Source organism: Modicisalibacter ilicicola DSM 19980, assembly GCF_900128925.1.
GTDB lineage: Bacteria > Pseudomonadota > Gammaproteobacteria > Pseudomonadales > Halomonadaceae > Modicisalibacter > Modicisalibacter ilicicola.
This window is the reverse complement of record NZ_FQUJ01000006.1, coordinates 35388-148923: the sequence shown is the minus strand read 5'-3', so window position 1 is coordinate 148923 and position 113536 is coordinate 35388. Positions and strand designations below refer to the sequence as shown.

The 113536-nt window shown below is 62.9% G+C and carries 112 protein-coding genes and 2 tRNA genes (1 of these 114 running past the window's edge); 74 read left to right on the top strand and 40 right to left on the bottom strand.

Features of this window, described 5'->3' with window-relative positions:
* On the bottom strand, positions 1-658 hold the start of the coding sequence (rlmKL, locus tag BUA41_RS08220) for a bifunctional 23S rRNA (guanine(2069)-N(7))-methyltransferase RlmK/23S rRNA (guanine(2445)-N(2))-methyltransferase RlmL (protein ID WP_072821649.1). Its footprint begins 1535 nt before the window's first position; the window shows 658 of its 2193 coding nt (coding positions 1-658); it begins with the start codon at positions 656-658; its stop codon lies beyond the left edge, outside the window.
* 236 nt (positions 659-894) lie between these two features.
* On the opposite strand from rlmKL, the gene rmf reads away from it, so the two are divergent.
* The gene (rmf, locus tag BUA41_RS08215) at positions 895-1101 is read left to right on the top strand and encodes a ribosome modulation factor (RefSeq protein ID WP_072821646.1); all 207 of its coding nucleotides are present in this window, start codon (positions 895-897) and stop codon (positions 1099-1101) included.
* Positions 1102-1165: 64 nt separating this feature from the next.
* On the opposite strand, the gene BUA41_RS08210 is transcribed toward rmf, so the two are convergent.
* From BUA41_RS08210 to murI, 5 genes are all read right to left on the bottom strand, one after another.
* Positions 1166-2197: a quinone-dependent dihydroorotate dehydrogenase gene (locus tag BUA41_RS08210; RefSeq protein ID WP_072821644.1), complete on the bottom strand. Its 1032-nt coding sequence runs from the start codon at positions 2195-2197 to the stop codon at positions 1166-1168.
* An 84-nt stretch (positions 2198-2281) separates the two neighbouring features.
* A complete protein-coding gene (locus BUA41_RS08205; protein WP_072821642.1) occupies positions 2282-3415 on the bottom strand; it encodes a prolipoprotein diacylglyceryl transferase in 1134 nt (377 codons plus the stop codon).
* Between the two features lie 138 nt (positions 3416-3553).
* Positions 3554-8389, bottom strand: a complete 4836-nt coding sequence (locus tag BUA41_RS08200; protein ID WP_072821640.1) for an NAD-glutamate dehydrogenase — start codon at positions 8387-8389, stop codon at positions 3554-3556.
* A 204-nt stretch (positions 8390-8593) separates the two neighbouring features.
* A complete protein-coding gene (gene trmA / locus BUA41_RS08195) occupies positions 8594-9700 on the bottom strand; it encodes a tRNA (uridine(54)-C5)-methyltransferase TrmA (RefSeq protein ID WP_072821638.1) in 1107 nt (368 codons plus the stop codon).
* Positions 9701-9736: 36 nt separating this feature from the next.
* A complete protein-coding gene (gene murI / locus BUA41_RS08190; protein ID WP_072821636.1) occupies positions 9737-10534 on the bottom strand; it encodes a glutamate racemase in 798 nt (265 codons plus the stop codon).
* Positions 10535-10751: 217 nt separating this feature from the next.
* On the opposite strand from murI, the gene BUA41_RS08185 reads away from it, so the two are divergent.
* Complete coding sequence (locus BUA41_RS08185; protein ID WP_072821634.1) at positions 10752-11192, top strand: LexA family protein; 441 nt, start codon at positions 10752-10754, stop codon at positions 11190-11192.
* A 2-nt stretch (positions 11193-11194) separates the two neighbouring features.
* Positions 11195-12457 carry a Y-family DNA polymerase gene (locus BUA41_RS08180; RefSeq protein ID WP_072821632.1) on the top strand — a complete coding sequence of 421 codons (1263 nt, stop codon included), beginning with the start codon at positions 11195-11197 and terminating at the stop codon, positions 12455-12457.
* A gap of 19 nt (positions 12458-12476) precedes the next feature.
* Here BUA41_RS08180 and BUA41_RS08175 read toward each other — a convergent pair whose 3' ends face one another.
* Positions 12477-13022 (bottom strand): hemerythrin domain-containing protein, encoded by a 546-nt coding sequence (locus BUA41_RS08175; RefSeq protein ID WP_217652789.1) that lies wholly within the window; start codon positions 13020-13022, stop codon positions 12477-12479.
* 302 nt (positions 13023-13324) lie between these two features.
* On the opposite strand from BUA41_RS08175, the gene BUA41_RS08170 reads away from it, so the two are divergent.
* Positions 13325-14668: a replication-associated recombination protein A gene (locus BUA41_RS08170; RefSeq protein WP_072821628.1), complete on the top strand. Its 1344-nt coding sequence runs from the start codon at positions 13325-13327 to the stop codon at positions 14666-14668.
* 244 nt (positions 14669-14912) lie between these two features.
* On the opposite strand, the gene lolA is transcribed toward BUA41_RS08170, so the two are convergent.
* Together lolA and BUA41_RS08160 are read right to left on the bottom strand one after the other, a co-directional pair.
* Positions 14913-15548, bottom strand: a complete 636-nt coding sequence (gene lolA, locus BUA41_RS08165) for an outer membrane lipoprotein periplasmic chaperone LolA (protein ID WP_072821626.1) — start codon at positions 15546-15548, stop codon at positions 14913-14915.
* Between the two features lie 119 nt (positions 15549-15667).
* Positions 15668-18718 (bottom strand): DNA translocase FtsK, encoded by a 3051-nt coding sequence (locus BUA41_RS08160; protein WP_072821624.1) that lies wholly within the window; start codon positions 18716-18718, stop codon positions 15668-15670.
* A gap of 230 nt (positions 18719-18948) precedes the next feature.
* On the opposite strand from BUA41_RS08160, the gene aat reads away from it, so the two are divergent.
* From aat to infA, 3 genes are all read left to right on the top strand, one after another.
* Positions 18949-19665 (top strand): leucyl/phenylalanyl-tRNA--protein transferase, encoded by a 717-nt coding sequence (aat, locus tag BUA41_RS08155; protein WP_072821622.1) that lies wholly within the window; start codon positions 18949-18951, stop codon positions 19663-19665.
* Positions 19662-20399, top strand: coding sequence for an arginyltransferase (locus BUA41_RS08150; protein ID WP_072821620.1), 738 nt, complete (start codon positions 19662-19664; stop codon positions 20397-20399). Before aat ends, BUA41_RS08150 begins: the two co-directional genes overlap by 4 nt.
* A 127-nt stretch (positions 20400-20526) precedes the next feature.
* Entirely contained in the window at positions 20527-20745 is a 219-nt protein-coding gene (gene infA / locus BUA41_RS08145; protein WP_013332816.1) for a translation initiation factor IF-1, read from the top strand.
* A 191-nt stretch (positions 20746-20936) separates the two neighbouring features.
* Here infA and clpA read toward each other — a convergent pair whose 3' ends face one another.
* The 3 genes from clpA to icd form a co-directional block, all read right to left on the bottom strand.
* The gene (gene clpA / locus BUA41_RS08140) at positions 20937-23201 is read right to left on the bottom strand and encodes an ATP-dependent Clp protease ATP-binding subunit ClpA (protein ID WP_072821617.1); all 2265 of its coding nucleotides are present in this window, start codon (positions 23199-23201) and stop codon (positions 20937-20939) included.
* A gap of 96 nt (positions 23202-23297) precedes the next feature.
* Entirely contained in the window at positions 23298-23687 is a 390-nt protein-coding gene (gene clpS / locus BUA41_RS08135; RefSeq protein WP_340641248.1) for an ATP-dependent Clp protease adapter ClpS, read from the bottom strand.
* A 173-nt stretch (positions 23688-23860) separates the two neighbouring features.
* Positions 23861-25117, bottom strand: a complete 1257-nt coding sequence (gene icd / locus BUA41_RS08130; protein ID WP_072821613.1) for an NADP-dependent isocitrate dehydrogenase — start codon at positions 25115-25117, stop codon at positions 23861-23863.
* Between the two features lie 116 nt (positions 25118-25233).
* Here icd and BUA41_RS08125 point away from each other — a divergent pair, with 116 nt between their 5' ends.
* The 9 genes from BUA41_RS08125 (at position 25234) to BUA41_RS08085 (ending at position 34075) form a co-directional block, all read left to right on the top strand.
* Complete coding sequence (locus BUA41_RS08125) at positions 25234-25830, top strand: pseudouridine synthase (protein ID WP_072821611.1); 597 nt, start codon at positions 25234-25236, stop codon at positions 25828-25830.
* Complete coding sequence (locus BUA41_RS08120) at positions 25827-26276, top strand: NUDIX domain-containing protein (protein ID WP_072821607.1); 450 nt, start codon at positions 25827-25829, stop codon at positions 26274-26276. Before BUA41_RS08125 ends, BUA41_RS08120 begins: the two co-directional genes overlap by 4 nt.
* A gap of 211 nt (positions 26277-26487) precedes the next feature.
* Entirely contained in the window at positions 26488-27621 is a 1134-nt protein-coding gene (mnmA, locus tag BUA41_RS08115) for a tRNA 2-thiouridine(34) synthase MnmA (RefSeq protein WP_139249087.1), read from the top strand.
* Positions 27618-28256 carry a high frequency lysogenization protein HflD gene (gene hflD / locus BUA41_RS08110; protein ID WP_072821601.1) on the top strand — a complete coding sequence of 213 codons (639 nt, stop codon included), beginning with the start codon at positions 27618-27620 and terminating at the stop codon, positions 28254-28256. Before mnmA ends, hflD begins: the two co-directional genes overlap by 4 nt.
* A 56-nt stretch (positions 28257-28312) precedes the next feature.
* Positions 28313-29677: an adenylosuccinate lyase gene (gene purB, locus BUA41_RS08105; protein ID WP_072821599.1), complete on the top strand. Its 1365-nt coding sequence runs from the start codon at positions 28313-28315 to the stop codon at positions 29675-29677.
* Positions 29678-29756: 79 nt separating this feature from the next.
* Complete coding sequence (locus BUA41_RS08100) at positions 29757-30977, top strand: cupin domain-containing protein (protein WP_072821596.1); 1221 nt, start codon at positions 29757-29759, stop codon at positions 30975-30977.
* A complete protein-coding gene (locus tag BUA41_RS08095; RefSeq protein WP_072821593.1) occupies positions 30974-31411 on the top strand; it encodes a GNAT family N-acetyltransferase in 438 nt (145 codons plus the stop codon). Before BUA41_RS08100 ends, BUA41_RS08095 begins: the two co-directional genes overlap by 4 nt.
* 379 nt (positions 31412-31790) lie before the next feature.
* Positions 31791-33389 carry an isocitrate lyase gene (locus tag BUA41_RS08090; protein ID WP_072821590.1) on the top strand — a complete coding sequence of 533 codons (1599 nt, stop codon included), beginning with the start codon at positions 31791-31793 and terminating at the stop codon, positions 33387-33389.
* 212 nt (positions 33390-33601) lie between these two features.
* On the top strand, positions 33602-34075 hold the full coding sequence (locus BUA41_RS08085; protein ID WP_072821586.1) for an outer membrane lipoprotein: 474 nt from the start codon (positions 33602-33604) through the stop codon (positions 34073-34075).
* Between the two features lie 82 nt (positions 34076-34157).
* On the opposite strand, the gene BUA41_RS08080 is transcribed toward BUA41_RS08085, so the two are convergent.
* Positions 34158-34442 carry a hypothetical protein gene (locus BUA41_RS08080; protein ID WP_072821583.1) on the bottom strand — a complete coding sequence of 95 codons (285 nt, stop codon included), beginning with the start codon at positions 34440-34442 and terminating at the stop codon, positions 34158-34160.
* Positions 34443-34785: 343 nt separating this feature from the next.
* On the opposite strand from BUA41_RS08080, the gene slyD reads away from it, so the two are divergent.
* Positions 34786-35268 carry a peptidylprolyl isomerase gene (gene slyD / locus BUA41_RS08075; protein ID WP_072821885.1) on the top strand — a complete coding sequence of 161 codons (483 nt, stop codon included), beginning with the start codon at positions 34786-34788 and terminating at the stop codon, positions 35266-35268.
* Between the two features lie 89 nt (positions 35269-35357).
* Here slyD and BUA41_RS08070 read toward each other — a convergent pair whose 3' ends face one another.
* The 3 genes from BUA41_RS08070 to BUA41_RS08060 are packed head-to-tail and all read right to left on the bottom strand — an operon-like array spanning position 35358 to position 38835.
* Positions 35358-36029: a DUF3047 domain-containing protein gene (locus BUA41_RS08070; protein WP_072821580.1), complete on the bottom strand. Its 672-nt coding sequence runs from the start codon at positions 36027-36029 to the stop codon at positions 35358-35360.
* Positions 36026-36664, bottom strand: a complete 639-nt coding sequence (locus tag BUA41_RS08065; protein ID WP_072821578.1) for a CDP-alcohol phosphatidyltransferase family protein — start codon at positions 36662-36664, stop codon at positions 36026-36028. Before BUA41_RS08065 ends, BUA41_RS08070 begins: the two co-directional genes overlap by 4 nt.
* An 8-nt stretch (positions 36665-36672) precedes the next feature.
* Complete coding sequence (locus BUA41_RS08060) at positions 36673-38835, bottom strand: dihydrolipoyl dehydrogenase family protein (RefSeq protein ID WP_072821576.1); 2163 nt, start codon at positions 38833-38835, stop codon at positions 36673-36675.
* 190 nt (positions 38836-39025) lie between these two features.
* Here BUA41_RS08060 and msrA point away from each other — a divergent pair, with 190 nt between their 5' ends.
* Entirely contained in the window at positions 39026-39634 is a 609-nt protein-coding gene (gene msrA / locus BUA41_RS08055) for a peptide-methionine (S)-S-oxide reductase MsrA (RefSeq protein ID WP_084671296.1), read from the top strand.
* Positions 39635-39722: 88 nt separating this feature from the next.
* On the opposite strand, the gene BUA41_RS08050 is transcribed toward msrA, so the two are convergent.
* On the bottom strand, positions 39723-40331 hold the full coding sequence (locus BUA41_RS08050; RefSeq protein WP_072821572.1) for an NlpC/P60 family protein: 609 nt from the start codon (positions 40329-40331) through the stop codon (positions 39723-39725).
* 105 nt (positions 40332-40436) lie between these two features.
* Positions 40437-42896 carry a DUF1266 domain-containing protein gene (locus BUA41_RS08045; RefSeq protein WP_072821570.1) on the bottom strand — a complete coding sequence of 820 codons (2460 nt, stop codon included), beginning with the start codon at positions 42894-42896 and terminating at the stop codon, positions 40437-40439.
* Between the two features lie 237 nt (positions 42897-43133).
* On the opposite strand from BUA41_RS08045, the gene gabT reads away from it, so the two are divergent.
* Positions 43134-44432 carry a 4-aminobutyrate--2-oxoglutarate transaminase gene (gene gabT / locus BUA41_RS08040; RefSeq protein ID WP_072821568.1) on the top strand — a complete coding sequence of 433 codons (1299 nt, stop codon included), beginning with the start codon at positions 43134-43136 and terminating at the stop codon, positions 44430-44432.
* A gap of 86 nt (positions 44433-44518) precedes the next feature.
* Here the strand turns inward: gabT and katE are convergent, their stop codons facing one another.
* From katE to BUA41_RS08025, 3 genes are all read right to left on the bottom strand, one after another.
* Complete coding sequence (katE, locus tag BUA41_RS08035) at positions 44519-46669, bottom strand: catalase HPII (protein ID WP_072821566.1); 2151 nt, start codon at positions 46667-46669, stop codon at positions 44519-44521.
* A gap of 367 nt (positions 46670-47036) precedes the next feature.
* Positions 47037-47276 carry a GlsB/YeaQ/YmgE family stress response membrane protein gene (locus BUA41_RS08030; RefSeq protein ID WP_072821564.1) on the bottom strand — a complete coding sequence of 80 codons (240 nt, stop codon included), beginning with the start codon at positions 47274-47276 and terminating at the stop codon, positions 47037-47039.
* A 61-nt stretch (positions 47277-47337) separates the two neighbouring features.
* Positions 47338-47886 (bottom strand): DUF924 family protein, encoded by a 549-nt coding sequence (locus BUA41_RS08025; RefSeq protein ID WP_072821562.1) that lies wholly within the window; start codon positions 47884-47886, stop codon positions 47338-47340.
* 106 nt (positions 47887-47992) lie between these two features.
* Between BUA41_RS08025 and BUA41_RS08020 the strand changes: the two genes are divergently transcribed.
* The 6 genes from BUA41_RS08020 to BUA41_RS07995 all read left to right on the top strand — a co-directional run bounded on the left by BUA41_RS08020 (position 47993) and on the right by BUA41_RS07995 (position 54113).
* A complete protein-coding gene (locus BUA41_RS08020; RefSeq protein WP_072821883.1) occupies positions 47993-48214 on the top strand; it encodes a hypothetical protein in 222 nt (73 codons plus the stop codon).
* Positions 48215-48304: 90 nt separating this feature from the next.
* Positions 48305-49900, top strand: a complete 1596-nt coding sequence (locus BUA41_RS08015; protein ID WP_072821560.1) for a solute:sodium symporter family transporter — start codon at positions 48305-48307, stop codon at positions 49898-49900.
* A 26-nt stretch (positions 49901-49926) separates the two neighbouring features.
* On the top strand, positions 49927-51105 hold the full coding sequence (locus tag BUA41_RS08010; protein WP_072821558.1) for an MFS transporter: 1179 nt from the start codon (positions 49927-49929) through the stop codon (positions 51103-51105).
* Between the two features lie 30 nt (positions 51106-51135).
* Positions 51136-52542: a YcjX family GTP-binding protein gene (locus tag BUA41_RS08005; RefSeq protein WP_072821556.1), complete on the top strand. Its 1407-nt coding sequence runs from the start codon at positions 51136-51138 to the stop codon at positions 52540-52542.
* On the top strand, positions 52539-53591 hold the full coding sequence (locus BUA41_RS08000; protein ID WP_072821554.1) for a TIGR01620 family protein: 1053 nt from the start codon (positions 52539-52541) through the stop codon (positions 53589-53591). The genes BUA41_RS08005 and BUA41_RS08000 overlap by 4 nt, the downstream gene beginning before the upstream one ends.
* Before the next feature lie 81 nt (positions 53592-53672).
* Positions 53673-54113 (top strand): universal stress protein, encoded by a 441-nt coding sequence (locus tag BUA41_RS07995; RefSeq protein WP_072821552.1) that lies wholly within the window; start codon positions 53673-53675, stop codon positions 54111-54113.
* 33 nt (positions 54114-54146) lie between these two features.
* Here the strand turns inward: BUA41_RS07995 and BUA41_RS07990 are convergent, their stop codons facing one another.
* Positions 54147-55226 (bottom strand): AI-2E family transporter, encoded by a 1080-nt coding sequence (locus tag BUA41_RS07990; RefSeq protein ID WP_072821549.1) that lies wholly within the window; start codon positions 55224-55226, stop codon positions 54147-54149.
* 141 nt (positions 55227-55367) lie between these two features.
* On the opposite strand from BUA41_RS07990, the gene BUA41_RS07985 reads away from it, so the two are divergent.
* Both BUA41_RS07985 and BUA41_RS19595 read left to right on the top strand, forming a co-directional pair.
* A complete protein-coding gene (locus tag BUA41_RS07985) occupies positions 55368-57308 on the top strand; it encodes an exoribonuclease II (protein ID WP_072821547.1) in 1941 nt (646 codons plus the stop codon).
* 515 nt (positions 57309-57823) lie between these two features.
* Complete coding sequence (locus BUA41_RS19595; protein WP_072821545.1) at positions 57824-59704, top strand: cellulose binding domain-containing protein; 1881 nt, start codon at positions 57824-57826, stop codon at positions 59702-59704.
* A 69-nt stretch (positions 59705-59773) separates the two neighbouring features.
* Here the strand turns inward: BUA41_RS19595 and sucD are convergent, their stop codons facing one another.
* The 9 genes from sucD to sdhC form a co-directional block, all read right to left on the bottom strand.
* Positions 59774-60646, bottom strand: coding sequence for a succinate--CoA ligase subunit alpha (sucD, locus tag BUA41_RS07975; protein ID WP_072821543.1), 873 nt, complete (start codon positions 60644-60646; stop codon positions 59774-59776).
* Complete coding sequence (sucC, locus tag BUA41_RS07970) at positions 60646-61812, bottom strand: ADP-forming succinate--CoA ligase subunit beta (protein ID WP_072821541.1); 1167 nt, start codon at positions 61810-61812, stop codon at positions 60646-60648. Before sucC ends, sucD begins: the two co-directional genes overlap by 1 nt.
* Positions 61813-62006: 194 nt before the next feature.
* Positions 62007-63446: a dihydrolipoyl dehydrogenase gene (lpdA, locus tag BUA41_RS07965; RefSeq protein WP_072821539.1), complete on the bottom strand. Its 1440-nt coding sequence runs from the start codon at positions 63444-63446 to the stop codon at positions 62007-62009.
* A 38-nt stretch (positions 63447-63484) separates the two neighbouring features.
* Positions 63485-65182, bottom strand: coding sequence for a 2-oxoglutarate dehydrogenase complex dihydrolipoyllysine-residue succinyltransferase (gene odhB / locus BUA41_RS07960; protein ID WP_072821537.1), 1698 nt, complete (start codon positions 65180-65182; stop codon positions 63485-63487).
* 40 nt (positions 65183-65222) lie between these two features.
* Positions 65223-68057: a 2-oxoglutarate dehydrogenase E1 component gene (locus tag BUA41_RS07955; RefSeq protein ID WP_072821534.1), complete on the bottom strand. Its 2835-nt coding sequence runs from the start codon at positions 68055-68057 to the stop codon at positions 65223-65225.
* A gap of 227 nt (positions 68058-68284) precedes the next feature.
* Positions 68285-68995, bottom strand: a complete 711-nt coding sequence (locus BUA41_RS07950; RefSeq protein WP_072821531.1) for a succinate dehydrogenase iron-sulfur subunit — start codon at positions 68993-68995, stop codon at positions 68285-68287.
* Positions 68996-69001: 6 nt separating this feature from the next.
* Complete coding sequence (sdhA, locus tag BUA41_RS07945; protein ID WP_072821529.1) at positions 69002-70774, bottom strand: succinate dehydrogenase flavoprotein subunit; 1773 nt, start codon at positions 70772-70774, stop codon at positions 69002-69004.
* Between the two features lie 3 nt (positions 70775-70777).
* Positions 70778-71125 carry a succinate dehydrogenase, hydrophobic membrane anchor protein gene (gene sdhD / locus BUA41_RS07940; RefSeq protein ID WP_072821527.1) on the bottom strand — a complete coding sequence of 116 codons (348 nt, stop codon included), beginning with the start codon at positions 71123-71125 and terminating at the stop codon, positions 70778-70780.
* Positions 71119-71496, bottom strand: coding sequence for a succinate dehydrogenase, cytochrome b556 subunit (gene sdhC, locus BUA41_RS07935; protein ID WP_072821525.1), 378 nt, complete (start codon positions 71494-71496; stop codon positions 71119-71121). The genes sdhD and sdhC overlap by 7 nt, the downstream gene beginning before the upstream one ends.
* A gap of 428 nt (positions 71497-71924) precedes the next feature.
* Between sdhC and gltA the strand changes: the two genes are divergently transcribed.
* Together gltA and BUA41_RS07925 are read left to right on the top strand one after the other, a co-directional pair.
* Positions 71925-73211 carry a citrate synthase gene (gene gltA / locus BUA41_RS07930; RefSeq protein WP_072821523.1) on the top strand — a complete coding sequence of 429 codons (1287 nt, stop codon included), beginning with the start codon at positions 71925-71927 and terminating at the stop codon, positions 73209-73211.
* A 114-nt stretch (positions 73212-73325) separates the two neighbouring features.
* Positions 73326-74207 (top strand): NAD(P)-dependent oxidoreductase, encoded by an 882-nt coding sequence (locus tag BUA41_RS07925; protein WP_281247832.1) that lies wholly within the window; start codon positions 73326-73328, stop codon positions 74205-74207.
* Between the two features lie 454 nt (positions 74208-74661).
* Here BUA41_RS07925 and BUA41_RS07920 read toward each other — a convergent pair.
* The 3 genes from BUA41_RS07920 to gltX all read right to left on the bottom strand — a co-directional run bounded on the left by BUA41_RS07920 (position 74662) and on the right by gltX (position 76400).
* A tRNA-Glu gene (locus tag BUA41_RS07920) sits at positions 74662-74737 on the bottom strand.
* Positions 74738-74768: 31 nt separating this feature from the next.
* Positions 74769-74844: transfer RNA gene (locus tag BUA41_RS07915), tRNA-Ala, on the bottom strand.
* 74 nt (positions 74845-74918) lie between these two features.
* On the bottom strand, positions 74919-76400 hold the full coding sequence (gltX, locus tag BUA41_RS07910; protein WP_072821519.1) for a glutamate--tRNA ligase: 1482 nt from the start codon (positions 76398-76400) through the stop codon (positions 74919-74921).
* 113 nt (positions 76401-76513) lie between these two features.
* Between gltX and BUA41_RS07905 the strand changes: the two genes are divergently transcribed.
* The 4 genes from BUA41_RS07905 to BUA41_RS07890 all read left to right on the top strand — a co-directional run bounded on the left by BUA41_RS07905 (position 76514) and on the right by BUA41_RS07890 (position 80907).
* On the top strand, positions 76514-77254 hold the full coding sequence (locus BUA41_RS07905) for an SDR family NAD(P)-dependent oxidoreductase (protein WP_072821516.1): 741 nt from the start codon (positions 76514-76516) through the stop codon (positions 77252-77254).
* 176 nt (positions 77255-77430) lie between these two features.
* Complete coding sequence (locus BUA41_RS07900) at positions 77431-78051, top strand: helix-turn-helix domain-containing protein (protein ID WP_072821514.1); 621 nt, start codon at positions 77431-77433, stop codon at positions 78049-78051.
* 1789 nt (positions 78052-79840) lie between these two features.
* Complete coding sequence (locus BUA41_RS07895) at positions 79841-80104, top strand: hypothetical protein (RefSeq protein WP_072821512.1); 264 nt, start codon at positions 79841-79843, stop codon at positions 80102-80104.
* Positions 80101-80907: a BRO-N domain-containing protein gene (locus BUA41_RS07890; protein WP_072821510.1), complete on the top strand. Its 807-nt coding sequence runs from the start codon at positions 80101-80103 to the stop codon at positions 80905-80907. The genes BUA41_RS07895 and BUA41_RS07890 overlap by 4 nt, the downstream gene beginning before the upstream one ends.
* A gap of 92 nt (positions 80908-80999) precedes the next feature.
* Here the strand turns inward: BUA41_RS07890 and BUA41_RS07885 are convergent, their stop codons facing one another.
* Positions 81000-82088, bottom strand: a complete 1089-nt coding sequence (locus BUA41_RS07885) for a phage portal protein (protein ID WP_084671291.1) — start codon at positions 82086-82088, stop codon at positions 81000-81002.
* Positions 82088-83866 carry a terminase large subunit domain-containing protein gene (locus BUA41_RS07880; protein WP_072821508.1) on the bottom strand — a complete coding sequence of 593 codons (1779 nt, stop codon included), beginning with the start codon at positions 83864-83866 and terminating at the stop codon, positions 82088-82090. The genes BUA41_RS07885 and BUA41_RS07880 overlap by 1 nt, the downstream gene beginning before the upstream one ends.
* Positions 83867-84008: 142 nt before the next feature.
* On the opposite strand from BUA41_RS07880, the gene BUA41_RS07875 reads away from it, so the two are divergent.
* The 25 genes from BUA41_RS07875 to BUA41_RS07755 all read left to right on the top strand — a co-directional run bounded on the left by BUA41_RS07875 (position 84009) and on the right by BUA41_RS07755 (position 102117).
* Complete coding sequence (locus BUA41_RS07875; protein ID WP_072821506.1) at positions 84009-84830, top strand: GPO family capsid scaffolding protein; 822 nt, start codon at positions 84009-84011, stop codon at positions 84828-84830.
* A gap of 12 nt (positions 84831-84842) precedes the next feature.
* Positions 84843-85850 carry a phage major capsid protein, P2 family gene (locus tag BUA41_RS07870; protein ID WP_072821504.1) on the top strand — a complete coding sequence of 336 codons (1008 nt, stop codon included), beginning with the start codon at positions 84843-84845 and terminating at the stop codon, positions 85848-85850.
* 9 nt (positions 85851-85859) lie between these two features.
* On the top strand, positions 85860-86552 hold the full coding sequence (gpM, locus tag BUA41_RS07865; RefSeq protein ID WP_072821502.1) for a phage terminase small subunit: 693 nt from the start codon (positions 85860-85862) through the stop codon (positions 86550-86552).
* Positions 86553-86656: 104 nt separating this feature from the next.
* Positions 86657-87124, top strand: a complete 468-nt coding sequence (locus tag BUA41_RS07860) for a head completion/stabilization protein (protein WP_072821500.1) — start codon at positions 86657-86659, stop codon at positions 87122-87124.
* Entirely contained in the window at positions 87124-87339 is a 216-nt protein-coding gene (locus BUA41_RS07855) for a tail protein X (RefSeq protein WP_072821498.1), read from the top strand. The genes BUA41_RS07860 and BUA41_RS07855 overlap by 1 nt, the downstream gene beginning before the upstream one ends.
* A gap of 49 nt (positions 87340-87388) precedes the next feature.
* Positions 87389-87742 (top strand): hypothetical protein, encoded by a 354-nt coding sequence (locus BUA41_RS07850; protein ID WP_072821496.1) that lies wholly within the window; start codon positions 87389-87391, stop codon positions 87740-87742.
* Positions 87732-88535 carry an N-acetylmuramidase domain-containing protein gene (locus BUA41_RS07845; RefSeq protein WP_072821494.1) on the top strand — a complete coding sequence of 268 codons (804 nt, stop codon included), beginning with the start codon at positions 87732-87734 and terminating at the stop codon, positions 88533-88535. The genes BUA41_RS07850 and BUA41_RS07845 overlap by 11 nt, the downstream gene beginning before the upstream one ends.
* Positions 88532-88966 (top strand): 3TM-type holin, encoded by a 435-nt coding sequence (locus BUA41_RS07840; RefSeq protein ID WP_084671288.1) that lies wholly within the window; start codon positions 88532-88534, stop codon positions 88964-88966. The genes BUA41_RS07845 and BUA41_RS07840 overlap by 4 nt, the downstream gene beginning before the upstream one ends.
* The gene (locus BUA41_RS07835; protein WP_072821492.1) at positions 88963-89445 is read left to right on the top strand and encodes a phage tail protein; all 483 of its coding nucleotides are present in this window, start codon (positions 88963-88965) and stop codon (positions 89443-89445) included. Before BUA41_RS07840 ends, BUA41_RS07835 begins: the two co-directional genes overlap by 4 nt.
* Positions 89430-89897 (top strand): phage virion morphogenesis protein, encoded by a 468-nt coding sequence (locus BUA41_RS07830; RefSeq protein ID WP_245791882.1) that lies wholly within the window; start codon positions 89430-89432, stop codon positions 89895-89897. The genes BUA41_RS07835 and BUA41_RS07830 overlap by 16 nt, the downstream gene beginning before the upstream one ends.
* Positions 89898-89957: 60 nt before the next feature.
* Complete coding sequence (locus tag BUA41_RS07825) at positions 89958-90614, top strand: phage baseplate assembly protein V (protein WP_072821490.1); 657 nt, start codon at positions 89958-89960, stop codon at positions 90612-90614.
* Positions 90614-90964 (top strand): GPW/gp25 family protein, encoded by a 351-nt coding sequence (locus BUA41_RS07820; protein WP_072821488.1) that lies wholly within the window; start codon positions 90614-90616, stop codon positions 90962-90964. Before BUA41_RS07825 ends, BUA41_RS07820 begins: the two co-directional genes overlap by 1 nt.
* The gene (locus BUA41_RS07815) at positions 90961-91872 is read left to right on the top strand and encodes a baseplate assembly protein (RefSeq protein ID WP_072821486.1); all 912 of its coding nucleotides are present in this window, start codon (positions 90961-90963) and stop codon (positions 91870-91872) included. Before BUA41_RS07820 ends, BUA41_RS07815 begins: the two co-directional genes overlap by 4 nt.
* Positions 91865-92482, top strand: a complete 618-nt coding sequence (locus tag BUA41_RS07810) for a phage tail protein I (protein WP_072821484.1) — start codon at positions 91865-91867, stop codon at positions 92480-92482. Before BUA41_RS07815 ends, BUA41_RS07810 begins: the two co-directional genes overlap by 8 nt.
* A 12-nt stretch (positions 92483-92494) precedes the next feature.
* The gene (locus BUA41_RS19375) at positions 92495-94081 is read left to right on the top strand and encodes a phage tail protein (protein WP_072821482.1); all 1587 of its coding nucleotides are present in this window, start codon (positions 92495-92497) and stop codon (positions 94079-94081) included.
* Between the two features lie 2 nt (positions 94082-94083).
* Positions 94084-94623, top strand: coding sequence for a DUF4376 domain-containing protein (locus tag BUA41_RS07800; protein WP_072821480.1), 540 nt, complete (start codon positions 94084-94086; stop codon positions 94621-94623).
* A gap of 171 nt (positions 94624-94794) precedes the next feature.
* Complete coding sequence (locus BUA41_RS07795; RefSeq protein WP_072821478.1) at positions 94795-96309, top strand: phage tail sheath protein; 1515 nt, start codon at positions 94795-94797, stop codon at positions 96307-96309.
* 14 nt (positions 96310-96323) lie between these two features.
* A complete protein-coding gene (locus BUA41_RS07790; protein WP_072821476.1) occupies positions 96324-96833 on the top strand; it encodes a phage major tail tube protein in 510 nt (169 codons plus the stop codon).
* A 78-nt stretch (positions 96834-96911) separates the two neighbouring features.
* Entirely contained in the window at positions 96912-97253 is a 342-nt protein-coding gene (locus BUA41_RS07785) for a phage tail assembly protein (protein ID WP_072821474.1), read from the top strand.
* 8 nt (positions 97254-97261) lie between these two features.
* On the top strand, positions 97262-97387 hold the full coding sequence (locus tag BUA41_RS07780) for a GpE family phage tail protein (RefSeq protein ID WP_072821472.1): 126 nt from the start codon (positions 97262-97264) through the stop codon (positions 97385-97387).
* Between the two features lie 8 nt (positions 97388-97395).
* Entirely contained in the window at positions 97396-99897 is a 2502-nt protein-coding gene (locus BUA41_RS07775; RefSeq protein ID WP_072821470.1) for a phage tail tape measure protein, read from the top strand.
* A gap of 11 nt (positions 99898-99908) precedes the next feature.
* On the top strand, positions 99909-100352 hold the full coding sequence (locus BUA41_RS07770; protein WP_072821468.1) for a phage tail protein: 444 nt from the start codon (positions 99909-99911) through the stop codon (positions 100350-100352).
* Entirely contained in the window at positions 100349-101380 is a 1032-nt protein-coding gene (locus tag BUA41_RS07765) for a phage late control D family protein (protein WP_245791881.1), read from the top strand. The genes BUA41_RS07770 and BUA41_RS07765 overlap by 4 nt, the downstream gene beginning before the upstream one ends.
* Positions 101381-101506: 126 nt before the next feature.
* Positions 101507-101689 (top strand): type II toxin-antitoxin system HicA family toxin, encoded by a 183-nt coding sequence (locus BUA41_RS07760; protein ID WP_072821466.1) that lies wholly within the window; start codon positions 101507-101509, stop codon positions 101687-101689.
* 23 nt (positions 101690-101712) lie between these two features.
* Complete coding sequence (locus BUA41_RS07755) at positions 101713-102117, top strand: type II toxin-antitoxin system HicB family antitoxin (RefSeq protein WP_072821464.1); 405 nt, start codon at positions 101713-101715, stop codon at positions 102115-102117.
* 85 nt (positions 102118-102202) lie between these two features.
* Here the strand turns inward: BUA41_RS07755 and BUA41_RS07750 are convergent, their stop codons facing one another.
* From BUA41_RS07750 to BUA41_RS07740, 3 genes are all read right to left on the bottom strand, one after another.
* Positions 102203-102556 (bottom strand): LexA family transcriptional regulator, encoded by a 354-nt coding sequence (locus BUA41_RS07750; protein ID WP_072821462.1) that lies wholly within the window; start codon positions 102554-102556, stop codon positions 102203-102205.
* A 69-nt stretch (positions 102557-102625) separates the two neighbouring features.
* A complete protein-coding gene (locus tag BUA41_RS07745) occupies positions 102626-103249 on the bottom strand; it encodes a BRCT domain-containing protein (protein WP_072821460.1) in 624 nt (207 codons plus the stop codon).
* A 38-nt stretch (positions 103250-103287) separates the two neighbouring features.
* On the bottom strand, positions 103288-103989 hold the full coding sequence (locus tag BUA41_RS07740; protein ID WP_072821458.1) for a helix-turn-helix domain-containing protein: 702 nt from the start codon (positions 103987-103989) through the stop codon (positions 103288-103290).
* A 101-nt stretch (positions 103990-104090) separates the two neighbouring features.
* Between BUA41_RS07740 and BUA41_RS19215 the strand changes: the two genes are divergently transcribed.
* The 16 genes from BUA41_RS19215 (at position 104091) to BUA41_RS19200 (ending at position 112184) form a co-directional block, all read left to right on the top strand.
* A complete protein-coding gene (locus tag BUA41_RS19215) occupies positions 104091-104348 on the top strand; it encodes a hypothetical protein (RefSeq protein ID WP_072821456.1) in 258 nt (85 codons plus the stop codon).
* 10 nt (positions 104349-104358) lie between these two features.
* On the top strand, positions 104359-104604 hold the full coding sequence (locus BUA41_RS19210; RefSeq protein ID WP_072821873.1) for an Ogr/Delta-like zinc finger protein: 246 nt from the start codon (positions 104359-104361) through the stop codon (positions 104602-104604).
* Positions 104605-104654: 50 nt separating this feature from the next.
* The gene (locus BUA41_RS07725; RefSeq protein ID WP_072821454.1) at positions 104655-105032 is read left to right on the top strand and encodes a hypothetical protein; all 378 of its coding nucleotides are present in this window, start codon (positions 104655-104657) and stop codon (positions 105030-105032) included.
* A 24-nt stretch (positions 105033-105056) separates the two neighbouring features.
* A complete protein-coding gene (locus tag BUA41_RS07720; protein ID WP_072821452.1) occupies positions 105057-107735 on the top strand; it encodes a toprim domain-containing protein in 2679 nt (892 codons plus the stop codon).
* Positions 107736-107745: 10 nt separating this feature from the next.
* Positions 107746-108096: a phage antirepressor KilAC domain-containing protein gene (locus BUA41_RS07715; RefSeq protein ID WP_072821450.1), complete on the top strand. Its 351-nt coding sequence runs from the start codon at positions 107746-107748 to the stop codon at positions 108094-108096.
* A gap of 130 nt (positions 108097-108226) precedes the next feature.
* A complete protein-coding gene (locus BUA41_RS07710; protein ID WP_072821448.1) occupies positions 108227-108460 on the top strand; it encodes a hypothetical protein in 234 nt (77 codons plus the stop codon).
* Positions 108453-108692, top strand: coding sequence for a hypothetical protein (locus BUA41_RS07705; protein ID WP_072821446.1), 240 nt, complete (start codon positions 108453-108455; stop codon positions 108690-108692). Before BUA41_RS07710 ends, BUA41_RS07705 begins: the two co-directional genes overlap by 8 nt.
* Positions 108682-108897, top strand: coding sequence for a TraR/DksA C4-type zinc finger protein (locus tag BUA41_RS19590; RefSeq protein WP_072821444.1), 216 nt, complete (start codon positions 108682-108684; stop codon positions 108895-108897). The genes BUA41_RS07705 and BUA41_RS19590 overlap by 11 nt, the downstream gene beginning before the upstream one ends.
* A 19-nt stretch (positions 108898-108916) precedes the next feature.
* Positions 108917-109234, top strand: coding sequence for a DUF7673 family protein (locus tag BUA41_RS07695; RefSeq protein ID WP_072821442.1), 318 nt, complete (start codon positions 108917-108919; stop codon positions 109232-109234).
* On the top strand, positions 109231-109527 hold the full coding sequence (locus BUA41_RS07690) for a hypothetical protein (RefSeq protein WP_072821440.1): 297 nt from the start codon (positions 109231-109233) through the stop codon (positions 109525-109527). The genes BUA41_RS07695 and BUA41_RS07690 overlap by 4 nt, the downstream gene beginning before the upstream one ends.
* Positions 109508-109807: a hypothetical protein gene (locus BUA41_RS07685; RefSeq protein WP_072821438.1), complete on the top strand. Its 300-nt coding sequence runs from the start codon at positions 109508-109510 to the stop codon at positions 109805-109807. The genes BUA41_RS07690 and BUA41_RS07685 overlap by 20 nt, the downstream gene beginning before the upstream one ends.
* Complete coding sequence (locus BUA41_RS07680; RefSeq protein ID WP_084671279.1) at positions 109804-110094, top strand: hypothetical protein; 291 nt, start codon at positions 109804-109806, stop codon at positions 110092-110094. Before BUA41_RS07685 ends, BUA41_RS07680 begins: the two co-directional genes overlap by 4 nt.
* A complete protein-coding gene (locus tag BUA41_RS07675; RefSeq protein ID WP_072821436.1) occupies positions 110091-110348 on the top strand; it encodes a pyocin activator PrtN family protein in 258 nt (85 codons plus the stop codon). The genes BUA41_RS07680 and BUA41_RS07675 overlap by 4 nt, the downstream gene beginning before the upstream one ends.
* Positions 110349-110377: 29 nt before the next feature.
* Positions 110378-110929 carry a KilA-N domain-containing protein gene (locus BUA41_RS07670; protein ID WP_217652786.1) on the top strand — a complete coding sequence of 184 codons (552 nt, stop codon included), beginning with the start codon at positions 110378-110380 and terminating at the stop codon, positions 110927-110929.
* 281 nt (positions 110930-111210) lie between these two features.
* Positions 111211-111465 (top strand): hypothetical protein, encoded by a 255-nt coding sequence (locus tag BUA41_RS19205; RefSeq protein ID WP_072821434.1) that lies wholly within the window; start codon positions 111211-111213, stop codon positions 111463-111465.
* Positions 111462-112184: an antA/AntB antirepressor family protein gene (locus BUA41_RS19200; RefSeq protein WP_175546945.1), complete on the top strand. Its 723-nt coding sequence runs from the start codon at positions 111462-111464 to the stop codon at positions 112182-112184. The genes BUA41_RS19205 and BUA41_RS19200 overlap by 4 nt, the downstream gene beginning before the upstream one ends.
* Positions 112185-112187: 3 nt before the next feature.
* On the opposite strand, the gene BUA41_RS07655 is transcribed toward BUA41_RS19200, so the two are convergent.
* Complete coding sequence (locus tag BUA41_RS07655) at positions 112188-113258, bottom strand: tyrosine-type recombinase/integrase (RefSeq protein ID WP_084671277.1); 1071 nt, start codon at positions 113256-113258, stop codon at positions 112188-112190.
* Positions 113259-113536: the final 278 nt, after the last annotated feature.

Here is a 113536-nt window from a genome sequence, read left to right as displayed (position 1 = left end):
CTTCGATGACCAGGGTGCCCGAGCCGCAGAGAGGGTCGACGAGCGGTTCGCCGCGCTTGGTCCGTGCCGGCCAGTCGGCGCGTACCAGCAGCGCCGCCGCCAGGTTCTCCTTGAGCGGCGCATGGCCCGGCTCGCGACGGTACCCGCGCTGATGCAGGCTGATACCTGCCAGATCGATACCCAGGGTCAGCCGACCGCGATGAAGATGCGCGTACAGGCGCAGGTCCGGCTGACGAAGCTCCACCTGGGGGCGCTCCCGGCCTGCCTCGCGCAGCGCATCCACCACGCCATCCTTGACCGTCTGGGCCCCGAACCGGGTATGCCGGATATGCTCGGACTGGCCATGAAAATCTACCGCCAGGGTAGCGCCTGGCGTCAGGTGACGTGTCCAGTCGATGCGTCGCACAGCCGCCTGTAGCGCCTCGGGGCGCTCGATGCCCTCCTCCCGGGCCAGGCAGAGCACGATGCGGTTGGCCAGGCGCGACCACAGGCAGGCGCGATAGGCCGTTTCCAGGGTCGCCTGGAAGTAGACACCGGCCACGGTGCTCTTGGTCGGCTGGCCGCCGAGGCCGGTGATCTCCGCGGCCACCAACTCCTCGTTACCCTTGGGACAGGTGGCGAAGAAGGTCGCCATGGCCGCATTTTGGTATTCAGACATGAAAGATGAATCCCGGCATGGTGCGCTCGATTGCAATATTCATTCGTCGGTAACGCTTGCGTAACAATTTCCGACTCGACAACGCTGGGTGAATTGAACTAAACATTAAGTCTAGTAGCTACTGAAAAAACGCATGCGTTTCTTGTCCGGACCCTGGGGTGTATGAGGGTGCCTTACTGCACCTTTCATACTTGGACGCCTCGAGTCCAAATTTCGGTCTTTCAAGAGGTCATCCGATGAAACGACAGAAACGTGATCGCTTCCAGCGTGCTTATGTTCACGGTTACAAGGCCGGTATAGGTGGCCGCTCCCGTGACGACTGCCCCAGTCAGGATGTCAACATTCGCGAATACTGGATGAGCGGTTGGCGTGAAGGTCGCGGGGATCAATGGTCGGGAATGACAGGTGTTTCCGGTATCCATAAGAACCCCATGGTGACTTGATTCCAGCGAGATTTTTTCCGATCCGCTGATCGGTTAAAAAGACCCTTTAAGGCCCGTGCTTCCGTCACGGGCCTTTCTGCTTTCCAACACTCTGCAGGGCCCGGGCGCATTCGCCGACCAGGGCCGGCCCTCGATAGATGAATCCGGTATAGAGCTGGACCAGATCAGCCCCGGCCTCCCGCTTGGCCACTGCTTTCTCGCCGCTGTCGATACCGCCGACGCCGATGATCGGCAACGTCGGCAAGTGCTCGCGCAGTTCGCGGATCACCCGGCTGGAGGCCTCGAATACCGGTGCTCCGGACAATCCCCCCGGCTCGTCGGCGTGGGGCAATCCGGTCACCGCCTCGCGAGAGATCGTGGTATTGGTGGCGATCACCGCGTCGATGGCATTGGCCGACAGGGCCCGGGCGACGAGTCCCACCTCATCGGCTTCCATGTCCGGCGCAATCTTCACCGCCAGCGGCACCCGCCGGCCACTCTGCCGGTCGAGACGCGAACACTCCTCGCGCAGCGCACCGAGCAGTTCGTCGAGATGCTCCCCGAACTGCAGGTTGCGCAGTCCCGGGGTGTTGGGCGAGGAAATATTGACGGCGACGTAGTGGGCATGGGCGTGCACCCGCGTCAGGCACGTCATGTAGTCGTCGACGGCATTCTCCACCGGCGTGGCCAGGTTCTTGCCGATGTTGATGCCGATCACCCCGGCGTAACGGCTCCTGCGCACATTGGCGATCAGGTGCTCGACCCCGGCGTTGTTGAACCCCATGCGATTGATGATGGCTTGACTCTCGGGCAGGCGGAACATGCGGGGGCGTGGGTTGCCGGGCTGAGGCTTGGGGGTCACCGTGCCCACCTCGATGAAACCGAATCCCAGGGCACCCAGGGCGTCCAGGTGGTCGGCATTCTTGTCCAGCCCTGCCGCCAGCCCCACCCGATTGGCGAAGCGCAACCCCATCAGTTCGACAGGATCGTCGACACAGCGCCCGCGCAGTGCGCCAAGCATGCCGATGCGCTGCAGCCCATCCAGGGTTCTGAGGGAGAAGGCATGAGCGGTCTCGGGGTCGAGACGAAAAAGCAGCGAGCGGGCAAGGCTATACATCATGTTCCTGGCTATCCAGCGCGGCGAGACACCGACAAGCGTCAGCAGCGGCGCCCTTCATGGCGCCGCCCTGGCCCTCGGCCCCTATTGCGTATCGAGCTGTTGGACACGCAGCGTGTAGTTGTTGACACCGCTATTGGCGCTGCCGAACTTCTGGCCGTTGACCCAGATGGTATAGCGCCCCGGCTGCAAGCGCGTTTCGATGTCGAAGTCGCCCTCGAACCCCTTCGCCTTGTCGCTGGCGACCACGTTGCCGTTCTCGTCGAGCACCCGTGCCTCGAGGCGATAGCTGGTCTCGCTGCCCACGAAGGTGGAACTGGTGATGGAGACGGTACCGGCTTCGACCACATCGAAGCTCAGCACCTCGCCCTTGGCGCGGATATCGATATCCGCCACGATCTCGTCGAAGGCATCGGGCATTGCCTGCTCGGAGGCCCCGGCACCCCGCGCAGCCTCGTCAGTGGCGGCTTCGCTCCCGGCCTCTGTCGCGGTGTTGCGCGGTGACGGAACGTCGAGGGCGCTCTGGCGCTGGGAGGACAGGCTTTCCGGTTGGTCACCGAAGACCGGGGCGGAAGCCTCGCTGTCGGCTGCCTTAGATCGGGACTCGGCAGCCGTGCCGCCGGTCCGGGGCGCGGCAATCGCCGCCACGTCATCGTTCTTGTCGACGAAAGCCGTGGTGCGGCCATCGCGCCCCGGGCCGCCGAACTGGATGCCCGATCCGCTGTCGATGCCGCTGGCGTCGCTGTCCAGGCGCCGGCCGCTGGCATCGAGGCCCGCCACTTCGACGTTGAAGCGGTTGCCGCCGCTCGCCTCGCTGCCGAACTTGTTGGCGGAGACACGCAGCACGTAGTCGCCCGGCTCGAGCTCCTCGACCAGCCGCAGGCCACCGTTCTGGCCCAGCCCCTTGCCGGAAGCCACCACATTGCCCCGGGCATCCAGCAGGGCCGCCTCGATCCGATAGTCGACCGACTCCCCGGGGAAGGTACTGCTGGTGAACACGTAGCGTCCGGCGTTTTCGACACTGAACGGGTGCTCGTGGGTACCGCCGAAACCGAAACTCTGGCTACGGGCATCGGTGCGCGAGGTGAAGAATCGACTGAGGTCGACCTCAGCCGCAGCCTTTTCGGCCCGTTGCAGCGCAGGGCTGTCCGCCAGCGCGGGCAGCGCCGCTCCAGACAGTCCCAGGGCCACGACGATAGGGAAAGCGCGATATTTCATGGGGCCTCTCTACGATGACATTTGGCTGGTCAGTCATGTCGACCGGTCGTGGCACAGCATACCAGAGAGGGCGTGCCGCGCACGTGAAAACACGGAACCCCTGTCCGGCGACTGCCGAACAGGGGCTTCTCTTCTCTCTCAGCTCTCGGCGTTGCTTTCGGAGAGATCGACCAGCTTGCGAATCGCCACGGCAAACAGTGCGAAGCCACCCTGGGTGCCGGAGCGCACCTCGCCGATCAACTTGCACCAGCGATCGTGCAGGTCCGAATTCTGCTTGAGCCACTGATCGACCCTTGGCTCGGCTTCCTTCGGTGCATCCTCCATGTTCAGCACATTGACCGTGAGAGCCAGCTGTTGACGGTCGAGATCGTCCCGGAAGGCTTCCCTCGCCTGGGTCTGCCAGGTATCGCGAACCTCCAGGGCGTTGACCTGTTCGGTCATCCAGGGCAATTCAAGGCGCTGACCCAGTTCATAGTAGACATCGGCGACGCGCTGGATCTTCTCGTCGGTCTGCCGTGCCGCCCCGATGATGCCCAGTCCTGCATAGAGGTTGCTGGTGGCGGCAACGGCCTCCGCCAGGGCCTTGGGCACCCCTGCCTTTTCCAGCTCGTCACAGCGTTTCTTCCAGGCCTTGAGATCGTCGCCACGCAGTCGCTTGCCCATGCTTTCCTGCAGTTGCGTCAGCCGTGGTGCGAAGTACTCGATGTTTTCCTTGGTCGACAGGCCGGAACGCTGACGCAGGAACCAGCGTGTCATGTGATAGATCAGGCTTCGCAGCTCGAGCATCATGCGATACTGCACCTGGCAGTCGACCTTGTTGTCCAGCGCCTCGATCTGCTGCCACAGGCTGCCCAGATTGAAGCTGTCCCGGGCGACGATGTAGGCCCGGGCGACCTCGGCCCTGCCGGCGCCGGTGGTATCGAGCAGCCGCCGCACGAAGACGATGCCCATGTGATCCACCAGATCGTTGGCGATCTGGGTGGCGACGATCTCGCGCTTCAGGCGGTGGGCATAGAGTTGGTCGTGAAAGCGCTTGATCAGCACCTCGGGAAACGCGAATTCCATGTAGGACTGGATGTAGGGATCGTCCGGCACCTCGGATTCGATCAGATCGCCCTTCAAGGTGCTCTTGGCATAGGACATCAGGACCGACAATTCCGGCAGGGTCAGGCCTTCGTCGGCGTTGGAGCGCTCGAGGAGCGCCTCGTCGTCCGGCAGGAACTCCAGCTCGCGGTCGAGATGTCCGCTCGCCTCGAGTTCATTGATGAAGCGGCGATAGGGCCCCATGTTCTGCTTGGCGAGGATCACCGACAGGGAGAGCGCCTGGGCCTGGCGATAGTTGCTGGAGAGTACCAGCTTGGCGACATCTTCGGTCATCTCGGCCAGCAGCCGGTTGCGCTGCTTGTCGGTCATGTCGCCCTGCTTGACGATGTCGTCGAGCAGGATCTTGATGTTGACCTCATGGTCCGAGCAGTTCACCCCACCGGCATTGTCGATGAAGTCGGTGTTGACCCGCACGCCACGCCAGGCGGCTTCCATGCGGCCGCGCTGTGTGAGCCCCAGGTTGCCGCCCTCGCCGACTACGCGACAGCTGAGTTCGCGGCCATCGACACGCAACCCGTCGTTGGCCTTGTCGCCCACGTCGGCATGGGACTCCTCGCTGGACTTGACGTAGGTGCCGATGCCGCCGTTCCAGATCAGGTCGATCTTCGACTTGAGCATGGCGCTGATCAGCTCGTTGGGCGAGAGCTTGTCCGCCTTGATGCCGAAGACGCTTTTCATCCGCGGGGTCATGCTGATCGACTTGGCACTGCGCTTGAAGACGCCGCCACCCTCCGAGATCAGCGAGCTGTCGTAGTCCTCCCAGCTCGAGCGCGGTTGCTCGAAAAGTCGCTTGCGCTCCTTGAAGGAGCTGGCGGCATCCGGATCGGGATCGATGAAGATGTGCAGGTGGTTGAAGGCTCCGACCAGGCGTATCTTGTCGGACAGCAGCATGCCGTTGCCGAAGACGTCGCCGCCCATGTCGCCGATGCCCACCACGCTGAACTCGTCCTGCTGGGTGTTGACGCCGAGCTCGCGGAAGTGACGCCTCACCGACTCCCAGGCCCCGCGGGCGGTGATTCCCATCTTCTTGTGATCGTAGCCGTGGGCGCCGCCGGAAGCGAAGGCGTCTCCCAGCCAGTGGCCATACTCGCGGGAGATCTCGTTGGCGATGTCCGAGAAGGAGGCCGTCCCCTTGTCGGCGGCCACCACCAGGTAGGGATCGTCCTCGTCATGCCGCACCACCGCCCTCGGCGGCACGACCTCCCCGCCCTTGAGGTTGTCGGTGACATCGAGCAGGGCGCGGATGAATATCTGGTAGCAGGCGATCCCTTCCTTCTGCACGGCGTCCCGGTCGGCATTCGGCGGCATGCGCTTGCAGACGAAGCCACCCTTGGCCCCCACCGGCACGATCACTGCATTCTTGACCTGCTGGGCCTTGACCAGCCCCAGGATCTCGGTGCGGAAGTCCTCGTGCCGGTCCGACCAGCGCAGCCCGCCGCGAGCGACCTTGCCACCGCGCAGATGCACCCCTTCGACCCGCGGCGAGTAGACGAATATCTCGTAGACGGGGCGCGGCTTGGGCATGTCGGGAATCTTCGTCGGCTCGAGCTTGAAGGCAAGATACCCCTTGAACTCACCGTCGTCACCGGCCTGGTAGTAGTTGGTGCGTAGCGTCGCCTGGATCAACTCGATGTAGCGCCGCAACAGCAGGTCGTCGTTGAGGCTGGCCACCCCGTCGAGCAGCTCGCTGAGCCGCGCAAGGCAGGCCTCGGTCTCCTCGTCGCGTCCCTTCTGCTCCGGATCGAGGCGCAGTTCGAACAGCGTGACCAGTTCCCGGGTGATCTCGGGATGCCCGACCAGCGCATTGGCGATGTAGTACTCGGACAGACCGAAACGCAGCTGCTTGAGATAGCGAGCGTAGGCCCGCAGCATCGAGACCTCGCGCCAGGTCAGGTTGGCGCCGATCACCAGGCGATTGAACGAATCGTTCTCGGCTTCCCCGGTCCAGATGCGCTTGAAGGCGTCGACGAAGACTTCACGCATCTCCTGGAGATTGACGATCTCGCTGGTATGGTGCTCCAGGGTGAAGTCGTGGATCCAGAAGGCACGGTCCTCCCGGTGAATGCCGTAGGGCCGCTCGCCCAGCACCCGCAGCCCCAGGTTCTCCATGACCGGCAGCACGTCGGAGAGGGGAATGGGCTGATCGGCATGGAACAGCTTGAGATTGATGCCGTCCTCGTCCTCTTCCACCAGACGATAGAGGCTCAGGGCGATCGGCGAGCCCGCCTCGAGCTCGCCGATATGATGAAGATCGTAGACCGCCGTGCGTGCCGTGAAGTCGTCCCGGTAGCTGCCCGGGAAGGCATCCCGGTAGCTGCCCAGCAGGGAGTTGGCATGCTCTTCACCGAAACCCTCGATCAGCGCATTCTGCAGGTCGTCCTTCCAGCTGCGCGCCAGGGAGGCGATCTTCTTCTCGAGCTTGCGCAGGTCGTATTCGACCGGCGCGTCGCCATTGAAGCGCAGGATGTACTGGATGCGCGCCAGCACCGACTCCGACAGATAGGTGTTGAAATCGCCGAACTCCGCGTCGAGTTCCTCGCAGAGCAGGTTCTGGACCCGCACCCGCAGGTCGGTGGAGAACACGTCCCGTGGCACGAAGACCAGGCAGGAGTAGAAGCGGCCGAAGCGATCCTCGCGCACGAACAGGCGCACTCGGCGGCGCTCGCGGATGTTGAGGATGCCCAGGGCGGTGCGGGTGAGTTCTTCCGTGTCGATCTGGAACAGGTCGTCCCGAGGGTAGACCTCGAGGATGTTCATCAACTGCTTGCCGTTATGGCCGCTGGGGTTGAATCCCGAAGCCTGCATCACCGCCTGGATCTTCTTGCGCAGCACCGGCACGTTACGGGGCGAATCGTTGTAGACCGTTGCCGCGTACAGGCCCATGAAGCGGCGTTCGCCGATGACGTTGCCCTTGGCGTCGTAGCGGTCGATGGCAATGTAGTCCGGATAAGCCGGGCGATGCACCTTGGAGTGATGGGCACTCTTGGCGAAGGAGAGCAGTTCCGGTGTCCGGGCATGATCGCCGACGATATCCCTTTCGCTGCGAATGTGTTCGCGATAGCGCGGCTGATCGAGCTTGAAAACCCCGAGATCGCTCCCCTTGACATGACGCAGTTCAAGCTGGTCCTTCTTGCCGACCACTTCATGCTCGTCGTAACCGAGGAAGGTGAAGTTATCGTCGATCAACCACTCGAGAAAGGCGATGGTCTCCTTGTGGTCCGCCGCGTCGACGGGGCCGGGTCGGGCTGCCTTGAGCTCCTCGAGGGCCTCCCTGGCCCTGTCGCGCATCGCCTCGAAATCCATGACGGCGGTGCGCACGTCCACCAGCACGTCTTCCAGGCTGCGCTCGAGGTCTTCGAGCACCGTCTCGTCGGAATGACGATCGATCTCGATCACGATGACCGACTCGCGGGTCTCGGGCGCATCCTTGGCCTTGACCGAGGTGACCCGTTTCAGGCGATGCTGCTTGTCACGCTCCACGGCCAGTACCGCGTTGTGGATGGCATGCACCGTGATGCCCCGGCGATTGAGCTCGATACGTACCGAGTCGACCAGAAACGGCATGTCCTCATGCAGCACGCCCACCACCGTGTGCGTGGACTGCCAGCCATGCTTCTCGAAATCGGGGTTGTAGACGCCCACCTTCGGCTCGCGCGGGTCGTGCTGCTGCATGAAGTGCCAGATGGACAACGTGGCACCATAGATGTCGTCGAGATGACGCTCGGCGAGATCCTCGAAAGGCGCGCTGGCATAGAAATCCTCGGCGAAGGACGCGATCGCCTTCACCTTGTCCTGGGGAAGTCGCCTGGCGAGTTGCTCGCGAAGTTGAGCCAGAAACTCCTGTTTGTCATCGATTGCGACGTGTTGCATCAATCACCTCGGCTGCATCCGGGCGCCGCCTGCGTCCGGGAGATATTCGTCGGCGCGATCCTTGCGAGCGCGCTTCTTGTAAGCGTGCATGAGCTTACTCTAGCCTACTCGGCTGACCCTATCGACATGCCGTTTTCTTCATGGCGCATGACGGATGCGCATCAGCCATTGACATTGCCTCGACACGAGCAAACCCCACGAGCGTCAGTGACGTCGCTCGAGCAACACCCCGCATTCGCAGTGAGTCGTCCAGGGGAACTGGTCGAACAGCGCCAGCCGTGAAATGGCATGGGTATCCTGCAACTGCTCGAGATTGGCCAGAAGAGTGTCGGGATTGCAGGAGATATAGACGATGCGCGAATAGTCGCGCAGTTGCTCGCAACTGCGCTCGTCCAGCCCCGCCCGGGGCGGATCGACCAGCACCGTGGTGAATGCATGCTCGCCGAGGGCCATGTCGGCCACCCGCCGCCCCCCCTTCTCGCCAGCCAGGGCCTGGGCGAACTCCTCGGCGGACATCCGCGCCACCGTGACATTGTCGATGCCGTTGGCGGCGAGGTTGATCCTGGCCGAGGCCACCGAGGTACGCGAGATCTCGGTGGCCAGCACCCGGCGGAAATTCTCCGCCAGGGCGACGGTGAAATTGCCGTTGCCGCAATAGAGCTCCACCAGATCGCCCTCCTGGCTGTCTCGCGTCACGTCCCTCGCCCACGCCAGCATCTTGCGGCTGACCTCCGCGTTCGGCTGGGTGAAGCTGTTTTCCACCTGCTGATAGACGAACTCGCGCCCTTCCACCGCGAGGCGTTCCCAGACATGGTCGCGTTCGAGCACCAGGCGCTGCTTGCGCGCCCGGCCGATGATCATGACGTCCAGGCGTGCCTGCAGGGCTCGCGCTTCCCGCTCCCACGCCTCGTCCAGTGCCCGATGATAGATCAGGGTGATCAGCGCCTCGCCGGCCAGGGTGGTAAGGAACTCGACCTGGAACAGCTTGCGGCGCAGCACCGGGTTGCCACGCAGCGCCTCGATCAGGACGGGCATCAAGGCATTGATGCGCTGGCTGGCGACCGGGTACTGGTCGAGACGCACGATCGTCTTGTTGCTCGGATCGGCGGGGTCGACCTCGAACATCGCGTAGTAGAGATCGTCACCTTCATGCCACAGGCGAAACTCGCAGCGCTGGCGAAAGTGGCTGGGCGGCGAGGCAAAGACCTCCAGCGCCGGTGGATCGAGGTGTTCGAAGCGCCGCTCGAGGGTGTCGCGCTTGGCTTGCAGCTGTTGCGGGTAGCGGTCGGGTTCGACGACGGGTACGGCCACGAGGTCTCCTCGATGGAAAGGTGGATGGAGATGACATCAGCGTAGTGACAAGGGGGCAGGCAAGGCTGCCAGTGGACGCGATGCGGCGAATCCATGGGCATTCAGGGCCTTGTCGAGGCCCGGCTCCGGTGCGGTGGCCCAGGCCGGCCCGGCGCCCCGAGCGATCGCGATTTCGGCCACGACACTCGCGACACGCCGGGCGATGGCATCCCCCGAGTCGACCCAGGCGACCGGCCCGGGGGCACAGGCGCTCAATGCGTCGGTCAGCAATGGGAAATGGGTGCAACCGAGCACCACGGTATCGAGCGCGGCGATCTCCCAGAAAGGTGCCAGCTCGCGGCAGATGGCTTGCCGGTCCAGCGGCAATCCCTTGAGCTTGCGCTCCGCCTGGGCGACCAGGCCGTCGGCAGCCACCCTGACGACCCTGCAATGCGCGGCGAAATCGCGGATCAACGCTTCGGTATAGGGGCGTCGCACGGTCGCCGAGGTCGCCAGCAGACCGAAGACGCCGCTGCGTGTCGCCGCCGCTGCCGGCTTGATGGCTGGCACCGTGCCGATCACCGGTATCGACAGGCGGGAGCGCAACTCCTGCAGCGCCAGGGTGCTGGCCGTGTTGCAGGCGACGACCAGCGCCACGGCACGGCTGGCCTCGGCGGCGGCACAGCAGACATCGGCGATACGCGCCACCAGCCAGGCATCCGGCTTGGTGCCGTAGGGCAGCATGGCATTGTCGCAGGCATAGGCCAGTGCCGCCCCTGGCAGGCGCTGGCGTATCGCGGCCACGACCGACAGGCCACCGACACCGGAATCGAAGACAAGAATCGGACCGCTCATCGGGCCTCTCTTCTGCGGGTTTCCACCTACTGCGGGTTTCACGCCTTGACGTCCTGCCTCTCCAGGCGGGCTACCGCGCATTCTATGCAACCGCTACCACGATGTCTGCCCGGCTTCGGGCGAACGGGTCCCGGGGTGGGGCTTGCCAGCGGACAGGATACTGTTTATTTTTACAGCATGTTTTCATCGATACTCAACTCTCGTCCCGGAGACCCGCATGGGCATCAGTCACGTCGCCTGCACCCCGTCCCGCAACACATCGATCACCCCCTGCCAGACGGAACACCGTGGCGCCAGCGGCTTCCCCTCTCCCGCGGACGACTACCGGGAAGCCCCGCTGGATCTCAACCAGTACCTGATCCCGCGCCCGGCTTCGACCTTCATCATGCGCGTGACCGGTGGCCACCTGGCAACGGCCGGCTTCCATGACGGCGATCTGCTGATCGTCGACCGCTCCCAGACGGTGAGGGCCGGCCAGTGGGTCGTGGCCATCATCGATGGCGAGTTGACCCTCCAGCAAGTGGAGAACCAAGGTGTGCGCTGGTGGCTGCGCGGTGGCGACCCGCGCAAGGCGCGCCTGCCGCTGGACGGTGACGATGACTGCCGGCTGTGGGGGCTTGTCTCGCATGTCATCCATGACTGCCGGCGGGCGAGCTGACCGTGTACGCACTCATCGATTGCAACAACTTCTTCGTCAGTTGCGAACGACTCTTCGACCCTGCCCTGGAAGGCCTCCCGGTGGGCGTCCTGTCGAACAACGACGGCTGCGTGATCGCCCGCTCCGAGGAACTCAAGGCACTGGGGGTCGCCATGGGCATGCCGGCGCACAAGATTCCCGCCGCGCAGCGCCGCCGGATCGTGCTCCGATCCTCCAACTACGCCCTCTATGGCGACCTGTCGGGACGCGTCCAGCGCGTGCTGGCCGAATGCGTCCCCGCCCTGGATCCCTACTCCATCGACGAGTGCTTTCTCGATCTGCGAGGTCTCACCGGCGATCTCGATTCCCTGGGACGCGACCTGGTACGGAGCGTGGAGCGCCACGTGGGGTTGCCGGTATCGCTGGGCATCGCCCCGACGCGTACCCTGGCCAAGCTGGCCAACCGCCAGGCCAAGCGCATGCCGCATCGCCCCCAGGTCTGCGTCTGGCCGGACGCCGGCGACCCGGCTCTCGACCGGCGCCTGCGGCAACTGCCGGTCAAGGCGATCTGGGGGATCGGGGCACGCCTGGCGCTGCAGCTGGCCGCTCTCGAGATCCACGACGCCGCGGCGCTACGCGACGCCCCCGAACCCTGGCTGCGCAAGCGTTTCAGCGTGGTGGTGGCACGCACGGCCCGGGAACTCAAGGGAATACCCTGCCTGGAAGCTCAGGACCTGGAAACGCCTCGACGCAGCATACTCTGCTCGCGCTCCTTCGGGCGCCTGCTGAACGACCGCGATCAACTCAGCGAGGCCCTGCGTCATCACTGCCAGCGGGCCGGCGAAAAGTTGCGCCGCGATGACCTGCTGGCCGGTGCCGTCGGCGTGTTCCTGCGTACCAGCCGGCATCGCGCCGGCCCCCAGCAGCACCATCCACTATGGACGACACTGCCCTTTCCCAGCGCCGACACCCTGCGCATCAACCAGCAGGCCCAGCGACTGCTGGAGCAGCTCTGGCGTCCGGGGCATGCCTATCAGAAACTGGGCATCATGCTCGCGGAACTGAGCCCGCGACGCTACAGCCAGGCCTCCCTGCTCGAGGGGGCCGAACCGCGCCGCCAGGAGGCGCTGATGGAGACCTGGGACACCATTCGCCAGCGCTACGGACGCGAGGCACTGACACTCGGTGTCCAGCAGCACCAAGGGGCCTGGCGCATGAACAGCCGCTATCGTTCGCCGCGCTACACGACTCGCTGGGATGAACTGCCCCTGGTACGCGCCAGATGAAAGCGTTCTCGGACCACCTTCAGGAAAAGGGCGAGGGTGCCTCCTTGAACTCCGCATACAATTGCGGGTAGGCCTCCTGAAGACGCGATAGACTGGCTTCCGCTCCTTCCGGCAGCATCTTGAGCAGACGCATCTGGTCCTCGTCGGTCAGATGCTCGCGAATGAGCGGAAACAACTGCTCGCGCTCGGCCCGCAGGTAGGCGCGGTGAGCGTCGAGATAGGCCTTGAGATCGTCCGCGAAACGATCCATGGGTACGACTGCGTCCATGAGGATCATGTCGATGTTCTGGGAAAGCTGGTTGAGGCGCTCGTGCAACGCCTGATAATCCTCGGCCAGATGGCGGCTCAACTCGTCGGCCTCGGGCACCTTGGCGAGCAGGTGCTCGCTGTAGAGGCGCTCCAGCGGCACGGTAAAGGTATCCATGTAGTCGAGAATGTAATCCACCACCTCTCGAACCAGATGAAAATCGGGACGCTCGCCCTGTTCCAGCGTCTTGTGCTTGAGCGACAGCACGTGCAGCAACCGCGCCATGTTGGCATGATCTTGTCGCAGTTGGGTGAGCATGGGCATGGGGAAGTCTCCTATGCTTGAGCAGGGCATGTCGATGCGCTGCCCTGCATTATCGCCGATGTAGATGACACGGATACCGTACCCGGGGCTCGCCGTCCATTACCGGCAGCATGGCGAGCCTCGCGGTCAAACAGAAAAGTGGCCACGCCGCGTGTCCTGGTCCAAATGTTTACCCTAGTCGTTACGACACCATTACGCCCGTAAAAATTTTGCGCGCATATTCACAGGCCCTTCAGGATCTTGCGATACATCGAGCAAGGGCCGGGCCCTGATTCTTTACATGCGAGCCGAACATCATGGATCTATTCAGTCAAGACGCTCAACAGGACAATGCTCCGCTGGCCTTTCGCATGCGCCCCCGACGGCTCGACGACTATATCGGCCAGCAAGCCCTGGTCGGTCCCGACAAGCCTCTGCGGCGCATGGTCGAGAGCGGCACATTGCGCTCGATGATCCTGTGGGGGCCGCCGGGGGTCGGCAAGACGACCTTGGCCGAAATACTCGCCGAGGCCTCCGGGGCACAACTGGAACATCTCTCGGCGGTCATGGCGGGAGTGAAGGAGATCCGTGCTGCCGTGGAACGGGCACGGATCGGCCTGAGCCAGCAACGCCCGACCGTGCTGTTTCTCGACGAGATCCACCGCCTCAACAAGAGTCAGCAGGATGCGTTGCTGCCGCACGTCGAATCCGGGCTGCTGACCTTGATCGGCGCCACCACGGAGAACCCCTCCTTCGAGGTCAACTCGGCGCTCATCTCCCGGGCCCGGGTCTATGTCCTCAGGAAACTCGACGAGGCCGACCTGATCGATGTGCTTCGCCGGGCGCTGGAAGACGAGGAGCGCGGCCTGGGCAGCCGGCGCATCAAGGTCGACGAGGAGGTATTGGCCGTACTCGCCCGGGCCAGCAGTGGCGATGCTCGCCGCGCCCTGGGCCTGCTGGAGACCGCCAGCGACTTCACACGCCAGGAAGGCGACCATGAGCGCCTGGACAAGGACGCCCTGCAAGCCGTGATCGGCCATCGGGCCAGCGCCTTCGACAAGCAGGGCGATCACTACTACGACCTGCTCTCCGCCATTCACAAGTCGGTTCGCTCGTCGCGTCCCGATGCGGCATTGCTGTACATGGCGCAGTTCATGCAGGGGGGCGGCGACCCCCTCGATGTCATACGCCGCCTGGCGGCCATCGCCTCCGAGGACGTCGGCAACGCCGAACCTCGCGCCCTGCCACTGGTCATGGCCGCCTGGGATGCCTATCTGCGGCTGGGCGATTACGAGGGGCAACGGGCCATCGCCCATGCCGCCATCCATCTGGCGGTGGCCCCCAAGAGCAACGCCATCGATCGCGCCTGGAAGGGGGCCAGGGGTTTCGTCGCCGAACACCCGGACCTGGAAGTGCCCACCTATCTGCGCAATGCGCCGACCAAGCTGATGGCCTCGCTGGGGCATGGCGAGGGCTATCGCTACGCCCACAACGAACCCCAGGGCTACCCGGCAGGCAGCGCTCACGACTGCTGGCCGGACGAACTGCCGAGAGCGCGCTTCTTCGAGCCCGGCGAACAGGGCCAGGAAAAGCGCTTCAAGCAGATGCTGGAGTATCGAGCCGAGCTGGACAGTCAGGCGGACCAGGAAAACAATGGCTAAAAAAAGGATCTTCACGGATTTCCGTGAATGGCTGCGGGGTGGCAGGAGCTCGATTCATCGGGCGATTCCGGCCAACCCCTCGCTCGCTGAAGCGAGCTCCCACAAAAGCCCAGATTTCGGGTGCTGGCGGGGGCCCGATTCATCGGGCGAATGCCGTGTAGTGGTGCCGGCGCTAATTTGCAATGAACCTAAAAAAACCGCCCGAGAGGCCCGGACGGTTCTAGCCAAGAGGACAGGAAGGCAATCAGCGCGATTCGCGAATCACATCCACATCATCGGGGATCTCGAACTCGAACTTGGCCGGGTCGATCTGCCGATTGTGCTCGATCGCGTCGAAACCGATGGCGGTCTGCTGCCCCGTGCTATCGTCCATGCGCAACCCGGCCAGCTGTTCGGAATCGAACACGAGCTGGAGTTGCTCGAACAGCGTGTCGGGGCTCTTCGGCGTCAGCCTGAAGGTTTCGCGGGTGCCCTGTTGCCGGCGCGTCACCTCATAGCTCTCGGCCAGGGCGTCGGCGCTACCTGAAAGCAGCAGCGCCGGGGTATGGGTCACCCGGGTATCCAGCGGCTGCACCGTCACCTGGGCAAGATCGGGATCGTACAGGTAGACCTGGTCGCCATCGGAGACCACGACCTGTTCGTAGGGCTCATCGACCTCCCAGCGAAACTTGCCGGGGCGCGACAGCCACATCGTGCCGCTGGCGCTCTGCAATCGAGCACCGCCGCTGTCGAGAATCTGCTGTTCGAAATCGGCGGAATAGGTCTCGAGGGGCTCGAGCAACTGGGTCAGCCGCGAGGCGGCCTGCTCGTCGGCCTTCACGACCAGCGGCATCAACAATGCCACCCCCACTGCTGCCAGCCCTTTGAACAATGGCTGCATGCCTTCTCCTTGGTTCGATGGATGTCGAGCGGCCGCGTGCGACCGTGTCGATTCATGGACCGCCGCAATGGGCAAATTACTGCAGCAAGCCCCTGATTTCCTCAGTGACTGCACGTTTCTCAGTCACCGACCGGCGGCGGTGCCAATACCTCGCGGCTACCATTGCTGCCCATGGAGGAGACGACACCCGCCGCCTCCATCGCTTCGACGAGCCGCGCGGCACGGTTGTAGCCGATCTTGAAACGGCGCTGCACCGCGGAGATCGAGGCCCGGCGCGATTCGGTGACGAACATCACCGCCTCGTCGTACAGGGCATCCTGCTCCGCATCGTCGCCATCGCCCCCACCTTCGGCCTCCAGCCCGGTCAGGGCGTCGGCGTTCACGCCACCGGTCAATATCTCTTCGATATATTCCGGCTCGCCGCGACGCTTCCAGTCCTCGACGATGCGGTGCACCTCGTCGTCATCGACGAAGGCGCCGTGCACGCGGGTCGGCATGCCGGAGCCCGCCGGCAGATAGAGCATGTCGCCGTGTCCCAGCAACGCCTCGGCCCCGCCCTGATCGAGGATGGTGCGCGAATCGACCTTGGACGACACCTGGAAGGCCATGCGGGTCGGAATATTGGCCTTGATCAGGCCGGTGACCACATCCACCGAGGGCCGCTGGGTAGCGAGAATGAGGTGGATGCCCGCGGCACGCGCCTTCTGGGCCAGGCGTGCGATCAGTTCCTCGACCTTCTTGCCGACGATCATGAACATGTCGGCGAATTCATCGATCACCACGACGATGTAGGGCAGCTTCTCCAGCACGGGCGGCTGCTCATGCATCTGCCAGGGTTGCGGCTCCCACAGCGGGTCGGCCACCTGGGCACCGGCCCGCTCGGCTTCATCGAGCTTGGCGTTGAAGCCGGCAATGTTGCGCACCCCCATGGCCGCCATCAGCTTGTAGCGGCGCTCCATCTCGGCCACGCACCAGCGCAGGCTGTTGGCGGCCTCCTTCATGTCGGTGACCACCGGCGCGAGCAGATGCGGAATGCCATCGTAGACCGAGAGTTCGAGCATCTTGGGATCGACCATGATCATTCGCACCTCGTCCGGTGTCGCCTTGAGCAACATCGAGATCAGCATGGCATTGACCCCGACCGACTTGCCGGAACCGGTGGTGCCCGCCACCAGCAGATGGGGCATCTTGCCCAGATTGGCCACCACCGGAGCGCCCCCGATGTCGTGGCCGAGCGCCAGGGTCAGAGTCGAGGCGGCCTGCTGGAAGGCATCGGAATCGGTGACCTCTCGCAGGCGGATCATCGCGCGGTGAGGGTTGGGGATCTCGATGCCCACTGTGGGACGTCCGGGAATCACCTCGACCACTCGCACGCTCTTGACCATCAGCGAACGGGCCAGGTCCTTGGCAAGATTGCTGATCTTGGACACCTTGACACCCGCCGCCGGCTTGATCTCGAAGCGGGTGATGACTGGCCCGGGCCAGGTCTCGACGACCTCGGCCTTGACACCGTATTCGCGCAGACGGGTCTCCAGCAGCTCCGCCATGTCGGCGAGTTGCTGGGGCGAATAATTGGGCTTGGCGGGCTCCGGCGGCGTCAGCAGGCGAACCGAAGGCAGATCGCCATCGGGCTCGGCCAGATCGTCCATGGCCGGCCGCTGATTCTGCAGATGTTCGACCGTCCAGAGTGTCGGCCCTTGAGGGTCCGCAGCGGCCTCGCGCGCCTGCTCGGCACTCGCCACGCGCTGAGGGGATTCGTCATCCGTTTTCGGGGCATCGTGCAGCCGGGGGAGTTCTTCATCGGCTGAAGAGGCCGATGCATCGCTCCAGGTCAGGCGCGGCTCGCTCCCCTTCTCTTTTTCTTCCTCGCCATCGTCCCATTCGTCCCAGTTGATGTCGGGTGGACCTTGGCGTGCCGCTGAATGGGGTGATGACGCCGAAGAGGCGAATGCATGGGGTTCATCATCAAATGCCTCTACCGCCGGTTCCGGCTCCCGGTTGTGCGAGGGCTCCCGAGGCGGCCTCTCGGGCTCCGGATCGACGGGGCGTCGCAGACTGGCCGGGATGCGCGAATCGTCGACGGAAGAATCGCGCGAGGAGGCAGCCCCGGGCGCCGGCTGCGAGGGTGAAGTGGCGAAGGCGGTCTGGAGACGTTCCTCCTGCGCCGTGTAGGCGGCTCCCGGCTGCTTGGCAGACGGCGTGCGCTCAGGCACCTCCCAGGGAATGGAGGTTCCCGAGTCGCGCTCGGCACGCAGCGTCATGCCGGGATCGCGGGATGGCAACGGCTCCTGCTCCTGCTCTTCCTCGAACCGCGGCTCCAGACGCCTTCCACCGGCAAGCGCCGGCTCGGCATCCCAGTGGGCCAGTTGCGGCCCCTTGCCACGGCCAAACCAGCGCCGCCACCAGGGCTGGGGCTCGGCCATGTCGCGCGTCTCGGCGGTGCTGGCTTCCTCCCGGGCAGCGCGTCGTTCCTGTCCTTCGTCACGGCCAGAGGCCAGCTGCTCACGGGCGCCGCCGAACTGGCCATGAATCCAGCTCAGCAGGCGCTGGGTACGCATTCCCACCTCGTCCATCACCGTCAGCCATGACAGACCGGTAAACAGCGGAAAGCCGCAAAGAAAGGAAGCCAGCGACAGCAAGGTCGTACCGCGCAGCCCCACCAGAGGCACCAGCGCATCCCTGAGCCCTTCGCCCAGGATGCCCCCGGCGGAATAGGGAAGCTCGCTGGCCGGGTTGTAGAAATGCAATGCTCCCAGACTGGTGGTTGCCAACAGCAGCAGGATGAAGCCACCGGCCCTGACCGCCATGGCAGTGGCATCCCACTCGAGGCGTATTTCCCGCTGCATCATCAGCCGCCAGGCGGCGAACCCCAGCATGCCCGGCCACCAGAGCGCACTGGCACCGAACAGGGAGTACAGCACATCCGACAACCAGGCACCTATCTGCCCCATCCAGTTGGCGACATCTTGCTCGGGCCCACTGTGGGACCAGCCGGGGTCCTGAGGCGTATAGCTGAAAAGTGCCAGCAGCAGGAACACGCAGGCCGCCAGCAGCAGGATGACCACGCCCTCTCGGGTAGAGCCTTGCAGGCGCAGACCAAAGCGTCGCGCCTTCTCCTTGGCCTGGGCCGTCGAACGCCGACGGTTCACAGGTTTTTTCTTGGTACTCAAATGACTATTCCTCTTCACCTCGCATACAGACGCCAACGCCCTCGTATCCAAAGGACCATACATCTCACGCGCAGGGAGATTGACCTTTTCGCTGGACATCATACCGAGCATGAACGGTGGGGCACAGGGGGACGCGCAACCTGGATGAGCGATGAGGTCATCGATATGCCGTTGAGATCATCGATCAACAGCGGCAGACTGTCCGCCACTCCTGACGACATGACGACACCATGCTGCCCTGGCTCCCGCCTCGCCCCGTTCACTTCCCGGATCCGGATCGCGCCCTGGACGACCCCAACGGCTTGCTGGCGGCGGGTGGTGACCTTACCCCGGACTGGCTACTGGCCGCCTACCGGCGCGGCATATTCCCCTGGTATTCCGAGGATCAGCCCATCCTGTGGTGGAGCCCCGACCCACGCCTGGTGCTCTTTCCCGAAGAAATCCGGGTGCGACGCAGCCTGGCCAAACGCCTGCGCAATGCAGGCTTCACGGTCACTTTCGATCGGAACTTCGATGCCGTCATCAAGGCCTGCGCCTCTCTTCGCGCCGATGTCGAGGGCACCTGGATCACCGCGACGATGGAAGCAGCCTACCGCCGACTGCATCGCATGGGATACGCGCACTCGGTCGATGTCTGGCTCGAGGGGCGCCTGGTCGGCGGTCTCTATGGTGTCGCCCTTGGACGCGTATTCTTCGGCGAATCCATGTTCAGTCTCGAACGTGATGCCTCCAAGGTTGCCCTGGTTCATCTGGCGCGCCACCTCGAGGCCCGGGGAGGAGGGTTGATCGACTGCCAGATGCCCACGCCGCACCTGGTCAGCCTGGGAGCTCGCGACGTCGCTCGTGCTGAATTCCTCGACTATCTTGAGCAGTATACGAACCAGCCGGTAGCGGACTGGAATACGTCCACGCCTACCATCGAGCATCCCAGGAGGCCAACATCGTGAGCAGCAGCGCTCCGCCGCAGCCGACGCGGGATCTGCGCTTCTTTCTGACCGTCCCGCATGCCTGCAGTTACTTGCCCAACCACGAGGCCACGACCCTGTTTCTGGATCCCCAGGAGTCACCCGGCCAGGGCGTCTACGACGCCCTGGCGCTGCTTGGCTTTCGCCGCAGTGGACGGCATCTCTATCGGCCGCACTGTGAAGGGTGCAACGCGTGCATTTCGGTGCGCATCCCCGTGGATGACTTCACGCCCAACCGTACCCAGCGCCGGCTGATGCGACGCAACGCCGACCTGCAGGTGCGGGAGTTGCCGGCCACCTTCAACAGTGAACACTATGCGCTGTACGCGCGTTACATTCGTGCTCGGCACGCCGACGGCGACATGTACCCGCCGAGCCACGAGCAATATCGCACCTTCCTCACCCTCGAACACCCCTACGCTCGACTACTGGAATTTCGTCTCGGGGAACAACTGATGGCCGTGGCAGCCATCGACCTGCTCAGTCACGGCCTTTCCTCCATCTATACCTTCTTCGATCCAGGCGTGGATCACGAACGGCGATCGCTGGGCACCTTTGCAGTGCTCCGCCAGGTGGAACTGGCACGATCGCGTGGACTGCCGCACGTCTATCTTGGCTACTGGATCCGTGAATCGCCCAAGATGAACTACAAACGTGCCTTCCAGCCTCTCGAATTCCTTGACGGGCGCCACTGGCGACGTTCGATTCCTCTTTGACCTGCGGTTTTTTGCCATGACGCGCGGCATGCGGCACAATAGCGGGCTATCTTGATCAGCAAAGGCGTCCTCTAGAAGGCGTCTTGATGATCGACACCGGATGACCACTACCTGAGGAAAGGCCTAGATGGCACGAGAAGACCATATCGAAATGGAAGGCGTCGTCGTCGACACCCTGCCCAACACCATGTTTCGCGTCGAGCTTGAGAACGGCCACGTGGTAACCGCCCACATCTCGGGCAAGATGCGCAAGAACTACATCCGCATCCTGACGGGTGACAAGGTCAAGGTGGAGCTGACTCCCTACGATCTGTCGAAGGGACGTATCGTCTATCGCTCACGCTAGTTGCCGCCTGGAAAGCGCCCGCGCTCGCCGACCTTCCGGACAGGCGCCCGTCTGGTCTTGATACGCCACCTCCCTCGCGCACTAAAAAAACGCCCTATCGTCGATAGAGCGTTGCATTGTTGAGGCTCTCGTTCTCGCAGCTCCAGTGACCTGTACGGCAATTCAGACCGCACAGGCCACTTGCTGTGGCATCACGCCAGCTCTGCCTCCGTGGCCAGATGCAGCTCGTCGCCCTCCACGGTGACATGCACCAGGCCGCCGTTTTCCGCCAGTTCGCCGAACAGGATCAACTCGGCCAGGGGCTTTTTCAGCTTCTCCTGAATCACCCGGGCCATGGGGCGTGCGCCCATCTCCGGGTCGTAGCCCTTCTCTGCCAGCCAGGCCCGGGCCTGTTCATCGATATCGAGCTGGACCCGCTTCTCGTCGAGCTGTGCCTGAAGCTCGACCAGGAACTTGTCGACCACGTTGCGCACGATCGACGGTGCCAGCCCGTGGAACTGAATGATGCCATCCAGCCGGTTGCGGAACTCCGGAGAGAAGGTCTTGCGAATGATCTCCATGCCGTCGGTGGAGTGATCCTGGGACTGGAAGCCGATGGAGCGCCGCGAGATCTGCTCGGCACCGGCGTTCGAGGTCATGATCACGATGACATGGCGGAAATCCGCCTCGCGCCCGTTGTTGTCGGTCAGCCGGCCGTGATCCATGACCTGCAGCAGCAGGTTGAAGACCTCGGGGTGCGCCTTCTCGATCTCGTCGAGCAGCAGTACGCAATGCGGCTGCTTGGTGATCGCCTCGGTGAGCAGACCGCCCTGGTCGTAACCGACATAACCGGGAGGCGCGCCGATCAACCGTGAGACGGTGTGCCGCTCCATGTACTCGGACATGTCGAAGCGCACCAGCTCGATACCCATCAGTTGGGCGAGCTGTCTTGCCACCTCGGTCTTGCCGACCCCGGTCGGGCCGGCGAACAGGAAACTGCCCACCGGCTTGTCCGGCGACTTGAGACCGGCCCGGGACAGCTTGATCGCCGCGGACAGGCTCTGGATCGCCTCATCCTGACCGAACACCAGCATCTTCAGATCACGCTCCAGGTTCGACAACAGCTTGCGATCGGAGCTGGACACGCTCTTCGGCGGGATTCGCGCAATCGACGCCACCACCGCCTCGACCTGCTCGACATCGATGGTCGGCACACGCATCTCCGGCGGCAGCAGCCGTTGGTGGGCGCCGGCCTCGTCGATCACGTCGATGGCCTTGTCAGGCAGATGGCGATCATTGATGTAGCGATCCGCAAGCCGCACGGCGCTGTCCAGTGCGGAGTCGGTGTACTTGAGCTGATGGTGTTCCTCGAAACGACCACGCAGCCCCTTGAGGATACGAATGGTGTCGTCGACCGAGGGCTCCACCACATCGACCTTCTGGAAGCGCCGGGCCAGCGCCCGATCCTTCTCGAAGATGCCACGGAACTCCTGGAACGTGGTCGAACCGATGCACCGCAACTCGCCGGAGGAGAGTAGCGGCTTGAGCAGGTTGGAGGCATCCATCACTCCGCCCGAGGCGGCGCCGGCGCCGATCACGGTATGAATCTCGTCGATGAAGAGGATCGCGTTGGGTTGCTTCTTGAGTTCGGCCAACAGGCTCTTCAGGCGCTTCTCGAAGTCGCCGCGATACTTGGTGCCAGCCAGCAGCGCGCCCATGTCCAGGGAGTAGACCACGGCGTCGCTGATCACATCGGGAACGTCCTCCTCGACGATGCGCTTGGCCAGCCCCTCGGCGATGGCCGTCTTGCCGACCCCGGCCTCGCCTACCAGCAGCGGGTTGTTCTTGCGCCGGCGCGCCAGGATCTGCACGGTGCGTTCGAGCTCATGGTCGCGGCCGATCAACGGGTCGATCTTGCCGAGGCGTGCCTGCTCGTTGAGGTTGGTCGCATAGCCGGTCAATGGATGCGCGTTGCCTTCGCTCATGCCTTCCTCCCCTTCCTCGGCGTCCTGGGAGGGTGAGGAGTGCTGGCCGTGGCCAGCCACCTTGGAAATGCCATGCGCGATGTAGTTGACGGCATCCACCCGGGCCACATTCTGTTGCTTGAGGAAATAGACCGCCTGGCTTTCCTGCTCGGAGAAGATTGCCACCAGCACGTTGGCGCCGGTCACTTCGCTCTTGCCGGAAGATTGCACGTGAAAGACCGCACGCTGCAGGACTCGCTGGAAGCCGAGAGTCGGCTGGGTCTCTCGATCATCCTGCCCTTCCGGAATCAGGGGCGTGGTGGAGTTGATGAAGTCCTGCAGGTCGGAACGCAGCTTGTCCAGGTTGGCTCCGCAGGCGCGCAGCACATCCGCCGCGGAGGCGTTGTCCAGTAGGGCCAACAGCAGGTGCTCGACGGTCATGAATTCATGACGCTTGGAGCGCGCCACCGTGAAGGCCGTGTTAAGGGTCAGTTCAAGTTCTTTGCTCAGCATGGCAGTCCCCTTTTCGCCGCGTCGGGCATCGTCGGCACTTTCACAATCGGGCACATCGGGTCAATTAGCAACCCCGGACTGTCACGTTGCCAGGCGTCAGTCGGCCCTGTCGATATCGCACAGCAATGGGTGCTGGCATTCTCGCGCGTATTCGTTGACAAGATGACTCTTGGTCTCGGCGATATCGCGAGTAAAGATGCCACAGGTCGCCTTGCCCTGGGTGTGCACCGCCAGCATGATCTGTACGGCCTTCTCGCTGTCCATGTAGAAGAAGGTCTGCAACACCTCGACAACGAACTCCATGGGCGTGAAGTCGTCGTTGTGCAGGACCACCTTGTAGCGCGGTGGTTCTTCCAGTTCAGGATCCGCCGGTCTGACCGACAGATCTCCCTCGACATCCTCTTCCGTGCCAGGAGGGCGGGTCATCCCTGCCCAGAAGGGCATCGCCACGGCAGTCATCAATAATCTCTCGTCACTATTGAACATAAGAGGCTGAATCCATCAATACAAGCCGAAGTGCCAGCGATGTCGTCAATTAGACGTGAAGGAGCACTCGGGGTTCAGTTGAAAGATGCGTCCGGAAAGCCAAGCTTGCAAGGGCAAGGACGAAAAAACCCCCGATCGCGGTGCGAACGGGGGTCGCGTGCCACAGGCTAGGATCACATGTTGTCGGCGACCGCCTGGCCGAACTCGGAGCACTTGAGCAACACGGCCTTTTCCATCACGCGATGGAAGTCGTAGGTGACCTCCCCCTTGGCGATGGCCTTTTCCATGCCCTTGAGGACCAGGTCGGCAGCCTCGACCCAGCCCATGTGGCGCAGCATCATCTCGGCAGAGAGAATCAGCGAGCCGGGGTTGACCTTGTCCTGGCCGGCATACTTGGGCGCGGTACCGTGGGTTGCCTCGAACATCGCCACGGCATCGGAAATGTTGGCCCCCGGGGCGATGCCGATACCGCCGACCTCTGCCGCCAGGGCGTCGGAAAGATAGTCGCCGTTGAGGTTCAGGGTCGCGATGACGTCGTACTCCGCCGGACGCAGCAGGATCTGCTGCAGCATGGCATCGGCGATGACATCCTTGACCACGATCTCCTTGCCCGTGTTCGGGTTCTTGAAGGTCATCCAGGGGCCGCCATCGAGCGGCTCGGCACCGAACTCGTCCCGCGCCACCTGGTAGCCCCAGTCCTTGAAGGCGCCCTCGGTGAACTTCATGATGTTGCCCTTGTGCACGAAGGTCAGGGAATCACGATCGTTGTCCACGGTGTACTGCAGGGCCTGGCGGACCAGTCGCTGGGTACCCTCTTCGGAAACCGGCTTGACCCCGATGCCGCACATCTCGGGGAAGCGGATGTTGGTGACGCCCATCTCCTCGCGCAGGAACTTGATCACCTTCTCGGCTTCCGCGGAACCGGCCTTCCACTCGATGCCGGCATAGATGTCCTCGGAATTCTCGCGGAAGATGACCATGTCGACATCGCTGGGGCCCTTGACGGGGCTCGGTACACCCTCGAACCAGCGAACCGGGCGCAGGCAGACATAGAGATCGAGCTTCTGGCGCAGCGCCACGTTCAACGAACGGATTCCGCCGCCTACCGGGGTGGTCAGCGGCCCCTTGATGGAAACCACGTAATCCTTGACCGCTTCCAGGGTTTCTTCGGGCAGCCAGGTGTCCGCATCGTAGACCTGAGTGGCCTTCTCACCGGCATAGACTTCCATCCAGTGGATCTTGCGCTCGCCGTTGTAGGCTTTCTGGACGGCCGCGTCGATGGCAATCTTCATGGCCGGCGTGACGTCGACCCCGATGCCGTCGCCCTCGATGAACGGGATGATCGGCTCGTTGGGCACGTTCAGGGTGTTGTCGGCATTGACGGTGATCTTTTCGCCGCCTTCAGGGACGACAATTTTCTGGAACCCCATTGATGACTCCCCTGTGGTGTAATCGATAGAGCCGGAAGTATAGCATCGCCCTGGCGGCGCCGAGTAGGCTTTCACCTCATTTGTCGACAATCTTTAGGCGAAGATCCTCCCCTGTCATGAGCACTCTCTACCTGCTGCACAAGCCCTATCGAATGCTCTCCCAGTTCACCGACGAACGAGGAGGAAGGGCCACGCTGAAGGACGTCATCGACATGCCGGGCATCTACGCTGCCGGCCGGCTCGACTACGACTCCGAGGGCCTGCTGCTGCTCACCGATGACGGGGCATTGATTCATCGCATCAGCGACCCGAGGCACAAGCAGCCCAAGACCTACTGGGTCCAGGTGGAAGGTGAACCCGGCGACACGGCGCTCGATGCCCTGCGCCAGGGTGTAACATTGAAGGATGGCGTGACGCGCCCGGCCAGGGTTCGGCGACTGAGCGACCCGCGAGTCGCACCGCGCCAGCCGCCGATACGCCGGCGCATCGAGACACCGACCACCTGGCTGGAAGTGGTCATCACCGAGGGGCGCAACCGCCAGGTGCGGCGCATGACGGCGCATGTCGGCCACCCGACCCTGCGCCTGATCCGGGTAGCCATCGGCGCCTGGCGTCTGGAGGGGCTGGCCCCCGGGCAGTGGCGCAGCGAGACACTGCACGCACCGATGAAACCTCGACCATCCTCTGCCCGAGCCACAAGGAGACGCTCATGAAACGCTGGACACCCCGGGTCGCCGTGGCCTCGGTCATCGAGCGCAGCGGTCGCTACCTGATGGTCGAGGAGGATCGCGGTGGACCCTTCAGCCTCTTCAACCAGCCGGCCGGCCATCTGGAGCCCGGTGAACGCCTGACCCAGGCAGCGGTACGCGAGACCCAGGAAGAGGCCGCCTGGCAGGTCGCCATCACCGATTATCTGGGGCTCTACATCTTCACCGCTCGAGATGGCCTGGTCTTTCACAGCCACGCCTTCGTGGGGCTGCCCCTGGCCCGTCTCGGCACGCCTCTCGACAAGGGTATCGTCGCCGCGCACTGGCTCACCCTGGACGAGATCGACGACCTGGAACGCGCCGGCCGCCTGCGCAGCCCGCTGGTCATGCAGCGCCTGCGCGACCTGCGCAGTGGTCGCTTGTACCCCCTCGATGTGATCCGAGAACGTTGAGCGCAACCTCATGCTCGGTACAACGCGACCATGCATTCGTGCAGGCATTCATGCAGTGATTCCGAGACTTGCCAGAGCATCGACGGGCCATGGGGGCCTCGAAGCCCCGGACCGGTTTCGGGTATACTCCCGCGCAATCGATTCCTTCACCCTTTCCTCTTCACCTTCCCATTCGAGAGCGACTATGTCTCAAGTTCCGGGATCTCACGCCATGGATTCACCGGTCACCAGCTCCCCTGCCGCAGGCAAGGTCATCGTCGGCATGTCCGGCGGTGTCGACTCCTCCGTGTCCGCGTTGCTGCTGCTCGAGCAGGGCTACCGGGTCGAGGGCCTGTTCATGAAGAACTGGGACGAGGACGACGGCACCGAATACTGCACCGCCAGGGCGGATCTGGCCGATGCCCAGGCGGTGTGCGACCGGTTGGGCATCAAGTTGCACACCGCCAACTTCGCCGCCGAGTACTGGGACAACGTGTTCGAGCACTTCCTCGCCGAATATCGGGCCGGGCGCACGCCCAACCCCGACATCCTCTGCAACCGCGAAATCAAGTTCAAGGTGTTCCTCGAGTATGCCGAGATGCTCGGCGCCGAGAGGATCGCCACGGGCCATTATGTGCGTCGCGGCGAAGACGGTGGACGGCCGCGGCTGCTCAAGGGGCTCGATGCCAACAAGGATCAGAGCTACTTCCTGCACGCCGTGCCCGAGGCCGCCATCGCCCGCAGCCTGTTTCCGGTCGGCGAGCTGGAGAAGCCCCAGGTGCGCGGACTGGCCGAACGCCACGGCCTGGCCACGGCGAGAAAGAAGGACTCCACGGGCATCTGCTTCATCGGCGAACGCCGCTTTCGCGACTTCCTCAAGCAGTATCTGCCGGCACGACCGGGGCGGATCGAGACCCCCGAAGGAGACGTCATCGGCGAGCACCTGGGACTGATGTACTACACCCTGGGCCAGCGCCAGGGGCTGGGCATCGGTGGTCTCGCCGACTACCCCGACGCCCCTTGGTACGTGGCCACCAAGGACCTCGAGCGCAACGTGCTGGTAGCCGTGCAGGGCAAGCATCATCCCTTGCTCTACACCGATGCCCTGGCTACCGAGACGATGGAATGGATCGCCGGGGCGCCGCCTGCCGGTGGCGCGATGCGGTTGACCGCCAAGACGCGCTACCGCCAGGAAGACGTGCCTTGCTCCGTGAACGCCCGGGGCGACGGCGGCGTCGAGGTGAGCTTCGACACCCCCCAGTGGGCCGTGACCCCCGGGCAGTCGCTGGTCCTCTACGAAGGTGAAATCTGCCTGGGCGGCGGCGTGATTCGCGCCGCCTGGCGACAGGAGGCCTGCGCCGCATGACCGCGATCCCGATTCAAACGGCGCCCAACGACCCGACGACGCGCCAGGCCATCGCCTTGGCCGGCGTGTTCCAGGCCGCCGCCCTGGTCGATCAGCTGGCACGCACGGGCCAATGCGACGAGCGTGCCTGGCAGACCCAGATTCGTGCCACGGTGGAGACCAACCCGGAAAGCTTCGAAGCCATCTACGGTGGACACCACAACAACCTGCGCCAGGGGCTCGAGGCACTCAATGCCGTGGTGGGGCGGGATCGCGCCGATCCTGCCGTGCTGCGCTATGGCTTCACGCTGCTGATGCTGATGCAGAGGGTGCGCAAACAGCCCCAGATGATGAACACCCTGGGCGAACGGCTCGCCCGCATTCAGCAACAGGCGGAGCACTTCGGCGAGACCCACGAGAATGTCATCGCCAGTCTCGGCGAGCTGTACCAGGACACCATCTCCACCTTTCGCCAGCGTATCGTGGTCCAGGGCGATCCCACGCTGCTTCAGCAACGCATGATGCCGGAACGGGTACGCGCCCTGCTGCTGTCGGGCATCCGATTCGCCCTGCTCTGGCATCAGCAGGGCGGACGGCGCTGGAAGCTCCTGTTCCAGCGCGGCGCGATGAAGAAATCCCTGGACCGTCTGCTCTGACCCGATCGACAACACAGGCTTCGGACGCCCGGCGTCCGACTTACCGGAAGATACCCATGCAACTCTCTTCGCTTACCGCTCTCTCTCCCGTCGATGGTCGCTACGCCAGCAAGGCCGAGGTCCTGCGCGAGCACTTCAGCGAGTTCGGCCTGATCCGCGCTCGTGTCACCGTCGAGGTACGCTGGCTCGAGTGCCTGGCAGCGCATCCCGGCATACCGGAGGTGCCCGCCCTCTCCGACGATGCCAAAATCTTTCTCGATCGATTGGTCGCCGAGTTCTCGGTGGAGGACGCCCAGCGCATCAAGACGATCGAGGGCACCACCAATCACGACGTCAAGGCGGTCGAGTACTTCCTCAAGGAGCGCACCGCCGAGCATGCCGAACTCCAGGCGATCGCGGAATTCATTCATTTCGCCTGCACCAGCGAGGACATCAACAATCTCTCCTACGCCCTGATGCTCAAGGAGGGGCTCGACGACCTGCTGCCGGTCATGCAGGATCTCACCACGGCCATCGAGCGCCTGGCCCACGAGCATGCGGAACAGCCGATGCTCTCGCGCACCCACGGCCAGACCGCCAGCCCCACGACCCTGGGCAAGGAGATGGCCAACGTCGCCTATCGCCTGCGCCGCCAGCTCAGGCAGATCCGGGCCGTCGAGGTGATGGGCAAGATCAATGGTGCCGTGGGCAACTACAACGCCCACCTGGCGACCTATCCCGAGATCGACTGGCAGGAGAACGCGCGCCGGTTCGTCGAGAGTCTGGGGCTCACCTTCAACCCCTATACCACCCAGATCGAACCCCACGACTACATCGCCGAGCTGTTCGATGCCTTCTGCCGTTTCCACACCGTGCTGATCGACTTCGAGCGTGATGTCTGGGGCTACATCTCGCTGGGCTACTTCAAGCAGAAGACCGTGGCCGGCGAGATCGGCTCCTCGACCATGCCGCACAAGGTCAACCCCATCGACTTCGAGAACGCCGAGGGCAACCTGGGGCTTGCCAATGCCCTGCTCGGGCACCTGGCCCAGAAGCTGCCCATCTCGCGCTGGCAGCGCGACCTCACCGACTCCACGGTGCTGCGCAACCTGGGCGTGGGGCTGGCCTACGGGCTGATCGCCTATCACGCCACCCTCAAGGGTATCGGCAAGCTCGAGGCCAATCCCGCCCGCCTGAACGACGATCTCGAGCATAGCTGGGAAGTGCTCGCCGAGCCGATCCAGACGGTCATGCGCCGCTACGGCATCGAGCAGCCCTACGAAAAGCTCAAGGAACTGACCCGCGGCAAGCGCATCGACCAGGCAGGCTTCGCCGCCTTCATCGATCGCCTGGAACTGCCAGACGAGGTCAAGACCGAACTCAAGGCCCTGACCCCGGCCAACTACATCGGCAACGCCGCCCGGCAGGCCAGGGCGCTCTAGGCGCGAAAGCAGCCTGCGTCATGGACCAGGCCACGCTCCATCAGCCAACGCAAAGAACGCAAAGATAGAGAGGCGCACCATGTCCGCCAATACTCCGTTGCCTCAGCTCGGCGGCCTGACCGCCGCGCGATTCCTGGCCGATTACTGGCAGAAGAGACCGTTGTTGATCCGGGGCGCCTTCCCCGACTTCGTCTCGCCCCTCTCGCCGGACGAGCTGGCCGGGCTGGCCTGCGAGGACGGCATCGAGGCGCGCCTGGTCGAGGAGCGCGGCCAGGACGCCCGGGGCAAGGCAAGGCCCTGGCAGGTCAGCCACGGCCCTTTCGACGAGACGACCTTCGCGCGACTGGGGGAACGCGACTGGACGCTGCTGGTCCAGGCCGTGGATCACTACGTGCCCGAGGTCGACGCGCTGCTCGAGCACTTCCATTTCCTGCCCCGCTGGCGCCTGGACGACATCATGATCAGCTATGCGCCACCGGGCGGCAGCGTCGGCCCGCACGTGGACCAGTACGATGTCTTCCTGCTGCAGGCCAGCGGCACGCGCCACTGGCAGCTGGGCGGCAAGGTGCCCGACGATGCCCCGATCCTCCCCGGCATCGACCTGCGCATCCTCGAACGCTTCAAGGTCCAGCCTGGCCAGGAGTGGCTGCTCGAGCCGGGCGACATGCTCTACCTGCCGCCGGGCATGGCCCATCATGGCGTCAGCAAGTCCACGGACTGCATGACCTTCTCGGTGGGCTTTCGCGCGCTGTCCGCCGACGAGGCGATCACCTCCTTCGCCGATTATCTGGGCGAGCAGCTTCCCGATTCGCGACGCTATGCCGACCCGGACCTGGCCCCTCCGGCCCATCCCGGCGAGATCGACGATGCCGCCCTGGCGCGTATGCGCGCCTTGATCCTCGGCACCCTCGATGACCCGGCGCAGATGCTGCAATGGTTCGGTCGCGCCATGACCCAGCCCAAGTACGTCGACCAACCGATTGCCGCCGAGACGCCTACGGATCCCGATCTTCTTGTTGCTGCGCTACAGGCAGGCTCCACCCTCGAACGCACACCGGGGTCACGTTTCGCCTACCGCGTCCATGAAAAAGGCGGTGCGATCCGCGTCCAGGCCACCCTCTTCGTCGATGGCGACGGCCTGGCCTGCGAGGCCGGACTCGCCGCCCTGCTGGCCGGCGACCAGCCGATCGATGCCGACGCCCTGGCCCATCCCGATGGCGCCGAGCTGCTCGCTCGCCTGCTCGATCGCGGCAGCCTGAGCTGGCCCGATAACCACGAGCCCAATGAGGTGCAGGGATGAGCGATCAGTCCATCGAGATTCGCCAAAGCAGTTGGGAGGAACTAGCCGCTTTGGCCAGCGACATCCGCCGTCGCGTGTTCATCGAAGAGCAGGACGTCCCGCAGCAAGAGGAGTGGGATGGCCGCGATCCGGCATGCCTGCACTTTCTCGCCTGGCGCGATGGCCACGCCATCGGCACGGCACGCCTGCTGCCGGACGGTCACATAGGTCGCGTCGCGGTGCTCGAGGAAGGACGCGGTCGTGGAATCGGCCTGCTGCTGATGCGCGAGGCCATCGAGGCAGCACGACGGCGTGGTGATCGCGAGGTGGTGCTGGATGCCCAGGTGCATGCCCTGGCCTTTTATCGCAAGCTGGGCTTCGAGGCCTTTGGCGACGAGTTTCTCGACGCCGGAATACCGCATCGCAGCATGCGCTTCTCCCTCCGCGGCGAGTGACATCCTCGCGTCGTTGCCCTTCCGGAAATTTGACTACAGGACCCTCCCGCGATTCGGCGGCCTGTAGTCAAACTACAACTCCCCATCCCCCAAAGTAATGATTGTTAAGACCCGATGCCGTGGGCGATAGTGCTGGATAGGACAAGGTCGGCACATCGAGGCAGCCGGTCATTGGGTTGCTTTCTGACGCCCCCAGATCGCCTCGATTCGATACTTGCTCCCGGCATTTCCCTCGCTGCCGATCATGGTATCCGTGACAGCCGAGGAACCACGGCTTCGCTGGTGCAGCATGACATTTCGTTTTATTCTGCATCGACCGGTTAGAGCCACGGAATTGCATCGCCCAGGCGATATTCTCCTACTGATGAAGGATGGGTCCATGTCAGCATTCCAAGATGAAATCAAAGCCATCACCCAACTGCGCGAGGCGCAGTCGGGCAAGTGGGAAGGCATCAATCCTCGCCATGCAGCGCGCATGCGCCTCCAGAACCGTTTCAACACCGGGCTGGACATCGCCAGGTACACCGCGAGGATCATGCGCGAGGACATGGCGGCCTATGACGCGGACAGCTCGCAGTACACCCAGTCCCTGGGCTGCTGGCACGGTTTCATCGGCCAGCAGAAGCTGATCTCCATCAAGAAGCACTTCGGCAGCACCAAGGGCCGCTATCTCTACCTGTCCGGCTGGATGGTCGCCGCGCTGCGCTCCGAGTTCGGCCCCCTGCCCGACCAGTCCATGCACGAGAAGACCTCGGTACCGGCACTCATCGAGGAGCTCTACACCTTCCTCAAGCAGGCCGATGCCTGGGAGCTCAACCACCTGTTCCGCGATCTGGAAGAAGCCCAGCAGGCCGGCAATGAAGTGAAGGTCAAGGAGCTCGAAGGCAAGATCGACAACTTCGAGACCCACGTGGTGCCGATCATCGCCGACATCGATGCCGGCTTCGGCAACGAGGAGGCCACCTACCTGCTGGCCAAGAAGATGATCGAGGCCGGTGCCTGCGCCATCCAGCTCGAGAACCAGGTCTCCGACGTCAAGCAGTGCGGCCACCAGGACGGCAAGGTCACCGTGCCCCACGCCGATTTCCTGGCCAAGATCAATGCCGTGCGCTATGCCTTCCTGGAACTGGGGGTGAACGACGGCATCATCGTCGCGCGCACCGACTCCCTGGGTGCCGGGCTGACCCAGCAGATCGCCGTGACCAACGAACCTGGCGACCTGGGGGATCAGTACAACAGCTTCCTGGACGGTGACGAAATCGCCTCCGCATCGGACATCAACAACGGCGACGTGGTCATCAAGCAGAACGGCAAGCTGGTCAAGCTCAAGCGCCTGGCCAGCAGCCTCTACCAGTTCAGGAAAGGCAGCGGTGAGGATCGCGTGGTGCTGGACTGCATCACCAGCCTGCAGCACGGGGCCGATCTGCTGTGGATCGAGACCGAGAAACCCCACGTCGGCCAGATCGCCAGTATGGTCAACCGTATCCGCGAAGCGGTACCCGACGCCAAGCTGGTCTACAACAACAGCCCGTCCTTCAACTGGACGCTCAACTTCCGCCAGCAGGTCTTCGATGCCTGGCAGCAGGAAGGCAAGGATGTCTCGGCCTACGACCGTGCCGACCTGATGAGCGTCGAGTACGACGACAGCGAGCTGGCGGCGGAAGCGGATCGCTGGACGCGCAACTTCCAGAAGGATGCGTCCCGCGAGGCAGGCATCTTCCATCACTTGATCACCCTGCCGACCTACCATACGGCGGCGCTCTCCACCGACAACCTGGCCAAGGGCTACTTCGGCGACGAGGGCATGCTGGCCTATGTCGCCGGCGTGCAGCGTCGCGAGATCCGGGAAGGCATCGCCACCGTCAAGCACCAGGACATGGCCGGTTCCAACCTGGGCGACGATCACAAGGAGTTCTTCTCCGGAGAAGGCGCCCTCAAGGCCGGCGGCAAGGACAACACCATGGGCCAGTTCGGCTAGGGAATTGCCCGCTACGCTACTCGGGGTACCCCCTACACCGGGTTTCCAAGGGAGGCTTCTTGCCTCCCTTTTTCCTGTCCTGCCGACCGTAGTCTGGCCCCGGCACTAAAACGTTCGTTCGTGGTCAATCGACTATGGCCAATCCTGGACGGCTGGGATAGACTAATTAAAGAACAGCGTTTCCAAATTAATTCGCTTCTGGAGATGTGGCTATGAAGCCGACGCGTTATCTTTCCGTACTTGCCCTGGGGCTATTGACACTGGGCGGCTGTGCCAACAGCGACCTCTATTCCGGGGATGTGTACCGGGGCAGCCAGGCCAAGACGGGACAATCGGTCACCTACGGCACCATCGTGGCACTGCGCCCGGTACGCATCCAGGCCGACGATCAGAACAGCGGCGTGATCGGGGGGCTTGGCGGGGCTGTCATCGGCGGTCTGCTGGGCAATCAGATCGGTGGCGGCTCGGGGCAGACGATTGCCACTGCCGCCGGCGCCATCGGCGGCAGCGTTGCCGGCAAGAAGATCGAGGACCGCGCCAACCAGGCCAACGCCTGGGAAATGGAAGTGCGCCGCGATACCGGCGACACGGTGATCGTGGTCCAGAAGGCAGACCGGGACTGGCAGGTGGGGCAGCGCGTGCGCCTGATCGGCAGCGGCGCCAACATGAGCGTCGCTCCCTACTGATCCCGGGCTTGGCTCACTGCAAGAAACCCGTGGCGACCGCCACGGGTTTCTTGCGTTCCTGCAGAGCGTATCGCCTCGGGCCTCAGTAGGTCTTGGTCTTGGAAAGGCCCCAGCGCACGACCTTGAACCCTATCCAGATGATCAGCGCCAGCAGCAGCAGGGTCATCAACATGGAGATCGGTTTCACGATGAAGGTAGCGCCGAGGACCGCCAGCGCGATGCACCAGATCCAGCGATCATCCCGGCCTCCTCTGAATGCCTGGGGCGTCCTGCGCTCGAAGAACCTGCCCAGCCCACCGTTCCAGCTTCTCAGCGTCATGATCAGAATCACCGCGAAGACGACCAGCCAAATCAGGGTTTCGGTCATGGCATTGCTCCTGAGAAAATCACTATTGAAAGAATCTTCGTGTCATTCGTGTTTTCGGCGCTATCGCGCCTTTACCCACGAGATGGAAATCACGTCGTCGCTTCGACTACAGGAAACGATCGACGTGCGACGAATGCGACGAATATGCCGCACAATCGGATAGTTGTGCAGAGTACCGCCCACCTCCCTTGCCATGCAACCGAGCCGGGTGCAGGGCGGCCTGCTGCTTGAATGCCTATCATCTTCGCCCTTCGATGCATGAAAATTCCTCCACACCCCTGACAGTGGAAAGATGGCACGTTACCATCATGGCTACATACTTCGTTCAAAGGTCCATCACAACATGCAGATTGCGCAAAATTCCGTTGTCGCGTTCCACTACACCTTGACCAACGATGCCGGTGAGGTGCTGGACAGCTCGGAAGGTCGCGAACCGCTGACCTACCTCCATGGCTCCGGCAACATCATTCCGGGCCTGGAGAAGAAGCTGGAGGGACACCAAGATGGCGACAAGCTGCAGGTGAGCGTCGCCCCCGAGGAAGGCTACGGTGAAAACCAGCCGGCACTCGTCCAGGAAGTGCCGCGGGATGCCTTCCAGGGTGTCGAATCGGTCGAGCCTGGCATGCAGTTCCAGGCGCAAACCCAAGGCGGCCCCCTGATGGTCACCGTGACCAAGGTGGAAGGCGACACCGTCACCGTGGATGGCAATCATCCGCTGGCTGGCCAGAAGCTGAACTTCGACGTCGAGATCGCCGAGGTGCGCGAAGCGACCGAGGAAGAGGTCGAGCACGGTCACGTGCATGGCGAAGGCGGTCATCAGCACTGAGCCGTTCAGACAGCATATAGCGGAAGGCCGCAGCAGCGATGACGGCCTTTGCCGAGGGTAGCCAAGGGCTACCCTCTTTCGTGTGCGGACTACTGCCCCGGACAGACAGGTGGCTCGGGCGAGGCGGTAAAGTGCAGTCCGCTGAACCAGGCAGTCGCGTCTCCCCCGGCGTTGTCACCATCGCTCATCACGGCGACTCCGTCCACCTTCTCCGGCCGGCTGCCGAACAGCCTGGCGAAATCCTCGCGGACATCGCGAACCTCGGCGACCCACTTTCCGATTTTCCGGGTGCCGCTTTGCAGGGCCAGCAGCCGGGCACGCTCGGTGAAGGCGTTGGCCCACTGCGAGCCCACGGGCCGGCCGTTCGACCATACGTAATTCACCGCCTGAACCTGCCAGGGCAAGAATCCCGTCTTGTGGGCCACATAGACCCGCGCCGGGTAGTCGTCCCCCGACTTGGTGGTCTCATCGAGGCCGGCGTAGACGCCTCCCACCTTCCAGCACCAGCCAAGGTAAGGGGTCTGCGTCAGATCGATCTCGCGCTCCAGATACTTGGCGGAGGCCTGGCCGGACGCCCGCGCCTGGAGTACTCGACGTCCCGATTGAGTGACCAGCGAATACCGGGTCTCGCCCTCGAAGGAGCGGGTCGGCCAGCCGGCGATCTCGGCGGCGCTGAAATCGAGCGATTGCGCCACTGCCAGCGGGGTGACCATTAGCATCATCCCGGCCATCCGCCGTCGCCATGCGCGCGCGCTCGTCATCCCCTCGCCTCCTCGATCGCCTCGCGGTACTTGAGCGTTCGGTACCCGCCCCACAGCCGGGTCGTGGTGGTGACCAGGCAGGCCGCGGCGAAAAGGAGCGCCAGCGACGCGAAACGCTCGGGCCACAAGCAGAAGGCCACGAAGGCCAGGATGGTCTCGGTGCCCTCGGTAAGCCCGTCGAGATAGAAGAACGCCTTGCGGGTGAAGCTTGGCCGCGTGAGACCATGCTTGGCGGCCATGATCGCAAAGGCCAGAAACGAACTGCCGGTGCCGACGAAGGCAAACAGCAACAGCGTTGCCGCCAGGGCGTTGGCGGCGGGGTCCGCCAGGGCAAACCCGAGCACCACCGCGGCATAGAAGACGAAATCCAGGCCGATATCGAGAAAGCCCCCGGCATCGCTGCTCGTCTGCAGATGGCGTGCCAGTGCGCCGTCCAGCCCGTCGGCCAGACGATTGAGCAGGATGGCGATCAATGCCAGGCCATAGGCCTCGATGGCAAGAAGCGGCAACGCCAGCATGCCGACGGCGAAGCCGCCCAGGGTGACCTGATCGGGCGTGATCCGGCGACGGGCGACGCGAGCGGCAAGCCATGTCAGCGGCCGTTGTACCCATCGTGACGTCCAGCGATCCAGCATCTTGCCCCCTATGCTCGACTGCGACCGCGCCGACGCCAGGCAAAGTAGCGCTCCAGCCAGCCCAGCACGCGCTCGGGTTTATGGGCATTCTTCCACGCACCGGCGCTGCCCTTGGCGGCTTCCGAGAAAGTCGGATAGGGGTGAATGGTGCCCAGCAGCTTGTTGAGACCGATGCCCTGGGTCATGGCCAGGGTGAACTCGGCAAGCAGTTCGCCGGCATGATCGCCGATGATGCTCGCCCCCAGGATGCGATCCTTGCCCGGCACCGTCAGCACCTTGATGAAGCCGACGGTCTCGCCCTCGGCGATCGCCCGGTCGAGTTCGGAAAAGTCGTAGCGCGTCGTCTCGAACGCAACCCCCTGTGCCCTGGCATCGCGTTCGTTCAGGCCCACCCGCGCCACCTCGGGCTGGGTGAAGGTCACCGCCGGCAGGTTGCGATAGTCGACGGTGAAGCGCTTGATGCCGCCGAACAGTGCGTTGACCGTGGCATGCCAGGCCTGGTGAGCGCTGGCGTGGGTCAACTGATAGGGTCCGGCGACGTCGCCGCAGGCCCAGATGTTGGGATACAGGCTGCGCAGGGTGCCATCCACGTTCAGCGTGCCCCGGGCGTTGGTATCGATACCCAGGGCCTCCAACCCCAGGCCGGCGACGTTGGCTTCGCGGCCCACGGCGACCAGCAGGCGATCGAACACCAGACGTTCGGTGAGACCGTCGCGCTCGACGACCAGCACCTTGCCATCGTCGCCATGGCTCGGCCCCGGCTCGATCCCCGACGCCGTGGTGCCAAGACGCACATCGATGCCTTCCTCGCGCATCTGCTGCACCAGCACCTCGGCGATGTCCGCATCCTCCCGCGGCAGCAGCTGCGTGGCATGCTGCACGATCGTCACTCGACTGCCGAGACGGGCAAAGGCCTGGCCCAGCTCGCAGCCGATCGGCCCACCGCCCAGAATCAACAGACGCCCGGGCAAGGCATCGAGTTGCCAGAGGTTGTCCGAGGTCAGCACATCGATCGAATCGAGTCCGGGCAGCTCAGGCACTCTCGGTCGTGCACCGCTGGCGATGATCACGTGTCGCGTGGTCAGCACCCGGTCGTCGACTCGCACCTCCCAAGGGGTCTGTAACCAGGCTTCCCCGGCGATCACCTCGACCCCTAGGGACTCGTAGCGCTCCCGGCTATCGTGGGGCGCCACGTCGTCGATGGCGCGGTGCACATGTTCCATGACACGGGTAAAGTCGATACGCGGCTCGTCGGCGTCGATGCCGAAACGCTTCCCCTCGCGCACCGTCTGAGCGATGCGCGAGGCGCGGATCAGGGCCTTGGAGGGCACGCAGCCGGTGTTCAGGCAATCCCCCCCCATGCGTTCGCGCTCGATCAGTGCCACCCGGGACTTCAATGCGGCGGCAATGTAGCTGGCCACCAGTCCCGCCGAACCGGCACCGATCACCACGATGTCATAGTCGAATCCCTGCGGCCTGGAAAAACGTCGTGCCACGCGACGGCGCTTGGCGAACTCCACCAACCAGCGCGCCAGCAGCGGGAAGATGCCGATCAGCACGAAGGAGGCGATCAACCCCGGCGACAGGATACCGCCCAGGCTTTCCAGTTCGCCCAGTTCCCGGCCGGCGTTGACGTAGACCAGGGTGCCGGGGAGCATGCCCAGCTGGCTGACCCAGTAGAAGGTCCAGGGCCGCATGCGCGTCAACCCCATCACCAGATTGATGATGAAGAACGGAAAGATCGGCACCAGACGCAAGGTGAACAGGTAGAAGGCGCCCTCCCGCTCGATGCCGCGGTTGATACTGGCAAGCTGACGAGAGAAGCGCTTCTCCAGGGGGCGTTGCGCAACCAGCCGGGCGATCAAGAACGCCAGGGTCGCGCCGATGGTGCTGGCGAAGGAGACGATCAGCATGCCCCAGCCCAGGCCGAACAGTGCCCCGGCAAGCAGTGTCAACAGCGCCGCGCCGGGCAGCGAGAACGCCGCCATGGCCACGTAGAGGGTGAAGAACCCACCCGCCACCAACCCGGGGTCCGCGGCGAACCAGCTCTGGAAACGGGCCTGCTGGTGCTTGATGTTATCGAGGGTCAGCGCATCGTTGGCGCCGCTTGCAAAGAACAGGATGATCGCAATGGCGACCACGGCCAGGACGATCAGGCGCTTGCGATTCAATGGGTATTCTCCCTGAAAAACCGGATTATCGGGCGCGTCGCGAGCGGTGAAGCCCGGGCCGCTTGTAGTGAAGTCGTGTGTCGCGCATCAACCTTACGAAGCGCCCCGGATCGTTCGATGGTCGTTGCGCGGAACCCTCGGACGCGAAAAGCCTCCAACCTCAAGTCACGAACACCGCGGGAGAATCATGATGCGCAAATTGCTGGCCCCCCTGACCCTGGCACTCGCGAGCCTGGCGCTGCCCGCGCTGGCGCAGCCCGAAAGCGCCAGGGCGACCTTCGCGGGCGGCTGTTTCTGGTGCATGGAGGAAGCCTATGACGAAATCGAGGGAGTCAAGGCTACCACATCGGGCTACATCGGCGGCGAGGAGGCCAACCCGAGCTATGAACAGGTATCGCGGGGCAAGACCCGCCACGCCGAAGCCGTCGAGGTCGAGTACGATCCCGGGACCGTCGACTACGCCACGCTGCTCGAGGCCTTCTGGCACAACATCGACCCCTTCGCCCGGGACCGCCAGTTCTGCGACAGCGGTGCCCAGTACCGCAGCGCCATCTTCTACCATGACGAAAAACAGAAGCAACTGGCCGAGAAGACCAAGGCCGAGCGCGAGGAACAGCTGGGCCGAGAGATCGTCACCGAGATCGAGCCAGCCGGGCGTTTCTGGAAAGCCGAGGAGTATCACCAGGACTATTACAAGAAGAACCCGGTACGGTATCGCTTCTACAAGGCCGGTTGCGGCCGTGAGGAGCGTCTGGAGGAAATCTGGGGCACCCAGGCGGGACTCCCCGGAAGCAAGTAGCCTGGACCATATCTTCCCGGCCAGATCGCGAGGCGTCATGGCCAGTCGCGACTTCCGCCAGCATGCGAAAGGATAGAAGGAGAAAGGGCTAGCCTTCGCTGCCCCGGCTTGCGTTGCGGGCCAGTTCGGTATTGTCGAAGGGTCGGCGCGCCTGCCAGTAGTAACGTCGCCAGAAGACGTTATCCAGCCGCGACAGCATGACGCCTCGCGATCTGGACGCATGCAGAAAACGCCCCTCACCGACATAGATACCCACATGGCGATAGGCCCCGGGAGGGCTGAAGAACACCAGGTCGCCGGCCTTGAGCTCATCACGCCCAATGCGCACCCCCTGACGAACCTGTCCATGGGTCGTGCGCGGCAAAACAAGCGCAAAGCGGGTATCGAAGACCTGCTGGACCAATGCCGAGCAATCGATGCCGCTCTTCCTCTCACCTCCCAGCGCATAGGGTGCTCCCCGCCAGCGCTCATACTCGTCCAGCAACGCCTGCCGAATCGTGATGAAGGGGTCCTGGCGAAGCGCGCTGAACTGCCGGTCAAGAGAATGGAGCGAAGAACCAGGCAGGACAGAGGCACGACTCGCCTCGGCCTGGAGACGGCTGGTGTACGGCTGGGGAGACGGGGAGGTCGACGGGCCGTTGGCACAACCTGCCAGCATGGCACTCAAAGCCAGGCACAACCACCGTGCATAACGCATTCAGCGACCTCATTGACATGAGCGGCGATAATAGGCCAGCCAGGGAATTTTGTCACTCGGGCCACGGCGCCGACCGGAAAGGCGCACATGACCGGGCAACGCGCCTCAATGCAGCGTCTTGCTGTCGCCCGTCAGGGTATCGATGTGCAGCGGTGCCCAATGCCGTGGCCTCGCCCCCGGGTAATCCAGACTCGCCCAGGGACCGGCGAGCGGAGGCGCCCCGGTCAACCAGGCCACCAGCCCCTCGCGAAAGTCGCTCAGGAAAGTCTCCCGCTCCGAGGTTTCTCCCATGAAGAAGGCGAATCCTGCATAGAGCCCCTCGGCGTAGCCGTGCCAGCTTGCATAATGACGCTGGGCTTCACGCACCGCCCGATCAAGCACGTCGTCGAAGGCAGGTTCGTCTAGCCAGCCCAGATTGCGACCGGCGATCGCCAGATCGACGGTTTGCGCCAGATCCCAGGCCGCCATGTCCACCTCGTTGCAGCGGTTGTCGTTATCGCGCACGCGCCGCAAGCGCAGAAGATGGTGGCGTTCCTCCTCGGCGCATTCGCCGGACTCGAAGATCGCGATCTCCTCCTCGAGACGAGTACGATTCAGGGTATAGGGCGCGTAGTTGATCTGATACTCCTGACGATCGCCGGCGTCGAGCAGGAAGTCGAGAAAGTCGCGCAGCTCCTGGGCGTTGTGCAGGCCGTAATGGCTGTCAAGCCACTCACGTGCCGCCTCGCTTTCGAACACTCCTTCCCGCTGGGGCTCACCCCAGATGCCGGGATTGAGAGGACCGGTCAGCGACAACGCGGTAAAGCGCGACAGCGTGGGCTTGGGGCCGGGTTCCTGCCAGGCAGTTTGCTGCCAGTCGAGCCAGTGGAAGCAGCTCCCCGGGTCGTCCCGGTGCCAGCGTATCTCGTGCACCAGGGTGTCGTCGGGCACCTCGGGCAAGACCGCCTCCCAGGCTGCCCAGGCATCGAGCAGCCGCCGGGAATCCGCGTACAGGTGACACAGCACGCTCTTCAGCGCTTGCGCCAGGCCGGCCAGGGCCGTGGCGTCGAAGTCCCCGCCATCGCCGGCCATCAGCAGGTAGAAGGCGTATTTCTCGGCCATGTGAATGGTCGCGGCATGGCGCACGCAGGTCTTGAGCGCCTCCCGGGAGCGGATCGCCTCTGCCGTCGGTTGCCCGAATGCGGTCACGAGGGGCGGCAAGGTGTTGTGGGCGGCGTCCGCGGCCAGTTGATTGAGATGATGGGACTGGGCCGGCAGCCAATAGCGCGCCAGCCCTGCCGCCCCCTCGTCCGGGAACAGGCCCAGGGTCTCGGAGAGATAGCGCTGGGCATCCCGACGACGCGCGGCGGGTATCTCGGCCGGGATCCCCTGCCGGTAGAGCAGCTCGGGCTCCCGAACCGAAGCCAAGGCCAGTACCCAGTGGCGGGCGTCCCGGCGCCAGGCGCGGATGGCGATTCGCGAGGACTCGCGCTGGGCGTCGCCGATCAGCTCCTGCAGCGGGGCCTGCCACGGGGTGACCGGCGAGTAGAGCAGCAAGGCCAGCTCGCCGGCAAGGGGCTCACCGGCATGGCGACGCCCCTCGAACAGGCTACGCCCACGTTGATAGGCTTGGACCAGGGCAACCCAGTCGCTGTATCGACGGGTGAGCAGATCGCAGGCGTGCGTGGCGAAATGCTCTGCCTCGATTTCCTCCAGCCAGCCCAGGGCCAGACCGGCGTAGGCCAGGTCGATCAGGCGCAACCAGTCCCAGGCGGCCCACTCCAGGGGCTCGCCTCGCTCGATGAACTCCAGCACGATCTCGCCGTAACGGCGCTGATCGCCGAGGCCCGTCACCCAGGCCTGCCGCGCCGGGGGGTCCTGCTCCAGCAGCCTGGCCACGTCCAGGTCCCAGCCGTAGCGATGCCCCTGGGAAGCCAGCCACAGCAAGACGCGAATCAGATCGTCTCGCCCGTGAACCTGCCACGCCTCACCCAACCAGGCGGCGGCATCTGGCCAGTCGCGCAGGTGATCCGGCGACTCGACGAGCAGTGGCGAGAACAGTGCCCTCGGCAGCCAGGGTCGCATCGTCTCCTGTTCAGGCCACAGCGGCTCGGCCTCGCAACGGGCAAGGTAATCACCAAGCAATCCCCAGGTGATGCCGCACTCCTCGTGCTCGAGCCTAGCCAGGGCCTCGCTGGCCAGGGCGAACGCCTCGTCGCCCTGAACCCACCCCTGTTCGAGCCTTGCCTCGCGCAGCGCCGACAGCCATTCATCGAGACTGGCGTAACGAGCCTGGAGGGTACTTGCCAGGCGCAGCATCCAGGCCCTCGCGCGAGTCGGGGGAAGCCAGTCGGCCGCCACCGCCAGGGCCAGCAACTCGAAGGCGGCCAACTGCTGCTGGGGGTCCGGAAGACCGGGCGGAAACGCCTCGAGCAGCCGCCAGCCCAGTTCGCCGCGTTCGGCGATGCCGAGCCGGGACAGCCGCTCCACGGCCTCGACCGGCTCCACGCTGGTCGGATCCGGTTCGAACGCCCAGCCGCAGAGCACCAACTGCTGTGACCACCATGCATTCAGCGGATCGACCAAGACACACCTCTGACGCCTGTAACGATAGGAAAGAAATAGCGATATAGTGTAGCGGAAAGCATCGAACGAGCCGATGCCCTTGCACTCATCGCTTCGTGCATCGAAAGTAGTACAAGGACTTTGATGAGCATCATCGTGAAAAGCTTGGCGACTCGTTCGAAATAATACACACTGCGTTCGACATGATCATCGCCCAGCGACCCGTACAGCGCTCTCACCGAGACAGGAGGTTCAACCATGAACAACGCACAGCTCAACGAACTCAAGCAGCGCTATGTCGCCAGCGGCGCTGCAAGCCCCGCCGCCCATTTCGCCGATCGTGCCGAGAATGCCGAGGTCTGGGATGCGGACGGCAAACGTTTCATCGATTTCGCCGGTGGTATCGGCGTGCTCAATATCGGCCATCGCCACCCCAAGGTGGTCGAGGCGGTCAAGGCCCAGCTCGACAAGGTCATGCACACCTGCCAGACCGTCATGCCCTATGAAGGCTATGTGCGACTCGCGGAAAAGCTCAGCCAGATCACCCCGGTCCGTGGCCATGCCAAGGTCATGCTGGCCAACTCCGGTGCCGAGGCGCTGGAAAACGCCGTCAAGGTGGCGCGTGCCGCCACCGGCAAGACCAACGTGGTCTGCTTCGATGGCGGCTATCATGGCCGTACCTTCATGACCATGGCCATGAACGGCAAGGTCAACCCCTATCAGACGGATTTCGGCCCCATGCCGGGCACGGTCTTCCGCGCCCCCTACCCGGTCCCCTATCACGGGGTCAGCGAAGAAGAGTCGCTGCGCGGGCTGAAAATGGCCCTGCGGACCGACGCCAATCCCAAGGACACCGCGGCGATCATCCTGGAACCGGTACTCGGTGAAGGTGGCTTCTACGCGGCGCCGCCGAGCTTTTTGAAGGCGATTCGCGAGATCTGCGACGAGCACGGCATGCTGATGATCGTCGATGAGGTACAGAGCGGCTTCGGGCGTACCGGCAAGATGTTCGCGATCGAGCACAGCGGCGTGGAGCCGGACATCATGACCATGGCCAAGAGCATGGCGGACGGCATGCCGATCTCGGCAGTGGTCGGTACCGACAAGCACATGGATGCCTCCGGCGGCAACTCCCTGGGCGGCACCTACACCGGCAGCCCGGTCTCCTGTGCAGCGGCCCTGGCGGTGCTGGAAGTCTTCGAAGAGGAGAACATCCTCGAGAAGAGCCAGGCACTGGGCGACAAGCTCGCCAAGCGCTTCCACCAGTGGCAGCAGGATTTCGACTGCATCGACAATGTCCGCAACCTGGGCGCCATGGCCGCCTTCGAACTGGTATCCGACAAGGCCAGCCATACCCCGGACGCAGACCTGGCCGGCGCGCTGTGCAAGAAGGCGCGGGAGAATGGCCTGATACTGCTTTCCTGCGGCATGTACGCCAATACCATCCGTTTCCTGATGCCGGTCACCATCGGTGACGATGTGCTGGAGGAAGGCCTCGGCATCATCGAGCAGGCGTTGAAGGAACTGGTCGGAAGCAAGCAGACCGCCAGCGCCTGACGCCCCGACCCGTCGATCCAGCCGAACGACAATGCCCCGCCTAGGCGGGGCATTGTACTGGGTGCAGGGCAAATCCTAGCGTTCCATCAGGCCGGCATGTCATTGGCCCGGGAGTCGCGGGACCAGACACGGTGCTGTCCCAGCGCCTTGGCGAAGGCGTCGAACACCTCCTCCACCATCTCGCCCAGGTAGATGCCTTCCTCCTCGGTAGGCACGCCCGCCGCCTCGAGCAGCCGCTTGCCTTCTCCCAGGGCAGCGATCGCCTTGAGGTGCTTGTAGGCTTCCTGGACGTAGTAGCGGCCCTGGCCGGAATCGGCGAGTCTCGTCGCACTGCCATCGCCACCGGCAACGATCACCGCATCCATGGTCACCGAGGGCAGGCCGTTGAGCATGGCGTCGGGCAGCACGCTCTGTCCATTGCTTGCCGTGACCGGCGCCATGCTAGGGGTAACGATCACGGCTTGCGCGCCTCCTTCCTCGAGCTTGGCCGCCAGCGCATCGAGCTGCTTCGCATCGACGCCGTCCGCCGCCAGAATGGCCACCTTGCGGTGCTTGATGTTGCCCGGCAAGCGTGCCATCAGGCTCAAGGCCTCGGAACTCTCCTGGGAACTCTTGCCCAGTTCGCCTTCCGGCGCAGTAGGAGCATTCGGTGCTTCGATGCCGTGATTCTCGCCGACGCGCCGTGCCAGCTCTGGGTCGATGTTGGGCAGGATCTCCTTGATCTGGCGTTCGCGGATATAGGGCCGCGCCACCTTGGAAAGCTCGAAGGTGTAGGCAGCGATGATGTGTTCCTTCTCGACCTCGGTCTGGCTGTTCCAAAACAGCCGCGCCTGGGAATAGTGATCGCCGAAGGAGTCGCTGCGCGCCCGTACCTTGTGGGCATCGATTCGCTCGTGATGGGTCTCGTAGCCACCATTCTCTTCCGCCGCCGGGGTCTGCCTGGGCCAACCGTCGTCGATGGAGTTGGGCTCGTAGGACGCCTGCCCCTTGTTGATGGTCTGGCGATGCGGTGCATCCCGCTGGTTGTTGTGGAACGGGCACACGGGACGATTGATGGGGATCTCGTGAAAGTTCGGACCACTCAGGCGCAGCATCTGGGTGTCGAGATAGGAGAACAGCCGCCCCTGGAGCAGCGGGTCGTTGCTGAAGTCGATCCCCGGCACCACGTGGCCCGGGCTGAACGCCACCTGTTCGGTCTCGGCGAAGTAGTTGTCGGGATTGCGGTTGAGCACCATCTTGCCGATGGGGGTGACCGGCACCTGCTCCTCGGGAATCAGCTTGGTGGCATCGAGGATATCGAAATCGAACTTGTGTTCGTCGGCTTCCTCGACCACCTGGATCCCCAGTTCGTACTCCAGGAAATCACCGTTCTCGATATCGTCCCACATGGCCCGACGGTTGAAGTCCGGGTCGCGTCCCCAGAGCTTCTGCGCCTCGTCCCAGATCAGCGAACAGGTGCCGGCAAGCGGCTTCCAGTGGAACTTGACGAAACGCGACGTGCCCTGCCTGTCGATCAGGCGGAAGGAGTGCACCCCGAAGCCTTCCATGTTGCGATAATGCCGGGGAAAGGCGCGATCCGACATGGTCCATAGCACCATGTGGGCAGACTCGGGAAACAGCGACACGAAGTCCCAGAAAGTATCGTGGGCGGACTGCCCCTGGGGGATCTCGTTGTGGGGTTCGGGCTTCACCGCATGCACGAAGTCGGGGAACTTGGCGGCATCCTGCATGAAGAACACCGGCATGTCGTTGCCGACCAGGTCCCAGTTGCCCTCCTCGGTGTAGAACTTGGTGGCGAAGCCGCGTACGTCGCGAACGGTGTCGTTGGAACCACGCCCCCCCTGTACCGTGGAGAAGCGCACGAAGACCGGGGTCTGCTTGCCGCCCTCGCTGAACAGCGCCGCCTTGGAGTATTGGGCGGCGTTGTCGTAGGCCTCGAAGTAGCCGTGTGCCGCCGCGCCCCGGGCGTGAACGATTCGTTCGGGAATACGCTCATGATCGAAATGATTGAGCTTCTCGCGGAGGATGAAATCCTCCATGAGGGTCGGGCCTCGTTCGCCGGCCTTCAACGAATTGTGATTGTCGGCAATGCGCACGCCCTGGTTGGTGCGCAGATCGTGGCCCCTCGCATCACTGCGATGGGACTCCAGGCTCTGGTCCTTGCTGCCGGCATCCGTTTTGAACTCGGTGTCGTGCGGTCCGTCGTCGTTCGGTTCGGTGTAAGGTGTCTTCGCCATGTAACACTCCTTGTTCACTGAGGCAGGAACGCCCTCGATGGAGCCGTTCTGCTCGCATCTACGGTCATGCCGCTAGGCATTGTCTGAAAAGTGTCTGCGCTTGCCCATACGGCGTTAAAAAATTGTCTCAAGATACTCATTTACAACACGTAAACTCCGTTCTTTCACCAATTTTTGCTTTGTAACCCACACGGATGTGGGAAATGCGTTAGCCCGCAGGAGCGGGCTTAGCGCTGGACTTCGCTCACCGACTTTTCAGACAGCGCCTAACGGGGCAAGGCCGCAAGGTAGCGGCCTTTGAAACCTTAGTCTCTCTTTCGGTCCTTCATCAAATGACAGGAATGACGTCACCGTCAATCGGCGGCCGTCACTTGCGCAGCTTGGCCACGACCCACAGCAGCAGCACGGCCCCCACGGTCGCCATGACCAGTGAGCCGATGAGGCCCTGGGAGGCCAGGCCTATGAGCCGGAAGAGCAAGCCACCGACGAGGGCGCCGACGATGCCGACCCCGATGTTGCCGAGCAGCCCGAAGCCACCGCCACGCATGATGTTGCCGGCGATCCAGCCCGCCAGCCCGCCAATGATCAACCATAGAATGAAACCCATCTCTCTTCTCCTTTGTATCGTCCATGAAGGGGGTAACCAGTGAAGCCTGCCACAAGGCGGCTCAGAATGACGAGCCGGGCTGGCCTAGAAAGGCTTTTTCCTCTGCGGTCGAATCACGGCCCAGGGTCGCATTGCGATGAGGGTAGCGCCCGAAGCGTTCGAGGATCGCGCGATGGCGACGCTCATGATGGAGGTTGTCTTCCAGCCCCGGTTGATCGAAGAGTCGCAGTGCCTCATCGTGAATCCGCAGCGACTCGCTGTGCATGTAGGGCATGTAGAGGAAGGCCCGCTGGCCCACCTTCAGATGGCGATCCGCACGTGCCGCCACCGCCTCCTGGGCCAGCGCCAGGGCCTGGGGGTCCTGGGCGAACGAGGCGGCACGATCGCGATGGATGTTGCGCGAGAATTGATCGAGCACCAGAATCTCGGCCAGACGCCCCTGAGGCGAGCGTCGCCACATCCACAACTCACCCGCGATGGCTGTGTCGAGCAGGGCCGAGAAGCGTTCGGCCACCTGGGAATCGAATGCCTGATCCTTGGCGAACCACTGGCGTGGCGTCGCCTCGTCGAACCAGAAGTGGAGTACCGTTTGCGCGGTGGTATCGGTCATCTAGGGAGTGCTCCGCCGATTTACGGGTGGGTAGCAATGAGATTAGTCGAAGCGTCTCGCGGACCCAACGCATTCGACCACAATACTTCTGACATGAGGAGCCATGATGTCCCTTGCCCAGTTCCTGGAAATGGCCGGCTATCTGCTGAACGTCCTCGGTATCGTCACCTGCCTCGCCGGCCTCACCCTGGCTCGACACCCCTCACGCCGACCACTCGGCTACGCCCTGGCCGGCCTGGGCTTTCTGCTCGCGGCCAGCCCGCTGCTTGCCCAGCTCCTTGGACTCGTGCCGCCCCCAGCCATGGCCCCCACGCCCCTGCCGGGCTGAATATTCCGGGCGATTCGCGTGCCTGCCGGAACATCGATATGCTGTAGGACTGGTTCCTACGCCGACAAGAACTCACAAGGACGTCTACCCATGCATGCCCTTACCCTAGCCTCGTTTCTGTTCTTCACAGGGCTGGTCGCCCTGATCACCTGGCTCATCACGCGACGCGACGACCACCACAGTACCCGCGGCTACTTTCTCGCCGGACGCAGCCTGACCTTCCCGCTGATCGCGGGGTCGCTCTTGATGACCAACCTTTCCACCGAGCAGATGGTGGGGCTCAATGGCGCCGCCTTCACCGACGGGCTAAGCGTGATGGCCTGGGAGGTCGTCGCGGTCATCGCCCTGGTCGCCCTGGCACTGTTCTTCCTGCCGCGCTTTCTGCGCAGTGGCATCGCCACCGTGCCGCAACTGCTGAGGATCCGCTTCGACGAAACGACCCAGCTGATCTGCAACATCATCTTCCTGATCGCCTACGCGGTGATCCTGTTGCCGATCATCCTGTATTCCGGCGCCGTGGGCCTGCAGGGCATGCTCGACCTGCAGGGGCTGACCGGCATCCAGTCGGACACCGCCCTACTCTGGGGAACGGTGTGGGTGGTCGGCCTGATCGGTTCGGTCTACGCCCTGTTCGGCGGGCTGCGCACCGTCGCGGTCTCGGACACTCTCAATGGTGTCGGCCTGCTGGTCGGCGGCTTCGTCATCGTCTACTTCGGCTTGCAGGCAGTGAGCGACGATGGCGGGATCCTCGCCGGTTGGGAAACCCTCAAGCAGAGCAATCCCGACAAGCTCGACTCCATCGGCGGCGAGGACCAGCAGGTGCCCTTCGCCACGCTGTTCACCGGCGTTTTCCTGATCAACCTCTTCTACTGGACCACCAACCAGCAGATCATCCAGCGGACCTTCGCCGCCAAGAATCTCGCCGAGGGACAGAAGGGCGTGCTGTTGACCGGCCTGTTCAAGCTGCTCGGCCCGCTGTATCTGGTGCTGCCGGGCATTATCGCCTATCAGCTCTATGCCAATGACGGCATTCGTGCCGACGAGGCCTATGGCCACCTGGTGTTCAACGTGCTGCCGCCCTACCTGACCGGCTTCTTCGCCGCGGTGATGGTCGGCGCCATTCTCTCCTCCTTCAACTCGGCCCTGAACAGCACCACCACCCTGTTCAGCCTGGGGCTCTACAGGGAGGTGCTCAACAAGAACGCCAGCGAGGAGCAGGTGGTTCGCACGGGCAAGATCTTCGGCTGGATCCTGGCCGCCGCCTCGATGACCATCGCCCCCCTGCTGGCCGGTCAGGAGAGCCTGTTCGGCTATCTGCAGAAGATGAACGCCATGTACTTCATCCCCATCCTCGCCGTGGTGCTGGTGGGCCTGCTCACCAAGCGGGTGCCGCCCGTCGCCGCCAAGCTCGCGCTGGTCGGCGGCTGTGCCATCATCGGCCTGGTCTATTTCGTGCCGCCTTTCACCGGGCTGTTGGATGTCATCCATGATTTCCACTTCGTGGCCCTGGTCTTCGTGCTTCTCGTGGCGATGATGCTGCTGCTGGGCAAGTTGCGCCCCCGCGCCACCGCCTGGGTCCACGAGGACAGCGGCGAGGTCGATCTCACCCCCTGGAAGGGAGCGATACCCGCCGGCATCGTGCTGGTGATCCTGGTGGTTGCGATCTATATTGCCTTCGCCGGCTGATCCGCCTTCGCCCGGGGAAGCCGTTCGTGCCCGTGACCGTCATACTCTTGTCGCTGTGTCAGGCCCTGCTGGTCAGCGGCAACATCCTGCTGGTGGCCGTGTCGCCGCTGATCGGGGCCAAGCTTGCTCCGGGGGCCGGCTGGGCCACCGCGCCGGTGGCCATGCAATGGCTCGGGCTGATGTGCGCCACCATTCCCGCCTCGCTGATCATGGCGCGGCTGGGCCGCAAGCGGGGCTTCGTGCTCGGCAACCTGGTCGGGCTCGGTGGCGTCGGCGTCGCGAGCCTGGCCCTGATCAACGAGCAATTCCTTCTCTTCATGCTGAGCACCTGGCTGCTTGGCATCGGTATCGGTTTCGGCATGCTGTATCGCTTCGCCGCAGTGGAAGCCGCCGCACCGGAACAGCGCGACCGTGCCATCGGCCTGGTGATGGGTGGTGGGGTACTGGCGGCGTTCTTCGGCCCCTGGCTGGCCCGCGCCAGCCGCGCACTTGTCGATACCCCGTTTCTCGGCAGCTTCCTGGGCCTGGGGATGCTCTACCTGCTGGCGCTCGTGATTCTGCTGCTGCTGCGCTTGCCGCCACCCCAAGCGACCCACAGCGACGGGCCGGCACGCCCAATGGCAGCGATCATGCGCCAGCCCGCCTTCATCATCGCGGTACTCACCGGCCTGATCGGCTATGGAGTAATGAACCTGGCCATGACGGCCACCCCGTTGGCGATGGAGCGAGAAGGCTTCCATTTCGATCACGTCGCCACCACCATTCAGTGGCACGTGCTGGCCATGTATCTGCCTGCGTTCTTCACGGGGTGGCTGACGGCTCGAATGGGACCGAGACCGGTCATCGTGCTGGGTTGCCTGATGCTGACCGGCTGCGGGATCGTCGTCCAGTTCGATACCAGCCTGCCGGGTTACTACACGGCACTGATCCTGCTGGGGCTGGGCTGGAGCTTCACCTTCCTGCCCGCCACGGGACTGCTGACCGAAACCTACCGGCCGGCGGAAAAGGCACGCACCCAGGCCGCCAACGAATTCCTGATCTTCTCGACGGTGGGCGTGACGGCGCTGCTCGCCGGACCGCTCGAGGCCTACCTGGGCTGGGCAGGGCTCAATGCGCTGTTGCTGCCCTTGTCGCTGCTGCCTCTCGTTGCACTTCTCTGGCAATGGCTTGCCAAGGACGCGCATCGCCCGCAGATTAGACACTGAATTTCGATTCGGAACAGGAACATTGGCTCCATGCGCCGGACCCTGGCACGCGAACTCAACAATCTCATCGAACGGGGCCGGGATCGCCAGCTACGCCTGGCGGTCACCGGCCTCTCCCGGGCCGGCAAGACGGCCTTCCTTACCTCTCTGGTCTATCAGCTGCGCCATGCCGGGCTCGAGGCTCGCCTGGATCTTCTGCCGGCGGCCCGGGACGGACGCCTGCTGGGCGCCCAGCGTGTCGCCCAGAAGGACCTGGGGGTGCCGCGTTTTCCGTACGACCAGGCCATGGCGGCCCTCGAGGCCACGCCGCCGCGCTGGCCCGAACCGACTCGGGGCATCAGCGAATTACGCCTGCATATCCGCTACCGCCCGGAGCGCAACGGCCTGTTCAAGGGCCTGGGCAGCGACAGCGCCACCTTGACGCTGGATCTTTTCGACTACCCTGGCGAGTGGTTGCTGGACCTTCCCCTGCTGGAACACGACTACCTCAGCTGGAGCCGACGCCAGCAGGCAACCCTGAGCCCCGAGCGCCGCGCCTTGGCCAAGGATTGGCTCGAGGCCGTCGACCGGCTCGACCCGGCAGCCGATGCCGACGAAGCCGAACTCGCCGCCATTGCCGAGCGCTACGCCGAGGGCCTGCGCAGCGCCCGGGAAGAAGGCTTCTCCGATCTGCAGCCCGGGCGCTTCCTGCTGCCCGGCGACCTGGAAGGCGCCCCCGTGCTGCAGTTCTTTCCGCTTCCGGGGCTCGACGAAGACGATCGCCGGCGTCTCGAGGCGCTTCCCGAGCAGAGCATCTACCAGACCCTGGCCCGGCGCTTCGACCATTATCGGCAGCATGTGGTCAAGCCCTTCTACCGCGAGCATTTTCGCCGCTTCGACCGGCAGATCGTGCTGGTCGATGTGCTCGGCGCGCTCAATGCCGGTCCCGAGCGTTTCGAGGACCTTTCCCGGGCCCTGGCCACGCTGATGCAAAGCTTCGATTACGGTCAGCGCAGCCTGCTCTCGCGGCTCTTCTCGCCACGCATCGACCGCCTGGCCATCGCCGCCACCAAGGCGGACCACGTGACGCCGGAACAGCATGCCAATCTGGTGGCCCTGCTCGAGGCGCTGCTGGCCGAGCCGATCAAGGACCTGCGCTTCGCCGATGTTCCGCTGAGCGCCTTATCCCTGGCCTCGATTCGTGCCACTCAGGTGCAAGCAGTGAAGCACCAGGGCAAGCACGAGACCGTCCTGCGGGGGATGACCCTGAAGGGCGAAGAGACACTCATGTTTCCCGGCGAGGTGCCCCCTCGCCTTCCCCGGCACGATTTCTGGGCACGGCAGGGCTTTGCCTTTCAGGCCTTTCGCCCCCTTTCCCGGGATGCCCGTGGCGAAGGGCTCCCCCACATCCGCATGGACGCCGCCCTCGACTGGCTGATCGGAGACAAGCTGACATGAACGACCCGCGCCCACCTCGACGCTTCACCCTGGAGGAGCCCGAGACGTCCGTCGGGTTCGATCCTCGCCCTGCCGAGCACTACGCCGTCGAGCTGAGCTCGACGCCGGTGGAGGACGAACGCCCCCCCGAAGAGACGGACGAGGCCCTGACACGCAGCCTGGCCCGCCCTCGCAAGCGTCGCTGGGGCCTGCTCGCCTTGCTGGGCGGCACCTTGTCTCTGGGCATCCTGGAGATGGGCGAAACCATCTATCTGGCGACGCTGGGCGGTGATCTGCTCGGTGGCGCCTGGAGCCTGCTCGGGCTGCTGGCCCTGGGGCTGGGGGGCATGGCCTTGATGCGGGAACTGTGGCGGTTGCGTCGCCTGCGCCGACACGCCGCCCTTCGTCAGCGTCTCGAACAGCTGGACAGGGGCGCCGACCGCGGGGCCAAGCGGCTGGCCGAACAGCTCCGCAAGCAGATGGGCCTGGACGAGGATCACCCGCACTGGCAGTCCTTCCTTCAGGCGCATCAGCCGCATCACGATGCGGCCGAGACCCGCCAGTTGCTGGCACATCACCTGCTCGCCCCGCGGGATCGAGAAGCCCGGCGCCTGATCTCGCGCATGTCGAGCGAGACTGCGGTCATGGTGGCAATCAGCCCCTTGACACTGATCGACATGATGCTGGTGACCTGGCGCAACCTGGCGATGCTGGATCGCATCGCCGCCCTCTACGGCCTCGAGCTAGGCTACGCCAGTCGCCTTCGCCTGTTTCGCAACGTACTGTCCAACATGGCCTTCGCCGGAGCCAGCGAGATGGCCGCCGAGACCAGCATGGACCTGTTCTCGATGAACCTGGCCGGCAAGCTGTCGACCCGGGCCGGCCAGGGGCTTGGTATCGGGCTGTTATCGGCACGCCTCGGCCTGCGTGCCCTGCGCCTGACCCGCCCCCTTCCGTTCGCCGAGGGACAGGCGCCACGCATGGCGGATCTACGCAGCGAGCTCTGGCAACGACTCAGGCGTCTGGAAACGCCCGCCTCGCCAGAAGGCAGGCGGGGGCCATCCCCTTGACCCGAATCACGGCGCCGAGAGAATCGGCGTATTACACTCAACAATGGTTCCAGCGATGATACCAATGAAAGGAGAAGCGTCATGTTCAAGAAGATTCTGGTGCCCGTGGATGGCTCGGAAAGCGCCCTGAAGGCGCTGGATCTGGCCTGCAAGATAGCACGCATCGATAATGCCACCCTGCATATCCTGCACATTCCTGAACGCCTTGCCCGAGATACCATGCTGGTATGGGGCATGGCCGCCGTGTCCATCGATGCCTCACAGGAAGAGCTCGAGCGGGCCGGGCGAAAATCGCTGGACGCTGCCAAGCAGGCAGCCGCCGAACGCGGCATGACCGATGTCGAGGGCACCCTTCGCCAAGGCGATCCTGCCCGGATCATCGTCGAGGAGGCCAAGAAAATCGGTGCCGACGCCATCTTCATGGGCAGCCGCGGCCTGAGCAACATCACCGGGCTGATCATCGGCAGCGTCTCCCACCGGGTGTCGCATACCGCGCAGTGCAGCGTGATCACGGTGCATTGAAACATCCGGTCCGGGGCGGGAGGCTGACGTCGTTCAGCCTCCTTCTTCGGGCTGCCTTTCTCGCGACATTGCCCTTTTCTCGAGCCAGCCCTCCACGTAGAAACGTCGAACCGCCAGCATGCCCAGCACGATGAGCGGCTCCGCCAGCAACAGTCCCAGCAACCCGACATAGAGTCCCAGCCAGAGCTGCACCACGAGCAGCAGCCCCGGTGGAATGCTGACGGCCTCGCGCTGCACGAGCGGCGTCACCAGATAGCTCTCCAGGAACTGGATCCCCAGATAGAGCACGGCGACATGCAGCATCGACGTAGGGTCCTGGGAAAAGGCCACCAGGAGGGCAGGCACCGCAGACAGCAACGGCCCCAGATAGGGAATGAACGACAGCAGGCCCGCCAGCAGGCCCAGGGAAAAGGCCATGGGAATGCCCAGCAGCCACAGGCCGCCCCCCGACAGAAGCCCGATGATGGTCATCGACACCAACCGGCCCAGCAACCACCAGGCCATCTTGCGCTCGACGAGCCTCAGGAAATCGGCGACGGCATGACGCCTGGCGGGGACGATGAGCCGAAGCACCCCCCGCTTGTACAGGTCGGGCTCGAAGGCGATGAACAGTCCGATCAACAACACGACGAGCAGATTCAGCAGCGCATCGAGGGTCGTCGAGAACATCGATGAAATTCGCGATGACCAGCTCCCCAGGGCTTCGCTGGGTGGTGGTATCTGCTCGACGCGATCGGCCATCCAGGCCCCCATGGGATGCCCCCTTGCCCAGCCTTCCAGCCCCTCGATAGAGCCGGGCAGCACCTCGGCCAGCCGCTCGAACTGTTGGCCCAGATTCAAGGCAAAATTCAGGCCGAAGGTGATCAACGCCATGACGGAGGTGACCAGCACGATCACCAGGGAAAGCCGCCGTGACAGAAAGGTATGCCGATGCAACCAATTCGCCGGCAGCGAAAACAGCGTGGCCAGCAGCAATCCGGCGAAGACCATCAGCAGGACACCCAGGCTGAACCATAGCCCGATCAGCAGGACGGCCATGGTTGTTCCGGCACCCACGGCGATCCAGACACGACGACTGTAGTCGCTGGAGCGACCTTCGCTTGCTTCCGGCATAGGACATCCTTGTAACATGAGGAAACGTCGGGGGAGCCTCCCGCCGACGGCTATCGACTACACCATAGCCATCATGATTGGCGACGGCGATCCGAATCCGTATAGTAGCGCCCTATTCTCGCCAACCATGACGACGTCCTCATGCTGCAGAACAACGCGCTGCTGGCGCAGCTCAAGCAACAGATCCGTGAAACCACCCCTCGCGTGGAAGGTGTCATCAAGGGCACCGATCGTGGTTTCGGCTTTCTCGAAACCGACAAAGGCGAGTCCTACTTCGTGCCCCCGCCCGCCATGAAGCGGGTCCTGCACGGCGACCGGGTCGAGGCGGTCCTCAAGGAAGAGGGTGACAAGACATCCGTCGAGCCCGAGACACTCCTGGAGGCGGGGCTGGACCGCTTCATCGCCCGGGTCCAGAAGCGTGACGGGCGTCTGGCAGTGATCCCCGATCATCCCCTGATCAACAATGCGCTCAAGGCGCGTATCAAGCGCAGTCTCGATGAGGACAGCATCGGCGATGGCGACTGGGTCGTCGCACGCCTGGTGCGCCACCCGCTCAAGCCCGACGATCGCGCCTTCTTCAGCCAGATCGATGAATTGATCGCCAAGAGCGACGATCCGGCGGTGCCCTGGCGGGTGACCTTGGCGCGCCATGCACTGGAGCAGGCCTCGCCCCAGGCCAGGGAAGACTGGGCCCTGGCCGACGAAGGTCTGGAGCGCCGGGATCTGACCTCACTCCCCTTCTTCACCATCGACAGCGACACGACCCGGGACATGGACGACGCCCTCTATGTCCAATCGCGCCCGGAGGGCGGCTGGCGATTGAGCGTGGCGATCGCCGACCCCACCGCCTATGTCGCCGAGGGTCATGCCATCGACCTGGAAGCGCGAACCCGGGCCTTCACCGTCTATCTCCCCGGCCAGAACGTGACCATGCTGCCGGAAGCCCTGGCCGACGACCTGTGCTCGCTCAGGGAAGGCCAGGAGCGCCCTGCGCTGGTCTGCGAATTGGACATCGATGCCGATGGCAATCTCGGCGACTACCATTTCCTGGCCGCCACCATGCGCTCCCACGCACGACTGGTCTACGACTCGGTGTCGGACTGGCTCGAGGGCAAGGGCGACTGGCGGCCGGAGAGCCTCGTCGCCGAACAGCTCCAGGCCCTGGCTGCCTTGACCGAGGCGCGCGCCGCCTGGCGTGCCAAGCATGCCCTGGTGGGCAAGGATCGTCCGGATTACGTCTTCGATCTGGACGATGCCGGCAACGTGCTCGATGTACGTATCGAGGAGCGCCGCATCGCCAATCGCATGATCGAGGAGTCGATGATCGCCGCCAACGCCTGCTGCGCCGACCTGCTGTCCGCCAGGATCGGCCACGGCATCTTCAACGTGCACCGGGCCTTCGAACCCGAGAAGGCCGATGCGGCGCTGGAGTTTCTCACCGCCCAGGAGATCGAGGTCCCGCGCGAGGCACTGCTCGAACTGCCACGCTATCGGGAACTCAAGCGTGAGCTGGAAGCGCGCAACGACGCCTGGCTGGACGCGCGGCTCCGCCGCTTCCAGGGCTATACCAGCATGTCGGCTCAACCCGGCCCCCACTTCGGCCTGGGGCTTGCCGCCTATGCGACCTGGACGTCGCCGATCCGCAAGTACGGCGACATGGTCAATCATCGACTCATCAAGCGCGTGCTCAAGAACGAGCAGGCACCGGCCGAAGCCAGCCAGTCACTGACCGAGCAGCTCACCGAGCGCCGCAAGCTCAATCGCATGGCCGAGCGTGACGTCAAGGACTGGCTCTACGTGCGCTACCTGACCCCGGCCGCCGAGGCCCAGCAGGCGTTCGAGGCCGAGATCATCAATATCAATCGGGGCGGCCTGCGCGCGCGCCTCGTCGCCAACGGCGCGACCGTCTTCGTTCCCGCTCCCCTGCTGCACAGCGATCGCGACAAGGTGGTCATCGACGACAAGGAAGGCCGCGTGCGCGTCGACGGCGAAGAGCGTTACAAGCTCGGCGACGCCATCCAGGTAGTGCTCACCGAGGCACGCGAGGATACCCGCTCGCTGGTCGCCCGCCCCGCGCTCTAACCCCATCCGTCTTCTTCACGGCGAACGTCGGGCACTGCCCGGGTTCGCCGTTTTTTTGCATGCTCTCCCCCACCGCGACTCGTGCATGGCCGAGCACTGTCGATTGCGGCCCCTCTTTGCGCGTTATTTTATGATTTTTTATTAATTAATTTGTAACACCAAGCGGTGTTTCAGCACTTTTCAAGCATTACTCTATTCGTTTAACCAGGGTTAAAATTCAATTATTTCAGTAATCTATAAAAGGTTAAAAATCTCATTTTGTCCATAATGATGAGCGCCATATCAAAACCTCACCTTTCATGAAAAAGCCGCCTATTGCCAACGACTTCGGTTGCTGGGTAGCATCCGCAGCGGCTTCGCCTTCACTCCAGGGAGCGGCACAAAGAAGGCAGGTTTCGATCCGCGACAGCCTCGCGCGATCTCGTACGCAGAATCTCTGAAAAACATGAGCATTCAATGATATCAGGCACAACCTTACCCTTCGCATTGTGCCGCACTGTTACTGGAGACAGGGCATGAGTAGTGACAAAGAGATCCGCGTCGGCACCGGAACCAGCGCCGAGGAACTCGAGAAGATCATCAATGATGCGCCGGCGGGCGCCACCATCCAGCTGTCATCGGGAAATTACACGCTCAATGATTCGGTCACCATTTCTCGGTCCGATATCTCCCTGATTGGCGCCGGCTCGAGCAAGACCACCCTCACCTTCAGCGACACGGCCCTCGATCGCAACGACGACTACGGGCTGCGCCTGGATGGTAGCGAGAATTGGGACATGGGCCGGCTCGCCTCGAGCGTCGATGAAGGCTCCAGCACCCTGAAACTGGATCGGGACCACGACCTGAAGGTGGGTGACACGGTGCGGATCTGGCAGGACAACGACGACGATTTCTTCGAAGAGATCGGCGACACCTCCTGGCGCAAGGTACAGTATGCCGAGCTGCGTACCAGCATGGCCAAGGTGGAATCCGTCGATGGCAAGAGCATCAAGCTGGACCGCGGCGTGCATTTCGATTTCGATGCCGGCGATACCCAGGTCGAGCTTCTCGAAACGGTGGACGACGTCACCCTCAAGGGTTTCACCATCGACTTCGAGCCCGACGATCCCGACCCGAGCGTCTTCAAGAACACCATGTCGGAACTCACCAAGTATCAGGCGCTCTCCCTCGATGGTACCGTCGACAGTGAGCTTTCCGATATTCGCGTCGTCGATAGCCCCTCGACCGCATTTCGTTTCTCCAAGACCCTGGATAGCGACGTGGACAACATCGAGGCCAAGGGCGCCTTCAACAAGGGCAGCGGCGGCAACGGCTACGCCTACGAGTTGCATGAAAGCTACGACGGCAAGTTCGCCAACCTCGAGGACAGCGGCATGCGCCATGGCCTGCTGTTCGCGTCCTGGCGTTCTTCCGTCGACAATGACATCCATGTGGCGTCCACCGACCGGGACATCAACTTCCATGGCGGACGGGACCATGGCAACACCGTCCATGTGGAAAAATCCATCCGCGATGGCGACGCCGACAAGCTCTCGCCGGCACTGTGGGTCAACTCCGGCGGCGAAAGCTTCGGCGCCATCACCGATGCCGATGCCAACGAGGTGACCTTCGATTACCTCATCGGTACCCGGCGCGATGACGTGATCGAGGGCACCGACGATGGCGTCTATCTCAACGGCGGCCTGGGGAACGACACCCTGACCGGTGGCAAGGGCGACGATATCCTGCAGGGCGGCCCAGGCAACAGCTGGATCGATGGCAACGACATTCTCGATGGCGGTGACGGCGACGACATCGTGCGTTACACCGAGGATTACGACACCTTCGACATATCGTTCAAGAACGGCAAGATCTACGTCACCGACGACAAGCGCCAGAAGGATACCCTGGACAACATCGAGGAAATCGTCTTTGGCGATGGTACCGTGCTCGATACCGACTCGAAGGACATTCGGGATGGCAGTGCACTGGATCGTCCCAGCCCTTCCGATATTCTCGGCGAGGGATCGAGCGCTTCCGAAGAAGCCGACCCGGATGCCGGCGTTGCAGTGGCCAGCTCGAAGATCAGCGGCTGGTCCACCGGCTATGTCGCTCAGGTCGTCATAAAGAACACCTCGGACAGCGACATCGTCGACCCTGAAATCCAGTTCGACCTGCCCGATGACATCGACAGGGTGTGGAATGCTCGGATCATCGAGGACGATGACGGCTACCGGCTCACCGACAATAATTCCAACACTCTGGAAGCCGGGGAAACCTGGCGTTTTTCCTACAAGGCCTATGGTGACGACAAGGCGCTTCCGAGCGATTTTTCCGTACGGGATGCCGACGGTAGCGCCCTCGATACCCAACTGATCGGCACGAGTGCCCAGGCCGTCGATAGTCTGATGGGATAATAAAAGTTCAGATCCAAAGAAGGCACCCCGCGGGTGCCTTCTTCGTTTTCTCGAGCGGTGCGCAGCGACTTACCAGCCTGTCGCCTGCTTGAGGGCATCGCCGATTTCCGCCAGGGAACGAACCGTCTTGACGCCCGCCTCTTCGAGGGCGGCAAACTTCTCGTCCGCGGTTCCCTTGCCACCGGCGATGATGGCGCCGGCGTGACCCATGCGCTTGCCGGGAGGCGCGGTGACCCCGGCGATATAGGCGACCACGGGCTTGGAGACGTGTTCCTTGATGTAGGCCGCGGCCTCTTCCTCGGCAGTGCCCCCGATCTCGCCGATCATGACGATCGCCTCGGTCTTCGGGTCCTTCTCGAACAGCTCGAGAATGTCGATGAAGTTGGATCCCGGGATCGGGTCACCGCCGATCCCCACGCAGGTGGACTGACCGAAGCCATGGTCGGTGGTCTGCTTGACCGCCTCGTAGGTCAGGGTGCCGGAACGGGAGACGATGCCCACGCGCCCCGCCTTGTGGATATGCCCCGGCATGATGCCGATCTTGCACTCGTCCGGCGTGATGACCCCCGGGCAGTTCGGACCGATCAGGCGCACACCCAGCTCGTCGCACTTGACCTTGGCGTCGAGCATGTCCAGGGTCGGAATGCCTTCGGTGATGCACACGATCAGCTTGATGCCGGCATTGGCGGCCTCGAGGATCGAATCCTTGCAGAACGGTGCCGGCACGTAGATCACCGAGGCCTCGGCGCCGGTCTTCTCGACGGCTTCCTTGACGGTATTGAATACCGGCAGGCCCAGGTGTTCCTGACCCCCCTTGCCCGGCGTCACGCCGCCGACCATCTGGGTGCCGTAGGCGATGGCCTGTTCGGAGTGAAAGGTGCCCTGGCTCCCCGTGAAGCCCTGGCAGATGACCTTGGTGCTCTTGTCGATCAGGATACTCATTACTTGCCCTCCGCCGCTTTGACCACCTGCTGCGCAGCGTCAGACAGGCTGGTAGCCGCGATGATATTCAGACCACTGGATGCCAGCTTCTCGGCCCCCAGCTCGGCGTTGTTGCCCTCCAGGCGCACCACGACCGGCACGTTGACGCCGACCTGTTCCACCGCACCGATGATGCCCTCGGCGATCATGTCGCAACGCACGATGCCACCGAAGATATTGACAAGAACGGCCTTCACGGAGGTGTCCGACAGGATGATCTTGAAGGCTTCCGCGACGCGCTCCTTGGTAGCGCCACCGCCGACATCGAGGAAGTTCGCCGGCTGGCCGCCATTGAGCTTGATGATGTCCATGGTGCCCATGGCGAGACCGGCACCGTTGACCATGCAGCCGATGTTGCCATCCAGGGCGACGTAGTTGAGGTCCCACTTCTGGGCGTTGGACTCGCGCTCGTCCTCCTGGGAAGGGTCGCGCATGGCCTGCAGGTCCGGATGACGATAGAGCGCGTTACCGTCGAGATTGATCTTGGCATCGAGGCAGTGAAGATTGCCCTGCTCGGTGATCACCAGCGGGTTGATCTCCAGCAGCGCCAGGTCCTTGTCCTGGAACATCTTGGACAGCCCCAGGAAGATCTTGGTGAACTGCTTGATCTGATCGCCCTTAAGACCCAGCGCGAAGGCCAGTTCCCGCGCCTGGTACGGCTGTGCGCCGACCAGCGGATCGATTTCCGCCTTGAGAATCTTCTCGGGGGTTTCCTCGGCGACCTTCTCGATCTCGACACCGCCCTCGGTGGACGCCATGAACACCACACGACGAGTGGCGCGGTCCACGACGGCACCCAGGTAGAGCTCGTTGGCGATGTCGGTGCAGGTCTCGACCAGGATCTTGGAGACCGGCTGGCCCTTCTCGTCGGTCTGGAAGGTCACCAGGTTCTTGCCCAGCCACTGCTCGGCGAACGCCTTGGCCTCGGCGGGATCCTTGACGAGCTTGACGCCGCCGGCCTTGCCGCGCCCGCCGGCATGGACCTGGGCCTTGACGACCCAGGTATTGCCGCCAATCTTCTTGCATGCCTCGGCCGCCTCTTTGGCGGAGTCGACGGCAAAGCCCTTGGAAACGGGCAGGCCATAGTCGGCAAACAGCTGCTTGCTCTGATATTCGTGAAGGTTCATCGTGTCATGCCATTGGTTGCATGTGACTCGAACGATGACCGAGAGCAAGACCTTTCAGCCTGCCCTGGCCATCCCCTTCGCCCGCCCGGAGCGCCGCTGCGAGGTTGCTTGCAGAGGGGCTCTCCAGGACGAGCGATGCGCCTCTGAGTAACTGGCGCTTCTTTCCTTTCCGGTGATTCCTGCCGGTATTCTTGTTACTTGCGTTTCTTGCGATTGGCCATGTGGATGGCGTGGCCTTCCACCGCCAGGGCTGCCTCGTGCACGACCTCGGAGACGGTCGGGTGGGCATAGCAGGTCAGCGCCAGGTCTTCCGCACTGGAACCGAATTCCATCGCGATGACCCCTTGAGCGATCAGCTCGCCGGCATGCTGCCCGACGATATGCACCCCGAGGATGCGGTCGGTTTCCGCGTCGGCAATGACCTTGGCCAACCCTTCGGTGGCGTTGTTGGCCATCGCGCGGCCGCTGGCGGCAAACGAGAAGGTGCCGCTCTTGACCTCGATGCCCTCGGACTTGGCCTCCTGCTCGTTCATCCCCACCCAGGCGACTTCCGGCGCCGTGTAGATGACGCAGGGGATGGCGTCGTAGTTCATCTCGGCCTTATGACCGGCGATGATATCCGCCACCATGATGCCCTCTTCCGAAGCCTTGTGCGCCAGCATCTGGCCACGCACCGCATCGCCGATGGCGTAGACGCCCGGCACGCTGGTACGGCAGTGATCGTCGACGAAGATGAAGCCCCGCTCGTCCAGCTTGACCCCGGCATCGTCGTCGAGCACGCCCTTGGTGTAGGGGCGACGACCGACGCAGACGATCACCTTGTCGAAGGTCTGCTCCTGCTCACCCTTGCTGTCGGTGTACTGGATCGTGACTTCGTTGTCCTTGACGTCGGAACCGGTGACCCGAGCCCCCATCTTGATGTCGAGCCCTTGCTTGGTCAGCAGTTTCTGGGTCTCCTTGGCCACGTCCTTGTCGACCATGGGCAGGAAGGTGTCCATGGCCTCGAGCATGGTGACCTCGCTACCCAGGCGATTCCAGACGCTGCCCAGTTCGAGGCCGATGACCCCCGCCCCGATCACGCCGAGACGCTTGGGGGCCTCCTCGAACTCCAGGGCGCCGGTGGAATCGACGATCAGGCCTTCGGTCAGCGGCGTGGGGGGAATCTCCACCGGCACCGACCCCGTGGCGATGACGATGTTGTCGGCCTCATAGGTGGCCTTCTTGCCTTCCTTGTCGGCTACCTCGACCTTGCCCTTGGCGAGCACCTTGCCGGTGCCTTCCAGGGGCGTGACACCGTTGGCCTTGAACAGGCTGGAGATGCCACCGGTCAGGTTGGAGACGATCTTGTCCTTGCGGGCCATCATCTTCTTGACGTCCATCTTGACGTCACCGGTCTCGATGCCGATATCCGCGAAATCGTGCTTGGCTTCGACATACTTGTGCGACGCCTCCAGGAGTGCCTTGGAGGGAATGCAGCCCACATTCAGGCAGGTTCCGCCATGCACGGTCTTGCCTTTCTTGTTGACCCATTTCTCGACACAGGCGGTCTTGAGACCCATCTGGGCAGCACGAATGGCAGCGACGTAGCCTCCGGGGCCCGCGCCAATGACGATCACATCGTATTTTTCGGCCATGAACTCTTCCTGTTTGGTCTAATTGGCTTGGCGGCGCATCACACGTCGAGCAACAGACGTGCCGGATCTTCGAGCAGTTCCTTGATCGTGACCAGGAACTGCACCGCATCCTTGCCGTCGATCATGCGGTGATCGTAGGACACGGCCAGGTACATCATCGGCCGGATCTCGACCTTCCCATCTACCGCCATCGGGCGCTCCTGAATCTTGTGCATGCCCAGGATCGCCGTCTGAGGCGGGTTGATGATGGGCGTCGACATCAACGAGCCGAAGATCCCGCCATTGGTGATGGTAAAGGTACCGCCCTGCATTTCGTCGATGCCCAGCTTGCCATCCCGCGCACGCTTGCCGAAGTCGACGATGGTCTTCTCCACATCGGCAATCTTCATGCTATCGGTATCGCGCAGCACCGGCACGACCAGCCCCCGGTCCGTGGACACGGCCACACCGATATCCTGGTAGCCATGATAGACGATGTCGGTGCCATCGATTGAGGCATTCACATCGGGGAAGCGCTTGAGAGCCTCAGAGGCCGCCTTGACGAAGAAGCCCATGAAGCCGAGCTTGATGTCGTGCGCCTTCTGGAAGGTCTCCTTGTATTGGGCGCGCAGGTTCATGACCGCGGTCATGTCCACCTCGTTGTAGGTGGTGAGCATCGCCGCCGTCTGCTGGGCCTGAACCAGGCGCTTGGCGATGGTCTGGCGCAGGCGACTCATCGGTACACGCTTTTCGGGACGCTCTCCTTCCACTTCCGGTGCCGCCTGGGCGGCTGCCTTGGTGGTATCGCTGCCGCCGCCACTCGCGGGCGCCTTGCTTGCAGGCGCCTTGGACTCGGCGGCTTTCTTGGCGTCGCCCCGGGAGACGGCCTTTTGCACATCCTCCTTCAGGATGCGCCCGCCCTTGCCGGTGCCCTCTATCTTGCTGGCGTCGAGGTTGTGCTCGGCGATCATCTTGCGGGCCGCCGGGGCGACGATCTTTTCGCCCAGCTTGGCGTCATCCTCGTCCTGCTTGTCGTCATTCTCCTTGCTGTCGCCCTTCGGCTTGGACGACGGCTGCTTGTCGGAGTCGCCTTCGGACTCGCCTTCTCCACCCCCGCCTTCGGCGAAGATGGCCAGCAGGGCCTCGGATTCAACCTGCTCGCCCTCCTCGACCTTGATCTCGGCAAGCGCGCCATCGGCCGGCGCCACGACTTCCAGCACCACCTTGTCGGTTTCGATGTCGGCCAGCACCTCGTCGCGCTTGACCGACTCCCCGACCTTCTTGTGCCAGGTCGAGACCGTGCCCTCCTGAACGGATTCGGGGAAGGATGGCGCCTTCACGTCATATTTCTTGCCGGAGCCAGCAGACTCGGCGGGCTTCTTTTCCGCCTTCTCTTCCGACTCTTTCTCTTCGGCCTTGTCATCCTCGGCGGCGTCATCGTCGCCGCTGGATTCGTCCTCGTCATCCTGCGGCGATGCCTTCTCGGCGTCATCCTGCTCCTTATCGGCGCCACCCTCTTCCGCGTCACCCAGCATGCCGAGCACCTGTTCCGACTCGCAGGTGTCGCCCTCTTCGACCTTGATCTCGGATACCGTGCCCGCCTCTGGTGCCACGACCTCGAGAACCACCTTGTCGGTCTCGATCTCGACGATCAGTTCGTCACGATCGACACTGTCACCGGGCTTCTTGTGCCAGGTAGCGACGGTCCCCTCGTTGATGGATTCTGGAAAACTGGGCGCTTTGATCTCGGTAGCCATTTCCTTTCCTTAATGTGTTCTTTCGTCCCGGTGGAATGCCTCAGGCGTTGAAGGCGTCTTCGACCAATTGGCGCTGCTGCTCGACATGGACGGACATGTAGCCGGCCGCGGGGGCCGCAGAGGCCGGGCGACCTGCAAACTTGAGCTCCCGACCCAGGCCCTCGGACAGCATGTCGGCCACCACCCGCAGATGGTGCTGGCTCTGGTACCAGGCCCCCTGATTGAGAGGCTCTTCCTGGCACCACACGATCTGCTCCAGGTTGGCGTAGCCCTTGAGTGCTTCATGGAGCTCCTCCTTGGGAAACGGATAGAGCTGCTCGACGCGTACCACGGCGGTGTCGTCACGCTCCTTCTCGCTGCGATAGGCGGCCAGGTCGTAGTAGACCTTGCCCGCGCACAGCACCACGCGCTTGACCTTCTCGGCCGCAAGCTTGCCCTGATCCGCCAGCACCATCTCGAACCGCCCTTGTGCCAGCTGCTCGAGGCTCGAGGTGGCCTCCTTGTGGCGCAGCAGGCTCTTGGGCGACATCACGATCAAGGGCTTGCGAATCGGGCGGATCACCTGGCGACGCAGCAGGTGGAATATCTGTGCCGGGGTGGTCGGTACGCAGACCTGCATGTTGTGCTCGGCACACAGCTGCAGGAAGCGCTCGAGGCGCGCCGAGGAGTGCTCGGGCCCTTGGCCTTCGTACCCGTGGGGCAGCAGCAGGGTCAGACCACACAGGCGGGCCCATTTCGACTCACCGGAGGAGATGAACTGGTCGACCACCACCTGAGCGCCGTTGAAGAAGTCGCCGAACTGGGCCTCCCAGATGATCAGCGCATTGGGCATGGTCGTCGCATAGCCGTACTCGAAGGCCAGCACCGCCTCCTCCGACAGGAAGGAGTCGTGGATGGTGAAGCGTGGCTGGCCCTCGCGAATATGCTCCAGCGGCACGTAGGTGGTGCCATCCTTCTGGTTGTGGATCACGGCGTGGCGGTGGGAGAAGGTGCCTCGCCCCGAATCCTGACCGGTCAGACGCACCGGGTGCCCCTGGTCGAGCAGGGTCGCATAGGCCAGGGTCTCGGCGAACCCCCAGTTCACGGCCATGCCGCCGGCCTGCATCTTGCGGCGGTCCTCGTAGATCTTGGCGACCTGGCGCTGAACCTGGACGCCATCCGGGATCTCGCACATGCGCGCGGCAAGCTGCTGCATGCGCTTCATGTCGATGGAGGTATCCGCATCGCCGGTCCATTCATGACCAAGGTAGGGGGTCCAGTCGACGAAAAGGCCCTTGTTGGGCTCCTTGACCAGGGCATCGGCCACATGATTGCCGGCCAGCAGATCCTCGCGGTACTTTTCGATCATGGCCTTGGCGGTCTCTTCGTCGATCACGCCCTCCTTGATCAAGCGATCCGCATAGAGCTCGCGAGCGCTCTTGTGCTTCTTGATCTTGCTGTACATCATCGGCTGGGTGCCGGAAGGCTCGTCGGCCTCGTTGTGGCCGCGGCGACGATAGCAGACGATGTCGATGACCACGTCCTTGTGAAACTGCTGGCGATAGTCGATGGCCACCTGGGTCGCGTGCAGTACCGCATCGGCGTCATCGCCGTTGACGTGGAAGATCGGAGCCTGAACCATCTTGGCGATATCGGTGCAGTACTCCGTGGAGCGCGTGTCCTCGGGGTGCGAGGTAGTGAAACCGACCTGGTTGTTGATGACGATGTGCACCGTGCCCCCGGTCCGGTAGGCCCGGGTCTGGGACATCTGGAAGGTCTCCATGACCACGCCCTGGCCCGCGAAGGCGGCATCGCCATGCACATTGATCGGCAGGACCTTGTCGCCCTCGGCATCCTCGCGGCGATCCTGACGCGCGCGAACGGACCCCTCGACCACCGGCGAAACAATCTCGAGATGCGACGGGTTGAACGCCAGCGCCAGGTGCACCTCCCCCCCCGGGGTCATGACATTGGAGCTGAAACCCTGGTGATACTTGACGTCGCCGGAGCCCGACTCGATGACCTTCTTGCCATCGAACTCCTCGATCAACTCCGAGGGGCTCTTGCCAAGGATGTTGACCAGCAGGTTGAGACGGCCGCGGTGGGCCATGCCGATCACCACTTCCTTGGTGCCGTAGCCGCCGGCCCGCTGGATGATCTCATCCATCATCGGGATGAAGTTCTCACCGCCCTCGAGGCCGAAGCGCTTGGTGCCGGGATACTTGGAGGCCAGGTAGTTTTCCAGGCCCTCGGCCGCGGTCAGACGCTCCATGACATGCTTGCGCACGTCGTCGCTGAACTTGGGGCTGGAGCGCACCGACTCGAAACGCTGCTGCAGCCAGCGCTTTTCCTCGGTATCGACGATGTGCATGAACTCGCAGCCGATGCTGCGGCAGTAGGTCCGCTCCAGCGCCTCGACGATTTCCTTGAGGGTCGCCTTGTCCTTGCCCAGAAAGAGGGAGCCGGTCTGGAACTCGGTATCCATGTCGGCTTTCGACAGCTGGTGGAAGGAGAGATCGAGATCGGGTACCGGGACAGGATTGCGCAGATCGAGAGGATCGATATCGGCCTTCTGATGGCCGCGGAAGCGATAGGCATTGATCAGCTGAAGAACCTTGACCTGCTTCTTGTTCTCGCCGCTGTCGGCACTCTCGGCAGCCTGACCGTTACGCCGGTTGCGGGCCAGCTGGTAGAACTGTTCGCGGATCGGGCTCAGGGGAACGTCGTGGGTGGGGCTCCCTTCCGGACGCGGCAACTTGTCGAAATAACTACGCCATTCATCAGGAACCGCATTGGGATCAACCAGATACTGTTCGTAAAGCGCTTCCACATAGTGGGCGTTGCCTCCACTCACATGAGAAGTGCGCCACATCAACTCCATTATGCCTTCTTGCATCACTCGGTCACCCTGCACTGATGGGGCATTGTCGTCGCCAGGTACGAGTTCGCATCGACGACACCCTTACCCTGCCACCAGGACGATGCCTCGTCCTCGACGGCGTGGCGGTAATCGTCAAGAGCCGGTGCACCAGGGCACCGGCTCTTGGCGCTTGGGTCTTTCCCTTTCGCGGCATTTGGCCGCAGTGAAAGAGGCGCCCATGATAGCAAGCTGCGGGCCACGATTTAAGTGGCATTCTCCAGCAACAGCTCGCGAATTTTACCGATCGCGCGGGTCGGATTGAGCCCCTTCGGGCAGACGGCCACGCAATTCATGATGCCGCGGCAACGGAACACGCTGAACGGGTCCTCGAGCTCGGCGAGACGCTCCCGGGCCGCGGTATCCCGACTATCGGCCAGGAAGCGATAAGCTTGAAGCAGTCCGGCCGGTCCCACGAACTTGTCCGGGTTCCACCAGAACGACGGGCAGGCCGTCGAGCAGCAGGCGCACAGGATGCACTCGTAGAGTCCGTCGAGCTTATCGCGCTCCTCGGGCGACTGGAGACGCTCGATGGCCGGCGGGGTGGTATCGTTCTGCAGGTACGGCTGAATGCGCTCGTACTGCTTGTAGAAGATCCCCATGTCGACCACCAGGTCGCGAACGACGGGCAGGCCGGGCAAGGGACGCAGTACCAGCTTGTTGCTCTTGACCACGTCGGACAAGGGAGTGACGCAGGCCAGACCATTGGTGCCGTTGATATTCATGCCATCGGAGCCGCACACGCCCTCGCGACAGCTGCGACGGTAGGCCATCGAGCTGTCCTGCTGCTTGATGAGCTCCAGGACGTTGAGGACCATCAGGTCACGGCCCTGCGTATCCACCTGAAACTCTTGCATGTAGGGGGCGGAGTCGGTCTCCGGGTTGTAGCGGTATATGGATACCTGAAGCATGGGCATTCTTCCTCAATAGGTCCGGACTTTCGGCTCGAAGGTATCGACGGTCTTGGGCGTGAAGTTCACATCGCGCTTGCCCAGCCTCTTCTCGACCGGGAAGTAGATGGAGTGCTTGAGCCAGTTGACGTCGTCACGGTCCGGATAGTCGTAACGGGAATGCGCACCGCGGCTTTCCTTGCGTTCGAGCGCCGAGATGGCGGTGGCCTCGGCCACTTCTAGCAGGTTGTCGAGTTCCAGCGCCTCGACTCGCGCCGTGTTGAAGGTGTTGGACTTGTCGCTCAGATGGGCGTTGGCGATGCGCTCGCGCAGGTCGCTGAGCTTCCTGACACCATTCTGCATGTTCTCTTCCTTGCGGAAGACCCCGAAGTCGTTCTGCATGACGTCCTGGAGTTCCGCCTTGAGCTCCGCCACGGCCTCGCCGCCACTGGATTCGTTCCAGCGATTGAGACGCGCCATGGAGGCGTCGATGTCGCTCTGGGAAGCCGCGAGGTAGTCGATGCCCTCGTTGAGCGCCCCCTCGATGAACATGCCGGCGGCACGACCGAACACCACCAGGTCGAGCAGCGAGTTGCCACCCAGGCGATTGGCTCCGTGCACCGAGACGCACGCCGCCTCGCCACAGGCGAACAGGCCATTGACGATCTGGTCGTTGCCGTCGCCATCCTGCATGATGGCCTGGCCATGCACGTTGGTGGGAATCCCGCCCATCATGTAGTGACAGGTCGGCACCACCGGGATCGGCTCCTTCGCGGGATCCACGTGGGCAAAGGTCTTGGAGAGCTCGACGATACCGGGCAGGCGCTTCTGCAGCACCTCCTCGCCCAGGTGGTCGAGCTTGAGCATCACGTGATCGCCGTTCTCGCCGCAGCCGCGGCCCTCGAGCATCTCCATGACCATGGAGCGCGCGACCACGTCGCGACCGGCCAGGTCCTTGGCGTTGGGCGCGTAACGCTCCATGAAGCGCTCGCCATCCTTGTTGATCAGGTAGCCGCCCTCGCCACGACAGCCTTCGGTCACCAGCGTGCCGGCGCCGTAGATGCCGGTCGGGTGGAACTGCCACATCTCCATGTCCTGCATCGGGAAGCCGGCACGCAGCGCCATGCCGATGCCGTCGCCGGTATTGATCAGGGCATTGGTGGTGGAGGCAAAGATACGCCCCGCACCGCCGGTGGCCAGTACCGTGGCCTTGGACTTGACGTGCACGATCTCACCGGTCTCGATGCACAGCGCGATGCAGCCGACCACATCGCCCTGGGCGTTCTTGACCAGGTCGATGGCATACCACTCGTTGAGAAAGACCGTATTGTTTTTCAGGTTATTCTGATAAAGCGTGTGCAGCAGCGCGTGACCGGTCCGGTCGGCGGCTGCGCAGGTACGCGCCGCCTGGCCGCCTTCACCGAAGTTCTTGGACTGCCCGCCAAACGGACGCTGGTAGATGCGGCCGTTGTCGAAACGCGAGAAGGGCAACCCCATGTGCTCGAGCTCGAACACTGCCTTGGGGCCTTCGGTACACATGTACTCGGCGGCATCCTGGTCGGCGATGTAGTCGCTGCCCTTGACGGTGTCGTACATGTGCCAGCGCCAGTCGTCGTTGGGGTCGGCGGAGGCGATGGCACAGGTGATGCCGCCCTGGGCCGATACCGTGTGCGACCGGGTGGGGAACACCTTGGAAAGTACGGCTGTCTTCTTGCCGGACTTGGCCAGCTCGAGTGCGGCACGCAAGCCGGACCCCCCGCCGCCGATGATGATGGCGTCGAAAGACAGATTACGCATAGTGGACATGGTTCAGGCTCCCCAGAGGATTTGTACGCCCCACACCAGGAAAACGAAGATGGCGAGGATCAAGACGATTTGAGCGGCAAAGCGAATCCCGATGGGCTTGATGTAATCGGTGATGACGGTCCACACGCCCACCCAGACATGCGCGGCCAGCGCGATGAACGCCAGCAGGGAAAAGATGCGCATCCAGGTCTGGGAGAAGAACCCGTGCCAGGTGGCGTAATCCAACCCCGGGTGAAAGAGGAAGTAGCCCACCATCAGGAGGGCATAGAGCGCCAGTATGACTGCCGAAACTTGCTGGACCAGCCAATCGGACAGCCCGCTGCGACTAAAGTTCGTTACGTTGGTTACCATACCCAGACCCCTGCCAGAATCACCAGAACCGCGCTTGTGACGAAAGTTATCTTTGCCGTTTGCGTGCCACCCTCGAGCTCGATGCCGATGTCGAAGTGCATGAGCAGATGGCGAAGGCCCGCCACGAAATGGAACGACAGTGCAGACAACAGCCCCCAAGCGATCAGCTTCGCCAGAAAGCCGGTCTCGAGGGCCTCACGCACCGTTTCGAACCCCAGAGGCGACGAAAGCGATACATCCAGTGCCCAGAAGGCAAAGATAAGGCCGACGAAGAGGATCACGCCGGTGATGCGGTGGGTAATGGAAACTAGAGCAGGGAGTGGGAACTTTATGGTGGAAAGATCGAGGTTTACGGGTCTTTTGCTATTCACGGCTCTTCACACACTCTATTGGCCCACTCGTCTCTGGGCCGGACTTGGCCAGAGTGGGCAGTGGTTTTGAGGAAGGACTTCAGCAGTACGCCAGATGGCACGACCGATTTCCATTTCCTGCCAGTCGCGTGGCTAGGATTATAGGGACTAGACGGGGGTATGACAAATCGTTACCGCACCTCTGCGACCATGGTGTTACCCTGAGTAACAACATCAGCGAGAAACGGCTTCCAGCACCCGGGAGAGGCCCTGGAAGACGTCACCAGACAGGCCACGAACGATGTGCATCCTTCGAGGAACTTCGGGACGAGGGCCACCATCTGTTAATTGACAAACCTTTCGCCACTTTTATAGTAGGCAGACCTTTGCTGCCCCGCAGCAACGAGAGGCGATTCTCGTAAGCAATCGATAACCGCAGGAGACCCAGCATGGCTGATAAAAAGGCGCAGTTGACAATAGACGGGGTGGAGGAGGCCATCGAATTCCCGGTGTACCCCGGCACCGTCGGCCCCGATGTCATCGACGTGCGTAGCCTGGTCGACAAGGGCCACTTCACCTATGACCCTGGCTTTGTGGCCACTGCGGCGTGCGAATCCGGCATCACCTACATCGATGGCGCCGAGGGCGTCTTGCTGCATCGCGGCTACCCCATCGACCAGCTGGCTGACAACTCCAACTTTGTCGAGTTGAGCTACCTGCTGCTGTTCGGCGAGCTGCCCAGCGACGAGCAATACGAGACCTTCAAGGGACTGATCACCAACCACACCATGGTGCACGAACAGATCGTCAACTTCTTCAAGGGGTTTCGGCGCGACGCCCACCCGATGGCCATCGTGTGCGGTGTCGTCGGCGGCCTGGCGGCCTTCTATCACGACAACCTCGACATCTCCGACGAGAAGCAGCGTCGCGTCAGCGCCATCCGCCTGATCGCCAAGATGCCGACCATCGCGGCAATGAGCTACAAGTACAACATCGGACAGCCCTTCAACTACCCTCGCAACGACCTCAACTACGCCGAGAACTTCCTCTACATGATGTTCAGCAACCCCTGTGAGGAGTTCAAGATCAACCCGGTGTTCGCCAAGGCGATGGACCGCATCTTCATGCTCCATGCCGATCATGAGCAGAATGCCTCGACCTCGACGGTGCGCCTGGCCGGCTCCACCGGCGCCAACCCCTTCGCCTGCATCAGCGCCGGCATCGCTGCGCTGTGGGGTCCGGCCCACGGGGGCGCCAACGAAGCCGTCCTCAACATGCTCGACGAGATCGGCGACGAATCCGAGGAGAACATCCAGCGCTTCATCGACAAGGCCAAGGACAAGGATGACCCGTTCAAGCTGATGGGCTTCGGCCACCGTGTATACAAGAACTTCGATCCGCGGGCCAAGGTCATGAAGGAAACCTGCGACGAGGTCCTCGCCGAGCTGGGCAAGGCCGACGATCCCAAGCTGAAGATCGCCAAGCGTCTGGAGCAGATCGCCCTGGAAGACGACTACTTCGTCGAGCGCAAGCTCTACCCGAACGTCGACTTCTATTCGGGCATCATTCTCAACGCCATCGGCATCCCGACCAACATGTTCACGGTCATCTTCGCCGTGGCACGCACCATCGGCTGGATCTCCCACTGGAACGAGATGCACAGCAACGGTTTCCGCATCGGGCGTCCGCGCCAGCTCTACATCGGGCACACGCAACGCGACTACCCGACGAAGTAAGAGGGCACCGGGCCGCCAGGGGCGGCCCGTTTCATTGCCTGCCTGCCCCCTCACCGCCGTGTTTTGCTACTCTTCAGCATGTCATCAAGCCACCCTTGCGAAGAGAGCACCCACGTGAACGATACGTTTTCCACCGTCGCCTTCATCGGCCTTGGCGTCATGGGCTTTCCCATGGCCGGCCATCTGTCCCGCGCCGGCCTTGCCGCACGCGTCTACAACCGCACGTCAGCCAGGGCCGAGGAGTGGGTGGCGGAATATGGCGGCAGCCATCATGCCACGCCGCGAGAGGCCGCCGAGGGCGCGGACCTGGTGCTGGTCTGCGTCGGCAACGACGACGATGTCCGCCAGGTGGTCACCGGGGACGACGGGGTGCTGGCCGGCATGCAATCGTCAGGCGTACTGGTGGATCACACCACGACATCCGCCGAACTGGCGCGCGAGCTGGATCAGGCCTGCCGTCAGAAAGGCTGCCATTTCATCGATGCCCCGGTGTCGGGCGGCCAGCAAGGCGCCGTCAACGGGGCACTGACGATCATGTGTGGCGGCGAACAGGAAGTCTTTCGGCACATCCGCCCTGCCCTCGAGCATTACGGCAAGGCCGTCACGCTGATGGGCGATGTCGGTGCCGGGCAGATGGCCAAGATGGTCAACCAGATATGCATCGCGGGTCTCGTGCAAGGTCTCGCGGAGGGGCTTCATTTTGCCGAGCGTGCCGGGCTCGATCGCGAACTGCTGGTCGAGGTCATCTCCCAGGGGGCCGCCGGCTCCTGGCAGATGGAGAATCGCCACGCCACGATGATCGCCGATCATTACGAGCACGGCTTCGCCGTGAACTGGATGCGCAAGGATCTGGACATCTGCCTCGCCGAAGCACGTCGCCTCGGTGCGCGCCTTCCGGTCACCGCCCTCGTCGATCAATTCTACGGCGATATCCAGGCCATGGGAGGTGGTCGGTGGGATACCTCATCGCTGTTGAAGCGCTTGCAAGGATCGTGATGAACCGCCTTTCCGGAAGCACCGATGCGGCACCGGAGGAGCAATTCACGTGTTTCAAAAAACTCTTATGTGCAATTCATTCCTTGTCCACACTTTCTGTGGATAAGGCTGTTCACAACCCCTAGAAAACGTCACCCAATCGCCATGATCAGTGGGCTGGCTACAAATTGGCTAATTTTTAACCACGTATATGCTTTTGATTTTATTGGATTTTTTTGAGAAGCCCATAACCACGGGGCTGCGCGGAGCATTATGCACAAGGCACCGATAAGCCAGGCATTGGTGGGGAAAACCCGGTGAGCTTGTCAAGCCTTCGATAGGTAAAAAAGACACCTAAATACCACCCAAATCGTCTTGACGGCATGAGGCTCTTGCTTATGACGCGCCGCAGAATTCCGGCAAGACCTTGCCTGGCAATGGGAAAGAATAGAGGGGAGATCGAGCAAGAAAGGAGTGGCGTCCCATAGGGGGTTCGAACCCCTGTTACCGCCGTGAAAGGGCGGTGTCCTGGACCACTAGACGAATGGGACGCATCGATGAACGCTCGCAAGACAGGTAATTTGGTGGAGCCTACCGGGATCGAACCGGTGACCTCGACGCTGCCAGCGTCGCGCTCTCCCAGCTGAGCTAAGGCCCCTGTCCAAGACAGCGTCTTGCGAGAACGGGGCACATGCTACCCATATGCCCCTGAAAGGTCAACGGTTTCTGGCGTCAAATTTCACGAAATTCCTTTTCGAAGCGCTTGGCCTGCTTCTTGGAGACGCCGCCCAGCACGGCGATGGCGTGACGCAGGCGGGCCCGGGTCATGTCCGAACCGAGGATGGCCATGGCATCCATGACCGATGTCGAGGTCGTCGACCCGGTGATGGCAATGAAGACCGGCGCCAGAAACGCCTTCATCTTCAAGCCGAAGTATTCGCTGAGGCGCTTCACTTCGGGCAGCAGGCGCTCCTTTTCCCAGGGCGAGACGCTCTCCAGGCGCCAGACCAGGAACTGCAGCAGCCTGAGCAGTTCGTCGCGCTCGAGGGGGACCGTGTCGAAGTCGTGCTCGTCGATGGCCGGCAACCCGGCAAAGAAGTGGCCGGCCAGAGGCGCCGCGTCGGACAGCGTCTCGATGCGCGGCCTTACCTGGGGCAGGATCTGACTGACGTACTCTTCGTTGAAGGCCCATTCGCGCAGCGCCGTCAGCAACGCCTGATCGTCGAGATCCTCGCGAATGTACACGCCGTTCAACCAGGTCAGTTTTTCCAGGTCGAACACCGGCCCTCCCAGGGAGACGCGCTGGATGTCGAAGCTTGCCATCATCTCGTCCAGGCTGAACTTCTCTCGTTCATCCGGCATTGACCAGCCCATGCGTCCCAGATAGTTGGTCACCGCCTGGGGCAGAAAGCCCATCCGCCGGTAGTAGTTGATCGAGGTCGGATTCTTGCGCTTGGAGAGCTTGGACTTGTCCGGATTGCGCAATAGCGGCATGTGGCAGAGCGCCGGCATCGGCCAGCCGAAGTAGTCATAGAGCAACTGATGCTTGGGAGCGGAGTTGATCCACTCTTCGCCACGCAGCACATGGGTGATACCCATCAGATGATCGTCGACCACATTAGCCAGATGGTAGGTGGGCATGCCATCGGACTTGAGCAGGATCTGGGCATCCACCTGGGCCCAGTCCACCTCGATCTTGCCGCGCAGCATGTCGTCGACGACACAGACGCCCTCCTCGGGCACCTTCATGCGCACCACATGCGGCCAACCCTGGGAGGCGCGCCGTTCGACCTCGTCCCGGGGCAGCGCCAGGTCCTCGGGCTTGAGCGCCATGTGTAGCCCCTCGGCCTTGCGCGCCTCGCGCAATTCATCCAGCTCCTCGCTGGTACGGTAGCACTTGAAGGCATGCCCGGCGTCGAGCAGCTGCTGCGCGTAGCGCGCATAGAGGTCGCCACGCTCGCTCTGCCGATAAGGGCCGTGGGGGCCGCCGACATCCGGGCCCTCGTCCCATTCGATCCCCAGCCAGCGCAGGGAATCGAGGATCATCCGTTCGGACTCGGCAGTGGAGCGCTGGCGGTCGGTGTCCTCGATGCGTAGGATGAATCGACCGCCATGCTGACGCGCGAAGCAGAGATTGAACAGGGCGATGTAGGCGGTACCGACGTGGGGATCGCCGGTGGGTGACGGCGCGATTCGGGTACGTACGGTGGTCATGTCATCCGTTCCGTTGACTCAAGTGGTGGCCGCATTATACGCACCTGGTCCGGGCTCGACAGCCGTGGCGACGAAGCTCCCCTCTCTTTCAACACCCTCCAGGAGGACGCGTCATGCTGAACCAGCTCCCCGAAGGCTTTACCGCCCTGGTGCTCGGCGCTTCTGGCGGCATCGGCCACGCCCTTCTCGAGGCGCTGCTGGCCAGCCCGCGCCCTGGGCGCATCGTCGCGGTCAGCCGCCGAAAAATCGCCCGGGACGACCCGCGGCTCGAGTCCCTGACGCTGGACGTCACCACCGGGGAAGGCCTCGAGACGCTTGCGGTCCACCTGCAGGACATGCCACTGCACCTGGTCTTCAATGCCGTCGGCATGCTGCACGACGACGATGCCGGCATCGCCCCGGAAAAGCGACTCGAGGATCTGGATTTCGCTTCCCTGGAGCGCCTCTTCCACGTCAATGCCGCCACCCCGGCCATGCTGCTCAAGACCCTCAGGCACGCCTTGAAGGGCAAGCACCCGGTCATCTTCGCGAGCCTCTCGGCCCGGGTCGGGTCGATCGACGACAACGGCCTCGGGGGCTGGTATGCCTACCGTGCCAGCAAGGCGGCTCACAACATGCTGCTGAAGACCGCCGCCGTGGAGCTCCGGCGACTCAACCGGCATGCCATCGTGCTGTGCCTGCATCCGGGCACCACCGACACCGCCCTGTCGCAACCCTTCCAGGCCCGGGTTCCCGAGGGCAAGCTGTTCACGGCGGATTTCGTGGCCGAGCGTCTCCTCGAGGTCATGAGCCAGCGCACACCGGACGACAGTGGAAGCTTCTGGGACTGGGCCGGCGACCCCGTTCCTTGGTAAGAATGCCGCTCATGTGCTTCACTGAATGTACAGACCTGTCAAAGCGCTTTCCCCCTCCCTTGTCATTCGCTGCGATAGCACCTCCTGACTGATATTGCCTCTAGAAGGCTGATAATCCTAAACAAACTTAGCCAGGCATTCACTATGCTATCGCGAATATCTCGTGAGACGCATTGATGGAAGCTCTAGGAACGCGAATAAAACAACTACGATTACGAGCCAAGCTCAGCAAAGCGGCATTAGCGCGCAGGGTCGGTGTCTCCGATGTCTCGGTTTCCTATTGGGAGTCCGGTGCCATCAAGCAGATCGGTCATGAGCGCCTTCTTGCATTGGCCGAGGCCTTGAATTGCAGTCTCGAGGACCTGTTGGACGCCCCGCCCCCGCCCCCCACATCGCAGCCGGTACTCTTCATTCGGGTACATCAGGCGGCCCCGTGGCTGCGTCGCGCGGCACCGGTCACGATACTCGGGGAGCTGCCCGTGCCGAACCTGAGCGGCGACTGCCATCTGGTCACGCCGGCCTTGGGGGAGGAATTCGATTTTATCGAGGAAGGCGACCTGGCCGCAGTAAAGCCGACGAACTCCTTCATGCAGGATGGCCTCTACATACTCGATCGTTTCGGTCAGTTGCTCGTTCGCTATCTCTCCCGCACCGATAATGGCGAGATCGATATCAGCGACGAATCCCAACGCCTGGAAAGAGCGCAACTCGGAGATATGCCCTTCAAGTTGCTCGGTCAGGTGCGCGCCCTCTGGCAGCTCACGGAGATCGACAGGAACAGGTTCTACGACGAATAAGAGAAGGCGACATCGCGAGGAATACCACTGCTGCCGGGCAAAATCACATCCATAAAAATAGGCCCGGCCATGACTGGCCGGGCCTTGCAGAGTAACATGCTCTGCTTGGTGGAGAGTCTTCGGGTTCCTTGACGTTGCAGGCTCCCTGCCTCGAGCGTCTTCATCCCCACACTGATCGTCCTGATCACGCACATCCTGTGCTTGCAGCCGGTCGTTGGCTACTGCTCTCCACGTGAAATACCCTAACCGCTTCGATGGAAATTTGCAAAACCTTGCAAAACAGATGCTTGAAAGCATCGCCGCCGTCCGTGGCGTTTCCCGAGCGACATCGGGTAGAAAGCGACCAGCGGCCGCTTTGCTCTAGTGCCATGCATCCTGCAGGCAAATCGAACGACTCCTTGCTCGACAAGAGGCATTGTGCCGCATCAAGACCGAATTCGATTTAACCCAGAGCAACCCCGAAGCAGAATCCTTGTAAGCATTTTCAGGCAATTCTTGTAAGCTATTTCTTACAAGACATGCGTCAACGGGAATATTGGTCAACGGCGACCACGCCGGGCAGGCAATGCGAAGCTCGGCTATCCATGCGATAATCCTGCGCCACATTCCCGGACCGATCGCCCCATCAGGATGACTTCACTTCGCCAGACCGATATGCCCCTCGATGCATGCCCAGGCCCCCTGCGTCGCGGGCTTGACAGAACCTTCTCCGTGGCGCCGATGATGGATTGGACTCTAATGCCGTAGTGGCAGGCTTCGCAGCCCCCAAGTGCCAAATATGTGCCAGCAGCATTCAGCTGCTGGCATTTTTTTGTCTTTTGAGGGCTGAGTGAGGATTGCTGCGATAGGAGCGATAGAAGAGGCGTACATGACGTGCGTGTGCGCATGCGTGTTGGCGGCCTCTCAGAATGTTTGGGGGGCTCGGAAAAAGGTAACAAAGGTAATGCTTTCCCAAATATCATCATATCCCATTGTTTTATATATATTTAAAACGGTCGTTCAAAAGGTAACATAAAGGTAATGTAAAGGTATTGCGTTACCTTTTTAAATGGTAATTATCGTATTTTTATAAATTTATATATATCAACAACTTAGGAAAGCGTTACCTTTTGCAGTACCAAACGTTACCTTTTCAGGGTATTTTTTTACCCCTTTAATATCAGTTACTTAATTCTTGAAAGCATGGCGCGTTACCTCCGTTACCTTTTTCCGACGACCCCCCTGGCTTATAAACCACCTGCCAGCCTCCATTGCGTGCCCGTGAGCCGCTGAAAACGAATGATTTCGAAGCAAAAACAATGCTTTATGAAACATCGCTGACCGCCTTGTCTGAGCGATCTAGCGGACATTGAAGAAGTGAGTAAAAAATGGCCTGTAAAGCGCGCAGGCGGGGCGGGGTGTCGACGGCGCGCGGTGGGGCGCGCTGGCAGCGTCCGGGAGCTGGTACGCGCCTTGCTCGGATCTGGGTGTAAGCAGTGCTTACACCCCTTTGGTTTGGTTGGCCTAAAAAGGGAATAACGGTGCTTTATCCTCTCTTTTCGAGGCTTGAACAATGTGCGGGGTGGTGGCAGTATGGCGTTAAGGGATTGACAGCCCGAATAGAAAGAAGGCGCACAGCGCCCTTATCTGAATGGCGCTTTTTTTATGCCTGTCAGATAGTTATGGCGGGCCGTGTGTGGGAGGCTACGGCCTGCCGGGTTCCTTCTTTCCCCGGTCTGTCAACCCGCGCACGGTCCGCCCCCATCGATTGACAGCGGTAGGCGGACTCCATCAAAAGAAGGAGTCTCACATGACCCGCAACGCCCTCACTGCCATTGCCCTGCCGGATCTGGACGCCCAGGTATTCAATGGCGGCGCCCAGCATAGCCTGAACCTTGCCCGTAACAGCCTCGGCTTTCTCGAAGGCTTGATCGCCATGAACGTCGACCGCGATCGCCTGGAGATCAGTACCGAAGAGCTCGTTGCCCATCTGCAGGTGATCCTGCACTTCCTCGACGATGGCCTGAACGCCAGCCAGGATATCGCCGCCTTTCTCAAGGAGAGCGCCCAATGACTAACGCCCTGATTCCGTTCAACTTCGGTGACAACCTGATCCGATCTACCGTAATAGAGGGGAAGCCGTGGTTCGTGGCCAAGGATATTGCTGACGCTCTTGGCTATAACAACACATCAAAGGCGGTGAACACGCACTGCAAACGAGTAGAGACCTGCCCTACCGAAATGGGAGGTCAGGTCCGCCACGTTCAAATTATTCCTAATGGTGATGTTTACCGTCTTATTTCACGTTCAAAGCTCCCAAGTGCCGAACAGTTCGAAGGCTGGCTATTCGATGAGATGCTGCCGGAGTTGTTTCGCACTGGTAGCTATAGCGTCAAAGGTCAGCAGCACAAGCAGCATCTTGAAGATCAGAAAAACTTGCATCGCAATATCGATCTCGCTCACAAGCTGACGGAGCGGATTCGCCGAGAGCCGAACGAAGAGCTACGCCACTCCCTGTATGCTCAGCTGCAAGTCGTTCATGAGGCGATGGGCATCGCTGCGCCGTCACTCGACGCCATCGGCACTCGCCTGCACACCAACCCCACGGTGGATATCGACAGCTTCTGGGAGGCGCTGGACTATTTCCAGGCCAATGAGATTGCCTACAACCACTACGATGAGACGGATCGCCTGGCGATTAACGTGCCGGAGATTCAGCGCCTGGCCAAGAAGCACGGGATCCCGCTCCCTGCGCCCTCTCAGCTGCGTCGGGGATTCAAGACGAACGCGCGGCATAGGCTTATCGGCTATACCACCGTGCATAGCCGGATACTAGGCCGCTCGGTGAAGTGCTGGACCTTCTCCCTGGAGGAGTAACCAGAGCCCAGGTAAAAGGGGTGAACGCAATGTTCACCCCTTTTTTGTGGCACAAAAAAGCCGCCCTAAGGCGGCAAGTAAGGAGACTGGTTTCAGCGGCTGGGATCCAAGCCGGATCCGCCGGGAGCGTCCAGCGAGTAGGGATTGAAGCGGATGATTTCTTCGCCCATGCGCTCGTTGATGTCGAGGAAGGTGGCCTGCAGCGGTTCGAGCTCGTTGGCGACGAATACCCGGGCGGCTTTCTCGACGTCGCCGAAGCCGCCGGTGTTCTGCGGGATGATGCCCATCAGCTGCGGGGGGATGCGGTGCCCGGCGAGTTGATCGTCCCTGGTGATGTTCTTGATGTTCCAGAACTCGTCCTTGGCGGCCACCTCGGAGACCGGGATGATCTGCACCCCGTCCTTCTTGCCCTTGGGGGAGTACAGGAACAGGTTGCGGAAGTTGCCCGGCCCCTTGCTCTCGCGCAGCGCCTGACGCATGGCATCGATGTCCTTCTGATCATGGGCCTCGTCGTTGACGTACATGATGAAGCCGGCATGGCTGCCGTTGAGGTAGTAGCGCCGGCGAAACAGCGTCGCGCTCTCGTTGAGCCAGGCGGACTGCAGCGAGCCCAGATAGTCCGGCAGGCCATAGACGGTCTGGTCGATATCCGGCTCGAGCAGGTGCACCACGCGCCCCCTGGGCAGCTCGGTCTTGTCCAGGTAGCTGGGCACCCACCAGTAGCGGTTCGCCTGCTTGCCGCCGCGCCGCATGTACTTGGCCGGTAGATGGCGGAACGGCAGGCGCTTGCCCAGCCGCCCCTTCACCTCTTCCAGGTAGCAGTTGCCGAACACTAGGTGATCGAGGGCCAAAGCGCTGAAGGCCTGGCGGCTCAGCAGCGGGTGCGGGCGAAAAGTCCGCAGAAGGATATTGCGCTTCACCTGCAGCGCGGATCCGTGATGCGCGGTCGAGCGGTAGGACTGGGCCAGCACGCTGAACGGCACCGGTGGCTCGTACCATTCATCCGGACTCAGCCACACGCCCTCGTAGAACACATCGCGCAGGCTGGTCACCGGCTCGGGATCGCCGAAGGAGAATGCCTCGGCTCTCGCCTTGCCAGACGTTGGTTCCGGCGCGGCTTCGGCCTGCTTGCTGTACGCCGGCACGCGGATGCGCGGCTTGTCTGCTGGTGTCTCGCTCATCAGTCGTACATCTCCATCATTGATTGACCGGTACCGGAATCATCCGGGCCCTCGATCGGTTCTTTGTGCAGGGCGTGCATGGTGGCCCAGGCCAGGTCGGCATGGCCGGTCTGCTTGTTGCGCCCCGAGGTATAGGTGAACTGGCGACCGCTGGCGGTGAGCTCTTTCTTGATCGCCATGAAGGACTGGGCCAGATCCGCCCAACCCGCGTCGAATTCCAGGCGGTTCTTGCGCACGATCTGCTGGGCCTGCATGACCATGGTGGACTTGAGTTCCGGCGTGTAGCGGTAGCGCTCGACCAACGGGAACCACTTGGCCACGTACTCGGCGACCGCCCCGCCCAGTCCGGTGGTATCGATACCGATATGCTCGATGCGATAGCGATCGCGGAACGACTTGATGAAGTCCGCCTGGGCTTCATAGTCGTCGCCCTTCAGGCGGTGCCGCTCGAGGATGCGATGCTTCTCGCCGGCGGAGCGGGCCGGGAGAATGACCACCAGACCCGCGCCGTCGCCATCCTCGCCGGTACCGGTGGGATCGTAGCCGATCCACACGCCTCGATCCCCCACCGGGCGCGGGGCAAAGGGCCGGTAGTCGTCCCATACCTCCCAGCTGTCGACCATGCAGCCCTGCAGCACCGACAACGGGAAGGCGCTCTGGCTATCGTCGACGAACTGACACATCAGCAGGTTGTCGAACTCATCCGGGCTGTATTCCAGGCGCAGCTGCTCGATGTCGAATAGATCGCAGCCGCCGGCGATGGCATCCTCCACCGTGACGATCTGCCGCCAGTGGCCATCCGGGCATAGCTGCCCACCGCCCAGCGCCGCATGGCTGACGTCGAATTCCTGGCGATCCTTCTTTGCCCGTCGCCGATTGAACAGATCCCCGGTCCAGAACGGATAGGCTTCATGGCCGATGCTCGACGGCGTCGAGAAATACGTCTGCCGCCACTTCTTGTGCATGGCCATGCCGCTGGTGACCTTGCGGAACTCCTGGAAGCGGTGAATCCAGAAATACTCGTCCAGATACACATCGCCGTGGTAGCCCTGGGCGGTCTTCGAGTTGGTGCCCAGGAAGTGCAGCTCCGCGCCGTTGTCCAACACGATCGGGTCGCCCTTCAAGTCGACGTCGGTGATCTCCTTGACGAACTGCACGATGTAGTTGCGGAAGATATGCGCCTGGGCCTTGGACGCCGAGAGGAAAATCTTGTTGCGCCCGGTCTCGAAGGCATCGACGATCGCCTCGCGAGCGAAGAAGTAGGTCGCGCCGATCTGCCGGCTCTTGAGGATGTTGCGGATGCGGTGCTTCTGCCCCGCGTCGTACCACTGCCGCTGGTAATCGAAGGCCCCTTCCAGAAACGCCGTCTTCAGCGCCGCGATCTGCTCGTCGTCCAGGGCATTGCGCCGCGGTTTTTTCTTCGGTCCCGCGTTGCGCGCCTCGATGTTCGGATTGAGGTCCGCCTCGTTACCGCTTCCCTGGTACTTGTGCACCCGGGCCAGCCGCTCGATCTGGCGGCCCAGCAGGTCGATCTCCTTGAAATCCCGCCCTTCCTTTTGCTCCTTGCCGATCAGCTGCACCAGGCGCGCCTCGAGCGCACCCTCCACCCGCTGGGTCGGGCTCGCCTCCGCCCAGCCGTCCCGCGCCTTCCAGGTGTGTACCGTCGCCGCCTTCTCATCCAGGAATTCGGCGATACGGGCGATCCGCCACCCCTGCCAGTAGAGGTGGCGGGCGGTCACCCGGGGGGAATCGAGAGTGTCGGGGGGCATCGTCGTCATGTCGCCAGCGTACCCGCGCGCGCGAGATGCCCATCGCGCAAAGGGTTGTAAAACGTGGATATACAACCAGCTTTTATTGAGCCCACCCGCGTAGGCGCGGAACCTGACGGCAGCAATCGCCCATGAAATCCGAGGACTGCCCATGCCCTGGTTCCGAGTCGCCACCCAAGGCGCCACCACCGACGGTCGAGAAATCTCGCGTGACTGGATCACGCAGATGGCCGGCAACTATGACCCCAAGAAATACGGCGCCCGCGTCTGGATGGAGCACATGCGTGGCCTGTTCGCCGATGGCCCCTTCCCGGCCCTGGGCGATATCAAAGCCCTAAAGGCCGAGGAAGTCGAAGACGGCAAGCTCGCCTTGTTCGCCGACATCGACCCCACCGACCAGCTGAAGGAGATCAACGGCAAACGCCAGAAGGTCTACACCAGCATCGAAGTGAATCCCAATTTCGCCGACACCGGTGAAGCCTACCTCGAAGGCTTGGCGGTCACCGACTCCCCGGCATCATTGGGCACCGAGATGCTCAAGTTTTCGCGCAGTGCAGGCGCTGCCTCACCGCTGGCCCACAAGAAGCAACACCCCGAGAACGTCTTCTCCGAAGCGGTCGAGACCCAGCTCGACTTCAGCGCGCAGGCCCCCGACGCCGACAAGGGCCCGAGCCTCGCCGATCGCGTCAAAGCGCTGTTCAAGAAGCACGACGCCAAGACCACCCAAGGCTTCGCCGACTTCCGCAGCGAACTCGAGCAGACCCTCGAGCTCTTCGTGCAGAAGCACGCCGACCTGGCCGCCGAGCTCGACAGGCGTCCGGACGAGAACGACTTCAATGAGCTGCGCGCCGCGCACGACGAGCTGAATACCCGCTTCGACGAGCTCTACACCCGACTCGACGACACCCCCGACACCCCCAACCGTCCCACCGCCACCGGCGGCCACGGCGGTGCCGAACTCACCGACTGCTAAGGACCGCCGCACATGCGCAACGATACCCGAATCGCCTTCAATCGCCTGAAAGAGCGCATCGCGCACCTCTCTGGCGTCACCTCCGCCACCGAGTCATTCGCGGTGGAGCCCAGCGTCCAGCAGACGCTGGAATCCAAGATCCAGGAATCCAGCGAGTTCCTCGGTCGCATCAACATCGTCGGCGTCGACGATCTCAAGGGCGAAAAGCTCGGCCTCGGCGTGTCCGGCCCCATCGCCGCGCGCACCGACGTCAGCGCCAAGGATCGCCAGCCCCGCGACATCACCGGGCTGGACGCCAACAGCTACGAGTGTATCTCCACGGAGTTCGACACCTACCTGCCGTGGTCGAAGTTGGACGCCTGGGCCAAGTTCCCGGATTTCCAGACCCGTGTGCGTAACGCCATCATTCGCCAGCAGGCCCTGGATCGCATCATGATCGGCTTCAACGGCACAACCGCTGCCGTCGAGACCGATCGCGTCGCCAACCCGCTGCTGCAGGACGTCAACATCGGCTGGCTGCAGAAGTACCGCACCGACGCCCCGGCGCGTGTGCTCGCCGAAGGCGCCACCGCCGGCCAGGTCACCGTCGGTGATACCGGCGACTACGCCAACCTCGACGCCCTGGTCTTCGACGCCGTCAACGAGATGATCGAGCCCTGGTTCCGGGAGTCCACCGACCTGGTCGCCATCATGGGCCGCAAGCTGCTCGCGGATAAGTATTTCCCGCTGATCAGCCAGCACGCCGACACCCCCACGGAAGCCAGGGCCATGGACATGATCGTCAGCCAGAAGCGCGTCGGCGGTCTGCAAGCGGTCCGCGCGCCTTTCGTTCCGGACGGTTCGATCTTCGTCACCAGCCTCGAAAACCTCTCGATGTACTATCAGCTCGGCAGCCGTCGCCGCTACATCAAGGACAAGCCGGAGCGCAAGCGCGTCGAGAACTACGAGTCCAGCAACGACGCCTACGTGATCGAGGACTACGGCTTCGGCTGCCTGGTCGAGAACATCACCTTCGTATAAGGAACGCCCATGACGAGCCCCGCCCGTCGCCACTACCAGCGCATCACCGCCGCGAAAGCGGCGGGTGATGCCCAGAGTGGCCAGCCGCAAGGCGGCGATCAGTACGAGCTGCACGCCGCCGCGCTGTGGGAAGCACGGCGCACCCTCAAGGGCATCAAGAGCACCGAGGCCAAGATCGCCAAGAAGCGCGAGCTGCTGCCGGAGTTCGACGCCTACGTGGCCGGCGTGCTGGACGCCGGCAACGGCGCCCAGGACGACGTGCTGATGACCGTCATGCTGTGGCGCTTCGACATCGGCGACCTCGACGGCGGCCTGGCCATCGCCGAGTACGCCATCAACAACGGCCTGGAAACCCCGGACCGCTTCGAGCGGGATACGCCCTCGCTGGTCGCCGAACAAGTCGCCGAGGAAGCCCTCAAGCAGCTCGAGGAAGACGAGTCGAATGCCACTGGCCTGGTGGATCAGCTCACGCGTGCCGAGGCCATCACCCAGGCCGCCGACATGCACGACCCGATCCGCGCCAAGCTGCACAAGGCGATCGGCTACGCCCTGCGCGACGCCGGCGCCGCCGAGGACGCCCTCGATCACCTCAAGCGCGCCCTGTCGCTCAACGACCGTGTCGGCGTGAAGAAGGACATCGAGAAACTCGAACGTTTCATCAAGCAGCAGAACACCAGCCAGGGCGACAACGCCCAGGGCTGATACCGAGTCGCACGCCGACGTCAAGGGGGCGCGACGCGAGAGTAGACCCTCTCCCTGCTCGACCCGTCGCCCACCCCCTTCCTTACACCACCGGAGGAATCCGCATGTCACTGGTCGCCTACGGCACCGCCGCTTCCACGGATGCCCCGGAGCTTGCCAACAACGGCTTCTGGCCGGATCTCGACCCGGACGATTTCCGCGAGCAGCACCGGCTCGATACCACCGTCACCCAGCCGCGCCTGGTGACGGCATTGAGCATCGCAATGGCCAGCGTCAACCGCCAGTTGGCTGATTTTCAGACTGAGCAAGTCGCTGCCCAGCGCGGCACCGCCGATCTCATCCCCATCGAACCCTGGCAGATTCCCGGCCATCACGCCCTGCTCTACGTCCGCGCCGTGTTCGCCGAGGCCCACGCCCAGCTGCTGGAACGCTATCGGGACCATAGCGCCACGGACGTTGGCGACGAGCGGGGTGAGGCCAAGGTGGATGCCGCCGAGGACTACCGCCGGGATGCCCGCTGGGCCGTCGCCGAGATCGTCGGGCGCAACCACACCACGGTGGAGCTCATCTGATGCCGCGCATCGTCCGCGCCCACCAACACGACACCGTCGATGCGATCTGTCATCGCACCTTCGGACGCATCGCCGGCCTCGTCGAGCAGGTGCTAGAACTCAATCCCGGGCTCGCCGAGTTCGGGCCGGTACTTCCCCAGGGCACGCCCGTCGCGCTCCCGGATGCAGTATCACAACAACCACGGCGCACGCGCAGCGTGCAGCTGTGGGACTAACGACAGCGCCCAGCACCTGGATAAGCGCGAGACATACGCAGAGGAAACAATGACATCAACCTATCCCGACGACGAGGTTCAACCCGTGAAACCCTCTGTATTCGAGCGTCATCTGCAAACCGGCATTCAAGTCATCCTGGTGCTGCTGCTCGGCTGGTCCGGGCTCAAGCTGGTCACCCTGGGCGAGAGCAGCGCCGTGCTGCGCGAACGCCTGGTCTACCAGGGCGAGCAGATCGAACGGCTACGCCGCGACCTGCGCGACTGGAGCAACGTCTACTACACCAAGAGCGACGCGGACCGAGAGATCGGCAGCCTGAAGTCTTCCGTGGAGAGCATCAAATCCTCGTTGTCCGGCCTGCGGGATCGCATCACCGTCATCGAGGGTAAATCCAATGATTCTTAAATATGGCGATCACGGCTATCGCGTCGAATCCCTGCAGCGCGACCTCGTCCGTGCCGGCCACGACATTTCCGTCGATGGCTGGTTCGGCGAGAACACCGAAGCCGCCGTTCGCCAGGTGCAGTTCGATCACGGCCTGGTGCTGGATGGCATCGCTGGACCCAAGACCCGCGAAGCGCTGCACAAGGGCACGTCCAATGCCAAGGCGCTACGCCAGCTCGATCTGGTGCTGGCTGCCGAATACCTCGGCGTCGAGGTGGCCACCATCATGGCGGTCAACGAGATCGAGTCGCGGGGTAGTGGCTTCCACCCCACCGGCGAGCCGGTGATCCTGTTCGAGCGCCACATCATGCGCCGGCGCCTTATCAGCCACGGCATCAATCCGGTGCCCTACCAGCAACAACAGCCCAACATCGTCAATGACAGGGCCGGCGGCTATTTCGGTGGCATTCGTGAGCACGATCGACTAGTCAAGGCCTACGAGATCCACGTCCCGGCGGCATTGGAGTCCGCGAGCTGGGGGCTCTTCCAGATCATGGGTTTTCACTGGCCGCGCCTGGGCTATGATTCCGCCACCGCCTTCGTCACCGCTATGCGTCAGGATGAGGCAGCCCAGCTGGACGCCTTCGTGCGATTCATTGAGTTCAACGGCCCCATGCACGCGGCATTGAAGCGCCTGGACTGGCGCGACTTCGCCCGGCGCTACAACGGCCCGGCCTACGCCAAGAACGACTACGACACCCGCCTGGCCGCCGCCTATCGGCGTCACAGCCAACATTTGGAGATCGCCGCATGACCCTCATCAAGAGCCTGATCGGCGCCGTGACTGGCCCGGTGTTCGACGTCATCGACAAGGCGGTGACGGACAAGGACGAGGCGGCCAGGCTCAAGGCGGCGCTGCAGCAGCGCTTGATCGAACAGCAGGATGCCAGACTCCAAGCTCGGATGAAGATCATTCTCGCCGAAGCCACCGGCGAAAGCTGGCTACAACGCAACTGGCGACCGCTGCTCATGACCATCATTGCCGCCATCGTCACCAACAACTACCTGATCGCACCCTATCTCGGCGCCATGTTCGGCATCGGCCTGCAGCTCGCCCTGCCGGATCGTCTATGGGATCTGATGACCCTGGGCGTCGGCGGCTACATCGCCGGACGCAGCGGCGAGAAGATCGCCGATAAACTCAAGCGCCCAGGCGGCTTGATGGACAGGATAGATACCCGATGAAAAAGCTCACCGCCCTGCGCAACCATCTGCTGGCCAGCGTCCCTGGCCTGGCCAACGACCCGGACCGGCTGCTCACCTTCGTCCAGGACGGCAGCATCCAGTTCCACCGCGGCCAACACCTGTCGCACCAGTATCAGGTGCCCGCCCAGATCGTACTCACCGACTACAGCGGCGAGCTCGATGCGGTGATCATCCCGCTGCTGCAGTGGCTCTCCCACTACCAGCCGGATCTCGACCCGGATGAGGCGGTGCGTTTCGAGGCCGAGATACTCGCCAACGACCGTTGGGATCTGGCCTTGAGCGTTACGCTCACCGAGCGCGTCGTCGCCCGGGTCGACTGCGAGGCCGGCAGCATCAAAAGCGATCATCGCATGCCTGAGTTTCCCATCGAGCACTGCCCGGGTACCGACTGGCAGCTCTACACCCAGGGCCCACACGACGACGCCTATCAGCTCACCAGCGAATGGCAATCGCCCTGATGGACGATCTCGACGCCCTGGCGGATTGGGTCGCACCGCTACTTGCCAAGGTCGAACCCAAGCAGCGCCGTGCACTGGCCCGCAAGGTCGCCCGCGACCTTCGGCGTAGCCAGCGCGAACGCATCAAGGCCCAGCAGAACCCGGACGGCACCGCCTACGCCCCACGCAAGCCGCAGCACCGCGCCAAGCAGGGTGCGATTCGGCGCAAGGCAATGTTCTCGAAGATCCGCACCGCCAAGTACCTCAAGGCCAAGGGCAGCCTGGAAAGCGCCGAGGTCGGCTTCGTCGGGCGCGTCGCGCACATCGCCCGTATCCACCAGGAAGGCCTGCGCGCCAAGGTGGATAAAGACGGCCCCCATTACGACTATCCCGAGCGCCGCCTGATCGGTTTCAGTGCGTCCGATCGCGAACTGATACAAGACGCCCTGCTCAAGCACCTTACCGAGTTGTAAAACCCTGCGTTACAACCCGATTTACTAGAGCTGCAGCCCCGACCGGGCAAGCATGGCGACATGACACCGAATCCTTCGCATAGCGCCGCCGAACTACTGCGCCTCATTCATAACCTGATCCGTCTGGGCACCGTCGCCCAGGTGGACCATGCGGCCGTGCGCGTGCGCGTCGCCATCGGCGAGCTATTGACCGACTGGCTGCCGTGGGTCGAGCAGCGCGCCGGCACCACGCTGGACTGGGATCCGCCGACCGTCGGCGAGCAGGTCATTGTGTTCTCCCCCGGGGGCGATATCGCCGCCGCCGTGGCGCTATCGGGAATCAGCAGCGCCGCTCACCCGGCCCCCTCGAACAGCCCGGACAAATGGCAGCGGGCATTCCCCGACGGCGCGGTGATCGAATACGATCACGCGGCAAGCCACCTGCAGGCCACCCTCCCGGGGTCTGCTGGTATCAACGCCCAGGGCGCGGTTGAAATCACCACCGCCGCGACCCTGACCGCCACCGCCAGCGGCGGCGCAACGCTCAACGCCAACACCATCATCAACGGCAACCTGACGCTGAACGGCAACTTCAGCCAGCCCAGCGGCAAGAGCGCCACCATGGCCGGCGATGTCGCCTTCACCGGCGCCGTCACCAGCAATGGCAAGGACATCAGCTCAGGCCACAAGCACAGCGGCGTGCAGACCGGCGGTGGCAAGACGGGAGGAGTCGTGTGATGCCCGGCATGAACGCCCAAACCGGCCGCCGCATCGACGGCCTCGATCATATCCGCCAGAGCGTGCGCGACATCCTCACTACGCCCATCGGCACCCGCGTGATGCGCCGCGACTACGGCAGCCTGTTGCCCGATCTCATCGACCAGCCGCTGCACGACGCCACCCTGCTGCAAGCCTATAGCGCCGCCATCATGGCCCTGCTGCGCTGGGAGCCGCGCATCCGCGTGCAGGCCATCCGCAAGAGCGTCAGCACCACCCAGCCCGGCACCGCGACCCTCGAACTCGACGCCATCACCGCCGAGGGTGACGAGATCACGCTGGCAATACCGGTAACAGGAGCCAGCGCATGAGCAACCCCATCGATCTTTCGCGTCTGCCGGCCCCGGATGTCGTCGAGTCCCTCGATTACGAGACCATCCTCGCCGAACGCAAGGCCGCCCTGGTCGCGCTCTACCCTGCCGACGAGCAGGACGCCATCGCCGCGTTGTTGGAAATCGAATCCGAACCCCTGACCAAGCTATGCCAGGAAAACGCCTACCGAGAACTGCACTGGCGGCAGCGCGTCAACGAGGCGGCAAAAGCCGTAATGCTCGCGTTCAGCCGCGATAGCGACCTGGATCAGCTATCCGCCAACTACAACGTCGAGCGCCTCACTATCGACCCCGGTGACCCGGATGCCGTGCCGCCGGTACCGGCCACCTACGAGAGCGACGACGATCTTCGCCTGCGTGCGCAGAGGGCGTTCGAGGGCTTGAGCGTCGCCGGCCCGCGGGGCGCCTACATATTCCATGCACTGAGCGCCGATGGTCGTGTCGCCGATGCCACGGCGATCAGCCCGGCCCCTGCCGAGGCGCTGGTTACCGTGCTCTCGCGGCTGGGCGATGGCACCGCATCGCAAGATCTGCTCGATACCGTCACGACCGCATTGTCCGCCGAGGATGTGCGCCCGGTCGGTGACCGGCTCACTGTGCAATCTGCCGCCATCGTCAACTACAGCGTCGATGCCACCCTCTACGTCTACCCGGGGCCGGAGCAGGAACCGATCCTCGCCGCCGCCGAATCTGCCCTGGAGGCCTACGTCACCACGCAACGGCGCATTGGCCGCGATATCCGTTTGAGCGCCCTCTATGCGGTGCTGCACGTCGAGGGGGTGCAGCGGGTCGAACTCGCTGCACCGTTGGCCGATGTGGTGCTCGACGAGACCCAGGCCGCGCACTGCACCGGCACGAGTGTCGTGATCGGAGGCATCGATGAGTAATTCGTTGCTGCCACCCAATGCCACGCCGCTGGAACGTCATGTCGCCACGGCCCTGGCCGAGATTCAGCGCGTCCCGGTACCGCTGCGCCAACTGTGGAGCCCGGCCACCTGCCCCGCCCACCTGCTGCCCTACCTCGCCTGGGCATTCAGCGTCGATCGCTGGGACACCACCTGGTCGGAAGCCACCAAGCGCGGCGTCATAAGCGCCGCGTTCTACGTCCACCAGCGCAAGGGGACCATCTCGGCGCTGCGTCGGGTCGTCGAGCCGCTCGGCTACCTGCTCGAGGTTGATGAGTGGTGGCAGCAGCAGCCCCAGGGTGCGCCCGGGACGTTCGCGTTACGTATCGGCGTGCTCGATACCGGCATCACCGATGCCATGTACACCGAGCTCACCCGGCTCGTCGATGATGCCAAGCCATTGACGCGCCACATCACCGGGCTGGACCTGCTCGGCGAGTCGCGTGGCACCGCCTACGTCGGCACGACTGTTTACGACGGCGACGTCACCGCCGTCTACCCGTTCATCGCGCCGGAATCCCGGGTCGCCGGGCCGTTTTTCGTCGGCCTGGCCACCGACAGCATCGACACCACAACCGTCTATCCGCAATAACGAGGACACCGCATGGCTCAGTTCTACACGCTGCTCACCGATGTCGGCCAGGCGAAACTCGCCAACGCCGTGGCTCTCGGGAGCACCATCAGCATCGCCCAATTGGCCGTCGGCGACGGTGGCGGCACGCTGCCCCAGCCCGATAGTGGTGCCACGGCACTGATCAACGAGGTGCGCCGCGCGCCCATCAACACCAGTGAAATCGACCCGGACAATCCATCATGGATTGTCGTCGAGCAGGTATTGCCGCCGGACGTGGGCGGCTGGACGATTCGCGAGATCGGCATCATCGACGCCGACGGCGACCTGATCGGCATCGGCAACTATCCGGAGACCTACAAGCCGGTGCTGTCAGAGGGTTCCAGCCGCACCCAGACCGTGCGTTTCGTGCTCGAAGTCTCCGACACCGCCGCCGTGACGCTCAAAATTGATCCCAGCGTGGTGCTCGCGACGCGGGAGTATGTCGACACCCAGCTCGATGAGCACGAGCAGAGCCGTAACCATCCGTCCGCGACGGAGTCGCTACAGGGCATGATAAAGCTAGCAAACCAAGAAACGGCATTGGCCGGCGACGACAATGCCGATGCGATGACGGCGTTGGGTACATTCCAGGCATTCAGCCAATACGGATTGGGCAGACCAGCCGACATGATGCCGGTCATCAACGATGCCGATCAGGCCACCACGCCGGGATTCTATAGGTTGCTACCGAGTTCCAATGGTAATCCTCATGGTGACAACAGTGCGGCACTGATTGTCTTTTCCGCGGGATTTGGTGGGTCAGCCACTCAATTGGTTAGCAGTTCTTATAATAATAACCTCATGTATAGGACGGGTGGCCCTGGTAACTGGCAAGAATGGACAGAAATTCGAACCCGGGGAAACACCACCGCCGCGACAGTAGATGTTGCCGGTATCGTTGAAATGGCCAGTATCGGCGAACATTTATACGGTGAGCTAGATGATCGATCTGCTCACCCAGCTGGTGTTCGCGCCGCTATTGATGCCGGCATGGGATTCCAGAATATTGCGTCGTTCACGTCGCCAGGTGTGTCGACGTGGAATGTACCTCAAGATCTGAGAGATGGTCGTCGGAAAGCGTTCGTTGCGGTAACCGGAGCCGGCGGTGGTGGAGCGGGACCGGCCAGCAGTTCAGCCGGTTCAGGCGGCGCTGGCGGTGGTACAGGTATCGGATTGATCGATCTAACCGGCGTTGAAAGCGTCCAGGTCACCGTTGGCGCCGGTGGTGCTGGCTCAATTGAAGACGGACACTCTGGTGGGACATCGTCATTCGGGCCTTACATTACCGCGACGGGCGGCAATGGTGGTGACCACGACGGAGAGGTTGGAGACGGCGCCGACGGCGGGATCGCGACGGGAGGAGATGTAAATCTTGTCGGCGATGCGTCTTCGCCATCGGCCAGCACGATAGCATCCAGTAATGGAGGTGCGTCTTTCTACTCAGGCATCGGTCGCGGATCAGCATCAACCGGAGTTTCTGGGTCCGCTGGCACGTCAGGGTGTGGCGGTGGCGGCGCGAGATCGGGCGGCGGTTCTGGTGGCCGGGGTGGTGACGGTATCGTAATAGTGAGGTGGTAATTATGTGGGCACGTATTAATGACGGCACTGTGGCCGAAATCACGGACATCGATCCCAAAGGGCGATTTCACCCATCGATTGAGTGGGTAGAATTCGATGGACGCACGAACATACAGATTGGCTGGCATTATGACGGTAACGAATTCACGCCGCCCGCCGGCGCGACGCTCAGCGAGATCGCCGAGATAAAGCGCCATGCTATCGATAGAGCACGTGAAGCGGCGATCGATGCCGGCTTCACGCACGATTTCAACGGCACTCAAGATGTCGTCCAGACACGCGCTCGCGACCGCGAGAACATCACCGGCCTGGCGGTATCCGCGCAGCTGATGCTTACCAACGGCGACACGACCAGTACGCTGCCGTTCCGAGCCGAGTCGGACACGACGTATCAGCTCACCGCGCAAGAGATCGTCGACCTCGCCCAGGCCGCCCAGCAGCACGTCAGCGCACAGTATGCGCATGCCTGGGAGTTGAAGGATCAGATAGAGTCGGCGCTCGCCGCCGAGGATCGCGCCGCGCTCGAGGCAATCTCCTGGTAGCACTAGACTGACCCAAACCCACCCGATGCCCGCCGCCCGGCGGGCTTTCTGCGTGCCCAATGTTGTAAAATCCCGCGTTACAACCCGTTTTACTAGAGCCTCGCGCCCGCGCGGGCAAGCATGGCAGCACGCAATGCATTGCCAATCGCTCACCCTGCGCAGGAGCCCATCATGGCCCAGGATTACCATCACGGCGTCCGCGTCGTCGAAATCAACGAGGGCACCCGCCCGATTCGCACCGTTTCCACCGCGGTCATTGGTCTGATAGGCACCGCCCCCGAAGCCGCCGCCGGTGTGGCTGCCGCCTTGACCCTCGACTTCGCCGCGGCCAATTCAGGCGTCTCCTATACTGCCGCTTCGGCAGGCACCGACGGCAACGCCATCCGCGTTCGCTATCTCGATCCCGCCGACGTCTCTCAAGCGCTGGCGGTCAGCGTCAGCGGCAAAGACATCAACGTCCGCCTGGCGACCGACATCGAGGGCGCCATTACCAGCACCGCCGCCGAGGTAGCTACGGCAATCAACGGCGCGCCGGAAGCCGCGGCCCTGGTCACCGCCGCCGAGAGTGGCACCGGCGCGGGCGTGGTCTCCGCCATCGGTTACCAGAACCTGACCGGCGGCCAGGACGAACCCCTGCCGCTGGATACGCCGGTACTGGTCACGGATATCTACGCCGCCATCGGCAATGCCGGCGAGGAAGGCACCCTGGCCCGATCGCTGGATGCCATCGTCAAGCAGGCCAAGACGTTGGTGGTCGTGGTTCGGGTCGCGGAGGGTGTCGACGATGCCGAGACCAAGGCCAATGTCATCGGCGGTGTCGACCCACTCACCGGCAAGAAGACCGGCATGCAGGCGCTGCTGGCCGCCGAGCAGCGCTTCGGCGTCAAGCCGCGCATACTCGGCGTGCCGGAGCTCGACGACGCGGACGTGACCAGCGAGCTGATCGCCATCGGCCAGAAGCTGCGCGCCTTCGTCTACGCCTCCGCCGGCGACAGCAAGACCAAGGAAGAAGCGGCCATGTACCGCGAGAACTTCGGCGCCCGCGAGGTCATGGTGATCTGGCCGGACTTCACCGGCTTCGACACCGTCACCCAGTCCACCCGCAACCATAGTGCCGTGGCCCGGGCCCTCGGCCTGCGCGCCAAGCTGGACAACGAGATCGGCTGGCACAAGACGCTTTCCAACATCGCCGTCAACGGCGTCAGCGGCATCAGCCAGGACGTGTTCTGGGATCTGCAGGACCCGGCCACGGATGCGGGCTATCTCAACAGCCACGAGGTCACCACGCTGATCAACCGTGGCGGCTACCGCTTCTGGGGCTCGCGCACCTGCTCCATCGATCCGCTGTTTGCGTTCGAGAACTACACCCGCACCGCCCAGGTACTCGCCGACACCATCGCCGAGGCGCACCTCTGGGCCGTGGACAAGCCCATGCACCCCAGCCCGGTCAAGGACATCGTCGAAGGCATCAATGCCAAGTTCCGCGAGCTGATTCGTCTCGGCTATCTGCTGGGCGGTGAAGCCTGGTTCGACGAAGAGATCAACAGCCCCGAGGTGCTCAAGGCCGGCAAGCTCTACATCGACTACGACTACACCCCGGTACCACCGCTCGAGAACCTGATGCTGCAGCAGCGCATCACCGACCGTTACCTGGTCGACTTCGCCGACCGTGTCGCCGCCGCTTAAACAGGAGATAGACCATGGCACTTCCCAAGATTCTGAAAGATTTCAACCTGTTCGGCGACGGCAACAACTGGCAGGGCCAGATTCCGTCCCTCACGCTGCCGGAACTCGCCCGGCGCATGGTCGAGTACGAGGGCGGCGGCATGGAAGGCCCGATCGAGGTCGACCAGGGCGCCCAGCTGCAGGAGTTCGATTGGACCGCCGGCGGCATGATCGCCGAGATCTTCGACAGCTTTGGCTCGCCCATCCATGACGCGGCGCTGCTGCGCATGACCGGCAGCTATGAGAGCGACGAGACCGGCGAGACCGTCCCGGTCGAGATCGTCGTGCGCGGACGCCACAAGACAATCGCCATGGGCGAAGCATCAAAGGGCGACAACAACACTATCTCGGTCACCACCACCGTCAGTTACTACAAACTGACCGTCGACGGCGAGGAGCTTATCGAGCGCGACGTGCCCGGCATGGTGTTCAAGGTGCGCGGCGTAGACCGCTACGCCCAACGCCGCCGGAATCTCGGCGTATAAGCGCCCATCGATCCATCCAGCGCCGGCCAGCAGGCCGGCCCAGCAACACAAGCCATCATCAACCCCCAGGAGAGACCCATGAGCGAGCAGGAACAGAAGCAAGCCCCCGCAGCGTCCAGCGTCACCACCGAAACCGTGGAGCTCGACACGCCCATCCAGCGCGGCAAGCAAAGCGTTGCCACCATCACCGTGCGCAAACCGCTGTCCGGCGCCCTACGCGGCGTCAGCCTGACGGACGTGCTGCAGATGGACGTGTCGGCGCTATGCAAGGTGCTGCCCCGTATCACCGATCCCGCATTGACCGATGCGGAGCTACGCAACCTGGACCCGGCGGATATGGTGCAGCTGGGCGGCGTGGTGGCGGGTTTTTTGCTGCCGAAGCGGGCCAAGGGGGAGAACCCGGACTACCTCGAAGCGTAGACGACGCCATGGCGGACCTTGCCATGGTGTTCCACTGGCGGCCGGAGGACATGGCCGCCATGCCCCTCACCGAGCTGATGGAGTGGCGTGAACGCGCCAGAATCCGCAGCCAGACCGATCAACCGACACGCTAAGGACCGACATGGCCCGCGATCTCAAGCTGCAAGTCATCCTCGACGCAGTCGACCGGGTCACCGGTCCGCTCAAGAACATCACCCGCGGCAGCGGCAAGACCGCCGAGGCCCTCAAGGCCAGCCGAGAGGAACTAAAACGGCTCAACCAGCAGCAGCGCGACATCAGTTCCTTCCGCAAGCTCAAGGATGCCACCCGCGAAAATGGCGAGGCCCTCGCCGCTGCGCAGGAGCAGCTGAAGCGCATGCGCGAAGGGCTGAAGCGTACCGACGCCCCCAGCCAGCAATTCCAGGAGAACTTTCTCAAGGCCAAGCGCAAGGTGGACGGACTGACCGACAAGCTAGGCGAGCAGCGCCGAGAGCTTGGCCAGGTGCGCGGCCGCCTTAAAGAAGCCGGTATTGGTACCAAGGACCTTGGCAGCGCTGAAACCCGCATGGCCGAGCAGATACGCGGGTCCAACGAGCACCTGGATCAGCAGAAACAGAAGCTCAAGCAGGTCGCCCAGCAGCAACGGCGCGTGCAGGAGGCAAGTCGCAAATATCAGCGCGGCGTAGGCCTGGCCAACAGCATGGTGGGAGCCGGTGCCGGCGGCCTTGCTAGCGGCAGTGCCGCGCTCTATGGCGGTGCCCGGCTGCTCACCCCCGGGGTGGACTACGGTGCGCAGATGAGCGCGGTGCAGGCCGTCACCCGACTGGAAAAAGACGACCCACGCTTCAAGATGCTAAAGGATCAGTCTCGAGAGCTCGGCGCGAGCACTGCATTCAGCGCTGGAGAGGTAGGGGCTGGACAGGAGTTTCTTGCCCGAGCCAACTTCAGTCCTGAAGCGATAAAGTCGTCAATGCAAGAGGTGCTTAATCTCGCGCTGGCAAACCGAACCGAGCTCGATCGTGCCGCCGACATCAGCTCCAACATCAGTAGCGCCTTCAAGATTGACCCGGAAGTCGAGGGCAATATGCGCCGCGTTGGAGACATACTGACCGCTACCACCACCCGGGCCAATGTCGATCTGGAAATGCTCGGCGATACAATGAAGTACTTGGGCGCAGGGTCAGGCCTGGGATTGACGATGGAACAGGCTGCGGCGATGGCCGGACTGCTGGGCAACATCGGCGTACAGGGCAGCCAGGCGGGAACCACCCTGCGCGCCATGATGTCCCGTCTGTCTGCACCCGTTGGTAAGGCCAAGGACGCCGTAAGCGAGCTCAGTCTTGAGCTGACCGACAGTCAAGGCGATCTGCGCCAGATACCCGAGATTCTTTCAGATATCGCCGAGGCCACCGAGAACATGGGTAATGCCAAGCGCGCTGGTTACCTCAAGGCCATTTTTGGCGAGGAAGCGGGCTCCGGCATGGCGGAGCTTATTGCTCAGCAAGGCCAGGCAGGGGTTGATAAGTTCGTTGCTATCTTGAAAAACGCTGCTGGCGAAAATGCGCGAGTCGCCAAAACTAGGACTGACAACATCCAGGGCGATCTGCAGGGCCTCAACAGCGCCTGGCAAGAGATCGGCATCACCATCACAGACACCAACCAGGGCCCGCTCCGCGAGCTGATCCAGAACGTGACCGAAATCACCCGCGGCATCGGCAACTGGATGAAGGAAAACCCGGAGCTTGCCGGCACGTTGGCCACTGTGGCGGCGGGGCTTGCTGCCACCGTAGCGGTCGGAGGCGGCCTGCTGGTGTTGCTGGGCTCGATCCTCGGCCCCATCGCCGCGGTGCGCTACGCCCTCACCCTGCTGTCGCTGAATCCGGTGTCGCTGACCATCATGGCCATCGTCGCCGCCGTGGCCGCACTGGCCGCCGGGGCCTACTACGTCTACAAGCACTGGGACGGCATCAGCGCCTGGTTCGGCGAGCGATGGCAGCAAGTCAAGGATGCTTTCGATGACGGCATCGGCGACACGCTGAGGCTTCTGATGAACTGGAACCCTATCGCGTGGATCTATCGGGGAATAACCGCGGGGCTCGAAGCCGCCGGCGTGACGATCAGCGATGACTTCAAGTACCTCGGTAACGCCATCATCGACGGCCTGATCGGCGGCATCGGCGCCAAGTTCGGCGCGCTCAAGAAAAAGATCACCGGCGTGGCCGGCAGTGTTTCGGGCTGGTTCAAGGACAAGCTCGGCATCAAGTCGCCCAGCCGCGTGTTCATGGGCCACGGCGCTGATACCCTGGCGGGCTATCAGAAGGGCCTGGCGGCCAACGAGAATGCCCCGCTGAAACAGATCGGGGCCTTCGGCAAGCGCATGAAGCAGGCCGGGGCCGGCCTGGCGATCGGCGCAGCCAGCCTGCCTGCCGTGGCGGATATTCCGCTGGATACCCGGGCGCCGATGTCCGCCGCGTCGGGTGGCACCGTGACGATCACGATTGGCGATATCAACGTCCACCCGGCCCCCGGAATGGACGAGCAGGCCTTGGCCCGCTATGTGGCCAGCGAGGTGCAGCGCGCCCTCGCCCAGGCCGAACGCGATGCCGGCGCGCGGCGTCGCTCCGCGCTTTACGATACCGACTGAGGAAAATCGCCATGATGATGGTCTACGGCATGTTCGTGTTCTCGCTGAACACCGCCGCCTACCAGGAACTGCAACGCCAGACCCAGTGGCGTCATGCCAGCCAATCGCGCATCGGCGCCCGACCGGCACGGCAGTTCCTGGGCGTGGGCGACGACACAATTACCCTCACCGGCACCCTGCTGCCCGAGTTCACCGGCGGCCAGTCCAACCTCGACCAGCTTCGCCAGATGGCGGACGAGGGGGCGGCCTGGCCGCTGATAGAGGGCACCGGCACGATGTACGGCGTCTACGTGATCGAATCGCTCAACGAGCGCAAGCGGCGCCATTTCAAGGACGGCGCCGCCCAGCAGATCGAGTTCGACATCACCCTGCAGCGCATCGACGACCAGCGCACCGATCTGCTCGGCACGCTGACCAATCAGACATTGCGCGGTATCACCGGGGCCCTGGCATGAGCTGGCTGACACAGCAGATGGCCCGCCCGGCCCGAATGCCGGACTATCGCATCAGCCTGCAGGGCGAGGTGATCACCCCACGCTTTCGCGGGCGCGTGGAGAGCCTGCGCCTGACGGATCGACGAGGCCTCGAAGCGGATCAGCTCGACCTGGTACTGACCGACGATGACGGCGCGCTGGCATTGCCGCCGCGCGGCGCGGAACTCACCCTAGCCATCGGCTGGAAAGGCGAGGCGTTGGTCGAACGTGGCGTGTTCATCGTCGACGAGGTGGAGCATTCCGGGGCACCGGACAAGCTCAGCATTCGCGCCCGCAGCGCCGACATGCGCGGCAGCCTGCCCGGCAAGCGCACCCAGAGCTGGCACCAACTGACCATTGACGACATCGTGACCACCATTGCCAAACGCCATGAGCTGACGCCGAAGATCGGCAAGCACCTCGGGGGTATCCGCGTCAGTCATATCGACCAGACCGACGAGAGCGATCTGAACTTCCTCACCCGCCTGGCAGAGCGCTTCGACGCGGTGGCCACGGTCAAGGCCGGCAACCTGCTGCTCATCCCCGCGGGCGCCGCCACCACCGCCAGCGGCCTGGAAATCACACCCATCCAGCTGCGCCGCCAGGACGGCGACCAGCACCGCTATGTAGTCACGGATCGCGACAGCTACACCGGCGTCATCGCCTACTGGAACGATGTCTCCGGGGCCAAGCGTCAGGAAGTGATCGCCGGCGACGACGACAACGCCAAGCGCCTGCGCCCTACCTATGCCAGCTCAGAAGATGCCATCGCCGCCGCCCAGGGCGAATGGCAGCGCCTGCAGCGCGGTCACGCGGAGTTCACCCTATCGCTGGCCGAAGGCAGGCCGGACCTCTACCCGGAAACCCCGGCCTGGCTGCTCGGCTGGAAACGTGAAGTCGAGGAAACCCCCTGGCTGATCACCGAAGTCATCCACGACATCAGCGACAGCGCCTACACTGCCAGCCTGCAGTTCGAGATCCGCAATACGGATCAGCAAGCGCCGTATTGATAGCCCGCGGTGGCCATAGCCCCAGGTAATAGCCGTTTCCTGCAATATACCTCTGGGCGCACCTTTATAGTTGCCAAAATATGCGCCTAGAGGTATAATTGATTAACGTCGATTAGGGGGGATGCGGTGAAAAGCAAGCAGATCATCAAGGAACTGGAAGCGGCGGGGTGGCGGCTGGACCGCGTCACGGGCAGCCACCATATCTTCAAGCACCCGACACGCCCCGGCGCTGTGCCCGTACCGCACCCCAAGAAAGACCTACCCAAGGGCACCATCAACAGCATACGCAAGCAGGCCGGGCTCAAGTAGCCCGGTCGAAAGAGGAGATAATCATGCAATATCCCATCGCCATCGAATGGGGCGACGAGACCACCGCCACCGGCATCGTCTTTCCCGATATTCCCGGTGCCGCCACCGCCGGCGACACCATCGAGCAGGCCTATGAAGCCGCCGTGGAGGTTGCACATATCCAGCTTGAGGAACTTGCCGCCAGCGGCGAGCCGATTCCCACCCCGGGCGATATCGCCAGGCATCGTCAGAATCCTGAGTTCGCCGGATGGGGCTGGGGCATCATCGACATCGACGTTACCCCCTACCTGGGTAAGACTGAAAAGGTTAACGTAACCCTGCCCGGCCTCGTCATTCGCCAGATCGACGAGTATGTCAGCCTGCACGGCGTCAAGAGCCGTTCCGCGTTTATTGCCAGCGCCGCCCTGGAAAAGCTGCACCACCAGTAACGACAGCGCCCCATTGATGGGGCGCTATTCTTGAAAAGCAGCGGGGCTACGTACAGCAAGGCCCTCAGATTTTAAAACTGGGCTGTCAAAATGCGTAACGACGGGCCTGGCGGATCACGACCCCGCGCAGATCGGACCAGCGGGCCGGTACCGCGCCGCTTTTGTCCAGCGGTGGAACCAGCAACAGGCTATTGCCAATCCGCACCGTGTTGAACAGCCGCTGCTCGCCCTCCACCACGGCCACCGCCAGGTCATTGTGTTGCGGCACCCTGCCTTCATCGACGACCAGCACATCGCCCTCGATCAGGGGTCCATCGACCCCCGCCTCTTCGCTCACTTCGACCAGGTAGCAGCTGGTACCGAAGCACGTCGTGTCGTAGCCCTCCAGGGCCGGATGACCAAGGCCGGCGACGAGCGGCCCAACATAGTTCACACGCATGGCATTATTTGGCTTTTACTGTATACGAATACAGCGATTGTAAAGGATGAGCACGCTAAGCAGAAAGCACTACATCACTGCTCGGCTCGGCAATTCTCCGGTGGCCAACATTTGTTCAAACTGGTCCTGGTTCATGATCGTGCAGCCTCGCGCCCGCGCCTGGGATAACTTGGCCTGACCCGCTCGGGAGCCAGCACACACGAACGTCAGGTTTTTCGTCACTGTTTTTCGCACGATCATCCCCGCGTCTTCGGCTTCGCATTCCAGATCAAAGCGGTCGTCTTCACTGAAGCCGGTAAACAATATCTCCATGGGCGCACCGTCACGTCCGGCCAGCTGTTGAACAATCGGCTCCAATAAATGCTCGCCTTCGAGGAACCGAACAATGCGATTGCGCCGAAAGGTACGCATTTCCCCGGCGTGGTGGCAAAAGCCCTTGAGATAGACGCCATCGTCAGCGAAGCGCGAGATTTCACGGGTGGTGACGTTGCCTTGGGCGTCTTCATAGACGAAGCACAGGCGCTCGGCAGGCGACTCAAGTTTTGTCTCACTGGAAGGAGACTGCGGTGAACATCCCGAATCAGTATTCAGAGAAGACTGGGCATCGATCTCTCGGGCCTTGCGCTTGGTTCTGCGGACCATGAATACCAATAAGAGACCGGCAAGCCCCCAGAAGAACACCATCTCTCCCATATCTTCTCCTAAGTCAACTAGAACTCGATCCACCTAGCTCACGCAATCCGCCCGATGCGTATCTGGCAGCGCCCGATGAGCTCCACGTCGCCCATCTCCTCAGGCCGGATCATCTCGCGCTCGTAGTGCGGGTTATCGCTGATCAGCATCAGCGCGCCGCCGGCCACCCGCTGGACCCGCTTGATGCGCAGCTCCTGCCCCATTCTCAGCAGAAACACCCCGTCCGGCTTGCGCTGCGAGCGGTCGATCAGCACCTTGTCGCCGTCGCGCAACGTCTCGCCCATCGAGTCGCCGCGTACCTTGGCCCCTACCACCTGGGCCGGGTCGAGCCCTTCATGTGTCAATTGATCGGTCTCGAAATACACCGTGGCCTCGATGTTCTCCGCCTCGAACAGCCGGCCCGGTCCCGCCGCGGCCTCGATGTCGTACATCGGCACCGAGGTGTAACCGGGGCCATCAGGCTGGCCACTGGGCACCAGTGTACGCAGTCCCTCATCGCCTGCAGGCGACGAAATGCCCTCGGGCGCGGCGCCTTTTCCCAGGATCAACCAGTCCAGGCTGATGCCGCGCTCCAGGGCCAGCTGCACGCATTCCTCATAGGGCACGCTGCCGCGCTGCCGCTTGCTGGTGATGGTCGTGGAACCCATGCCGAAATATCCCGCCAACTCCCGGTCGCTTTTTACATTCACGACCGATTTCAAACGAGTTATTACCTCGTCTGCATTTTGTTTTGAGTCCATATAACAACTCGATATAAGAGAAGGTTGCAATTTGAATTGCACATATTCTGTTTTGAGTTCATCATCACATTGTGCAAGACAATCACCAGGGATATTACTAGATGGCTTCATCAGATTCCTCCACAAAACGCATTTCGCGCTCGCCTAACGGCTGCAATGCCAAACCGATCTATTTGAAGTTGCGCCCTGTCGAGCGCGATGAAATCGAAGGCATCGCCGATCTGCTTCGCTACTCCATCGGCGGCACCTCGCGGCTGCTCATCCTCATCGGGCTACAAGAGTACCGCCGTTGTGGCCTCGATGCGCTGCAACGCGCCAACGATGAGGACTACCACCGTCAGCACGACGACCGCATCTGAGGTGACCGCGATGAGACTCATCTGCCCCCACTGCGGCGACAAGACCCGCATCCGCACCACCAAGACGCTATCGCCGATCTACCGGGAGGCCTACGTGCAGTGCACCGCACCCGAGTGCGGCTGGTCCGGCAAGGCCAGGGTCGAGATAGCGGAGACCTACAACCCCTCGCGGCAACCCAATCCAGATGTACGCCTGTTCATGTCGCCCCGGGCGCGCATCGCGCTGCTTGCACAGCTGCATTCCAAGAAAGACTGAAAACCAGAACAAGCCCGCCAACGGGCAACTCGGTACCAGGAGAGAACATCATGAGAAATCCGCACAAACGTCATCTGCTCGACCCCACCAATGCCGCCACCAGCTATCTGATGCGCCACGCGATGCACCTGAATCGCGTCGATGCCCTGGAAAGCTGCATCGTCCACCTGATGAGCCAGAACGATCTGAGCGAGCGCAACGCCGAACTGCATGCCATTCAGGCCTATGCCGAGCTCAACTGCCTCAACCAGACCGCCATCATCGACGCCGACGCCACCACCGCCCATGTCGTCGTGCTGCGCACCGAGGGCGGTCGGCCGGTGATGTTCACCGCCGACGACCTGATGAAGGTCCTGCAGAGCGCCCGCGAGGAAGGTCGCGCCCGGGTCGTCAACAGCGATACCCGTCGCCCGGTCGTCATCCAATAACGTCGCAAGCGAAGGGAGCACGGCATGAATCCATCGCTGCGCGCGGACATCATCGGCCGCCTGACCCGTGACATGGATGCGGTCGAGAACGGCGCCTACCTGCAGCGGGTCACCTGCCCGGGCTGCGGCAAGCGAGAGGCCTATATCTCCACGGACAAACCGTGGATGCTGAAATGCGGACGCGAGAACAACTGCGGCGACCAGCACCACGTGAAAGAGCTGTTCCCGGAACTGTTCGAGAGCTGGACCGAGCGCTACGCCGATCTACCGCCGCCGCCAGGCAAGCCGAAGAGCACCACGCCAGTGGCCGATGGCTACCTGACCGACGGCCGCGGCTTCGAGCTCGAGCGCATCCAGGGCTGGTATACCCAGGAGACCTACTGGAGCCACAAGCACAGCGCCGGCTCCACCACGGTGCGCTTCGCCCTGCCCGGCGGGGCCTACTGGGAGCGCATCCTCGACAAGCCCGAGCGTTTCGGCAAGCAGAAGGCCAACTTCGTCGGGCGCTACAAGGGGCAGTGGTGGCAGCCGCCGACCTTGACGGACGCGGATCTCGCCGAGAGCGACGAGATATGGATCGTCGAGGGCATCTTCGACGCCATCGCCCTGCTGCATCACGGCATCGCCGCCGTCTCCGCCATGAGCTGCTCGAACTACCCGGACGCGGCGCTCAAACGCGTCGCGGATGCCGCGCACGCCGCCGGTCACGGCTGGCCGACGCTGGTATGGGCGCTCGACAGCAACCGGGCCGGCCAGAACGGCACCCTCAAGCATGTCGAGCGGGCCCGGGCCGCCGGCTGGGACTGCCAGGCGGCGCAGATCCCCGGCAAGCAGGACTGGAACGACCAGCACCAGGCCGATCGCCTGAGCCAGAAGCACCTGCAAACCTACCGCTATCACGGCGCCCTACTGCTGGCCGAATCGCCCACCGCCAAGGCACTGCTGATCTACAAGCGCACCGAGCGTCGGGAGTTCTGGTTCGAGTACAAGCATCAGGTGTGGTGGTTCAAGCTCAGCCAGGAGGCATTCGAACGTGCGGTCAGGTCTGCCACCGGCTCCGCCGATCCGGAGGACATGCAGCTGCTGGATGAGCAGCAGCGCGACGCCGCCCTGCAACAGGCCGGCACCGTCAGCCGCATCTGCACCTGCCTGCCGGAATTCCTCTATTACCAGGCCAACGCGATCACCGACGAGAGCTGGTACTACGCTCGGGTGGACTTCCCCAGCGGCAAGGCCTCGATCAAGAACACCTTCTCCGGCGGCCAGCTGGCCAGCGCCTCGGAGTTCAAGAAGCGCCTGATGGGCGTCGCCGCCGGCGCCCTCTGGACCGGGACCAGCCAGCAGCTGGATAGCCTGCTGCAGGACCAGATCAGCAACATCAAGACCGTCGAGACCATCGACTACATCGGCTACAGCCGCGAACACGGTGCCTACGTGTTCGGCGATCTGGCGGTCAGCGACGGCACGCTCTACCCCATCAACAGCGAGGACTACTTCGAGCTCAAGAAACTGCAGCTCAAGACCCTGAGCCAATCCGTCACCCTGGCCATCAATCCCAAGCGCGACGAGTATCGCCGCGACTGGGCAAACAACCTCTACGGCGCCTTCGGGGCCCGCGGCGTGGTGGCCCTGGCCTGGTGGCTGGGCTCGCTGTTCGCCGAGCAGATTCGCCAACGCCAGAAGAGCTACCCGTTCCTCGAGGTGATCGGCGAAGCCGGCGCGGGCAAGTCCACGTTGATCGAGTTCTTCTGGAAGCTCTGCGGACGCCAGGACTACGAGGGCTTCGACCCGGCCAAGGCGACCATGCCGGCCCGGGCGCGCAATTTCGCCCAGGTCTCCAACCTGCCGGTGGTACTCATCGAGTCCGACCGCGAACAGGAAGGCGGCGCCAAGCAGCGCCAGTTCGATTGGGACGAGCTCAAGACCGCCTACAACGGCCGCTCGATCCGCGCCCGGGGCGTCAAGAACTCCGGTAACGATACCTACGAGCCGCCCTTTCGCGGCGCGATCCTGATCAGCCAGAACGCCGCCGTGCAGGCCGGCGAGGCGATCCAGACCCGCATCACCCACCTGCACTTCACCCGCGAAGGCCAGAACGCCCAGACCAAGAAGATGGCCGAGGCCCTTGAACGCGTGCCCATGGAGGACGTCAGCGGCTTCCTGCTCGAGGCCACCCTGCGCGAGAGATCCCTGCTCGCGCTGATGGAGCGCGGCATCGAGGACTACGAGAGCAACCTGATCGACGACGAGGGCGTGCACAACCTGCGCATCGCCAAGTGTCACGCCCAGCTGCTCGGGCTGCTGGACTGCCTGGGGCCGGACGGATTGGATCTGTTCAACGAGCAGATCATCGACCAGGCCGCCGGGCATATCTGGCAGATGGCCCGGGAGCGTCAGCAGGCCATCAACGCGGACCACCCCATGGTGGCGGAGTTCTGGGAGGCGTTCGACTACATCGAGGGGCTGCGCGCCGATCCCACCCTGAACCACTACGGCGACGGCACCGGGCAGATCGCGGTGAACCTCAAGGACTTCGAGCGCATGTGCGGCGAGCACAAGCTGCGCGTGCCGGATATCCGCGAACTCAAACGCCATCTCAAGACCAGCAAGTCGCGCAAGTTCGTCGATTCCAACCGCACCGTGCGCAGCCAGGTCCGCCTGGGCAACGCCAGCGTCAAGTGCTGGATCTTCCGCGACGAGTAAGGAGGCCGCCATGAAGCCCCGTACCTACACCCTCGACCAGGCCGCCGCGCTGCTCAACCTGGGCCGCAACACCCTGGCCCGCCGGCTGCGCGAGGCCGGCATCCTGGATCGTCGGAACCTGCCCCGGGGGCGCTATCGCGGCAATGCCCGGCTGATGCGCGTGGAAACCGGCACTTACCACCACCCCATCATCGGCTGGACCCATTACGGCCGCACCGAGATCACCGATGCAGGGCTCGATCATATCGCCGATCGGCTGGGCATCGACATCGAGCGACTGCCAGCCGATGGCGACCCCCTTGCCTCGGCCGGAAAACGCAATATGAATCAAAACGCGACTTCATATAGCCGTTCATTCTAAATTATGGACTCGTTTTGTATTGAATAGATTCTGTTTTGAGTTCAATATGAGTTTGTGCAAGACAAAAGCGAGAGCGCGAAGCGCCAATAGAACCAAGAAACCCAAACCATCGGGTACGACAGGAGAAAACATGCCACACCAACGCCTCGTTTCCCACACGCCACCGCAAGGCATTTTGCAGGATGCCGGCGAGCTGGCGGTGCTGACCGAGAACGCCGAACCGACCCGCCATCGCTACGCCATGGTCATCTCGTTCGAAAGCGAGGACCAGCTGCGCCAGGCGCTGGGGCACCGCCGCCTCGACTATCGCGTCGGCATCACCGCCCAGGAGCGCATGCACGAGGAGGGCCCGAGCAATGGCTGACCTCTACGTCATCCGCAACACCTGGGGCGGCGACGTCATCGCCCGCATCGCCGAGCCCAGCAAGGCCCGCACCGTACAGAGATTCATGAGCGTCATGGCAGGTCGGGAGCTCGGCCTCGCCCAGGCGGCCTATCGCTGGATTCCCTGGTGGTGGCAGGGCTACCGCGTCGTCAACGTCGCCACGCTGACCCCGAGCGACCTGCAGAGCACGGAGACCCACCATGGCGGATAACGCGGACCGAGCGGCGGAAATCATCGAAAACCGGCTCGAGGGCGCGATCGGCAACATCCGCGTTCCCGACACCGTGGCCTCCGATCCGGAATGCGAAGACTGCGGCATCGAGATACCCCAGGCTCGCCGACTGGCCGCCCCCTGGGTGACCACCTGCATCGAGTGCCAGGGGATTCGGGAAAACAAGATGCGGCACCGCCGCTGAATAAGAAAAGGAGAGAGACATGAACGCATTGACTGCACGGCTCGCAGGGAGAGTCGCAGGCCAGGGCATCGACGCCCTGAATCGGCTAGTCGAGGCCGCCGAAGGCGATGGCCATCAGGCCCAGCACTGCCGTCGCATCCTGCTGGCCGTCTACAACAGCTACGCATGGCCACTCGAGCTGATCCGGCTACGTACGCTCGACCGCGATCTGCAGCGCGCCGCCTTCATCGTCATCGAGTGGTCGACAGACTGCGACCGCGAGCTTTACGAGTACCTGCCGGACGGCAACAGGCTCATGCAACGTTTCTGGGGCCTCGAGAAGGAGCAAGGGGAATGAACAAGACCTACCAAGAGCTTTGCGACGAGAACCGCGCCCTGCGCGACGACCTCGACGAAGCCAAGACCCTCCTGCAGCAGACGCTAAGCGCCGTTCTGGATCTGCGCCACGAGCGCAGCACCCTCAGGGAAGCCAAAGATGCCACGGAAGCGCGCCTCGACGCGATGCGCGACCAGGTACGCAAGGCCAGGCTATTCGCCGGCGACAACCTTCCTGCTGCTACCGGCCTCGCCCTGGTGACGATGCTCGAATCAGCGATGAAAGGGGGGCCTGATGGATCTGTTCAGCAGTGAAGAAGAAGACGCCCTGCGCGACGAGCTAGAGACGACAAAGCAGCAACTCGAAGACATGGCCGCCCATGCTGACGACAGCGCCCAGGTGCTGGCAAGTTACGGATTCAAAGCAAACAGCCGAAGCGCACTGCTGGCCAAGGTCATCAAGCGGAGCTGGCAAGCCGATGTTTTAGAAGCCGTTGCCGAGGATTGGCAAAGAAGAAAAGTCGATCAGGCAGGCGCCCGTCTGCTGAAGGATAAAGCCGCCATACTGCGCCGCCCAATCTCGGGGGAATCGTGAACAGCCAACAGCAACCCAAGGGCGGGCCGCTGGCCCGCCAGGCGGCCATGCTCTGCCAGGATCGCCGCTTCCAGCTCTACCTGGATCGGCGGCGCCGCTACAAGCTCGGCATGACCGAGAGCGCCCTGCCCGACGGCACCCACAACGAACAAGACGCCCGGGATTGGCTGTGCCAGGTCTGCGGCATCGAAAGTCGCGCAGAGCTGGATCACAACAGCCACGCCGCCGGCATGTTTCGCACCATTCGTCACCGATTCAATCGTTGGAACGCAAGGGAAAAATCATGAACACCTACTTTGGACTACTCGCCGAGTTCAACGGCCGCGCCGAGATCCCCCTAGAAGAGATCGCGCCCCGCTACTTCGGCATCAGCGCCAAGACCGCCGGGGCTCGCGCTCTGGCCCAGGCCCTGCCAGTGCCCGCCTACCGAGCGCTGGACAGCCAGAAGTCACCGTGGCTGGTCAGCGCCGTGGATCTCGCCCGCTACCTGGACGAGCGCCGCGAGCAGGCGCGCAGCCAGTGGCGGATGGTGAACGGCTAAGCGACCACAAAAAAACAAGCAGTGCGGGGATGACCATGAGTCAAACAGTTCCATTCGAGTATCAGGGTCAGCCGGTGCAGTTCACGACGGCCGGTTGGATCAATGCAACGGAGATCGCCAAGCGGTTTGGCCGTCGGCCTAACGATTGGATATTGCTCCCAAGCACAAAGGAGTACCTAGACGCTCTGGACCGGCACTGGTCGGGCGATACCAGTAAATCTGGTAACGGGTTCAACGGGTTTGTTAGAACTCAGAGAGGTGGTTCGCAGCAGGGGACGTGGCTTCATCCGAAGCTGGCTGTTGCCTTCGCTCGTTGGCTCGACGTCGACTTTGCCGTCTGGTGTGACCTGCACATCGACTCACTGCTGCGCGGGGAGATCAGTGCCCGGCAGCAGTTCGACAAGGCCTGCCAGGCATTGGACGATCGCCGGGGACTGGCCAGCGCCCAGGGGCGAGGTCTGGCGCAATGGCGACATGAAAAACAGCCGCTAGAAGCTCGCGTCGAGTATTGGCGACGCGAACTTCAGCTCAGCCTTCCTTTGCACGGCGCCGACGAGGCACATTCCAGGCTGCAGGCCTGAACAAAAGGCAAGACTGTTGCAGCGCCTCTATGGCTTGGGCTATGCTTATCGGGTCACGGCAAATTCCGTGACCGGGTTTGACAGCCCGAATCCAAAGGCGCACAGCGCCCCCTTACCGAAATGGCGCTTTTTTTGTGCCCTGCAGGTAGTTATGGCGGGCCGTGCGTGGGAGGCCTTCGGGCCTGCCGGTTTCCTTTGGGCCGGTCTGTCAACCCGCGTACGGTCCGCCCCCTCTCGATTGACAGCGACGTGGCGGACTCCAAAAACCAAAGGAGTACCGCATGACTCATTCCACGATTTCCCTGCCCGATCTGGACGCCCAGGTCATCAATGGCGCCGCTCAGCACAGCCTCAACCTTGCCCGCAACAGCCTCGGCTTCCTCGAAGGCCTGATCGCCATGAACGTCGATCGGGAACGCCTCGAGGTCAGCACCGAAGAACTCGTTGCCCAGCTGCAGGTGATCCTGCACTTCCTCGACGACGGCCTCGGCAACGCCCAGCACATCACCGACTTCCTCAAGGAGAACGCCAAGTGAATAGCCAACTGATTCCCGTTTTTCAGTCCAGCGGCCAGCAGCTGCTATGCAACGCCCGCGACCTTCATGTGTTTTTGGAAGTGGGGCGGGATTTTTCCACCTGGATGAAGGACCGTATCGATCAGTACTGTTTTGTTGAAGGCGAGGACTATATCGTGATGAATAACTTTGGTTCGCCAGATTTGGCGAATCAAAAATTATCACGGCGTAAACCGAGGTTTGATTCGCCCGATTTGGGGAAAACCTGCGAAGATGAGTTTTCCCCAGATTTGGGGAAAACCTCCGAAGATGAGTTTTCGCCCGATTTGGCGAAAACCTCAAAAGGTGGTCGTCCTGCCATCGACTACCACCTGACCATGGACATGGCCAAGGAACTGGCCATGATCGAGAACAACGCCATGGGCCGGCGGGTTCGCCGCTACTTCATCCAGCGCGAGCGCCAAGCCATCGAACTGCTGGAAAAACAGGCGACCGAGGTGCAGCCCATCGAGCAGGTGAAAAAGCGCATCAAGGATAACCCGAAGTTCCACTATCTCTTTCTTTTACAACAACAAAGCCGCACGCTGGCCCGCGAACTGGCGACTTGCGACAACCCAAACGAGCGATTCAATACGCATTGCACGCTGCGCCAGGTGAACGATTGCCTGGGCATCCCCACGGAGCCGCTTGAGAAATGGCACTCGCCCGACACCAGCCAGCCCCTAATCTCCAATAGCTGACCACTACGCGCCCGGAGCCTCCCGCAGCACGAGGTTTTCCGGGCGCAAGTGTGTGTAGCGCTTGAGCACGTCCCAACTCTCATGCAGCGTGAATTGCTGCACTTCCACTATCTCGTACCCCGCCTCGAATAGCCGCGACGTCGCCTCATGACGTAGATCATGGAACCGCAGATCCTCGATACCACAGGCCGCGCAGGCCGCTTGCCAGCGTGTGCCAATCGATTTTTCATTGTAGGCGAATATCCTTTCCTTCCCCTGGGCGCGAGGCTGCCGGCGAATGATATCGAGCCCTGCCCGGGTTAGCTTGAAGCGCTTGTGATTGCCTTCCTTGCGCCGTGGGTGCTTGGCATCGCGCACCCAGCATGTGCTGGCGTTCTCGTCCAGATCCGACCACAGCAAGCGCGTGATTTCGCCCAGCCGGCGGGATGACGCTATCGCAAAGTCCATGATGTCTTCCATGGGGATGACAGCGCTGGGCCGGATCTTCTGCGATCGCCGAAAGTAGGCTCGCAGCGCCTCTATTTCGGCATTTGTGGGTCGCCGTTCGCGTTTTTCAGGCCGTGCGATTAACCCCTTGCTGCGCATCAGCAGCTTCGCCGACTCGAACTCGTTAAGATTCACCGGCATCTTCCAGGCTGCCGCAGCCGTACGCAGAATGATGCCCAGCCAGGTGATGTCCTGAGCGACGGTCTGCGGCTTGATACCGCTATCGCGGCGCATGACCGCATGCCCGATGATATCCTCGCTGCTCAGTTGGGTTATCTGTACCCGCGCGATCGGGAAGCGCTGCAGCTGCTGGATGGTGGCCCGCTTGCTGCGCCCAGCATTCTGGGCAAACTCATGTATGTAGCGCTCGATGGCATCATCCAGAGTGACATTTCGCCACTTCGCCACCAGCAGCCCACCGGGGGCAAGCAACTCGGTCTCGCGCCGTCGCGCCCACTCCTCAGCCATCGCCTTCCTCGGGAACGTTTTGGATTCCGAGTAGTCTGGCTGCCCTTGGCGAGCGATGCGAAGGCGAACCAGGTATGAGAAACTGCCGTCCTTTCGACGGCGCTTGACGATCGTTGCCATTGCCAACCCTCAATGTGACAAATTCCAGCGGCACAAAGTGCCAAATATGTGACAACGCGACAAGTAAAACGCAGAAAAAGCACTGTAAATATGAACAGATATGACAAGCCTGACAATGCCTAACTCGCTATGACCATTGAAAATAAGTGCTTCGCACTAGACAGAACCTTCTCCGTGGCCCCCATGATGGATTGGACTCTAATGCCGTAGTGGCAGGCTTCGCAGCCCCCAAGTGCCAAATATGTGCCAGCAGCATTCAGCTGCTGGCATTTTTTTGT

Excerpts from the sequence above, each read along its gene's own strand:
- rmf (WP_072821646.1), top strand. The coding sequence starts at position 895 with ATGAAACGACAGAAACGTGATCGCTTCCAGCGTGCTTATGTTCACGGT.
- BUA41_RS08210 (WP_072821644.1), bottom strand. The coding sequence starts at position 2,197 with ATGTATAGCCTTGCCCGCTCGCTGCTTTTTCGTCTCGACCCCGAGACC.
- BUA41_RS08205 (WP_072821642.1), bottom strand. The coding sequence starts at position 3,415 with ATGAAATATCGCGCTTTCCCTATCGTCGTGGCCCTGGGACTGTCTGGA.
- BUA41_RS08200 (WP_072821640.1), bottom strand. The coding sequence starts at position 8,389 with ATGCAACACGTCGCAATCGATGACAAACAGGAGTTTCTGGCTCAACTT.
- murI (WP_072821636.1), bottom strand. The coding sequence starts at position 10,534 with ATGAGCGGTCCGATTCTTGTCTTCGATTCCGGTGTCGGTGGCCTGTCG.
- BUA41_RS08185 (WP_072821634.1), top strand. The coding sequence starts at position 10,752 with ATGGGCATCAGTCACGTCGCCTGCACCCCGTCCCGCAACACATCGATC.
- BUA41_RS08175 (WP_217652789.1), bottom strand. The coding sequence starts at position 13,022 with ATGCTCACCCAACTGCGACAAGATCATGCCAACATGGCGCGGTTGCTG.
- BUA41_RS08170 (WP_072821628.1), top strand. The coding sequence starts at position 13,325 with ATGGATCTATTCAGTCAAGACGCTCAACAGGACAATGCTCCGCTGGCC.
- lolA (WP_072821626.1), bottom strand. The coding sequence starts at position 15,548 with ATGCAGCCATTGTTCAAAGGGCTGGCAGCAGTGGGGGTGGCATTGTTG.
- aat (WP_072821622.1), top strand. The coding sequence starts at position 18,949 with ATGCTGCCCTGGCTCCCGCCTCGCCCCGTTCACTTCCCGGATCCGGAT.
- infA (WP_013332816.1), top strand. The coding sequence starts at position 20,527 with ATGGCACGAGAAGACCATATCGAAATGGAAGGCGTCGTCGTCGACACC.
- clpA (WP_072821617.1), bottom strand. The coding sequence starts at position 23,201 with ATGCTGAGCAAAGAACTTGAACTGACCCTTAACACGGCCTTCACGGTG.
- clpS (WP_340641248.1), bottom strand. The coding sequence starts at position 23,687 with ATGTTCAATAGTGACGAGAGATTATTGATGACTGCCGTGGCGATGCCC.
- icd (WP_072821613.1), bottom strand. The coding sequence starts at position 25,117 with ATGGGGTTCCAGAAAATTGTCGTCCCTGAAGGCGGCGAAAAGATCACC.
- BUA41_RS08125 (WP_072821611.1), top strand. The coding sequence starts at position 25,234 with ATGAGCACTCTCTACCTGCTGCACAAGCCCTATCGAATGCTCTCCCAG.
- BUA41_RS08120 (WP_072821607.1), top strand. The coding sequence starts at position 25,827 with ATGAAACGCTGGACACCCCGGGTCGCCGTGGCCTCGGTCATCGAGCGC.
- mnmA (WP_139249087.1), top strand. The coding sequence starts at position 26,488 with ATGGATTCACCGGTCACCAGCTCCCCTGCCGCAGGCAAGGTCATCGTC.
- hflD (WP_072821601.1), top strand. The coding sequence starts at position 27,618 with ATGACCGCGATCCCGATTCAAACGGCGCCCAACGACCCGACGACGCGC.
- purB (WP_072821599.1), top strand. The coding sequence starts at position 28,313 with ATGCAACTCTCTTCGCTTACCGCTCTCTCTCCCGTCGATGGTCGCTAC.
- BUA41_RS08100 (WP_072821596.1), top strand. The coding sequence starts at position 29,757 with ATGTCCGCCAATACTCCGTTGCCTCAGCTCGGCGGCCTGACCGCCGCG.
- BUA41_RS08095 (WP_072821593.1), top strand. The coding sequence starts at position 30,974 with ATGAGCGATCAGTCCATCGAGATTCGCCAAAGCAGTTGGGAGGAACTA.
- BUA41_RS08090 (WP_072821590.1), top strand. The coding sequence starts at position 31,791 with ATGTCAGCATTCCAAGATGAAATCAAAGCCATCACCCAACTGCGCGAG.
- BUA41_RS08085 (WP_072821586.1), top strand. The coding sequence starts at position 33,602 with ATGAAGCCGACGCGTTATCTTTCCGTACTTGCCCTGGGGCTATTGACA.
- BUA41_RS08080 (WP_072821583.1), bottom strand. The coding sequence starts at position 34,442 with ATGACCGAAACCCTGATTTGGCTGGTCGTCTTCGCGGTGATTCTGATC.
- slyD (WP_072821885.1), top strand. The coding sequence starts at position 34,786 with ATGCAGATTGCGCAAAATTCCGTTGTCGCGTTCCACTACACCTTGACC.
- BUA41_RS08070 (WP_072821580.1), bottom strand. The coding sequence starts at position 36,029 with ATGACGAGCGCGCGCGCATGGCGACGGCGGATGGCCGGGATGATGCTA.
- BUA41_RS08065 (WP_072821578.1), bottom strand. The coding sequence starts at position 36,664 with ATGCTGGATCGCTGGACGTCACGATGGGTACAACGGCCGCTGACATGG.
- msrA (WP_084671296.1), top strand. The coding sequence starts at position 39,026 with ATGCGCAAATTGCTGGCCCCCCTGACCCTGGCACTCGCGAGCCTGGCG.
- BUA41_RS08050 (WP_072821572.1), bottom strand. The coding sequence starts at position 40,331 with ATGCGTTATGCACGGTGGTTGTGCCTGGCTTTGAGTGCCATGCTGGCA.
- gabT (WP_072821568.1), top strand. The coding sequence starts at position 43,134 with ATGAACAACGCACAGCTCAACGAACTCAAGCAGCGCTATGTCGCCAGC.
- katE (WP_072821566.1), bottom strand. The coding sequence starts at position 46,669 with ATGGCGAAGACACCTTACACCGAACCGAACGACGACGGACCGCACGAC.
- BUA41_RS08030 (WP_072821564.1), bottom strand. The coding sequence starts at position 47,276 with ATGGGTTTCATTCTATGGTTGATCATTGGCGGGCTGGCGGGCTGGATC.
- BUA41_RS08025 (WP_072821562.1), bottom strand. The coding sequence starts at position 47,886 with ATGACCGATACCACCGCGCAAACGGTACTCCACTTCTGGTTCGACGAG.
- BUA41_RS08020 (WP_072821883.1), top strand. The coding sequence starts at position 47,993 with ATGTCCCTTGCCCAGTTCCTGGAAATGGCCGGCTATCTGCTGAACGTC.
- BUA41_RS08015 (WP_072821560.1), top strand. The coding sequence starts at position 48,305 with ATGCATGCCCTTACCCTAGCCTCGTTTCTGTTCTTCACAGGGCTGGTC.
- BUA41_RS08005 (WP_072821556.1), top strand. The coding sequence starts at position 51,136 with ATGCGCCGGACCCTGGCACGCGAACTCAACAATCTCATCGAACGGGGC.
- BUA41_RS08000 (WP_072821554.1), top strand. The coding sequence starts at position 52,539 with ATGAACGACCCGCGCCCACCTCGACGCTTCACCCTGGAGGAGCCCGAG.
- BUA41_RS07995 (WP_072821552.1), top strand. The coding sequence starts at position 53,673 with ATGTTCAAGAAGATTCTGGTGCCCGTGGATGGCTCGGAAAGCGCCCTG.
- BUA41_RS07990 (WP_072821549.1), bottom strand. The coding sequence starts at position 55,226 with ATGCCGGAAGCAAGCGAAGGTCGCTCCAGCGACTACAGTCGTCGTGTC.
- BUA41_RS07985 (WP_072821547.1), top strand. The coding sequence starts at position 55,368 with ATGCTGCAGAACAACGCGCTGCTGGCGCAGCTCAAGCAACAGATCCGT.
- BUA41_RS19595 (WP_072821545.1), top strand. The coding sequence starts at position 57,824 with ATGAGTAGTGACAAAGAGATCCGCGTCGGCACCGGAACCAGCGCCGAG.
- sucD (WP_072821543.1), bottom strand. The coding sequence starts at position 60,646 with ATGAGTATCCTGATCGACAAGAGCACCAAGGTCATCTGCCAGGGCTTC.
- sucC (WP_072821541.1), bottom strand. The coding sequence starts at position 61,812 with ATGAACCTTCACGAATATCAGAGCAAGCAGCTGTTTGCCGACTATGGC.
- lpdA (WP_072821539.1), bottom strand. The coding sequence starts at position 63,446 with ATGGCCGAAAAATACGATGTGATCGTCATTGGCGCGGGCCCCGGAGGC.
- odhB (WP_072821537.1), bottom strand. The coding sequence starts at position 65,182 with ATGGCTACCGAGATCAAAGCGCCCAGTTTTCCAGAATCCATCAACGAG.
- BUA41_RS07955 (WP_072821534.1), bottom strand. The coding sequence starts at position 68,057 with ATGCAAGAAGGCATAATGGAGTTGATGTGGCGCACTTCTCATGTGAGT.
- BUA41_RS07950 (WP_072821531.1), bottom strand. The coding sequence starts at position 68,995 with ATGCCCATGCTTCAGGTATCCATATACCGCTACAACCCGGAGACCGAC.
- sdhA (WP_072821529.1), bottom strand. The coding sequence starts at position 70,774 with ATGTCCACTATGCGTAATCTGTCTTTCGACGCCATCATCATCGGCGGC.
- sdhD (WP_072821527.1), bottom strand. The coding sequence starts at position 71,125 with ATGGTAACCAACGTAACGAACTTTAGTCGCAGCGGGCTGTCCGATTGG.
- gltA (WP_072821523.1), top strand. The coding sequence starts at position 71,925 with ATGGCTGATAAAAAGGCGCAGTTGACAATAGACGGGGTGGAGGAGGCC.
- gltX (WP_072821519.1), bottom strand. The coding sequence starts at position 76,400 with ATGACCACCGTACGTACCCGAATCGCGCCGTCACCCACCGGCGATCCC.
- BUA41_RS07905 (WP_072821516.1), top strand. The coding sequence starts at position 76,514 with ATGCTGAACCAGCTCCCCGAAGGCTTTACCGCCCTGGTGCTCGGCGCT.
- BUA41_RS07900 (WP_072821514.1), top strand. The coding sequence starts at position 77,431 with ATGGAAGCTCTAGGAACGCGAATAAAACAACTACGATTACGAGCCAAG.
- BUA41_RS07895 (WP_072821512.1), top strand. The coding sequence starts at position 79,841 with ATGACCCGCAACGCCCTCACTGCCATTGCCCTGCCGGATCTGGACGCC.
- BUA41_RS07890 (WP_072821510.1), top strand. The coding sequence starts at position 80,101 with ATGACTAACGCCCTGATTCCGTTCAACTTCGGTGACAACCTGATCCGA.
- BUA41_RS07885 (WP_084671291.1), bottom strand. The coding sequence starts at position 82,088 with ATGAGCGAGACACCAGCAGACAAGCCGCGCATCCGCGTGCCGGCGTAC.
- BUA41_RS07880 (WP_072821508.1), bottom strand. The coding sequence starts at position 83,866 with ATGACGACGATGCCCCCCGACACTCTCGATTCCCCCCGGGTGACCGCC.
- BUA41_RS07875 (WP_072821506.1), top strand. The coding sequence starts at position 84,009 with ATGCCCTGGTTCCGAGTCGCCACCCAAGGCGCCACCACCGACGGTCGA.
- BUA41_RS07870 (WP_072821504.1), top strand. The coding sequence starts at position 84,843 with ATGCGCAACGATACCCGAATCGCCTTCAATCGCCTGAAAGAGCGCATC.
- gpM (WP_072821502.1), top strand. The coding sequence starts at position 85,860 with ATGACGAGCCCCGCCCGTCGCCACTACCAGCGCATCACCGCCGCGAAA.
- BUA41_RS07860 (WP_072821500.1), top strand. The coding sequence starts at position 86,657 with ATGTCACTGGTCGCCTACGGCACCGCCGCTTCCACGGATGCCCCGGAG.
- BUA41_RS07855 (WP_072821498.1), top strand. The coding sequence starts at position 87,124 with ATGCCGCGCATCGTCCGCGCCCACCAACACGACACCGTCGATGCGATC.
- BUA41_RS07850 (WP_072821496.1), top strand. The coding sequence starts at position 87,389 with ATGACATCAACCTATCCCGACGACGAGGTTCAACCCGTGAAACCCTCT.
- BUA41_RS07845 (WP_072821494.1), top strand. The coding sequence starts at position 87,732 with ATGATTCTTAAATATGGCGATCACGGCTATCGCGTCGAATCCCTGCAG.
- BUA41_RS07840 (WP_084671288.1), top strand. The coding sequence starts at position 88,532 with ATGACCCTCATCAAGAGCCTGATCGGCGCCGTGACTGGCCCGGTGTTC.
- BUA41_RS07835 (WP_072821492.1), top strand. The coding sequence starts at position 88,963 with ATGAAAAAGCTCACCGCCCTGCGCAACCATCTGCTGGCCAGCGTCCCT.
- BUA41_RS07830 (WP_245791882.1), top strand. The coding sequence starts at position 89,430 with ATGGCAATCGCCCTGATGGACGATCTCGACGCCCTGGCGGATTGGGTC.
- BUA41_RS07825 (WP_072821490.1), top strand. The coding sequence starts at position 89,958 with ATGACACCGAATCCTTCGCATAGCGCCGCCGAACTACTGCGCCTCATT.
- BUA41_RS07820 (WP_072821488.1), top strand. The coding sequence starts at position 90,614 with ATGCCCGGCATGAACGCCCAAACCGGCCGCCGCATCGACGGCCTCGAT.
- BUA41_RS07815 (WP_072821486.1), top strand. The coding sequence starts at position 90,961 with ATGAGCAACCCCATCGATCTTTCGCGTCTGCCGGCCCCGGATGTCGTC.
- BUA41_RS07810 (WP_072821484.1), top strand. The coding sequence starts at position 91,865 with ATGAGTAATTCGTTGCTGCCACCCAATGCCACGCCGCTGGAACGTCAT.
- BUA41_RS19375 (WP_072821482.1), top strand. The coding sequence starts at position 92,495 with ATGGCTCAGTTCTACACGCTGCTCACCGATGTCGGCCAGGCGAAACTC.
- BUA41_RS07800 (WP_072821480.1), top strand. The coding sequence starts at position 94,084 with ATGTGGGCACGTATTAATGACGGCACTGTGGCCGAAATCACGGACATC.
- BUA41_RS07795 (WP_072821478.1), top strand. The coding sequence starts at position 94,795 with ATGGCCCAGGATTACCATCACGGCGTCCGCGTCGTCGAAATCAACGAG.
- BUA41_RS07790 (WP_072821476.1), top strand. The coding sequence starts at position 96,324 with ATGGCACTTCCCAAGATTCTGAAAGATTTCAACCTGTTCGGCGACGGC.
- BUA41_RS07785 (WP_072821474.1), top strand. The coding sequence starts at position 96,912 with ATGAGCGAGCAGGAACAGAAGCAAGCCCCCGCAGCGTCCAGCGTCACC.
- BUA41_RS07780 (WP_072821472.1), top strand. The coding sequence starts at position 97,262 with ATGGCGGACCTTGCCATGGTGTTCCACTGGCGGCCGGAGGACATGGCC.
- BUA41_RS07775 (WP_072821470.1), top strand. The coding sequence starts at position 97,396 with ATGGCCCGCGATCTCAAGCTGCAAGTCATCCTCGACGCAGTCGACCGG.
- BUA41_RS07770 (WP_072821468.1), top strand. The coding sequence starts at position 99,909 with ATGATGATGGTCTACGGCATGTTCGTGTTCTCGCTGAACACCGCCGCC.
- BUA41_RS07765 (WP_245791881.1), top strand. The coding sequence starts at position 100,349 with ATGAGCTGGCTGACACAGCAGATGGCCCGCCCGGCCCGAATGCCGGAC.
- BUA41_RS07755 (WP_072821464.1), top strand. The coding sequence starts at position 101,713 with ATGCAATATCCCATCGCCATCGAATGGGGCGACGAGACCACCGCCACC.
- BUA41_RS07750 (WP_072821462.1), bottom strand. The coding sequence starts at position 102,556 with ATGCGTGTGAACTATGTTGGGCCGCTCGTCGCCGGCCTTGGTCATCCG.
- BUA41_RS07745 (WP_072821460.1), bottom strand. The coding sequence starts at position 103,249 with ATGGGAGAGATGGTGTTCTTCTGGGGGCTTGCCGGTCTCTTATTGGTA.
- BUA41_RS07740 (WP_072821458.1), bottom strand. The coding sequence starts at position 103,989 with ATGGACTCAAAACAAAATGCAGACGAGGTAATAACTCGTTTGAAATCG.
- BUA41_RS19215 (WP_072821456.1), top strand. The coding sequence starts at position 104,091 with ATGGCTTCATCAGATTCCTCCACAAAACGCATTTCGCGCTCGCCTAAC.
- BUA41_RS19210 (WP_072821873.1), top strand. The coding sequence starts at position 104,359 with ATGAGACTCATCTGCCCCCACTGCGGCGACAAGACCCGCATCCGCACC.
- BUA41_RS07725 (WP_072821454.1), top strand. The coding sequence starts at position 104,655 with ATGAGAAATCCGCACAAACGTCATCTGCTCGACCCCACCAATGCCGCC.
- BUA41_RS07720 (WP_072821452.1), top strand. The coding sequence starts at position 105,057 with ATGAATCCATCGCTGCGCGCGGACATCATCGGCCGCCTGACCCGTGAC.
- BUA41_RS07715 (WP_072821450.1), top strand. The coding sequence starts at position 107,746 with ATGAAGCCCCGTACCTACACCCTCGACCAGGCCGCCGCGCTGCTCAAC.
- BUA41_RS07710 (WP_072821448.1), top strand. The coding sequence starts at position 108,227 with ATGCCACACCAACGCCTCGTTTCCCACACGCCACCGCAAGGCATTTTG.
- BUA41_RS07705 (WP_072821446.1), top strand. The coding sequence starts at position 108,453 with ATGGCTGACCTCTACGTCATCCGCAACACCTGGGGCGGCGACGTCATC.
- BUA41_RS19590 (WP_072821444.1), top strand. The coding sequence starts at position 108,682 with ATGGCGGATAACGCGGACCGAGCGGCGGAAATCATCGAAAACCGGCTC.
- BUA41_RS07695 (WP_072821442.1), top strand. The coding sequence starts at position 108,917 with ATGAACGCATTGACTGCACGGCTCGCAGGGAGAGTCGCAGGCCAGGGC.
- BUA41_RS07690 (WP_072821440.1), top strand. The coding sequence starts at position 109,231 with ATGAACAAGACCTACCAAGAGCTTTGCGACGAGAACCGCGCCCTGCGC.
- BUA41_RS07685 (WP_072821438.1), top strand. The coding sequence starts at position 109,508 with ATGGATCTGTTCAGCAGTGAAGAAGAAGACGCCCTGCGCGACGAGCTA.
- BUA41_RS07675 (WP_072821436.1), top strand. The coding sequence starts at position 110,091 with ATGAACACCTACTTTGGACTACTCGCCGAGTTCAACGGCCGCGCCGAG.
- BUA41_RS07670 (WP_217652786.1), top strand. The coding sequence starts at position 110,378 with ATGACCATGAGTCAAACAGTTCCATTCGAGTATCAGGGTCAGCCGGTG.
- BUA41_RS19205 (WP_072821434.1), top strand. The coding sequence starts at position 111,211 with ATGACTCATTCCACGATTTCCCTGCCCGATCTGGACGCCCAGGTCATC.
- BUA41_RS07655 (WP_084671277.1), bottom strand. The coding sequence starts at position 113,258 with ATGGCAACGATCGTCAAGCGCCGTCGAAAGGACGGCAGTTTCTCATAC.